General features: G+C 45.6%; 87 protein-coding genes (2 of these 87 running past the window's edge). 45 read left to right on the top strand and 42 right to left on the bottom strand.

Annotated elements, in window-relative coordinates; all coding sequences use genetic code 11:
* The 7 genes from KO531_RS01135 to KO531_RS01105 all read left to right on the top strand — a co-directional run.
* A protein-coding gene (locus tag KO531_RS01135) for a type I polyketide synthase (RefSeq protein ID WP_219250167.1) crosses the window boundary here: on the top strand, nucleotides 1-1,819 show its end. It extends 6,473 nt beyond the left edge of the window; the window shows 1,819 of its 8,292 coding nt (coding positions 6,474-8,292); its start codon lies off the left edge, out of view; the stop codon is at nucleotides 1,817-1,819.
* Nucleotides 1,816-4,083: a PfaB family protein gene (locus tag KO531_RS01130; RefSeq protein WP_219250166.1), complete on the top strand. Its 2,268-nt coding sequence runs from the start codon at nucleotides 1,816-1,818 to the stop codon at nucleotides 4,081-4,083. The genes KO531_RS01135 and KO531_RS01130 overlap by 4 nt, the downstream gene beginning before the upstream one ends.
* The gene (locus tag KO531_RS01125; RefSeq protein WP_219250165.1) at nucleotides 4,080-10,001 is read left to right on the top strand and encodes a beta-ketoacyl synthase N-terminal-like domain-containing protein; all 5,922 of its coding nucleotides are present in this window, start codon (nucleotides 4,080-4,082) and stop codon (nucleotides 9,999-10,001) included. The genes KO531_RS01130 and KO531_RS01125 overlap by 4 nt, the downstream gene beginning before the upstream one ends.
* A gap of 117 nt (nucleotides 10,002-10,118) precedes the next feature.
* Nucleotides 10,119-11,765 (top strand): eicosapentaenoate synthase subunit PfaD, encoded by a 1,647-nt coding sequence (pfaD, locus tag KO531_RS01120; RefSeq protein ID WP_219250262.1) that lies wholly within the window; start codon nucleotides 10,119-10,121, stop codon nucleotides 11,763-11,765.
* Nucleotides 11,766-12,120: 355 nt separating this feature from the next.
* On the top strand, nucleotides 12,121-12,297 hold the full coding sequence (locus KO531_RS01115; protein ID WP_028760636.1) for a DUF1328 family protein: 177 nt from the start codon (nucleotides 12,121-12,123) through the stop codon (nucleotides 12,295-12,297).
* Nucleotides 12,298-12,320: 23 nt separating this feature from the next.
* Nucleotides 12,321-12,515 carry a hypothetical protein gene (locus KO531_RS01110; protein ID WP_028760637.1) on the top strand — a complete coding sequence of 65 codons (195 nt, stop codon included), beginning with the start codon at nucleotides 12,321-12,323 and terminating at the stop codon, nucleotides 12,513-12,515.
* Between the two features lie 144 nt (nucleotides 12,516-12,659).
* Nucleotides 12,660-14,339, top strand: a complete 1,680-nt coding sequence (locus KO531_RS01105) for a diacylglycerol kinase family protein (RefSeq protein ID WP_219250164.1) — start codon at nucleotides 12,660-12,662, stop codon at nucleotides 14,337-14,339.
* A gap of 50 nt (nucleotides 14,340-14,389) precedes the next feature.
* On the opposite strand, the gene KO531_RS01100 is transcribed toward KO531_RS01105, so the two are convergent.
* From KO531_RS01100 to KO531_RS01090, 3 genes are all read right to left on the bottom strand, one after another.
* Nucleotides 14,390-15,148 carry a hypothetical protein gene (locus KO531_RS01100; protein WP_346345237.1) on the bottom strand — a complete coding sequence of 253 codons (759 nt, stop codon included), beginning with the start codon at nucleotides 15,146-15,148 and terminating at the stop codon, nucleotides 14,390-14,392.
* A 128-nt stretch (nucleotides 15,149-15,276) separates the two neighbouring features.
* On the bottom strand, nucleotides 15,277-16,353 hold the full coding sequence (locus KO531_RS01095; protein WP_219250163.1) for an L-dopachrome tautomerase-related protein: 1,077 nt from the start codon (nucleotides 16,351-16,353) through the stop codon (nucleotides 15,277-15,279).
* A gap of 109 nt (nucleotides 16,354-16,462) precedes the next feature.
* Nucleotides 16,463-17,833 carry a sigma-54 dependent transcriptional regulator gene (locus KO531_RS01090; RefSeq protein ID WP_219250162.1) on the bottom strand — a complete coding sequence of 457 codons (1,371 nt, stop codon included), beginning with the start codon at nucleotides 17,831-17,833 and terminating at the stop codon, nucleotides 16,463-16,465.
* A 246-nt stretch (nucleotides 17,834-18,079) separates the two neighbouring features.
* On the opposite strand from KO531_RS01090, the gene KO531_RS01085 reads away from it, so the two are divergent.
* Nucleotides 18,080-18,535: a glutamyl-tRNA reductase gene (locus KO531_RS01085; protein WP_219250161.1), complete on the top strand. Its 456-nt coding sequence runs from the start codon at nucleotides 18,080-18,082 to the stop codon at nucleotides 18,533-18,535.
* Between the two features lie 274 nt (nucleotides 18,536-18,809).
* Nucleotides 18,810-19,364: a BON domain-containing protein gene (locus KO531_RS01080; RefSeq protein ID WP_105249747.1), complete on the top strand. Its 555-nt coding sequence runs from the start codon at nucleotides 18,810-18,812 to the stop codon at nucleotides 19,362-19,364.
* 267 nt (nucleotides 19,365-19,631) lie between these two features.
* On the opposite strand, the gene KO531_RS01075 is transcribed toward KO531_RS01080, so the two are convergent.
* The 3 genes from KO531_RS01075 to KO531_RS01065 form a co-directional block, all read right to left on the bottom strand.
* Nucleotides 19,632-20,036 (bottom strand): DUF3224 domain-containing protein, encoded by a 405-nt coding sequence (locus tag KO531_RS01075; protein ID WP_219250160.1) that lies wholly within the window; start codon nucleotides 20,034-20,036, stop codon nucleotides 19,632-19,634.
* 129 nt (nucleotides 20,037-20,165) lie between these two features.
* Nucleotides 20,166-20,942, bottom strand: a complete 777-nt coding sequence (locus KO531_RS01070; RefSeq protein ID WP_105249748.1) for a hypothetical protein — start codon at nucleotides 20,940-20,942, stop codon at nucleotides 20,166-20,168.
* A gap of 213 nt (nucleotides 20,943-21,155) precedes the next feature.
* A complete protein-coding gene (locus KO531_RS01065) occupies nucleotides 21,156-22,295 on the bottom strand; it encodes a polysaccharide deacetylase family protein (protein WP_219250159.1) in 1,140 nt (379 codons plus the stop codon).
* Between the two features lie 342 nt (nucleotides 22,296-22,637).
* Between KO531_RS01065 and KO531_RS01060 the strand changes: the two genes are divergently transcribed.
* Nucleotides 22,638-25,274, top strand: coding sequence for a TonB-dependent receptor (locus KO531_RS01060; RefSeq protein ID WP_219250158.1), 2,637 nt, complete (start codon nucleotides 22,638-22,640; stop codon nucleotides 25,272-25,274).
* Between the two features lie 66 nt (nucleotides 25,275-25,340).
* The gene (locus KO531_RS01055) at nucleotides 25,341-26,897 is read left to right on the top strand and encodes a tryptophan halogenase family protein (protein WP_219250157.1); all 1,557 of its coding nucleotides are present in this window, start codon (nucleotides 25,341-25,343) and stop codon (nucleotides 26,895-26,897) included.
* 9 nt (nucleotides 26,898-26,906) lie between these two features.
* On the opposite strand, the gene KO531_RS01050 is transcribed toward KO531_RS01055, so the two are convergent.
* Entirely contained in the window at nucleotides 26,907-27,836 is a 930-nt protein-coding gene (locus tag KO531_RS01050; RefSeq protein WP_219250156.1) for an AraC family transcriptional regulator, read from the bottom strand.
* A 505-nt stretch (nucleotides 27,837-28,341) separates the two neighbouring features.
* On the opposite strand from KO531_RS01050, the gene KO531_RS01045 reads away from it, so the two are divergent.
* From KO531_RS01045 to KO531_RS01030, 4 genes are all read left to right on the top strand, one after another.
* Complete coding sequence (locus KO531_RS01045) at nucleotides 28,342-29,634, top strand: MFS transporter (protein ID WP_173245919.1); 1,293 nt, start codon at nucleotides 28,342-28,344, stop codon at nucleotides 29,632-29,634.
* The gene (locus tag KO531_RS01040) at nucleotides 29,631-30,473 is read left to right on the top strand and encodes an ROK family protein (protein WP_173245922.1); all 843 of its coding nucleotides are present in this window, start codon (nucleotides 29,631-29,633) and stop codon (nucleotides 30,471-30,473) included. The genes KO531_RS01045 and KO531_RS01040 overlap by 4 nt, the downstream gene beginning before the upstream one ends.
* On the top strand, nucleotides 30,470-33,211 hold the full coding sequence (locus KO531_RS01035; protein ID WP_219250155.1) for a family 20 glycosylhydrolase: 2,742 nt from the start codon (nucleotides 30,470-30,472) through the stop codon (nucleotides 33,209-33,211). Before KO531_RS01040 ends, KO531_RS01035 begins: the two co-directional genes overlap by 4 nt.
* A gap of 194 nt (nucleotides 33,212-33,405) precedes the next feature.
* Nucleotides 33,406-33,648, top strand: a complete 243-nt coding sequence (locus tag KO531_RS01030; RefSeq protein ID WP_219250154.1) for a hypothetical protein — start codon at nucleotides 33,406-33,408, stop codon at nucleotides 33,646-33,648.
* 130 nt (nucleotides 33,649-33,778) lie between these two features.
* Here the strand turns inward: KO531_RS01030 and KO531_RS01025 are convergent, their stop codons facing one another.
* From KO531_RS01025 to KO531_RS01015, 3 genes are all read right to left on the bottom strand, one after another.
* On the bottom strand, nucleotides 33,779-34,288 hold the full coding sequence (locus KO531_RS01025) for a YgjV family protein (RefSeq protein ID WP_028760654.1): 510 nt from the start codon (nucleotides 34,286-34,288) through the stop codon (nucleotides 33,779-33,781).
* Between the two features lie 139 nt (nucleotides 34,289-34,427).
* On the bottom strand, nucleotides 34,428-35,039 hold the full coding sequence (locus tag KO531_RS01020; protein ID WP_219250153.1) for a Crp/Fnr family transcriptional regulator: 612 nt from the start codon (nucleotides 35,037-35,039) through the stop codon (nucleotides 34,428-34,430).
* A gap of 23 nt (nucleotides 35,040-35,062) precedes the next feature.
* Nucleotides 35,063-35,689 carry a fumarylacetoacetate hydrolase family protein gene (locus KO531_RS01015; RefSeq protein WP_219250152.1) on the bottom strand — a complete coding sequence of 209 codons (627 nt, stop codon included), beginning with the start codon at nucleotides 35,687-35,689 and terminating at the stop codon, nucleotides 35,063-35,065.
* A 207-nt stretch (nucleotides 35,690-35,896) separates the two neighbouring features.
* Here KO531_RS01015 and KO531_RS01010 point away from each other — a divergent pair, with 207 nt between their 5' ends.
* Nucleotides 35,897-37,924, top strand: coding sequence for a methyl-accepting chemotaxis protein (locus tag KO531_RS01010; RefSeq protein ID WP_219250151.1), 2,028 nt, complete (start codon nucleotides 35,897-35,899; stop codon nucleotides 37,922-37,924).
* A 19-nt stretch (nucleotides 37,925-37,943) separates the two neighbouring features.
* On the opposite strand, the gene KO531_RS01005 is transcribed toward KO531_RS01010, so the two are convergent.
* Nucleotides 37,944-38,957: a succinylglutamate desuccinylase/aspartoacylase family protein gene (locus KO531_RS01005; RefSeq protein ID WP_028760658.1), complete on the bottom strand. Its 1,014-nt coding sequence runs from the start codon at nucleotides 38,955-38,957 to the stop codon at nucleotides 37,944-37,946.
* A gap of 125 nt (nucleotides 38,958-39,082) precedes the next feature.
* Complete coding sequence (locus KO531_RS01000) at nucleotides 39,083-39,661, bottom strand: MarR family transcriptional regulator (RefSeq protein WP_212600316.1); 579 nt, start codon at nucleotides 39,659-39,661, stop codon at nucleotides 39,083-39,085.
* 230 nt (nucleotides 39,662-39,891) lie between these two features.
* On the opposite strand from KO531_RS01000, the gene KO531_RS00995 reads away from it, so the two are divergent.
* Nucleotides 39,892-41,097, top strand: coding sequence for an MFS transporter (locus tag KO531_RS00995; protein ID WP_173497080.1), 1,206 nt, complete (start codon nucleotides 39,892-39,894; stop codon nucleotides 41,095-41,097).
* Between the two features lie 98 nt (nucleotides 41,098-41,195).
* Here KO531_RS00995 and KO531_RS00990 read toward each other — a convergent pair whose 3' ends face one another.
* Both KO531_RS00990 and KO531_RS00985 read right to left on the bottom strand, forming a co-directional pair.
* On the bottom strand, nucleotides 41,196-41,759 hold the full coding sequence (locus KO531_RS00990) for an alkylphosphonate utilization protein (RefSeq protein WP_011790067.1): 564 nt from the start codon (nucleotides 41,757-41,759) through the stop codon (nucleotides 41,196-41,198).
* A 134-nt stretch (nucleotides 41,760-41,893) separates the two neighbouring features.
* The gene (locus tag KO531_RS00985; RefSeq protein WP_219250150.1) at nucleotides 41,894-44,113 is read right to left on the bottom strand and encodes a TonB-dependent receptor; all 2,220 of its coding nucleotides are present in this window, start codon (nucleotides 44,111-44,113) and stop codon (nucleotides 41,894-41,896) included.
* Nucleotides 44,114-44,450: 337 nt separating this feature from the next.
* Here KO531_RS00985 and KO531_RS00980 point away from each other — a divergent pair, with 337 nt between their 5' ends.
* A complete protein-coding gene (locus KO531_RS00980; RefSeq protein ID WP_219250149.1) occupies nucleotides 44,451-45,164 on the top strand; it encodes a DUF2461 domain-containing protein in 714 nt (237 codons plus the stop codon).
* A gap of 79 nt (nucleotides 45,165-45,243) precedes the next feature.
* Here KO531_RS00980 and KO531_RS00975 read toward each other — a convergent pair whose 3' ends face one another.
* Nucleotides 45,244-45,840, bottom strand: coding sequence for a TetR/AcrR family transcriptional regulator (locus KO531_RS00975; protein ID WP_219234247.1), 597 nt, complete (start codon nucleotides 45,838-45,840; stop codon nucleotides 45,244-45,246).
* Nucleotides 45,841-46,036: 196 nt separating this feature from the next.
* Between KO531_RS00975 and KO531_RS00970 the strand changes: the two genes are divergently transcribed.
* The 5 genes from KO531_RS00970 to KO531_RS00950 all read left to right on the top strand — a co-directional run bounded on the left by KO531_RS00970 (nucleotide 46,037) and on the right by KO531_RS00950 (nucleotide 52,847).
* Nucleotides 46,037-46,663 carry a glutathione S-transferase gene (locus KO531_RS00970; protein ID WP_219250148.1) on the top strand — a complete coding sequence of 209 codons (627 nt, stop codon included), beginning with the start codon at nucleotides 46,037-46,039 and terminating at the stop codon, nucleotides 46,661-46,663.
* Nucleotides 46,664-46,741: 78 nt separating this feature from the next.
* On the top strand, nucleotides 46,742-47,410 hold the full coding sequence (locus tag KO531_RS00965; RefSeq protein WP_173245951.1) for a glutathione binding-like protein: 669 nt from the start codon (nucleotides 46,742-46,744) through the stop codon (nucleotides 47,408-47,410).
* 235 nt (nucleotides 47,411-47,645) lie between these two features.
* On the top strand, nucleotides 47,646-49,037 hold the full coding sequence (locus KO531_RS00960; protein WP_219250147.1) for an RsmB/NOP family class I SAM-dependent RNA methyltransferase: 1,392 nt from the start codon (nucleotides 47,646-47,648) through the stop codon (nucleotides 49,035-49,037).
* 288 nt (nucleotides 49,038-49,325) lie between these two features.
* Nucleotides 49,326-49,487: a hypothetical protein gene (locus KO531_RS00955; RefSeq protein WP_006080915.1), complete on the top strand. Its 162-nt coding sequence runs from the start codon at nucleotides 49,326-49,328 to the stop codon at nucleotides 49,485-49,487.
* Between the two features lie 237 nt (nucleotides 49,488-49,724).
* Entirely contained in the window at nucleotides 49,725-52,847 is a 3,123-nt protein-coding gene (locus KO531_RS00950) for an NAD(P)-binding protein (RefSeq protein WP_219250146.1), read from the top strand.
* Between the two features lie 42 nt (nucleotides 52,848-52,889).
* Here KO531_RS00950 and KO531_RS22360 read toward each other — a convergent pair whose 3' ends face one another.
* Both KO531_RS22360 and KO531_RS00945 read right to left on the bottom strand, forming a co-directional pair.
* Entirely contained in the window at nucleotides 52,890-53,108 is a 219-nt protein-coding gene (locus tag KO531_RS22360) for a hypothetical protein (RefSeq protein ID WP_251068800.1), read from the bottom strand.
* Between the two features lie 182 nt (nucleotides 53,109-53,290).
* Nucleotides 53,291-54,964 carry a diguanylate cyclase gene (locus KO531_RS00945; protein WP_219250145.1) on the bottom strand — a complete coding sequence of 558 codons (1,674 nt, stop codon included), beginning with the start codon at nucleotides 54,962-54,964 and terminating at the stop codon, nucleotides 53,291-53,293.
* A 245-nt stretch (nucleotides 54,965-55,209) separates the two neighbouring features.
* Here KO531_RS00945 and KO531_RS00940 point away from each other — a divergent pair, with 245 nt between their 5' ends.
* Nucleotides 55,210-56,061, top strand: a complete 852-nt coding sequence (locus tag KO531_RS00940) for a DMT family transporter (RefSeq protein WP_219250144.1) — start codon at nucleotides 55,210-55,212, stop codon at nucleotides 56,059-56,061.
* Nucleotides 56,062-56,123: 62 nt separating this feature from the next.
* Here the strand turns inward: KO531_RS00940 and KO531_RS00935 are convergent, their stop codons facing one another.
* From KO531_RS00935 to KO531_RS00925, 3 genes are all read right to left on the bottom strand, one after another.
* Nucleotides 56,124-56,663, bottom strand: coding sequence for a YfaZ family outer membrane protein (locus tag KO531_RS00935; RefSeq protein ID WP_028760670.1), 540 nt, complete (start codon nucleotides 56,661-56,663; stop codon nucleotides 56,124-56,126).
* Nucleotides 56,664-56,829: 166 nt separating this feature from the next.
* Entirely contained in the window at nucleotides 56,830-57,348 is a 519-nt protein-coding gene (locus KO531_RS00930) for a GNAT family N-acetyltransferase (protein WP_219250143.1), read from the bottom strand.
* Nucleotides 57,349-57,439: 91 nt separating this feature from the next.
* The gene (locus KO531_RS00925) at nucleotides 57,440-58,810 is read right to left on the bottom strand and encodes a magnesium transporter (RefSeq protein ID WP_028760672.1); all 1,371 of its coding nucleotides are present in this window, start codon (nucleotides 58,808-58,810) and stop codon (nucleotides 57,440-57,442) included.
* Nucleotides 58,811-58,961: 151 nt separating this feature from the next.
* On the opposite strand from KO531_RS00925, the gene KO531_RS00920 reads away from it, so the two are divergent.
* The gene (locus KO531_RS00920) at nucleotides 58,962-59,447 is read left to right on the top strand and encodes a glutathione peroxidase (protein ID WP_106651117.1); all 486 of its coding nucleotides are present in this window, start codon (nucleotides 58,962-58,964) and stop codon (nucleotides 59,445-59,447) included.
* A 1,016-nt stretch (nucleotides 59,448-60,463) separates the two neighbouring features.
* Here KO531_RS00920 and KO531_RS00915 read toward each other — a convergent pair.
* The 5 genes from KO531_RS00915 to KO531_RS00895 form a co-directional block, all read right to left on the bottom strand.
* Nucleotides 60,464-62,317: a M1 family metallopeptidase gene (locus KO531_RS00915; protein WP_219250142.1), complete on the bottom strand. Its 1,854-nt coding sequence runs from the start codon at nucleotides 62,315-62,317 to the stop codon at nucleotides 60,464-60,466.
* A 613-nt stretch (nucleotides 62,318-62,930) separates the two neighbouring features.
* Nucleotides 62,931-63,902: a phosphate ABC transporter substrate-binding protein PstS family protein gene (locus tag KO531_RS00910; protein WP_131522972.1), complete on the bottom strand. Its 972-nt coding sequence runs from the start codon at nucleotides 63,900-63,902 to the stop codon at nucleotides 62,931-62,933.
* 495 nt (nucleotides 63,903-64,397) lie between these two features.
* On the bottom strand, nucleotides 64,398-65,696 hold the full coding sequence (gene phoR, locus KO531_RS00905; protein ID WP_219250141.1) for a phosphate regulon sensor histidine kinase PhoR: 1,299 nt from the start codon (nucleotides 65,694-65,696) through the stop codon (nucleotides 64,398-64,400).
* An 80-nt stretch (nucleotides 65,697-65,776) separates the two neighbouring features.
* The gene (gene phoB / locus KO531_RS00900; RefSeq protein WP_006085167.1) at nucleotides 65,777-66,466 is read right to left on the bottom strand and encodes a phosphate regulon transcriptional regulator PhoB; all 690 of its coding nucleotides are present in this window, start codon (nucleotides 66,464-66,466) and stop codon (nucleotides 65,777-65,779) included.
* A 186-nt stretch (nucleotides 66,467-66,652) separates the two neighbouring features.
* On the bottom strand, nucleotides 66,653-67,621 hold the full coding sequence (locus KO531_RS00895; protein ID WP_168823290.1) for a porin: 969 nt from the start codon (nucleotides 67,619-67,621) through the stop codon (nucleotides 66,653-66,655).
* Between the two features lie 291 nt (nucleotides 67,622-67,912).
* Here KO531_RS00895 and rdgC point away from each other — a divergent pair, with 291 nt between their 5' ends.
* Entirely contained in the window at nucleotides 67,913-68,827 is a 915-nt protein-coding gene (gene rdgC, locus KO531_RS00890; RefSeq protein WP_113941038.1) for a recombination-associated protein RdgC, read from the top strand.
* 171 nt (nucleotides 68,828-68,998) lie between these two features.
* Here the strand turns inward: rdgC and KO531_RS00885 are convergent, their stop codons facing one another.
* Nucleotides 68,999-70,810, bottom strand: a complete 1,812-nt coding sequence (locus KO531_RS00885) for a PDZ domain-containing protein (protein ID WP_219250140.1) — start codon at nucleotides 70,808-70,810, stop codon at nucleotides 68,999-69,001.
* 134 nt (nucleotides 70,811-70,944) lie between these two features.
* Between KO531_RS00885 and KO531_RS00880 the strand changes: the two genes are divergently transcribed.
* The 5 genes from KO531_RS00880 (at nucleotide 70,945) to KO531_RS00860 (ending at nucleotide 77,588) form a co-directional block, all read left to right on the top strand.
* The gene (locus tag KO531_RS00880) at nucleotides 70,945-73,107 is read left to right on the top strand and encodes a tetratricopeptide repeat protein (protein ID WP_219250139.1); all 2,163 of its coding nucleotides are present in this window, start codon (nucleotides 70,945-70,947) and stop codon (nucleotides 73,105-73,107) included.
* Between the two features lie 151 nt (nucleotides 73,108-73,258).
* Nucleotides 73,259-74,815 carry a GGDEF domain-containing protein gene (locus KO531_RS00875; protein WP_105249767.1) on the top strand — a complete coding sequence of 519 codons (1,557 nt, stop codon included), beginning with the start codon at nucleotides 73,259-73,261 and terminating at the stop codon, nucleotides 74,813-74,815.
* A gap of 56 nt (nucleotides 74,816-74,871) precedes the next feature.
* Nucleotides 74,872-76,227 (top strand): nucleotide 5'-monophosphate nucleosidase PpnN, encoded by a 1,356-nt coding sequence (gene ppnN / locus KO531_RS00870; RefSeq protein WP_028760679.1) that lies wholly within the window; start codon nucleotides 74,872-74,874, stop codon nucleotides 76,225-76,227.
* Nucleotides 76,228-76,248: 21 nt separating this feature from the next.
* A complete protein-coding gene (xni, locus tag KO531_RS00865; protein WP_219250138.1) occupies nucleotides 76,249-77,055 on the top strand; it encodes a flap endonuclease Xni in 807 nt (268 codons plus the stop codon).
* 110 nt (nucleotides 77,056-77,165) lie between these two features.
* Entirely contained in the window at nucleotides 77,166-77,588 is a 423-nt protein-coding gene (locus tag KO531_RS00860; RefSeq protein WP_219250137.1) for a DUF3192 domain-containing protein, read from the top strand.
* A 99-nt stretch (nucleotides 77,589-77,687) separates the two neighbouring features.
* On the opposite strand, the gene KO531_RS00855 is transcribed toward KO531_RS00860, so the two are convergent.
* Nucleotides 77,688-80,522 carry a prolyl oligopeptidase family serine peptidase gene (locus KO531_RS00855; RefSeq protein WP_219250136.1) on the bottom strand — a complete coding sequence of 945 codons (2,835 nt, stop codon included), beginning with the start codon at nucleotides 80,520-80,522 and terminating at the stop codon, nucleotides 77,688-77,690.
* 254 nt (nucleotides 80,523-80,776) lie between these two features.
* Here KO531_RS00855 and KO531_RS00850 point away from each other — a divergent pair, with 254 nt between their 5' ends.
* Complete coding sequence (locus KO531_RS00850; protein ID WP_113941031.1) at nucleotides 80,777-81,784, top strand: isocitrate dehydrogenase; 1,008 nt, start codon at nucleotides 80,777-80,779, stop codon at nucleotides 81,782-81,784.
* 221 nt (nucleotides 81,785-82,005) lie between these two features.
* On the opposite strand, the gene rlmM is transcribed toward KO531_RS00850, so the two are convergent.
* The 4 genes from rlmM to KO531_RS00830 all read right to left on the bottom strand — a co-directional run bounded on the left by rlmM (nucleotide 82,006) and on the right by KO531_RS00830 (nucleotide 85,247).
* Nucleotides 82,006-83,091, bottom strand: coding sequence for a 23S rRNA (cytidine(2498)-2'-O)-methyltransferase RlmM (rlmM, locus tag KO531_RS00845; protein ID WP_011846285.1), 1,086 nt, complete (start codon nucleotides 83,089-83,091; stop codon nucleotides 82,006-82,008).
* A 168-nt stretch (nucleotides 83,092-83,259) separates the two neighbouring features.
* Nucleotides 83,260-83,652, bottom strand: coding sequence for a DUF423 domain-containing protein (locus KO531_RS00840; protein ID WP_011918954.1), 393 nt, complete (start codon nucleotides 83,650-83,652; stop codon nucleotides 83,260-83,262).
* A 28-nt stretch (nucleotides 83,653-83,680) separates the two neighbouring features.
* Complete coding sequence (locus KO531_RS00835) at nucleotides 83,681-84,355, bottom strand: alpha/beta fold hydrolase (protein WP_219250135.1); 675 nt, start codon at nucleotides 84,353-84,355, stop codon at nucleotides 83,681-83,683.
* Complete coding sequence (locus KO531_RS00830) at nucleotides 84,336-85,247, bottom strand: transcriptional regulator GcvA (protein WP_105249769.1); 912 nt, start codon at nucleotides 85,245-85,247, stop codon at nucleotides 84,336-84,338. The genes KO531_RS00835 and KO531_RS00830 overlap by 20 nt, the downstream gene beginning before the upstream one ends.
* Nucleotides 85,248-85,474: 227 nt before the next feature.
* Between KO531_RS00830 and KO531_RS00825 the strand changes: the two genes are divergently transcribed.
* A complete protein-coding gene (locus KO531_RS00825; protein WP_198572079.1) occupies nucleotides 85,475-85,711 on the top strand; it encodes a hypothetical protein in 237 nt (78 codons plus the stop codon).
* Nucleotides 85,712-85,846: 135 nt separating this feature from the next.
* On the opposite strand, the gene thiI is transcribed toward KO531_RS00825, so the two are convergent.
* The 3 genes from thiI to pomA form a co-directional block, all read right to left on the bottom strand.
* Nucleotides 85,847-87,301: a tRNA uracil 4-sulfurtransferase ThiI gene (gene thiI / locus KO531_RS00820; RefSeq protein ID WP_028760687.1), complete on the bottom strand. Its 1,455-nt coding sequence runs from the start codon at nucleotides 87,299-87,301 to the stop codon at nucleotides 85,847-85,849.
* A 448-nt stretch (nucleotides 87,302-87,749) separates the two neighbouring features.
* The gene (locus KO531_RS00815) at nucleotides 87,750-88,676 is read right to left on the bottom strand and encodes a flagellar motor protein MotB (protein ID WP_113941028.1); all 927 of its coding nucleotides are present in this window, start codon (nucleotides 88,674-88,676) and stop codon (nucleotides 87,750-87,752) included.
* Nucleotides 88,677-88,679: 3 nt separating this feature from the next.
* A complete protein-coding gene (pomA, locus tag KO531_RS00810; RefSeq protein WP_173497062.1) occupies nucleotides 88,680-89,447 on the bottom strand; it encodes a flagellar motor protein PomA in 768 nt (255 codons plus the stop codon).
* A gap of 314 nt (nucleotides 89,448-89,761) precedes the next feature.
* On the opposite strand from pomA, the gene xseB reads away from it, so the two are divergent.
* Genes xseB through dxs form a run of 3 tightly spaced genes read left to right on the top strand, consistent with a single transcriptional unit; the run spans nucleotide 89,762 to nucleotide 92,775 of the window.
* Nucleotides 89,762-90,001, top strand: coding sequence for an exodeoxyribonuclease VII small subunit (gene xseB / locus KO531_RS00805; protein ID WP_219250134.1), 240 nt, complete (start codon nucleotides 89,762-89,764; stop codon nucleotides 89,999-90,001).
* Between the two features lie 2 nt (nucleotides 90,002-90,003).
* Complete coding sequence (gene ispA, locus KO531_RS00800; protein WP_219250133.1) at nucleotides 90,004-90,885, top strand: (2E,6E)-farnesyl diphosphate synthase; 882 nt, start codon at nucleotides 90,004-90,006, stop codon at nucleotides 90,883-90,885.
* 21 nt (nucleotides 90,886-90,906) lie between these two features.
* Entirely contained in the window at nucleotides 90,907-92,775 is a 1,869-nt protein-coding gene (dxs, locus tag KO531_RS00795) for a 1-deoxy-D-xylulose-5-phosphate synthase (protein ID WP_219250132.1), read from the top strand.
* Between the two features lie 126 nt (nucleotides 92,776-92,901).
* On the opposite strand, the gene grpE is transcribed toward dxs, so the two are convergent.
* Nucleotides 92,902-93,522: a nucleotide exchange factor GrpE gene (grpE, locus tag KO531_RS00790; protein WP_028760692.1), complete on the bottom strand. Its 621-nt coding sequence runs from the start codon at nucleotides 93,520-93,522 to the stop codon at nucleotides 92,902-92,904.
* Between the two features lie 100 nt (nucleotides 93,523-93,622).
* On the opposite strand from grpE, the gene nadK reads away from it, so the two are divergent.
* The 7 genes from nadK to KO531_RS00755 all read left to right on the top strand — a co-directional run bounded on the left by nadK (nucleotide 93,623) and on the right by KO531_RS00755 (nucleotide 104,886).
* Nucleotides 93,623-94,501, top strand: a complete 879-nt coding sequence (gene nadK, locus KO531_RS00785) for an NAD(+) kinase (RefSeq protein WP_081729057.1) — start codon at nucleotides 93,623-93,625, stop codon at nucleotides 94,499-94,501.
* Nucleotides 94,502-95,517: 1,016 nt separating this feature from the next.
* Nucleotides 95,518-97,161: an L-lactate permease gene (locus KO531_RS00780; RefSeq protein WP_049821741.1), complete on the top strand. Its 1,644-nt coding sequence runs from the start codon at nucleotides 95,518-95,520 to the stop codon at nucleotides 97,159-97,161.
* A 77-nt stretch (nucleotides 97,162-97,238) separates the two neighbouring features.
* Nucleotides 97,239-100,043 carry an FAD-binding and (Fe-S)-binding domain-containing protein gene (locus KO531_RS00775; protein ID WP_219250131.1) on the top strand — a complete coding sequence of 935 codons (2,805 nt, stop codon included), beginning with the start codon at nucleotides 97,239-97,241 and terminating at the stop codon, nucleotides 100,041-100,043.
* Between the two features lie 311 nt (nucleotides 100,044-100,354).
* Complete coding sequence (locus KO531_RS00770; RefSeq protein ID WP_113941022.1) at nucleotides 100,355-101,098, top strand: (Fe-S)-binding protein; 744 nt, start codon at nucleotides 100,355-100,357, stop codon at nucleotides 101,096-101,098.
* A 10-nt stretch (nucleotides 101,099-101,108) separates the two neighbouring features.
* Nucleotides 101,109-102,503 (top strand): lactate utilization protein B, encoded by a 1,395-nt coding sequence (locus KO531_RS00765; protein ID WP_168823309.1) that lies wholly within the window; start codon nucleotides 101,109-101,111, stop codon nucleotides 102,501-102,503.
* A 1-nt stretch (nucleotide 102,504) separates the two neighbouring features.
* Entirely contained in the window at nucleotides 102,505-103,074 is a 570-nt protein-coding gene (locus KO531_RS00760) for an LUD domain-containing protein (protein WP_028760696.1), read from the top strand.
* Between the two features lie 633 nt (nucleotides 103,075-103,707).
* Nucleotides 103,708-104,886 (top strand): AAA family ATPase, encoded by a 1,179-nt coding sequence (locus KO531_RS00755; RefSeq protein ID WP_219250130.1) that lies wholly within the window; start codon nucleotides 103,708-103,710, stop codon nucleotides 104,884-104,886.
* A gap of 11 nt (nucleotides 104,887-104,897) precedes the next feature.
* Here KO531_RS00755 and KO531_RS00750 read toward each other — a convergent pair whose 3' ends face one another.
* The 4 genes from KO531_RS00750 to KO531_RS00735 all read right to left on the bottom strand — a co-directional run bounded on the left by KO531_RS00750 (nucleotide 104,898) and on the right by KO531_RS00735 (nucleotide 109,205).
* Nucleotides 104,898-105,251, bottom strand: a complete 354-nt coding sequence (locus KO531_RS00750) for a hypothetical protein (protein WP_242068336.1) — start codon at nucleotides 105,249-105,251, stop codon at nucleotides 104,898-104,900.
* 109 nt (nucleotides 105,252-105,360) lie between these two features.
* Nucleotides 105,361-105,828 carry a DUF6386 family protein gene (locus KO531_RS00745; RefSeq protein WP_251068797.1) on the bottom strand — a complete coding sequence of 156 codons (468 nt, stop codon included), beginning with the start codon at nucleotides 105,826-105,828 and terminating at the stop codon, nucleotides 105,361-105,363.
* A 121-nt stretch (nucleotides 105,829-105,949) separates the two neighbouring features.
* Nucleotides 105,950-107,461, bottom strand: a complete 1,512-nt coding sequence (locus tag KO531_RS00740; RefSeq protein WP_113941018.1) for a hypothetical protein — start codon at nucleotides 107,459-107,461, stop codon at nucleotides 105,950-105,952.
* 388 nt (nucleotides 107,462-107,849) lie between these two features.
* Nucleotides 107,850-109,205: an MATE family efflux transporter gene (locus tag KO531_RS00735; RefSeq protein ID WP_028760699.1), complete on the bottom strand. Its 1,356-nt coding sequence runs from the start codon at nucleotides 109,203-109,205 to the stop codon at nucleotides 107,850-107,852.
* Between the two features lie 401 nt (nucleotides 109,206-109,606).
* On the opposite strand from KO531_RS00735, the gene KO531_RS00730 reads away from it, so the two are divergent.
* Complete coding sequence (locus KO531_RS00730; RefSeq protein ID WP_219250128.1) at nucleotides 109,607-111,148, top strand: MFS transporter; 1,542 nt, start codon at nucleotides 109,607-109,609, stop codon at nucleotides 111,146-111,148.
* A 100-nt stretch (nucleotides 111,149-111,248) separates the two neighbouring features.
* On the opposite strand, the gene KO531_RS00725 is transcribed toward KO531_RS00730, so the two are convergent.
* Nucleotides 111,249-111,773, bottom strand: coding sequence for a DUF3087 domain-containing protein (locus KO531_RS00725; RefSeq protein ID WP_219250127.1), 525 nt, complete (start codon nucleotides 111,771-111,773; stop codon nucleotides 111,249-111,251).
* A 388-nt stretch (nucleotides 111,774-112,161) separates the two neighbouring features.
* On the opposite strand from KO531_RS00725, the gene KO531_RS00720 reads away from it, so the two are divergent.
* On the top strand, nucleotides 112,162-112,923 hold the full coding sequence (locus KO531_RS00720; protein WP_212600345.1) for a transporter substrate-binding domain-containing protein: 762 nt from the start codon (nucleotides 112,162-112,164) through the stop codon (nucleotides 112,921-112,923).
* A 79-nt stretch (nucleotides 112,924-113,002) separates the two neighbouring features.
* On the opposite strand, the gene KO531_RS00715 is transcribed toward KO531_RS00720, so the two are convergent.
* Together KO531_RS00715 and KO531_RS00710 are read right to left on the bottom strand one after the other, a co-directional pair.
* Nucleotides 113,003-114,109, bottom strand: a complete 1,107-nt coding sequence (locus tag KO531_RS00715; protein WP_219250126.1) for a GTP-binding protein — start codon at nucleotides 114,107-114,109, stop codon at nucleotides 113,003-113,005.
* 270 nt (nucleotides 114,110-114,379) lie between these two features.
* A protein-coding gene (locus tag KO531_RS00710) for a DEAD/DEAH box helicase (protein WP_131522993.1) crosses the window boundary here: on the bottom strand, nucleotides 114,380-115,343 show its 3' portion. 455 nt of this gene lie beyond the right edge of the window; only the last 964 of its 1,419 coding nucleotides appear in the window; its start codon lies beyond the right edge, outside the window; it ends in the stop codon at nucleotides 114,380-114,382.

Below are 115,343 nucleotides of genomic sequence, written 5' to 3'. Positions count from 1 at the left end.
TAAAAATAACAGTGAACTTAAAGCCGCAGCTATTGCCCACATTCAAAACTTAAATAAACAAGGAATTGGCGAGAAACCCACGCCAAAACAAGTGGATGCCTTAGTATGGCCAGTGCAAAGCAGCCTAGAAATTGCAGCCGCACTAGAAGCCTTTACCGCCGTAGGCGCGAGTGCCGAGTACTTAAGTCTCGATGTAAACAATCCAGATGCGATCGCCAGCACTATAGTGCCTATCACCGAGTTATCACCTATTACTGGCATCATCCATGGTGCGGGCGTACTCGCCGATAAACACATCCAAGACAAGACCTTAGATGAGTTAGCACGGGTGTATGGCACTAAGGTCACAGGCATTAGCAATCTGCTTGCCGCACTGGATTTAGATAAAGTAAAACTGATCGCCCTGTTCTCTTCGGCGGCGGGTTTTTACGGCAATACCGGCCAAAGCGATTACGCTATGTCCAACGACATACTCAACAAAGCCGCACTGCAACTGGCGCAGCAACTGCCAAATGCCAAAGTGATGAGCTTCGATTGGGGCCCGTGGGACGGCGGCATGGTGAATCCTGCGCTGAAAAAGATGTTTATGGATCGCGGTGTTTATGTGATCCCGTTAAAGGCGGGTGCTGAGTTATTTGCGAGCCAATTACTGAGCAACACAGGCGTACAATTGCTGGTCGGTACTGACATGCAAGGCAGCGCACCTCATGACGACACTTCTAATAAATTGCAAGAGACTGAAGGTAGCAATCTAAAAAAGCCTGAAGCGGATCTAACCACTGATGCGTCGGATCCGCATGCTTTGGCATCAACACTTGCTGCAATCGCTTTCACGCGACCGCTAACACTGCAGCGCACACTGGACCCTAAGGCAATGATCTTTATTGAAGATCACTGCATTAACGGTCATCCCGTATTACCGACAGTGTGCGCGATTCAGTGGATGCGTGAAGCCGCCTTTGATGTGCTCAAGCAACCAGTCAAAGTGCAAAGCTACAAGCTGTTGAAGGGCATTATTTTCGACACTGCCGTGTTACAAAATGGAGTGTTAGAAAGTGAAGCGCCAATCACGCTAGAACTTGAACTTGCACCGATTGCGTTAACGGATAACGCCGCGACAAACACTGACGAGCGCTTGAGTGAACAATTCAGTGCCTTAATCAGCTTTGAAGGTCGTCCGCAATATCAGGCCATCCTAGTCGTTGATGATGCTGTTGATGACGCGGCGAGTGATTACTTAGCCACTAACAGCAAAGCAACAGCCTTTGACGCGCAAAGCTTGGCGGGATTGGATGCCATCACAACCGCGAGCAGCCTTTACAGCGACGGCACGCTTTTCCACGGCCCAAGACTGCAAGGTATTGAGTCTGTATTGAAATTTGACGATGCGAGCTTAATCGCCAAGGTGAGCCTACCCCATGTTGCGTTAGCGGACTGCGGGAGTTTTGTGCCCAATCTGGCCCCTAAAGGCTCACAAGCTTTTGCGGAAGATTTGTTGCTACAGGCGATGCTAGTGTGGGCGAAACTCAAATATGGCGCGGCGAGTTTACCATCAAGCATTGGTGAGTTTATTTCCCATGCGCCGTTTGCCTTTGGCGATAAAGGGTATCTAGTGCTCGAAGTAGTAAAACACTCTGGCCGTGCCCTTGAAGCCAATATCACGCTGTATCATCAAGATGGCCGCTTAAGCTGTGAGATGAACAACGCCAAAGTCACCATCAGCAAAAACCTTAACGGTGCATTCTTAGCTAATAAAGTTGCTGCTAATCAAACCGCTGCGAATAAAGCCATTGAAAGCGTGGAGGCAAAAGTCGAGTGAACTTAGCCTCTCCTTTAGCAACGACAAATAGCGCCAAGCCACTGCGTATTGCAGTGTTGCTTGGCGATGCGGTCAACCTTTCCCCTTACTCAGCCCAAGTATTAGGAACGTTTGCAGAACGTGAAAGAGTTCAGATTTGCGCTGCCGATGCCAACCAATCGACAGCTCATGAACCAAAAGTGCATGAACCGTCAGTGTATGAGCCGTCAGTGCATGAGCAAAGGTCGCTCACTGCGTTATTAAGCCAAGCAACAACAGCCATTGAGCAAGGCAAGCTCGTTGAACTTACATTTAATGATGGCAATCAGCCCCAGTCTCTGTACTTGCTCGATGGTTTAACCGCCGCCAAACTGCGCCTCCACGCCCACGCGTTTATTGCTGGTTTTGCCGCTGGTAATGAGACAAGAGGTGATGCTAATGCGGCTGTTGAAAATGCGGCGGCTGTTGCTAATGCTGCATTAGCGGCGGCTGTTGCTAATGCTGCATTAGCGGCGGCAAAGCGCAGCCCAGCACAAACCGTTCAGCATCAGCTCGTCGCCAACACACTCAACGAGGCATTTGTTGCGCTGCGCCAAGGCGTAACCGCCCTCGCTGCGCGAACACAAGCGCCGCTTCATGGCGCAACTGATATTAAAGAGGCAAACGGCACAAATCATCAAGCAGGCTATTGGTTTAGCGACCAACATCAAGCGCGGGTTTTGTGTCTAAATCTTGTAGCAAAAACGTCAAGTAAAACGGATGTGTCTCGAAATCTAAGCCAAAGCCTAGTACTGACCCAAGGCACACAAGTTATCGCACCCAAAGCCCTTGTTGATGAAAACCGGCTGTTTGTGCCGATAAGTGCTGACAATATTGATTCACTCATCGCGCAAGTATTGCAACTAGTTAACACTCTGGAAAATTGCGTAGGCTTTCACGCGGAATATCTCAAACCTTGGTTTGAACGCTATGATGCCAACGCGCCTCTGGCGTTAGTCTTAATGGCGGCATCAATTGATGACCTCAAACTTGAAGCCAAAGCTATGCTTTCGGCGCTTGAAAATGATTCAGTGCGTCATCATGGTCACCCCTTTAAGACACCAGCGGGTAGCTATTTCACCGCTAAGCCGCTAGGGGATGCGGGGCTGACCTTTGTATATCCCGGCGTTGGCACTGTTTACGCCAATATGTTCAATAACTTGCATGAGTATTTCCCCGCGCTGTATCACCAGCTAGAACGTGAAGGCGATTTAAGCGCCATGCTGCAATCATCGCAGATTTATGCCGCAGATGTAAAAACTGCAGCGGGCATGAGCTTAAGCCAGCAAGCGATTAGTGGCGTGGGCGCCAGTTATCTATTCACTAAACTGTTGACCCAAGTCTTTAATATTAAGCCAAAAATGGCGCTCGGTTACTCAATGGGCGAAGCAGCCATGTGGGCCAGCCTAGATGTGTGGCAAACGCCCCATGCTATGATCAACGCCACAGAAAATAGCGATATTTTCAACCATGCCATTTCTGGCGAGCTAACCGCAGTGCGCCGAGCGTGGCAGCTTGCGGATAATGAATCCATAGTGTGGAACAGCTTTGTGGTACGCGCTGATAGCCATGAAATCAAGGCATTATTGCCAGAGTTCCCTCGCGCTTACTTAGCCATCATTCAAGGTGATACCTGCGTTATTGCAGGCTGCGAAACAAGCTGTAAAGCCCTACTTGCCAAGTTAGGCAAACGCGGCATTGCTGCCAATCGCGTCACGGCAATGCATACTGCGCCTGCCATGTTAGTCCACGGGCAAGTACAAGATTTCTATACTCAAGCGCTAAAACCCGAGGCACTGAAACCTGAGGCGCTGAAAGCGGCGGCGCAAGATCTGCCTATTCGCTTTATCAGCGCAGCGCAAACTGCGCCAGTCACCGTTGATAGTCACAGCATTGGCCGCGCGATTGCCGATACCTTTTGTTCGCCACTCGACTTTAGTGCGCTCATTCAAAATGCCACTGAGCAAGGCGCTAGGCTGTTTGTCGAAGTGGGCGCCGATAGGCAAACCAGCACACTCATAGATAAAATCAGCCATGCCCATGCAGGCCAAAGCACGGCGAACGAGGTAACAGCCGCCATTGCTTGCAATGCCAAAGGTGCCGATACGATTACCAGCTTACTCAAGTGTTTAGCTCAGCTAATAAGCCACAGAGTGCCGCTGTCGCTCGCGCCGCTTATTCAGCCATTAAGTGCTAACGCAGCCCCTTTATCATCAGCAGTATCACCAAAAGGAGAACCCCAGTGAGTTCTCAGCATTCCCCTACTATTGATAAAACTAACGTGCCTACCATTGCGTCAAACCGCGCATCAAAAAGCGCATCAAAAATTGCGATTGTCGGCCTTGCGACTCAGTATCCTGACGCCGATAATCCACAAACCTTCTGGCAAAATCTGTTGGATAAAAAAGACTCTCGCACCCAAATCAGTCGCGAAAAGCTCAATGCCAATCCCGCCGATTACCAAGGTGTGCAGGGGCAATCTGACCGTTTTTACTGTGATAAAGGCGGCTACATCCAACACTTTGAGTTTGATGCCAAGGGTTATCAACTGCCTGAGTCCGCCTTTGACGGGTTAGATGAAAGCTTTTTATGGGCACTCGATTGCAGTCGCAAAGCCCTTCAAGACGCAGGGATTGCACCAAGCGATGCCGTACTGGCGCGCACAGGTATTGTAATGGGAACCTTGTCGTTCCCCACGGCCCGCTCCAACGAACTGTTTTTGCCTCTGTATCATCAAACTGTTGAAAAGGCGCTGCAAAACAAACTTAACCAAAGCGCATTTCAGCTGGCTGACTTTGGCAACTCAGTTAACGATCTCAATGCCAATAGCCAAGCCTTAAACATCGCCAATGGCGCCGTTGCTCACACAGCCTCAAAACTGGTCAGCGATGCACTCGGTTTGGGTGGCACTCAGTTGAGTCTGGACGCCGCCTGCGCCAGCTCGGTTTATGCACTCAAACTCGCCTGCGATTACCTAACAACTGGCAAGGCCGATATGATGCTTGCGGGCGCAGTATCGGGCGCCGATCCCTTCTTTATCAACATGGGATTTTCAATTTTCCACGCCTACCCAGATCACGGTATTTCAGCGCCCTTTGATAGCAACAGCAAGGGCTTATTCGCCGGAGAAGGCGCTGGGGTGTTAGTCTTAAAACGCTTAGAAGATGCCGAGCGCGATGGCGATAACATCTATGCCGTCGTTAGCGGCATTGGTTTGTCGAACGACGGTAAAGGCCAGTTTGTATTAAGCCCCAATAGCAAGGGCCAAGTGCAAGCCTTCGAGCGCGCCTATAGTGCAGCAAACACACTGCCTGCTAATATCGAAGTGATTGAATGCCATGCCACGGGCACACCGCTTGGGGATAAAGTCGAACTCGCCTCGATGGAACGCTTTTTTGAGGACAAACTCGCGGGCTCTGCAGTGCCGCTGATCGGCTCGGCAAAATCCAACTTAGGCCATTTACTCACAGCCGCGGGCATGCCGGGGATCATGAAGATGATTTTTGCCATGCGCTCGGGCCGCTTGCCGCCAAGTATTAATTTATCGGCGCCGATATCCTCACCTAAGGGTTTGTTTAGCGGTAAAAATCTACCGACAGAACTGCATGCGTGGCCCGATAAAGCTGGCAATGACCGCCGCCACGCGGGTGTTTCCGTGTTTGGTTTTGGCGGCTGTAACGCGCATTTGTTGCTGGAATCCTATGTACCGGCAAATACCAGTAGCAAACATCAGCAGAGTACAGCCCAAGTAAACTATCAGCATACACCATTAAATATCATTGGCTTAGCATCACACTTCGGGCCTTTATCCTCCATTAATGCACTGGATAACACCATTCATGCTCGACAAGATGCCTTTATCCCGCTGCCCGCTAAACGCTGGAAAGGCTTAGATAAACACCCTGAGATCTTAGCTAACTTTGGCTTGCCTTCTGTACCACAAGGCGCCTATATCGACCAGTTCGATTTTGACTTCCTGCGTTTTAAAGTGCCGCCCAATGAAGACGACCGCCTGATCTCCCAGCAACTGCTGCTGATCAAAGTGGCCGATGAAGCAATCCGCGATGCCAACTTAAAACCCGGCGGCAAGGTGGCCGTATTAGTGGCAATGGAAACCGAACTCGAATTACACCAGTTCCGTGGCCGCGTAAATCTACACACCCAACTGGCAGACAGCCTTAAAAAACAAGGAATAACACTCACACAAGCTGAGTATCTCGCCCTTGAAAAAATCGCAATGGACAGTGTGCTCGATGCCGCCAAACTGAACCAATACACCAGTTTTATTGGCAACATCATGGCGTCACGTATCGCATCCCTTTGGGACTTTAACGGCCCTGCCTTCACCATTTCGGCGGCGGAGCAATCGGTCGCCCGCTGTATCGATGTGGCCGAGAACCTCTTGTCCCAAGAATCCTTGGATGCCGTAGTGATTGCCGCCGTCGATTTAAGTGGCAGCCTTGAGCAAGTGATCCTCAAAAACGCCGTATCGCCAGTGGCATTTAATGCCACTGACACTGGTTGGAAAGTCGGTGAAGGTGCTGGCGCACTGGTGCTAACTGCTGAAAATTCAAATACTAATGTTCTACTTAATGATGCCTATAGCAACAGCTATGGTCATATCAGCGGCCAAGTATTTGGCGCGATTTGTAACAAACAGGGTCACAGTAACACGGCGCGCATTTGCGATGACTTGCTAACCCAAGCCAAGGTGAATAGCAGCCAGATTAGCTTGATTGAAACCAGTATTGCGGTTGAGCAACTTGCCGATTCAGAGCTGGTACTCAATACCCTGTTGCCGAGTGTGAACCAGCGCAGCCAAGCCGCTGATACCCTAGGCCACAACTTTGCCGCCGCAGGAATGGCGAGTATTTTGAGCGCGCTGCTTCAGCTTAAAAATCAGGTGCAGCTTAAAAATCAAGCGCAACTTAACAAGCATTCTTCTCAAGCTCAGCAGAACGCGCTCGTAGCGACGTTTAGCCAAGGTAAATGCTCGCAGTTACTGCTCAGCCAAAGTGCCACGCAAGCGCACAGTTTGCAGCAAAGGCTTGAACAAGACTTAACGCTTTCTGAGCAAAAACACTTAATAAAACAAGTAACGCTCGGTGGCCGCGATATCTATCAGCATATCCTGGATACGCCGCTCGCAGGCCTTGATGCTATACAACAAAAAGCCCAAGCCATGACAGCACTGCCAGCACGCAGCCAGCGCAAGCATTTGGCCCAAATAGCGAGCAAAGACACGAGTCGCTTTGCAACAAGCAGCCCAACCACGGCTCAACAAAAAGAGACATTAAGCAGCATGCCAATGAATGCCCTAAGCACCAATAAAAACGCCGCTCAAGCAGAGCTAAAAGACGCGGCATTTTTAAGAAATCAGCAACTCGCCCGTGAGGCGCATTTAGCCTTTTTGCAAAGTCGCGCTGAAGGACTGAAACTGGCCGATGCCTTGATGAAAGCCCAGCTTGCCAGCGAGTTAGCCGTCAATGGCCAAACTGCACCGGTACAACAGCAAGCCATTGTTCCGGCATCTGCGACAGCGGTTCTTCCACATCCTGTGCTTTATCCCAATCATGCAAAAGTGCCTGAGTACACGCCGCCAACACCGATAAGCAAGCCTTGCATTTGGGATTATGCGGATTTAGTCGAGTACGCCGAAGGTGATATTGCTAAAGTATTTGGCCCAGATTATGCCATTATCGACAGCTATTCGCGCCGTGTACGCCTGCCAACCACAGACTATTTACTGGTATCTCGGGTAACGAAATTAAACGCCCAGATGAACCAATATCAGCCTTGCACTATGACCACAGAATACGATATTCCTGTGGACGCGCCGTATTTGGTCGATGGCCAAATCCCTTGGGCCGTGGCGGTTGAATCGGGTCAATGCGACTTGATGCTGATCAGTTACTTAGGTATCGATTTTGAAAACAAGGGCGAGCGCGTTTATCGCCTGCTCGATTGCACCCTGACCTTCCTTGGCGACTTACCACGAGGTGGCGACACCCTGCGCTACGACATTTCCATCAACAACTTTGCCCGCAATGGCGATACCTTGTTGTTCTTCTTCTCCTACGAATGTTTTGTGGGCGATAAGCTGATCCTGAAAATGGATGGCGGCTGCGCCGGCTTCTTCACCGACAAGGAACTCGCCGACGGCAAAGGCGTTATTCGCACCGAAGCTGAAATCAAAACTCGCGACCTTGCGCTCAATAATCCCAATAAGCCGCGCTTTACTCCGTTGCTTAACTGCGCACAAAACCAATTTGATTACAGTCAAATCCATAAACTGCTCGGCGCCGATATCGGTGGCTGTTTTGGCGGCGCCCATGCGGCGCATCAAGCCCAATATGGGTTGCAGCCCTCTTTATGTTTTGCATCCGAAAAATTCCTGATGATTGAACAGGTCAGCAATCTTGAGGTGCATGGCGGCGCGTGGGGCTTAGGCTCAGTTCAAGGCCATAAGCAGCTCGAAGCTGATCATTGGTATTTCCCGTGTCATTTCAAGGGCGACCAAGTGATGGCGGGATCGTTAATGGCCGAAGGCTGTGGTCAATTACTGCAATTCTTTATGCTGCATATTGGTATGCACCTCGGCGTTAAAGATGGTCGTTTCCAACCGCTAGAAAACGCGTCACAAAAAGTGCGCTGTCGCGGTCAAGTCTTGCCGCAATCTGGCCTGCTCACCTATCGCATGGAAATCACCGAAATAGGTATGAGCCCGCGCCCGTATGCTAAGGCGAATATCGATATTTTGCTCAATGGCAAAGTGGTGGTGGATTTCCAAAACCTTGGGGTGATGATCAAAGAAGAAGCCGAATGCACCCGCTACCTCGCGGATAATGATGCCAACACTGCTAATAAGAATGCGCTGCTTACCTCGACAACACCAGTATCGTTAGCCGCGCCGCTAATGGCGCAGTTGGCTGATTTAACTGCACCAACCAATAAAGGCGTAGTGCCTCTGCAACATGTGCCTGCACCGATTGCGCCAGCGGATTCAAAGTATGCTAACCGCGTGCCCGATACCCTGCCGTTCACGCCGTACCACATGTTCGAATTTGCCACTGGCGACATCGAAAACTGCTTCGGCCCCGATTTCAGCATCTATCGCGGCCTAATTCCACCGCGCACGCCTTGCGGTGATTTGCAGCTCACGACTCGCGTCATTGCGATTGACGGCAAACGCGGCGAACTGAAAAAGCCCTCTTCGTGTATAGCCGAATACGAAGTGCCTGCAAACGCTTGGTATTACGATAAAAACAGCCATCACGCCGTAATGCCCTATTCAGTGCTAATGGAAATATCACTGCAGCCAAACGGCTTTATCTCGGGCTATATGGGCACCACATTGGGCTTCCCCGGCCAAGAGCTGTTCTTCCGTAACTTAGACGGCAACGGTAAGCTGCTGCGCCATGTGGATTTACGTGGCAAAACCATAGTGAACGACTCACGTTTGTTATCGACTGTGATTGCTGGCAGTAACATCATTCAGAATTTTAGTTTTGAATTAAGCTGCGATGGCGAGCCTTTCTATCAAGGTAAAGCGGTATTTGGTTACTTCAAGGGCGATGCGCTGAAAAACCAGTTAGGCATAGACAACGGCAAGATCACTCAGCCTTGGCATGTGCAAAATGGCATAGTAGCCGATAGCCAAATCAATCTGTTAGATAAACAACATCGCAGCTTTAACGCACCAGAAGGTCAGCCGCATTACCGTTTAGCGGGCGGTCAACTTAACTTTATCGACAAGGCTGAAATCGTGAAAGCCGGCGGTAAGGCGGGCCTTGGCTATTTATACGCCGAGCGCACCATTGACCCGAGTGATTGGTTCTTCCAATTCCATTTCCATCAAGATCCTGTGATGCCAGGCTCATTAGGGGTTGAAGCCATTATCGAGCTGATGCAAACCTATGCGATTGACCAAGACCTTGGCGCTGGCTTTAACAATCCTAAATTTGGGCAGATTTTATCGGATATCAAATGGAAGTATCGCGGTCAAATTAACCCATTAAACAAGCAGATGTCACTGGATGTGCACATTACCAGCGTGACAGACGACAATGGTAAACGCATCATTATGGGCGATGCCAACTTGAGTAAAGATGGTCTGCGGATTTATGAAGTTAAAGATATCGCCATCTGTATTGAAGAAGCCTAGCGAGTTTACGCTGTTAGAAAGACGCTAATCTCGAATAACAAATAACGAATAACGAATAGTTGCGCCGCCTTGGCTATCCACATCGCACAGGGCGGCACTGATAACATGAGAACACCTATGACTAGCCATACTCTAGATCAATACAATAGCAATAACGAAAAACTCAGCCCTTGGCCGTGGCAAGTCAACGATGCCGCGCTAAGCTTTGATATCGACTCATTAGGCAAAAAACTCAAAGATTTAAGCCAAGCCTGTTACTTAGTCAATCACAGCGAAAAAGGCTTAGGCATAGCGCAAACGGCCGAAGTAACCACAAGCGACAGCCAAGCGCCTCTTGGCTCACACCCCGTCAGCGCCTTTGCGCCTGCCCTTGGCACCCAAAGTTTAGGCGACAGTAATTTTCGCCGCGTACACGGGGTTAAATACGCTTACTACGCCGGCGCTATGGCCAACGGTATTGCCTCGGAAGAACTGGTTATTGCGCTGGGCCAAGCGGGCATTTTGTGCTCATTTGGCGCGGCGGGGTTAATTCCATCCCGCGTTGAAGCGGCCATTACCCGCATTCAAGCGGCGCTGCCCAATGGCCCCTACGCCTTTAACTTAATTCACAGCCCAAGCGAGCCCGCATTAGAGCGCGGCAGTGTTGAGTTATTCTTAAAACATAAAGTACGCACGGTCGAAGCCTCGGCATTTTTAGGGTTAACGCCGCAAATCATTTATTACCGCGCAGCAGGTTTGAGCCGCGACGAGCATGGCGAAATAGTCATTGGCAACAAAGTCATCGCCAAAATCAGCCGTACCGAAGTCGCGACTAAGTTTATGGAACCGGCGCCTGCCAAAATCCTCCAGCAACTAGTGAGTGACGGTCTTATCAGCCAAGACCAAATGGCGATGGCATTGCTTGTGCCGATGGCGGATGACATCACAGCCGAAGCCGACTCTGGCGGCCATACCGACAATCGTCCGTTAGTCACGCTTTTGCCGACGATTTTGGCGCTCAAAGATGAAATCCAAGCTAAGTATCAATACAAGACACCCATCCGTGTGGGTGCTGGCGGCGGTGTCGGCACTCCCGATGCAGCATTAGCCACCTTCAACATGGGCGCGGCGTTTATTGTCACAGGTTCAATCAACCAAGCTTGCGTCGAAGCGGGCGCGAGTGAACACACCCGTAAGTTGCTCGCCACCACAGAAATGGCCGATGTGACTATGGCGCCTGCCGCCGATATGTTCGAAATGGGCGTGAAATTACAAGTGGTAAAGCGTGGCACTCTGTTCCCGATGCGCGCCAATAAGCTTTATGAAATCTATACTCGTTACGATTCGATTGATGCCATCCCTGTGGACGAGCGTAAAAAACTCGAAGAGCAAGTGTTCCGCTCATCACTCGATGATATTTGGGCGGGCACAGTCGCCCACTTTAACGAGCGCGATCCTAAGCAAATCGAGCGCGCACTGGATAACCCCAAACGTAAGATGGCGCTGATTTTCCGCTGGTATTTGGGTCTGTCTAGCCGCTGGTCAAACACAGGCGAAATCGGCCGCGAAATGGATTACCAAATTTGGGCAGGCCCAGCGCTCGGCGCATTTAATGCGTGGGCCAAAGGCAGTTATTTAGATGACTATAAGGCCCGTAATGCGGTGGATTTAGCCAAACATTTAATGGTGGGCGCGGCGTATCAATCCCGCATTAACCTGCTGTTATCCCAAGGCGCGAGCATTCCGGTTAGCCTGCAACGCTGGAAACCATTAAATCGTTTTTAAACGTATTTAGCTTCTATCATCTTGTATTATAAGATCATAATATCTTCAAGCCGACACAAACTCACAGTGTCGGCTTTTATTTATCTTTACTTATGAACGACATCAGCTCACAGTCTTTGATTCAACGTATTAGGCTGAAACTCTTACCGAAGCTTAGGTAAAAATTGCCTACCCCTCTTTTAATTCACTCACACCATTTTAAATAAAATGATTTAAATTATATTTAAAATCAATTAACTACTTAAAATTTTTAAAGTTGGCACTATGTTCGCAATCTAAAAATAACCATTAGCCGTTACCTTACAAGTGACACAAACGGTCATGCGAAGGATTAATACAAGGGCAGGAGGTTATTATGCTAGGTTGGACATTAGTATTTCTAGTTGTTGCCGTGATTGCCGGGTTGTTAGGATTTGCTGGGATTGCTGGCGCAGCGGCGGGAATAGCGAAAATCATTTTCTTCATATTTATTGTGTTATTAGTGATTTCTCTGCTGATCAATGCCCTTAAGGGTAAATCACCGCGACTATAATTTTTTTAGAAAAGGAGATAGATATGAAACCATTTACCCTGATGACAAGTGCAGCATTCGCATTATTACTCGCCCTAGGTTTAACGGCCTGTAGTGATAACAAAGCCGAAGACGCGGGCGAAAAAATCGATGAAGTAATGACTGATACAGGTAACGCCATCGAAGATGCCTGTGAAGAAGTCAAAGAAGGTGTTAAAGCTAAAGATACTAAGTGCTAAACAAACCTCACTTTAGGGTGGCAATAGACTCGTCTACTGCCACCCTTTTGGTTTAGACTCGCTCATTTCTGCATCTCTCATCTCGACATCTATCCATTCAAGTGCAACGATTTTAACCAAGAACAATGGCATTGGAGGACTTGCATGCTAACGAAGATCCACATCAAATATTTGTACACTGCAGGTGCAGTATTGTTAGCCTATTTTGCAGTAACAGACACTTCTCCCCTGCTCACTTTCATTTGTGCATGGACAAGTCTGTCACTGTTTTTAGTCGGCTCAGCCTATTGGTTTAATCGCGCCAGTATTTTTAGAAAACGCCAAGATGGCACTATTCCTTGGTATATTCGCTGGGGTTTTATCCCTTTTTTATTGGGTTGCCGACTCTATAACCATTGGGCGAGAAAATGTGATTCAGTGCCATCGATGCAGAGGATAGATGAACATCTGTATCTCGGTTGTCGACTCTTTCCTGCGGATCTGGAAAAGATTAAAGCCAATAAGATCACTGCCATTCTGGATGTCACCGCTGAGTTTGATGGCTTAGATTGGTCACAGTTTGAAGATCATATTGAGTATTTAAATATTCCCATCTTAGATCATAGTGTGCCGACCAGTGCCCAACTCAATCAAGCCGTTAACTGGCTGCACCGCCAAGTGCGCGCCAATAAAAAGGTACTCATCCACTGTGCTATGGGTCGTGGCCGCTCAGTGCTGGTACTCGCCGCTTATTTGGTTTGTAAAGATAAACAACAGCACTTCGTAGAAGTACTGCAACAGATAAAGCAAGTTCGCAAAACCGCAGGCTTAAACAAATGGCAATTACGCGCGCTTGATCGCATGCTCAGTCAAGGGAAAATTAACATCCACAAAGTAGCATGGATTATCGCCAACCCAGTCTCTGGCGGCGGAAAATGGCAAGAATACAGCGAACAAATCCAAGATGAACTCAAAGCCTATTTTGACCTGACGTTAACTCTCACAACAGCAGACGAAACCGCAAATATCTTCGCCGAGCAAGCCCGTAATGCAGGTGCTGATATCATTATCGCCTGCGGTGGCGATGGTACTGTGACTGAGGTGGCCTCTCAAATCGTCGATACGGATATCGTCTTAGGCATCATTCCTCTTGGCACAACTAATGCCCTCAGTCATGCCCTCTTTGGTTTAGGCAGTAAGCTTATTCCTATCTCTCAGGCGCTGGATAATATTATTCAAGGGCATTGCCAAGCCATTGATACCGCGCGTTGTAATGAGGAGTTAGTGTTGTTGCTTGTAGGCATAGGGTTTGAGCAACAAATGATTGAATCCGCTAATCGTGAGCGTAAAAATGCTCTCGGCCAGTTTGCCTACCTCGATGGCTTATGGCGCGCAGTGAATGCCGATATCACTTTAACCATCCAACTCAGCTTAGATGATGCAAAACCCACAACATTAACGACCAATAGCCTAATCGTTGCCAATGCAGCACCGTTTACCAGCGTGTTGGCACAGGGCGATGGCGAGCCAAACATGACCGACGGTTTACTCGACATTACTTGGTTGGATGCTGGCGATGAACCCAAAGAGCAGTTGCTTAGCCTCGCTGAATTAGCGATTGCAGGATGGGTGAAAGAAGGTAATAAAAATGTGCGAGATCAACAAGCGAGTGCAAGTAAAGTCCATCATGCCCATGCTAAAAAGGTCACTATCAGCAGCCAGCCTAAGTGTAAATATGTGATTGATGGTGAAGTATTTAAGCCTGCGGATCTCACTATTGAAGTCCAGCCAGCATCTCTTAAAGTGTTTGTTCCTTATCAGGAAACCACTGAGCAAGATGAGTGATCGTTGTGGAGGACATCCAGCCTAACTTTTTAGACTGGATGACTGAGCATTTATAGAACGAACAAAAAATATAAAATATTCAACAAAATAAATATAACCAGCAGAACCAGTACCCGCATGAAATTAAATTCACTACCTTTGGGAAGTGATTTTTGAGTGGTGTTACTAAAATCCTGAAATTTACAATCTATCGCCTGCGCGCATTGCTGTAGAACTTGTTGTAATTCCTTTCTATCAGTACTGTCACCTAATATCAATTGAGCACCGTTGGGCTGGTACAATTCTAAATAAGCCAGATAATGTTGGACAGTATCTTCCGCTTGGCGATTGCGGCTGATCTGATGCCAGCGAGTGATTTGCAGCTGATAAAGTTGCACTGCTTTGATGTCCGAAAAGGCATAGGAACGCCACCGCCACAATCCCATATACCTCCCATTGAATAAACCTTTACCGAGCCACAATTGCTGTTGCTCAGCATCTAACCAACACTGTTGCTGAACAAACGCAGTCGGTAACACGGGTAACAATAGAAACAATGTTACCCAGCCGAGAACGAGCTGTAGTATCGGATCGGATTGTAAATAGGTTGCTCTGGCGCAGAGTAAACCAAGCAGTAATAACCCAGCAGCAAACAGCCATAATAGAGGTCGGTACTGAGTACTCAGAGTTTGAATATAAAATGCATTTTTAGAAGGTTGATTGAATTTCACTGAACTTGTTCCTTGTTCCTTGTTCCTTGTTCCAAAAATTATCTCACCATTCAATATTGACCTGTCCCAGTAACAATAAGAGGCATTGATAGTTTGCACAATCAACACCTAACTCATTTCTAGACGCTTTCGAGTTAAACCAAAGACTCACATCAACGTAAATAAACAGTTGCGATATAACTCATACTGCAAATATAAGCTGCAACTTTGCAGTTGCAGCTAAGGTGTTATTGACCCGCAGCAGTATCCTCACCGGTCCAGAGTCGCATGATACGATAAGGCGGTTTGGCTGTTTCGGCTTTTCCATTAAAGGCTTTTGCTTTATGCAATTGGTTCACTGAAATATATAACCAGCCTGTTTCACCAAATTGCACACTATCAGGAAAATCCAGTAGTGGAGAACTGACCGCTGTTGTTAGTGTGCCTTTGTTATCTAGCATGGAAATGGCATTGTGGTTCAAATTGGTAAAGTAATGATTACCTTGTTTGGACGTTGCTGCGCCATCTGATACAGGCTTGGCTCCGACTAATTTTACCGTGGCGATAATTTTATCATTATTGCCTGTTTGTAAAGCCGCAGTCGATAACTGATACCAGTGAGAGCCATTCATTGCACCATAATAGAGTGTACTTCCGTCGGCAGATAAACTGATTGGATTGACCGCTACACTGGCGACTTTGCCATTAAACAATGTTGTTTTGTTATCTATGTTCATTACTGCATCCGTTTCGGCCTGCAGCGAGCTATGACCTGAAAAACGTATTGTATGACCATCGTCGATACGCACCGCTAAGAGGCCAGGGTTGGCGATATCAGCTAAATAAATCCAGCCTTTTTGAGAGTCGACAACCAAATCCTGCATAAAGCTGCCTTTAGGCGCGAGAGCTTGTGGTAGGACGATTTGTTTATATAGACTGCCGTCCTTAATGTTGAATCCCCAAATCCTTGTTTGGCCTAATTCTAACCCCATATCTGCGGTCCAGAGGTGTCCAGCCTTGTCCTGAGCAATACCTAATAAGGTATCAAATTGAGCAGTATTGGCTGTCGATGTTTTTTGCAAATCCATTGAAGGCCAAGCTTTATAAGCGTTGGTCTCACGATTAACTTCAATCAATTGCAAACCTGATGGTGTATCAAATGGATGTACTGTGGCAAAAATCCGACCTTGTGCAGTGACGCTGACATTGCCAGGTCGTATTGGCAATTCAGCGACTGTTTCAAGACTTCCTACTGCTGGGGTGGCGTTTACAAAACTACTGGCTGTCAAAGAAAGCCATAATGCTGTTGTTAATAAGTGTTTCATATTCTATCTCCGCTTTTTCTGTTTAAGGGCTGTAGAATAGGAGTTATTATTTACAAAAAAAAGAGTATAAAACTTAGCTCTGTTTCAATATTAATTTGATAATTAATGTTTATTCAGCAGTCGTTTCACCGGTCTCGACTTGCTGCTCGTACTTGCTGAGCTTGTTGTAGAGGGTTTTAACGCTGATCCCCAGTTGTTCGGCGGTATCCGTTTTATTACCTTGAGTGGTTTCTAGTGCTTGATAAATAGCGATTCTCTCTAAATCATCTAAGCGCATGCCTTGGGGGATAACAACTTGTTCACCACCACATAAACCCACTTCATTCGTCTGAGGTAGCTGTAAATGGCTGGGTAAAATATCCTGATCGGCCAGAATATAGGCTCGCTCAATTGCATGTTTTAATTCGCGCACATTACCAGACCAAGGGTACTTAGCAATCATCTGAATACAGTCTTCAGCTAAGCTCTTATTCTGCTTTTCGGCCACGTTACGATAGGCAAGAAAATGCTGCGCAAGCCCAATAATATCCTCGCCACGTTCCCGTAAGGGCGGAACGCGAATGGGAAACTGAGCCAAACGAAAGTACAAATCTTCTCGAAATAACCCAGCCTCTATCGCCACTATGGGATCACGGTTAGTCGCTGCCACAATACGTACGTTTGCACGTTGCACTTTGTCGCCACCCACAGGACGATACTCGCTATTTTCCAACACTCTGAGTAACTTCACTTGATGATCAATCGGCATTTCGGTGACTTCATCGAGAAACAAGGTCCCGCCTTCAGCCTGTTCAAATACGCCTTTGTGATCCCGATTCGCCCCCGTAAATGCGCCTTTGACATGACCAAACAGCTCACTGTCGACCAATTCTGGGCTTAATGCACCACAGTTAATCGCAATAAAAGGCTCGTTCACCCTAGGGCTGGCAAGATGTATGGTATTAGCAACCAGTTCTTTCCCGACCCCACTTTCCCCAATAATCAGCACATTACTGCCTGTCGCAGAAACGCGACGAATTGTGCGATATAGCTTGTGCATAGGAGCTGATGAACCAACAAGCAAACCGTATTGGTCTAGCTCGCTAGCAAAAGGATGCAGTCGATTAGGCGATGATGCTAAATACTGTGCAAAATCAGCAAAAATTTCGCTGATTAGCGGCATATCGTAAGGTTTGCGAAAGTGGTAACCAGCAAAATGAGACATTAACTGATCAAGATTGGGGTTTGGCTGACCGTCGGAGAGAAAAATAAACTCAATATTTGACATGGCCGCATTATCCAGCAGCACAAGGTAATCTTCACGACTAAGACTGGATAACTCAATAATGGCAACATCGACGTGATTTGCCCCTAGCTGCTCTATCCAAGGTAAGTCATCGACACTGCGTAGCTTATTAAAGTCAGCAGCGCCAGCAAGTTCGATGATTGCTTGCTCGGCGCTAACATCCTGCAAGTGATAAAAAAGTGTCAGTCGAGCCATGCGTATCTACTCCCTGTATGAAAAACTACTGTATGTCAGCCATGAAATTTTAACAACAGCAACGGTAATAGTTGCCGATGTTCTAAGATGATATCTCGATGAACGGAGAATATCAGTCTAAAAATCAGCCTGTTAAAATATCATTAAAAACGAGAACAGAATATGCATGGTAGCTGAACGAAACAAAATCAGTTTACCCAAGCAGTTAAACAATCTATGTCGAACACTGGCATTAGGAGGCCCATAATGAAGTCTAATGTTGTGCAACATCAGACTGATATCCGCGCCGATATCATGTTGATCGATGAAATCATCAAGCTGAATCAAGAAGGACTCACATTTTACAACCAAGCGAGGAGGTATGTCGAAGACTATAATCTTAAACGTGTTTTTTCCGCCAAAGCTAACATCCACCAACGAATGTTAACTCGGTTTGAACAGCTGAGACGTTTGGCTGACGAGCCAATTAATGGCCTAAGTCACACCGTGCACGTCACTTATGCTCAAGCAACAGAATTGCTGCAACAGTGCCAAATTTCGCAGGCTATGACCGCCCTTGTCGACATAGAGCAGCAAGTGCTAATCCAAATAAAACAAGCAGTAAGGCAAGCGCATCAGCCACAACTTGCAAACCAACTTGCAGAGGGTGCCGCTTGGCTGCAAATGAGTTACGACGGTACGGGATCGCTCAATCACCATTAATTCTCTGTCGCTAAGTGAGCCATATTTAACCGACTCCCCCACTTTTACTACAGACATAATACCGCACTGATGAGTGCGGTTTTTTATGCTCGAATGATGGCTCAGCATGCCAGAAAAAATTACATTTTGTCGGTAAAAAAGACCGACCAAAAGGAAAGTGCTAAGGTATAAAAACGCCAGATAAAACAATTAAAACATTAAAAATCATTACCTTAAAAACATTGGCACGATTGGCGCATTATCTAGCTTCGAGAAAACAACGGAGGATATGATTATGAAAACTACAACAGCATCAGTACTAGTGGCTTTACTTGTCGGTTCAATCAGTTTAAATGTGGCTGCCGCCCAAGATTGGAAAGGCGGAACCAAGGATGCGTGGATCGATGGTAAAGCAGAAACCACTTTACTGCTCAACACGAATCTCAATTCCTTCGACATCATTACAGATGTCAAAGATGGTAAAGTGACGTTAACAGGTAAAGTGGAAAGCAGTGTGGATAAAGCCCTCGCCACAGAGCTCATCAAGAGTTTAGATGGGGTGAAAGATGTCGATAACCAACTCACTGTGATGAATGAAAAAGAAGGCACCAGTGAAGTTGTTGCCACCTTAACTGACTCTAAAGTTGCCACAGTCATCAAAACGCGTTTACTGTTTTCAACTGACGTATCCGGCACCCAAATTAATGTGGATGTTGCCAATGGCATAGTCACATTGAAAGGTGAAGTTGCCAGCGATGCCGAACGTCAACTAGCACTGAAAATTGCCGAAAATACCGACGATGTGAAAAAGGTCGTTGATAAAATTAAAGTGGTTAAAAAAGTGTCTTAACTCTCGCGACAACGGCATTTTTTAAATTAAACGTATTTTAAGTAACAGCACACAGATCTAGACTCAAGGTTCGATAGTGCTTTATGAAAAAAGAATCAAAAAAACCAGCCTCAGCTGGTTTTTTTATGTCCATTTTCAGACTCAATCGAAAAGACTTACTCGCTTAAATTAAGAAGGGTGAATTCAGATGACTCGAATGATCATAAAGGAGAAGAGTTACAGAACACTGAGCTAAAACGCAGGCGTTACTCAAGCTTCAAAGCCAAACTAAGCTTCAAAGCCAAACTGGAATGCATAAAAATGTTGGCCATTCTCAATATTGATGGTCATAGTGCCAGTTAACCCCTGCAACTCCCCCGCCCCAGAATGGGGTACCACTTCTAAGATCAGACGATTTTGTCCATCGGTCATAATGCCAAAATGTTGTAATACAAAACTGCCCTGCTTACCGCACAAGTTACCAACCACTTGTTCAATGGCCACATAGCCAGCCGAGCCCTTGACTGACGTCATAGCACTGAGCATTTCCCCTTTGCTGCGCCCCTCAAGCTCACCATAAAAGGTTTTATCTAAGCCCATACGTCCTAACGTCACACCACCAATACCAGTAGCATAGGGGCTATCAGGAGTGAGCTTAACATCAAATTTCCCAGTGATTTTGCTAACTGGCATGACACTCTCCTTGTCGAAATCTTATGCTGACCTATTACCTGCTAACGCTTGCTATTGAAGCAAACATCACCCACAGACCGAAAAACAACTTAGCATAAGCCTGCGTAGATCCATAATGGCATTTACACGCTACTTATGTATGCTGGTCTCACTCACTACCATCTCTATGGTTTTGACTATTTCAGGGCTTTCAGACATAGGTTGGTCAGACGCTCTATCGCGATAAGTCACAGCAATTTTGAATGGGGCTTCAAAAGGATAAACAGGTTCAATACTATCCACTTCGATTCGATCGCCAAGCATGACACTGCCTAAGTGTTTCAAGCTATTGTGTTTAAAATCCAGATTAAACAATCCAAGATACCAAAATACGCCTGAACCTTGAGTCGTCACAATAAAGGGCGCCACAAAGGGCATAGTTTGCATTTTAGGATCATCTTGAATCGGTGCGTCACTTTGGGTGTCCGGCTCTAGAGCGGGATCGAAATTTAACGGTGTAATGCGCAAGTAATCGAGTAATGCTCGACCTTTTACCTCACCATCTTGGTAGTCGCCCATAGCAAACTCTGTTTGCTTGATCTTAATAAAATGTGTCAGTGCAACGGACTTGCCGCCCTCAGGCAGCGTTATTTCAACAGGATTGGCGGTATTTAAGCTAAAGAGTTTGAGCATCACTTCCGATGCATTCGCCACAGGCTTTACCTCAAAAGGTGTCACAGTTTCGATCTCATTCGCCTGAGCCTGAGTTTTTTCATGCGCCATGGCTTCATCGTATTGCATCACCTGTCCATCTTCCATCACCATATAAATATCATCATTGGTCATGTTGAAACGGTAAATACCCGCAGCAAGTAAGGCTAATACCACTAAGGTTGCCGCTATGGTTAATTTTACAAACGTACTCATCTTCTCTCCCCAATCGCGCTCGTTATGCGCTACTTTTCTAACACCGATAAACTTCAAATCAATGTCGGAGCAGTATTACAGATACTGAGTTAAAGCGAAGTGGGTAAAGTGTAAAAAATGCCGCTATTTTGAATTTTGTCAGGCTAAGTTCAGCAACATGCCTTTTACTCGACCAATATGATGGGCCGAGTAAATACTCAGCCCAATACATCACTACTTTTCGTTTTTCCACAAGGCTGGGGTTTGGCTTGGTTGCCAATTGCTTTGGGAGAAATGCGCTTGCACTAAAGAATAGATTTTATCTTGATAGGACACAAACTCAGGTAGTTGATAATTATGCTGATCCTGCCAAGCAGGGGCATAGTTATCTAGCGTATCAAAACGATATCCTTGACGTTGAGCTTCTTCAACAAAACGCTTAATTTTAGGCAAGTTGATGGTTGCACCTTGTCCGCGGTGAGCATTCTCAAACAAGAAGTCGTGGGTCAAGATAACCACTTTCCCGTTATGTAAACCATCACTACAATCTAAGTTCTGCGTACGACTGTTAAGCGGATTCATCGTCGTTCCAGCGCAGGTGTTGATCACTTGATTGACTTTTGCCACCAGCTCAACCCCATCAGCCATGGATTCAGCAGGAAAGGCAACCCCCCAATCCTCTGGTCCCCAGTCTAGATCCCAGCCAAATATTTTATAGTCACTCTCGGCGAGCATGTTTTGAATTTGCACCGCAACTTGCGAACTGTTGGTCGAGGTTTCTGCAGTACAAGCAAAAGCAGGATCCCAAGGCGGCACAGTATCGGATGTCGCACACAAGCCGTCGCCTTTGAGTTTACTGGTCACTCGCCAACCATTGGTGTAAGGCAAACGTGCCAACTTAGTCATCTTGTTATTGGGATAACTGGCGGCATTAGGAATAAGTTCAACCACTTTGGCGGTGTTCGTTACGAAATAGATGAAATCAGTGGCCGCATCTTGATAGGATTTTACAGGCCAGAGTCCAACTTGATTACAATATGCCGCCCCAGATTGCACGCCATCAGTGCAGTTATGCAGCATATGATCGTAACTGTGGTTTGCCAGAATATGACCATCATCTAGCAAACGTTGTAGGGCGACAGCCGCTAATGCCTCGTTTTCATCTCCTTCGCCATACATATGAAACGCATTAATAAAGAACGTCGCCTTAATATTGGCATCCTTTAACGCATCTAATAGCCCTAAGGTCGCGTCAATTGGACCATCATCAAAGGTAAGGTAAATGGTTTTATCGCTGGCGTGAGCGGCACTTAAGCCAGTACTCAAGCTCGCAACACAAAGCCCAACTGCAACGGCTATCGATTTCAGTTTCATGATTTCATCCTATAAATAATGTTTAAAGATGAATAAGTTAGTTCTCTTTACACACTGGTTAATTCATAACCTGTAGACAGCGAGTTCACTCATCCGTTTAGCTTATCTATAGTGAGTAATCCCGCCGGCATTAGTTATACCATCCTAGCAACAAGCCATACTTTTCTACGCTAAGTCGATAAATCCTGCCTTTGCACCCAGTTAACCATCCCCTTACCCAAGGTTTCAAAGACAATAGAAAAATACCAATCCTAGTGTGAAAAGTACCGCATCAACAATTCGATAACAGGTAAGTTAACTGGAGAAAAAAACAACACAAAAGCACTACAGGGATGCAATAACATGTCAGAAGGTCAACTATTTAAGAGCTCTTTGCTCGCATTATGTATCGCTAACGCCTTGTTCGGGATGAGCTCAACCGCAATCGCGGCGGAGCAACAAGAGGCAACCGCAGAAAATATTGAGGTGATCCAAGTACGCGGCATACGTCGCTCGATTGAAGCTTCTATGAATACCAAACGCTTCGCCGACTCCACGGTCGATGCCATCACCTCGGAAGATATCGGTAAGTTTCCCGATAAAAACATTGGTGATGCGCTGCAGCGCATTTCTGGGGTAACGGTCGATAGGCAATACGGTGAAGTGAGTGGGGTCACCATTCGTGGTACAGCGCCAGAACAGAGTCGTATTCTATTGAACGGTCAAACCGTTGCGAGCACCTCTTGGTATGATCTTGGTCCTGCCACTCGTACCTTCAACATGGAATTATTGTCAGCCGAGCAAGTCAGTGCGGTTGAAGTCCACAAAACGCCAACCGCTAGCCTTGAAGAAGGTGCGCTGGGCGGCACTGTCGATCTCAAAACCCGTAAGCCCTTAGATCTCGATGCTCACACTTATCAAGTGGCGGGTGAGTTGAGCCAAAGCAGCCTGTACGATGAAACAGATCCGAGTGGATCTTTCGTCGGAAGCTGGAAAAATGATGATGAAAAATTTGGTATTTTAGGCGCTTACTCAGTAGAAAAACTCACCAGTGGTCGGCATGTATTAGAATCGCTCAGCGGTTACTATGAGTACTTTTCCGCTGATCCTGCACAAAACCAAGAATCAACTGTAGGAGCGTGGGGGATTGGCTCACAAGCATTTAGGGCCGAGCGTGAACGGACCAGTGCCCAAGTCACACTGCAATTTGCACCGACTGAAAAAACAGAGTTCACCTTAGATTACTTTAATTTTGAACTCGATATCCCCCACGTAAACCATAACTTCTTAACCGTTGGCGCCCGCGGTTCGGGCTCCACCAACGTAGTAAATAACGCCCAAGGCGGCACGGCATCGACAACGATTCTGCCAGCGTATGCGTCGATTATTTATAACCCTGTGGTACGCCACGCGGTTAATATGAAGTCTGACGTACTCAACTTAACCGGAAAATACGTCGGGGACAGTTTCACCCTTAGCGGCGTCATTGGCCAATCGACCTCAGATGGCGGCACCCAAGGCGGTTCATCTTCTTGGTGGATCCCTGCGACGGACCAAGGCGGCAAAATTGGCGATCCCGCCTTCCCTAATGGTCAAGGCAGTGTCGATGGTGGCTTTAGTTACGATGCCACAGGTCCCTATCAAGTGGTGCTCACGAGCCTAGATGCCAACGATGCTAGCCAGTTCAAGCATGCGCAGGAAGCCAACTACGAAACCACAGTGCAAGATCATAAAGTCACCTACGCACAGTCTGACTTCGAATATCAACTCGATCATGATTTTATTAATAAAATTGCGGTCGGGATTAAGTACAATACCAGTGATTTCGAGCGTAATGCCTTCAACCGTAACCCCGCAGAAATCCTAGGTTTCGTGCCCAATGGCAACCTAGCCAACTGGAGCGATGGCGTACTGTCTGGCCTGCATTCCCAGAGTGGCGGCAATGTACTCGACTCCTATGCCAAGTTAGATGAAGACAAATGGTGGGCGTTTATAAGCGAGAAATACGCCAATGGCGAGTTAGTGGAAGTCGCCGATCTCGGTAACACCTTCTCTGTCGAAGAGGATATGTTGGCCCTGTACGCCCAAGCGGATTTTAGCGGCGAATTCTACCGTGGCAACTTTGGTTTGCGTTACGTTAACACTGACCAAACCTCAACTGGTTTTGCCGATGGCAAGCCCTACAATGAATCCGTTAATTACGATAATTGGTTACCGAGTATCAACGTCGCCTTCGATCTGCAAGAAGATTTAATCCTACGTGCCTCGGCCTCTTCCGTGATGGCGCGTAACAACTACAGCGATCTTAAACCCGGTTTAGCCATAGCTAAAAACTTTGGTACTGCGACCGGCGGTAATCCAAATTTAAAACCCTATAAGGCAAACCAAGCCGATCTTGGCATCGAATGGTACTTCACTGAATCTTCTATGCTGTCAGCAGCCTTATTCTACAAAGATATTGATAACGTAGTGTTTGTCACTGAGTCGACTCAATACATTGAAGGTTGCGGCGCGTCAGAATCCGAGTGGGATAAATGCCGTGTCACAGCCCCAGCCAACGGCGGTAGCGGCTCAGTGACTGGGCTTGAAATCCAGCTACAACATAACTTTGAAAGCGGTTTTGGCTTCTTAACCAACTACACCTATGTTGACAGTAAGAGCACTCGCCCCGATGGCACTGAACAAATGATTGAAGGCGTATCTGAAAACTCCTTCAACGGTTCACTCTTCTACGAAGATGATCTGTTCAGCGCCCGTATCGCCTATAACTGGCGTTCAGAATACTTAGGCGTGGGTAACATTCAAAACGTGTTAAACGACAGCTATCAACAAGTGGATGCCTCGATTATTTGGCATGCAATGGAGAACTTAGATATCTCACTCGAAGGGGTTAACTTAACCAATGAAGTGGTGCAATCCTATGATGTTAAATACGGATTAACCCAAAACACCATCGAATTTGGTTCACGCTATTTCGTCGGTGCTAGCTACAAATTTTAAACTTGAGTCACACCATAGCCGACCTTAGGGTCGGCTTTTTGCGTTGATAATGCAGAGGTATAAACCATGAAAGTGAAGCAAGCCATCAGAAAAATCATTATCTTAGGTGGCGGCACCGCAGGTTGGATGGCAGCGGCTGCCCTAGCGAATAACCCCGTATTTGCCGCCATTGAGCTCTGTTTAGTGGAATCGGACAACATAGGCACCATAGGCGTTGGTGAAGGTTCAACGCCACACTTGAAACGCTTTATGGACAACTTAGGCATTAGCGAAAAAGATTGGATGGAACAATGCCACGCCAGCTATAAAACTGGCATCGATTTCATCAACTGGAATGGGGACGGGCAGCAATACTTCCACCCTTTCTATTTTCAAATGGATGTAAAACCCGCTGAAGTTTTCTTTATCAACGCCAATGCGAGGCGCCGAGGGCATGGCAGTGCCGTTAGACCCGACGCGTTCTTCTCCAGCGGCGTACTGGCCAAACATAATCTCAGCCCAAGGCCGAATAAAGCGTTGCCCTACGCTAACGAATACGGCTATCACTTCGATGCCACTGAACTTGCCAACTACTTAAAAGAATACGCTTGCCAACGCGGCGTAAAACACCTCATCGGCGATGTCATTGAAGTTTCAACATCCCAAAACCAACATATAGACACCTTAATGCTGGCGAATGGCGAACGACTTAACGCCGACTTTTTTATCGATGCCAGCGGCTTTAGCGCTAAGTTAATTCATAAAACCCTAGGCGTACCCTTTCAATCCTTCGCCAATGAACTGCTCAACGACAGCGCCGTCACTGTTCCCGTTCCCGTTCCTGCATTAATAGACTCCACTCAAACACAGCAAAACCATGATCTACAAAACCATGCATTGCAAACCCAAGCACAGCAAGCCAAGTACCATACCCGCGCAACGGCGCTCAGTGCGGGCTGGCTATGGCAAATCCCCCTCACCCACAGGCTTGGCAATGGCTATGTTTATAGCAGTCGCCACCTCAGTGCCAATGCCGCGGCCAAGGAATTGTTGCACAGTGTTAATCTGCCTGAATCAACCCAAGTACGGTTTCTCAAAATGCGGGTCGGTGTCAGTGACAAGGCTTGGCACAACAATGTGCTGGCGATAGGACTTGCGCAAAGTTTTATCGAACCGCTCGAAGCCACGTCGATCATGATGACCCAATTCACCCTTGAAAAATTTATGTCGTTATTCGAGCGCTATCAATTGAATAAGCAGGCAGAGACCTTAAGTCGACAAACACTCAATCAGGCGGTCATGCAGTTAGTGCTCGGCATAAAGGATTATATTCAGGCCCATTATGTCACCAGCCAGCGCAGCGAACCCTATTGGTTGGCGGCGAGAAAAGTCACCATTTCCCAAAGGCTGACGCGACTATTGCAAGCTTGGTATCAAGGGGAAGACTTTGATTTACTGCTTTACCAATACGATCAGCAACTCGCCTACTTTCGCCCTTCTTGGTATGCGCTGTTAGCGGGAATGGATTACCGCGACCCAAAACTGAAGCGCCCATTTGAGCCGATTTCAGCGGAGATCACGGCGCAAGCGATACGCTACAGCCAAACCTTAGTGGAGCAGTATTTTCAACCTAAGCATCCGTGATAAGAATGGTTAAATTGCCCTTTGTTTACTGCTAAAGCACTGACGAAAACGACTCGGCGTGACACCTTTAAATTGAATAAAACGCCGATTAAAATTGGATAAGTTGTTGAAACCACACTGATCGCTGATGGTTGATATCGGACTTTGATTTGACAGCAGTAACTTGCACGCCTTAGCTATCCTGAGTTGATTGATAAACTCAGTTAAGGTTTTCTCGGTGCGTTTTTTAAAGAAGCGATGGAAGTGATTGGTGCTCATATGCGCCAACTTTGCCAAATCCTGTGCCGACAAGGCCTGAGTGTAATTGTCATAGATATGCTCAATCACTTTATCGAGCTTTTTCACGGTAAAGTCGAGTTTACTACCGTGGGTAAACAAGGTGCTCGACAAGAGTTCTTGCTGACTATCCTGTTGTAATAATGCTAATAATTCCAATAACAAAATATAGCGTCTAAAAGGATTGGCCGTCTCCATCGCGATAAACACACTATGGGCCTTACGCGCCGTTTCCTCACTAAACAACACACCTCGTTTGGCATGGGTCAAAAGTGAATGCAAAGACGCTAACTCACGTTGCTCATTCACAATTTGGTGTAGCCAGACCGCTGGAATTTGTGCCACATAAACAACTTCCTGCACTCTCGCATTCGAAGTGTCGTCTTTTAGCGCGTTGCCATTTGATATCTCGTCAGTTGAAACACCAAGGTTAACCTCGGATTGCCAGCCGTGGGGCATATCTGGGCCTATGATCACTAAATCATAATCGCCATAACGGGCAATATGGTCGCCCACATAACGCATACCATAACTGTTGAGGGTTAAGCAGATTTCGTACTCGGGGTGATAATGCCAATTGAGATCCATGTGGTCCCATTCATAACGAAAGTAACGCCAAGAGCTATTTTCATCGGGGATCACTTTTTCACACAGAGGTTTCATCCATTAAACTCCAGTTGCTCATTCCTTTACCTTAGCTTCAATCAGCTCTTATAGTTCAACGCCATTCACTCAAGCTAGCCGTTATGCAAACCTGTTAAATTATTCAATTACTTAGACCTTATTTTTAATGCCAGCCTTGACCTATCAGCGCGGCGAAATAGCTGTGCCTTCGCGCACTATTGTCTATAGCAAGTCAGCCTTGCAGTGATACTAAAATCCGCCACTCCAATACTATTCTATCCAATGTTAATTAAAGGTAACTATTTTACAAGTAAATAGGTTATCAGCAGAGGCTAAAACATGGTTTTCTCTATGCTCATCCGCAGCAACTATCTGCTGCCCACTATCTACAGCAAGTATTTACAGCACCTGATGTAAATCAGCCCAATCAGCGCAAACACGATTTGACTATGTGAGAAAAGTATCGACAGAGGCACCATTCGTATCACCACCAAGGCGAGCGTCAAGCCACAATGAATTTCACTTAATTCAATTGGCTAAGCACATGAAACACAAACTCATCATTCTGTTTGTTCTCTGCACTTTCTTTGTGATTTCTTTGATGACCAACAGCATGGGGCCGATTTTCCCTGCGTTAATTGACAGTTATGCTATCGGCCTGACGTTGGCGGGGTTATTTCCCTTTGCGTTTTTTATCGCCTACGGCGTGACATCGATTCCTGCGGGGATTTTGGTGGACAAGTACGGTGAAAAGCGGGTGATCATCTTAGCCTTTAGCCTGGCGTTTATCGGCGCCGTGACTTTTGTGTGTCTGCCCACCTTTAGCATCGCCATGTTTAGCCTGTTTTGTATTGGCACTGGCATGAGTTTATTGCAGGTAGCAGTGAATCCCTTATTGCGACAAGCTGCGGGGCCTGAGCATTTTGCCTTTTTCTCCGTACTGGCCCAACTTGCCTTTGGCGGCGCCGCGACCTTAGCGCCGCTGGTGTATCAGCATTTTGTCGCCTTAGATCAAGCCAGTGTTGCATCAGCCAACTATGTGCAACAGCTATTGCCCGAGAACATGAGTTGGCTCGCTATGTATTGGTTATTCGCCGTGGTCGCGCTCGCCATGGTGCTCTTTGCCAGCCTAGTGAAGATGCCCAAAGTGAATAAACTGGCAGATGAGTCGGCAGGTGCCCTCGAGACCCATTTACGCCTTTTCAAAGATAAAACCGTTTTGAAATTCTTCTTCGCTATCGCCGCCTACGTTGCGCTTGAGCAAGGGCTTGCTAACAGTATCTCAGTCTTTTTGCTGCAATATCATGGTCTTGATACCTTAAGTGTCGGCGCCAATGTGGTTAGCGATTTTTGGTTTTACATGACGCTCGGCTGCCTACTCGGTTTGCTACTACTTAAACTTATCGACAGTCAGATCTTGCTGCTCAGTTTTTCCCTTAGTTCACTGGTTTGTTTTCTGGTGGCGATTTGGGGACCGAGCCAACTAACATTAATTTGTTTCCCATTGGTTGGCTTTTTCATTTCTATCATGTGGTCGGTGATCTTCTCGCTGGCGCTTAATTCGCGCACTCAAGATCATGGATCATTCGCCGGCATTCTCTGTACCGGCATTATCGGCGGCGCGTTTATCTCGCCGATCATTGGTGTTATCAGTGAGCTGTCCGGCGAATTACGGCTCGGGATGTTAGTGCTGTTAATTCCTATGGCATACATAGGCTATGTCGCCCTAACGGCTCGTCCCTTAATTAAAAACACCACATTATTTTCAACAAAAGCGGCCTCAAAGAATGACGAGCCGATGGCAACAAACAACACGAGAGGCAACAAGCTATTATGAGCGTCCTATGTTTAGATCTTGGGGGAACTAAACTGATGTTGGCACAGGTGGAAGGTAAAACCTTACTCGACACTTGGCGGTATCCTGTTCCCGCCGATGGCAATTTCGAACAGTTATTCGATTTCCTCGTGACCTGTATCCACAGCCACCTCACGCCTGAAACCAATGGAGTTTCCATCGGGGTGCCCGGTATGGTGGATATGCACAGCGGCACTTTACTCGAAGTGCTCAACATCCCAGCACTAACGGCAACGCGGTTAGCCCAGCAACTGCAAAATACCTTTGAAATGGATGTTGTTGTGAATAATGACGCTAACCTCTTTGCCCTCGGCGAAGCTGTACTCAATCACAATCAAGACATGCTCGGGATTACCTTAGGCACTGGCGTAGGCGCTGGGGTGATTTTTAATGGTCAGTTGTATTCGGGTAAACATTGCGCCGCAGGTGAAATAGGTAGTTTGAGTTATCGTGATGGCATTATTGAGCACTACTGCTCGGGGCAATACTTCACCACTCATCATCACATGAGTGGCGAGCATTTGTACCAAAAAGCCTGTGAAGGTGACAGCCAAGCGCTACAAGCCTTCGCCCATTTTGGCGAACACTTGGCGCACATGATCGCCCAAACCTTACTGGTATACGATCCCAAAGATATCATCCTTGGCGGCTCAGTCAGCCAAAGCTTTCCCTTTTTTATTGAAGCGCTTAAACAGAAATTGCAAAGCTTAGTCTATGGCCCGCAACTGACAGACTTGACGATTTCAGCCAGCCAACATCACAATGCAGCCCTCATAGGTGCCGCGCAGTGGTTTTTACAACAAAAGGACTCAGCTAAGTGAAAGGACAAATAACACAGAAAGGGATAATAAAGTGGCAGAGGATTAAGACGGCCTTAGTCAGCGGCATGATGGCAGTGCTTCCCGTGGCGTCGGTGCTTTCAATACTTGCGATGCCATCAGTACAGGCCGCCAATGCTGTGCAGGAGGCAAATCATGTCGCGCTGAATCAATTGGCCGATAAGCTCCAATTAAATTATCAGCTAACCGCTAGTTATCTTGAAACCTGTCCCGCTAAAGAAGCCCAATGCTATCGCTCTGCCATTGAGCTGACCTTGCCCACTCAGCTATCGAACGACAAGTTATCCAGCGAAGAGTTAAATCACGGCGACTGGCAAATTTATTTCAGCCAATTATCGCCCGTTTATTTCGTCGATGCGGGTGACTTTAGCATTGAGCATATCAATGGCGATTTACATAAAATCACTCCTAAAGCCAGCTTTAAGGGATTCGTCGCCAATCAAGTTTATCGTATTGAGTTTTATAGCAAAGGCAGCCAAATCACCCGTTCCGAGTTTATGCCAAACTTCTTTGTCGCTATGGGCGATAAGGCGCAGGTCATAAAGAGCACTCAAACAAGGCGCGATCCAGAAACGGGTTTAGCTGAGCAAGACTACCTCGCGCCTTTTAATGCCGAGAAACAATTCTTACTGGCAAAAAACGATGCAACCCCCTTTGCCGATGGCCAGTATTTAGCAGAGCAATATCAAGCCTTCGCCGCAGACAAAGCACCTGACATTAGCGGCAAACTCATCCCCACGCCACTTCATAGCCAAAGCCTAAACTCAGCGCCTTTATCCCTTGCTAAAGGTTATCGACTCACGGCTGCCACTGTCGATTTTAAGGGACGGCAGGCGGCATTTGATTACCTCGATTCTTTAGGCTTTTCGGCCAAGGACAAAGGCACGGCGCTATTATTGCAACTCGATACTCAAGCTCCTAAAGTCGCCAGCACTGGAGCCCATGATAGTGAAATTAAAAGCAGCGAAGCCTATCGGTTAACCATAACAGCTGAGCAAATAAGTATTCGAGCGGGCAGTGAAGCAGGACTCTTCTATGGCCTACAAAGCCTAGCTGGGCTGATCAGTTTAAGTGACGATCAACTCGTCGCCATCGAGATCCAAGACCAACCTCGCTACGCCTTTCGCGGCCTGCATATCGATTTAGCTCGTAACTTTCACTCGCTCGATTTTATTAAACGCATTATCCCACAGCTCGCCGCCTATAAAATCAATAAGCTGCACTTGCACTTAGCCGACGATGAAGGCTGGCGTTTAGCCATCCCCGGCTTACCTGAACTGACCGATGTGGGTGCAAAACGCTGTTTCGATTTAACCGAGCAAACCTGTTTATTGCCACAACTGGGCAGTGGCATAGCGGACGTTAACCCCGTCGATGGCTACTTAACCGTGGCGCAATACCAAGAAATATTACAACTGGCTGATGCTCACCATATCGAAGTGATCCCTTCACTGGACATGCCGGGGCATTCACGCGCCGCAATAAAATCCATGGAGGCGCGTTATCACCATTACCTCGCCAAGGGAGACAAAGCTAAGGCGGAGGAGTTTTTACTGACTGAATTTACAGATAAAACCCAATATTCGTCGATTCAGTATTACCACGACAACACACTCAATGTGTGTCTGCCGAGCACCTATCACTTTATCGATACTGTGATTGATGAAGTTAAAAAGATGCACCAAGCCGTAGGCATTCCTTTAGTGCATTACCACATAGGCGCCGATGAAACCGCGGGCGCTTGGGTAGAATCCCCCGCGTGTATCGCGATGAAGCAACAAAAAGCCGATGAGTTAGCCGGACTGCATTCGCTCAATGGTTACTTTATCGAGCGAGTTGCGAACATGTTGGCAGAGAAAGGAATTATTGCCGCTGGTTGGAATGATGGCATGGGTGAAGTGCGCCCCGAAAACATGCCCGCCCAAGTGCAATCTAACGCTTGGTCGCAGATTTCAAACAACGGCCATCAAATCGCCCATAAGCAAGCAAATCTTGGATGGAAGGTCGTTATCTCAACGCCAGAAGTCACCTATTTCGATTTCCCCTACGCTAGCCATCCAGATGAGCGCGGCAATCATTGGGCCTCGAGGGCAATAGACAGTTTTAAGGTGTTTAGCTTTATGCCCGATAATCTGCCCGCACATGCCGAGCGCTGGCACAATAGCTTAAATCAGCCATTTGTGTCGGACGATAGCCGCAGCCAGCTCAAACCGGGACACAGGTTTTACGGCTTGCAGGGACATCTTTGGAGCGAAATGGTGCAATCGGACGAGCAAGCAGAATACATGTTATTCCCGCGCATGGTCGCCCTCGCCGAACGGGCATGGCATAAGGCACCATGGGAATTGGCCTATGATTATCAAGGTAAAATCTATAGCCAGCAAACTCAACATTTTGCCCGCCAACTCAATGGCCAAGCCGAGCAAGTGCTCAAACAGGATTGGCAAATTTTCGCCGCGGTTTATGCCAATAAGGTACAACCTAAGTTAGCTAAAGCGGGAATTTTCTATCGCATATCACCGCCTGGGATACGTGTTGAACATCAGCAGTTAGTGCTCAATAGCTTATATCCCAATGCCGAGCTGGAATACCAACTCGACTCAGGACCTTGGCTAAGTTACCGCCAAGCTTTCAAGCTTAATGATGTCAAACACATCCGCGCCAGAGTCAAAGATGGCGCGCGTTACTCTCGCCCATCGACTTGGCAAAACACCCTCTAGTCGTTTCTCGCATAATGTCGGCCATCGTATGTGATGGTCGATACGTTAATTGACTATTAATACCACTGGTCGATGGGTTAGGCACAAGCTTACATTGAGGCTTTTCAATAACCGCGCAACTCAGGCTATAATCTCGCTATTCGCGATGACACTCTCGTGATAACACTTTATCAAGCCTAAGGATCTGCCAACCGATGACAACTGCTTCTACTAGCCCCTTTGCCGTGTTAAATCAAACCACAGCGACCTCGTTCAATGAGCAGAAAAATCTGATTAAACGGGTATTTAAAGGTAAGCCAGTGCAATGTCCTAGCTGTAAACAGACACTTAAAGTGATATTGCCAGAGCAGGCAAAAGCAGAACTAGCGGCAGGGATCTACTGTGCTAAAGGCTGCACAGATATCGAACTCGATATGGAAGCCGTCGCGGGACTCTAATCATTCCAGAGCCAACCCACACTGGCATTAGCTTCACATCGGCGGCCAAGCGACGATTACAACAGTCCCCTGTGATTAGCCGTTATAAAATAAATATCTCTCTAATTATCAATGAGATTATTTAAACTGATCACGGCAGTTGCTTAAGCTGCCCACGAAAATAGTGTCGATAATAGCCCACCAAATTACTGCCAATAAAGAGTACCTCCATTAACACTGCCACAGGCGATCCCACTAAGGCATTGTGAACGAGCCAAAAACTGGTTCCGACTATCATAAGCAGTCTGAGATCTTTATCCCTTTGACAGAATGCGGCGCGGGTTTGAAACAAGGTGCCTATACAACTGATCACAGTCGTTACCCCATTAAAGGTCACAATGCTCATCACAAGTGCAGCAATAGAGAAACACCATAGGGCTACTTTTGAGGTGGTAAAAATACTGGTCAGATAACGCACTGTGGCTATGCCCATTAAGCCTGCGGCAGTCCATTGCTCCAGCAAACAAAAATGAATTGAAATCAAGATGCCAGACACAAAAAGACAAGCGACTATCCGCTCCCGCGCCTTAAATTGAAACGAAATCAGATCGAAGATAATTGCTATCGCCACCAAAATTTGAGACAAAGTAAACGCAGTCAACTTATTAAGCTCCTTCGCTTTAAGTAATAATGCGCACTCTGATTGAAAGCCTTACAGACTTGAGAGCGCAACTTAAGGCGCAGCATCATGGGAATCGCGCTTTAGCGCATTAACTTAAGTTAACTGGGAGCAAAAACCGTTAAAGAGAGTCTTGAAGTCGTCTACGCATACGCGACAAACTGATTGCCGTAATGCCAATATAATTAGCTAGCTGACCTTGGCTTAACCGCTCAAGCCAAAGTGGTGAATGTTCGCGTAAATACAGATAACGTTGCTCAGGTGTGTGCAGCAGTAAAAAGGCTTCCTTTTGTTCTTTATACAATAATTGCTGTTTAAGTAACCCAAGTTGCACTGACTGCAGCGAAGTATCATCCAACACAGATAACGGCATTTGGATAAGTTTACAGGCGCTTAAGGCCTCTAATTGGTAACGAGCGGGAATTTGCTTAAGCCAACTGACATACAAAAAACACAGTTCACCCTCGAAATAAAACTCCTTACAGCGCTCTATGCCCTCCTGAGTATAATGGCAAGCGCGCACGATACCATCCACAACAAAATATGCCTGTGACTGCTCATCTCCTTGGCCAAGAAGCACCTCTCCCGCCGGCACGTTCAACGCTTTAAACTGTGGTAAGTAACGTTCAACAGCAGCTTGACTCGCCCCTAACGCAATCAAATATTGTTGCAGTGGCTGGCAAGTTGGCACCTGCAATACAGCAGTCTTTTTTACGTCATCAGGTTCAATCATGCGAGCAACTCAGCGATTTATCACTAAACACTTAACCACTGCCATTCGAGTAAGGGTTCAGCACTCGCTTGCAAGCCACGGCTCAGCGTGACGTTAAATACACTTTTAGCGGGAATGCTTCCCACGCCCTTGGGCGTGCCTGTCATTACAATATCGCCCTCATCGAGACTGATAAATGCCTGTAGCTCGGACAATATGGTCAGAGGTTTGTAAATCATTAAATCGATATGTCCCTCTTGAACCAAGTTATCGTTGATACTCAAGGTGAAATGCAGCTGTGCCTCTGCATCCTCAATCGCCACAAACGGACTGAATAACGCAGCACCATCGAAGGCTTTTGCTCGCTCCCAAGGTAATCCCTTAGCTTTTAACTTAGTTTGCAAATCACGTTTTGTGAGATCTAAACCGACGGCGACGCTACTAAAACGGCCATTTTGAAACATAAAACACAGCTCGGTTTCATAATGCAAGGTTTCCCCTTGATGCTCAGAATGAAGCACAGTCGAAATAGCCGAATTGGGCTTTAAAAATACCACCATATCCTCGGGAATTTCGTTACCTAATTCATGGATATGCTCAACATAGTTACGCCCAATGCAGAGAATTTTTGTCGGTACGATAAGGTTTTCACCTAACACGACTGATTTCATCTTTAATCCTTTTCAAGATAGGGTTGAAATAATTTTAAATAATAAAACCAACTAGTTAACCTAAATTAGATCTAAACGTTCAATTGAACTAATCACTGTACTTATGACGAACTCTGCTACACTTAAATCAATATTTCAACGAAAACAGCGATCTAACCATTAATAAACCCATTTTACAGGGACAGTCATAGAAGAGGTTTTCGCACTATGTTAACGCTTACCATAAAACAAAAAATCATCTTTAGTTTTAGTGCAATTGGCGCGCTGCTCATCGCTGGTAGTAGCTTTTTCTACTATTCACTCTCCCAAGTACAAACCGCCTATCAAAATATTGAAACCTTAGCCGTACCCGTGCAAAAGCAGAGTAATAGCTTACAACTAGTGCTATTAAAAATGTCACGCCTTGCCACCTTGGCGCATAGTCAGCAAGACACTGCCGCCTTAACCAAAAGTCAGCAAGCATTTACCGCGCTGCAGAAGAAATATCAAAGTATCGAAAATGAGTTAATTGAGCGAGTTGCAGATCAACCTAAGATGCAAACATCCCTAAACGAAGCGCAGGCAAGATATCAAGCCTATTTGCAGCAAAGCCAAGCCATGTTTAGCGCTAAACTCGCCAATGAACAAGCAAAACGGCAGTACCTGCAACTCTTTGAGCGCTTTAACCATGCCAAGACCAACGCCAGTAATGCGATGATTGATCTCGAAACTCTTTCCATCCCCGATAATCCGACTTTACTCGAAGAAATTGTCGGCACAGGTACTCGCATTGACGACATGCTCTATACACTAGCCAACACTATGGGGGAACTGATCCACACTCAAAGTTTGGATGTTATTCAATCGCACCAACAGGATGTCGGTATTTTACTGGGAAATCTCACCACTAACTTTACCTTTTTAAAACAACAAACTGATGGGCTTGATACCTTAGGATTACTGCAAATATTCGAGCAAGAATATGCGATTATCAATACTTTACTCGCAGCGCCTGCCGAACTTTATAAAGTGCAGGAAGCCGTAGTTGAGGCACAACGACAAGCAGAGCAACATTACCTCGATGCCGATAAAGAGTTTAATGCGAATAATCTCGCCTTAGATAAGTTAATCAACTTAGCCGACCGCCGATTTACCAGCCTGCAAACCATCGCCAGTAATGATATTCAACAGGGTCAAACCTTAGCGATTGTACTAGCACTGGTATTTATCATCATGGTGAGCTTTATCTCTTTCTTCACCTCCAAGGCCATGCTCAATCCCTTGGCCTTAGTGAACGGCGCACTCGCCAGTATCGCCCGAGGGGATTTATCTAAACGCATTCATAAACGCCATAATGATGAATTTGGTACCCTAATCGATAACATGAATACCTTGAGTGACGATCTTGCCAAGCTGTTAACCAATATCAGCCAAAATGCCCATTCATTGGACAGCTCTGCCACCCAAACCAATGAGCAAGGCCAGCGCATCGCCAATGCCGCAACGGCGCAAATCAGTCGAGTCGATGAAACGAAAGCCTTAGCAGAACAGATGTTTACTAGCTCAAATCTAGTGACAGAACAGGCCAGTGAGTCGGCGAGACAAATCAGTCAAGCCTCGAAATACGGTAATCAAGTGAAGCAAATTGCCGATGATAATCGCAATAAAATTGCCGAACTGAGCGCCCGTTTAAGTAGCTCAGTTGAAGTCATGTCTCGCTTGAGCATTCAAAGCGATAATATTGGCAGCATTTTAACCACCATTAGCAGCATTGCCGAACAAACCAATTTGCTGGCACTGAACGCCGCCATTGAAGCCGCCAGAGCGGGGGAACATGGTCGTGGTTTTGCTGTCGTGGCCGATGAAGTGCGATCACTTGCCTCACGCACCCAAGCCGCCACCGCCGAAATTCAAACCATGATCACGGCCCTGCAAAAAGAAACGTCCACGGCAGCCGATGCAATTACTACGGGGCAAAATCAAGCAAATGAGTGTGTCGGACAAAGCCAAACCCTGCAGGATGCTATCGCTCACATAGAAAGCACCTTACATACCCTCAATAAAATGAGTCTAGAGATCACCCACGCCGCCCACGAGCAGTTAAATTACAGCCAGCGGATTGAGTCGAGCATGAGTGAAGCGGCACAATCTGCAGACCAAAATGCCAATGAAGCCATGGACATGGCCAAACGCAGTAACGAAGTCACTCTGCTTGCCCATTCACTCACCAGCTCAGTAGAGCGGTTTAAACTATAGAGGTGATGGGACCTAGAATCTAGGCATATTCCATCAGGAATTCATCGAGTTGTTCGTTGGCAATTTCAATCTCGTCACCTTCGAACTGGGCGATATGAAACATACCCTCACCTTCGTTAGTCACAGGGATATTACTTATTCCTATGATAATACCGTCGGTTGGCGCGCGAATGGCCACACTGTCACCGCCGTGGGGGCTGACGATATGGGCAATGATATAACCCTTAGTCACCCGCTGGCCAAGTTTAAGCTTCATATTCACTAAACCATCGGATTCACTGCGAACCCAATAACTGCGAATAGCACTGACACTCGCGCCTTTGTTACTCACTCGCCCTTTAAGCATATCTAAACTGCGCATCACATTGAGCACACCTTTGAGGCCAGATTTTATCGACAACTCGCTAAAACGTAACGCCTCTCCAGCCTCATATAAAATGCAAGGAATGCCCTGTTGATTAGCATAACCTCGCATAGAAACACTGCGCGCTTTAGAATGCATAATAAGCGGCGCACCAAAGGCATTCGCCATGGCGAGCATAGTCTCATCATTAGTATCACAGCGAATTTGCGGCAAATTATCCCTATGGACGGCCCCAGTATGTAAATCAATCACATGGGTTGCATGAACTAATAACTGAGTGGCAAACAGATTAGCTAAACGGCTTGCGAGCGCCCCTTTGCTAGAACCAGGAAAGCAACGATTTAAATCACGACGATCGGGTAAATAACGGGATTGCTGAATAAAACCAAACACATTCACTATTGGCACCACAATTAACGTGCCCGTCAGATTCTTGGGATTCACTCTGGCTAATAAACGCCGACAAATTTCGATACCATTGAGTTCATCCCCATGAATGGCGGCACAAACCAGTAAAGTCGGGCCAGGTTTGGCTCCGTGAAACACTTCCACATGAATATCGAGTTGCGTATCGGTATACAACTTAGCGGCAGGCAGCTTGATCCCTAATTGCGTCCCAGCTGTGACTCGTTTTCCCGCTAATTCAAATGCTTCACGTCTTTTTACCATGGCAACTCCCTTGTTCTATCAAATGTTATCCCGCGCGGTTGGCTCATGTTTACCGCATTTTTGCCAAAATGATCCGCTATTGCATATCAGCCTACTTTAAAGACAAAAGTGGGATTTTAAACGAATTATTGCGGCTCAAATTGGTTCAGCCAAGATTTTAAAATCTGCAGTAATACAGGCCTATCTTCAACGCTCACGCCCGCGAACAACGCACTTTGACATTGAATATGCTGCGGTAATGCCTTATCAATGAGCGCCTTACCCTCAGCAGTTAACGAAACATGGACGGCGCGGCGATCTTCCTTACTGTGCTCCCGCTCAATCAGCCCCTTATTTTCGAGTCTGTCTAAACGACTGGTCATAGCGCCAGAACTTAGCATCATGCTCTGATAAAGTTGCGAAGGCGAGAGTGTGAACGGCTCTCCCGAGCGCCTTAACGTCGCGAGCACATCGAACTCCCCCTGACCTAAGCCAAATTCGGCGTGGCATTGCAGCAGTACCACTTCGATATATTTCGTTAAACGAGCGATTCGCCCGAGCACAGCCATAGGGATCAAATCCTCAGTCACCCCTTGCTGTTGCCACTGTTCAACAATTCTATCGAGGCCATCTTCTTTAGTATTCGAAGCCGCTTTCTTTTTATCCGTAGAACTCGCGTTAGTATCCGCAGGACTGGCATTAGTTAGCGTCATTTTAGCTGTCATAGGTTTATCTCAACATAAAGATTCTTTACATCACTCTTTACATCTTAGTCATTTTCTCGCAGAATTAAAATATCTTTATATCAAGATACATCTGAAAGAGATTCTTTTTGAATTGTAGTGATGTGGTTTCAACCTACTGTTGTTGAAAGGAAATCATCATGAGTATGCTAAATGCTGCTACAAATCACTTTTTCAGCAAATCAAACTCAGCTTATTTTTGGAGACAATCCATGCGATCCCCCCAGACAGAGAAAGCGAATTTATTGCTGCTCGGACTCGCGTTCATCCTTATTGGTCTAAATCTACGGCCCATTCTCGCCTCCGTTGGGCCTTTACTACCCAGCATACAAAAGGATATCAGCTTAAGTTTTACCTTAGCATCTATGCTGACATTGCTGCCCGTGCTCGCCATGGGACTGGGTTGTTTTGCAGGCTTTAGTATCGCCAAACGCTTAGGATTCAATACCGTAATGACAGGATCATTGCTACTGCTGATCGCCGCTACTGCAATGCGCTTCTGGGCGATAGATGCCAATTGGCTTATCTGCTCGGCATTACTGGCAGGGGTCGCAATCGCCCTCATTCAAACCATAATGCCCGCCATGATTAAGCTTAATTTCGGTGAACGGGTGCCCTTAATGATGGGGCTTTACGTCACCGCCATTATGGGTGGCGCGGCATTAGCGGCGAGTAGCGCACCTTTTATCGGGATGAACTTAGGTTGGCGCGCGGGTCTAGGTCATTGGACTTGGCTAGGCATATTCGCACTCGTGCTGTGGCTCCTGATTAAACATAAAGCCGCATTACCGAGCCAAGCAAAAGAGCAAGCTTTGCAACTTAACTTTTGGCGTTTTCGTCGCAGTTGGCTATTGGCGATATTTTTTGCATTAGGCACAAGTTGTTATGTCTGCGTACTTGCATGGTTAGCCCCCTACGCGGTCGAGCTAGGTTATAGCCAAACTCAATCGGGATTAGTGTTAGGTTTCTTAACCAGCATGGAAGTGATCGCGGGCTTAGTGTTTCCTTGGCTTGCCAGCAAGTCGACGGACAGACGCGCCATCATAGCCCTACTCTGCTTGCTACAACTCATTGGCTTTATGGGACTGGCACTCGCCCCTCAAGTATCGCTATTTTTATGGGCGGGACTTGCAGGATTAGGTATTGGCGGGATTTTTCCACTCGGGCTGATTGTCACTATGGATCATCAACAGAATCCCATGTTAGCAGGTAAATTAACCGCCTTCGTGCAGGGTGTGGGATATACCATAGCGGCTATCTCGCCTTGGATTGCCGGATTAATTCGCGATAATTTCAACAGCTTTAACAGTGCTTGGTTATTACTCGGTGGCTTAAGTGTGATCGCGTGGATATTATCTTGGCAATTTAATCCGCAGGGCTATGCACGCCAATATCAAATCACCCGCTGTGTATCTTAACTACCTAACTCAACATAAAAAAACCGCCATGTCGGCTAACGATCATGGCGGTTTTTATTGTGTTGAGCTAAATAAATCGCGCTCACACTAAGCGAAACTTAAGACTTTTTAACGAAGCACGTCAGAATCACAATACGAGTACCGTTAACGCGGCCTTCGATATGCTCTGGGTTGTTGGTCAAAGCAATGTTACGCACAGCTGTGCCACGCTTAGCCACAAAGCTAGTGCCTTTCACGTTTAAGTCTTTGATGATGACCACAGTATCGCCAGCATTGAGCACTGCACCATTACTGTCTAACGTTGGCGTAGCATCGTCACCTGCTGCGGCAACTTCGGCATCACCCCACGCTTTTAAATCGTCTTCAAGATAAAGCATATCCAGCAAATCTTGCGCCCAGCTTTCGCCATTTAAGCGCTTAAGCATACGATATGACATCACTTGAACTGCCGGTACAGGACTCCACATGCTGTCATTCAGACAACGCCAGTGGTTCATGTCCATGGTATCCGGTGCCGCAATTTGGCCACTGCAGGTTTCACAAATCATGATCTCATTGTCACGGCCATCGGAGGCTGGCAGATCATAAATAGAGAGTTCAAGCTCGCTGCCACACAGTTCACACTTGCCGCCACAGCGACTTAGCAATTCATTTTCAGTCATTTTTCTGTTCTATATGCCTAGTAAAACGCGGATTATGCCATAAACTGGCATTTTTCGGCAGGGGGCTTAAGCAATATAACCCTATTTTTTATGAGCTATATATGTCTAGTCCACACAGCCTTGGTGATTAGTCTTTAAAATTCATAGGCTAAACTCAAACGAACATCACGCCCTGCGGCGGGTATCCCATCGGAGAGAAACGGCACCACTTGCAGATCCGTAAGATTTTTTACCATCAAACGCACACTTAATCCCTTTAAGATGGCTTGAGGTTCATAGACGAGATACACATTCTGTAGGAAATAATTCTCGCTTGGAGACTCGGCATTAAAGATATCACCGTGGGGAACATTGGTTTGCGCATCATACCAAGCGCCCTGCCAAGCGATAGAAATGTCATCTGTGATATACATGCCTAAACGCAGACGAATATCGAGCGGGGCTATGTTAGCTAAATATTCATCGTCATCTTGGCTATCTCTGAGTGACCCATTGTGCTGTCCTTGCAGCCATGAAACCGCAAGATCACTGAACACATCTTGATAGCGATATTGGGCTTCAAAATCGGCGCCGTAAATATGGTAACCATCAAGATTTGTGTAACCACTTTGAATTAGCTGGGTTTTATCAGACTTAGCTCCGCGGCGCTGGGCAATATCATCGCGGCCTAGGTTGGCAAACAGAGTAAGCTGCGTCGTCAGCGCATCATCGTTGGCAAGCAGATGCTGGTGCTGCGTCATTAGGCCTAATTTGAAGGCATGTAAGCGTTCGACATCAATATCGCGACTCGTGCCGGTAATGCTGGCTTTAGCGTATTGCACGGCATAAATCTCATCCACCACAGGGGCTTGCAAGCTATAAGCGTAATCAAAGTTTAACCGAGCGTGATTTGTCAGTTGATAATCTATGCCTAATCTTGGTGAGAACCCCGAATGATGGGTTGAGCTATAATCATGGCCCGCAGCAATATCATTGTAATCTGGTGCAATATTTGGTCGACCTATGCTGTAGATAAAGTCATATCGCAGCGAGGGAGTCACAGTTAAGTCATTAGTAAGATGAATTGCATCGCGAATATAGGCAGCATAGGTATCTTGACGGCCTTCAGGTTGGTAGTAAGGTGTGTACCAGCCAAAGTTTTTCTCGGGATTTGTTTCATAACTTTTGTTAAACACGAGCGAAGTGCGGTCGAGACTACGGTACTGTAATCCTGTGGTGATCTCGTGATCGCCAATCAAGCTCAAATTGTTAATATCAATGTAGTCACGTTTATAGTCTAGCCAAGATTCGTGACCAAAGTTGCCTACGGAAACCGTCATTTTCTCCCACGCGATATCGGGTCTTACCCAGTGGCGTGCATTCGCCGAATGGGAAATCACCACTTGGGTATCGATCAGTGGATTACTCGGCGAATAGCGATAATTTGCCGACCAAGTGTTGTCTTCATAGGTGTTGTAGGCAGTTGTGGCATACAGCGCCTGCTCGTAGGAACCGTACTTTTTGATGTTGTAGTCCGAAATTGCAGGCATAGGGCCACGGCGGTTAGCCCAAGGTTTGCGGCCCTCATCAAGATAATGGGTCACGCTCAAGGCTAATTGGTGATCGCCCTGTGCGTAATCCATCTTACCTAGGTAGTTATTTTGCTCATAACCTGAATATTCAAACTCTTCACCATTGGCTAAAGTGACATCCCCCGCATCGCGACGCGTAAGATGCAGCAAGCCAGATAGATGTGAATTCACGCGGCCATAAACTGTCCCCGTATAACCCATAGCGTCATTATTGCTGGCGTAGCTGGTTTTGACTCGCGCGCCAAGGGATTGATCATATTTAAGAAAATCATCAGCCGATTTAGTGACCACATACATGGCACCACCAAAACCGCCATTGCCCGAGCGCACGTCATGGGCGCCTTTGATCACTTCCACTCGTTTGATGAGGTCAGGATCGAGGAAAAATGATCCGTAGCGATACTGCTCAAATCCCACCGGAGCATTATCCACATAAACGTTAAAATCTTCAGTCTCGCCAAAGCCCCAAATATTAATCCGCTCACCGCCGCTGCGGGTACCGCCATCGATATGCGCCCCCGCCATATCATCGATCACTTCGGCGAAAGTTGTCGCCTGCATCTCCTCGATTTGTTCCATGGAAATAATCGCTTCACCGGGTTTAGCGACTGTGATGGCCCTGCGATATTGCTGCCCATGAACCTGCAGGATCTCAATCGGCTCAACCTTAGGCTCGCCCAATACCTCAGCGGCGTACAACGGCATTGAGGGCAATATACATAATCCCATAAGCGACAGATTTCTATTCGCTTTCCACTTATCACACTTAGGCAGGCAACCCATTCAACGTAATCCTATTAACAAACCAATCTAAAAATAGGGCGGCATTATAGGCACTAACGAACAAGATAAGAATAGTTCTCACTTAGCTTTACGTGTAAATAACCGACTTATTGAAAACAAGGTAGAAGCGGCACAATGCAAAAAATTTAAGTGAAGATCTTGCCGAAGGATGGCAGTATTGGCACCCTATTTGGCAGTCTTAACTATCGTGTTTTAACTATCGTGAGTAAGAACGAGCGGGCGATACGGGAGGATATGTCAGCAACTCACCTTGCTCCTCAATCGACATTAATACTGCTTGTGCTCGGTTTATCTGCATTAATAAGGTTCCCTGATAATGGCCACTCTAACAACTAAAATCCCCATCGCGACTGGTGTAACGTTCAGCGCTGCGAGCCTGCAATTTTTAAATCAACTGGCACAAAACAACTCCCGCGACTGGTTTAAAGCCCATCAGGCGGAATACGAAGAAACAGTGCGAACGCCTGCACTGCAGTTTATCGAGCAAATGCAGCCCAGTATCCTCGCCCTCTCGCCTAGGCTCACTGTCGTACCAAAAAAAGTCGGCGGCAGCTTGATGCGTCCCCAGCGAGACAGCCGTTTTAGCAAAGATAAAACGCCCTATAAAACCAATGTCGGCATTCAATTTCGGCATTTTCAAGGTAAAGACGTACATGCCCCGGGACTGTATCTACATATTGCCGAAGATGGCTGTTTTATTGCCGCAGGGATTTGGCACCCAGAATCGAAAGCCTTAAATGCCATTCGCACTTGTATCGATGAGAATCCCAACGGCTATAAAAAGGCGCTACAAACCTTACAAAGTCATGGATTTAATATGGATGGCGATAGCTTAACTCGACCACCAAAGGGATTTGATAAAAACCACCCTATGCTGATAGAGCTAAAACGAAAAGATTTTATCGCAGTTAAAAATATCGCCTTTGAGGAACTCTGCCGCCCAGATGCTGCCAGTTTTTGTGCCGAGCAATTTGCACACTGTACTCAACTGATGGCCTATCTGTGTTTTGCGCTGGACTTGGACTTTTAGAAATAGACTTTTAAAAAATAGATTTCTAAAAACATGGCCTAGGCAAAAACCTAGGCCAATCAAACTATGTCATTTGCAGTTATGCCGTCTGATTAGCACTCAAACTACGTAAATAGTCTTGCAATACAACAAACGCATTGTCTAACAACTCATATTCGCCCGCCTTGCCTAACACTCTAATCCCTTGTAATTGAAGCACTAAAAAAGCAGCAACTTGATGTGGTTGCACATGGGCTAATAGCTCTCCACGCGCTTGGCAAACTTGTAACACTTGGGTGAATGAGGTCTGTAATCGACAAAATAATCGCTGACATTCCTGCAGCACACTTTCATCGTTAAGGCTCTTTTCGAGCACGGCATTTTGCATAAAACAGCCGTACTTTTGCTCCCGCTGCAAAGCAACAAAGCGCGCTAAATAAGCTTCTATTTCAGCCAAGCCCGCTTTTTCATGCAGCAAAGTATCTGAAGCGCCAAAAGAGTAATGATCAAGGTAAAAACGGAGGCACTCGCGGTAAAGATTCTGCTTGTCGCCGAAACTGTTATAGAGACTAAATCGATTAATGCCTAAATGGCCGACGAGATCGGAAATCGAGGTTTCGGCAAAGCCCTTTTGCCAAAAAAGCTCCATCGCCAATATGAGTTTTTCTTGCCGATCAAAATTACAACTCCGTGCCATAGCCTGCGACCTAATCTCTTGAATACGCGTTCACGATCAGCTTCACCATTCCTCTTTACTACAGAAAGTTGAGGGGTAAATCATTCTTGACTGTTCGTTTAGATATAGCGTAAATTCTAACCTAACCGAACGTTCAGAAAAAGCCTTATGTGCCCGAATCGAGCATAAAGCACTGATAAAAACTACAGGACTTTAGATGAAACTCTACGAATTAGCTCCGACTCCCAGCGCACGCCGCGTCAGTATTTTTCTTGCGGAAAAAGGCATAGAAGTACCAAGAGTGAACGTCGATATCCGTGGAAGGGAAAATTTAAGCGCCGAGTTTAAAGCCAAAAGTGTAAATGGCCGCATTCCACTGCTCGAACTCGATGATGGCAGCTACCTGTGTGAATCCGTTGCCATTTGCCGCTATTTAGAAGAAATCCACCCAAGTGTTCACTCGCTGTTTGGCAATACTCCACTTGAGCGCGCTAAAGTAGAAATGTGGCAACGTATCATAGAGTTACAAGGATTAATGGTTGGGTTTCAAGCCTTTCGTAATTTAAGCGGTGTCTATAAAGACAGGGAAAATTGTGTCGAGTCTTGGGGCGCAGAATCACGCCAAAGGGTCATTGACTTCCTACCAAGCTTAGACCAACAATTGAGCAAGTCAGCCTTTGTGGCAGGCGATGCATTCAGTATTGCCGATATTTCGGCTTACGTTTTTATCAGTTTTATTAAAAATTTAGACATCGAGGTGACTGATAACTTGCCGCATCTCAAGGCTTGGTTCAACACTATGGCGCAGCGTCCTGCCATAGTATCGTTAACCCCTAAAAAATAGCGGCGCTAATGCCTGATGATGAATATTCATGGGCACTAAAGTGAGTAGCTATAAGCGTTATAACCTTAAGGAATCATCATGATAGATTTATACACAGCCGCGACCCCTAACGGTTTTAAAATTTCCATCGCACTGGAAGAAATGGGACTTGAATATCGCGTCCATAAATTAGATTTCAGCACCAGTGAGCAAAAACAGCCCGAGTTTATTGCCATCAATCCCAATGGTCGCATTCCCGCCATTATCGACCGCGATAACGAGGATTTTGTGGTATTCGAATCAGGTGCGATTCTGCTGTATCTCGCCGAAAAAACAGGTAAATTCCTGCCAGCCGATCCTAAAAAGCGCTCACAGGTAATCCAATGGTTAATGTTCCAAATGAGCGGCGTCGGCCCCATGATGGGACAAGCCAACGTATTCTTTAGGTACTTCCCTGAAAAAATCCCTGCAGCAATAGAACGTTATCAAAAAGAAGGTCGACGTTTATTCGAGGTTATGAATACTCAACTAGCTACAAATCAATACCTTGCTGGTGACGAATACACGATTGCCGACATCGCAACTTGGCCTTGGGTGCGGATCCACGAGTGGAGCGGCATCAATATGGAAGGTCTGACACATTTGCAACGTTGGTTAGATGAATTAGCACTCAGACCCGCGTGCCAAAAAGGCATAGTCACGCCACCACCGGTGGAAATGAGTGATGAAGAACGGGCTAAGCAAATCCAAAAGATGGTGACGAAATAATCACCTTCCAAGCGGTAATTGAGCGATAGCCTGCAAATAACCCTTTGGTACTGAATGCACTATGAGTCTCAGTGACCCAACCACAAAAAGCCCTGCAAGTTGATACTACTTTGGGGCTTTTTTTCTGCCTGTTATCGGGCAAAACTGCTACACTCTGCGCCACTTATTTTTCCCCTCTGTTCGCTACACCTCTTACATAAGGCGCAGTCACAGAAGCATGATCTAGGCTAAATTTATGGGTAATCCAAGCAGCTTCTCTTCCGGTAAAGCATCCAACTCAAACACATCGTCAGCGTTAGATGCAGAGGCGAGCACTCCAGCGCAAAAACGTGCACTCAGTTACGCCAGTACAATTAAGCAATTATTCGATGAAATTCAAAGCAGTAAAATGCCCGCCGACCGTATTCTGGCCAACTACTTTAGAGAACATAAAAAACACGGCTCGAAGGATCGTAAAGTCATCCGTGAATCTTTGTTTAGTCTATTTCGCTGGTGGGGTTGGTTTCAGCGATTAGGCGATCAACAAGAATCAGCGACTTATTTTGCCAGCCTAAGTGCCAGTGCGTTATTGGAAGCCCATGCTTGGCAAGATATCGCCACTGCTTGGCATGAGTTATCGCAGTCGCCTATCGATTATCAACAGGCTCAAGCACTTGCCGTTGACAGTCTCGACGACAAACTCACGCTAATGCAGCATTTATTTCCCGCGGCTAAGCTTAAATCACAGGATTTATTACCCGACTGGTTCTGGCAAGTGTGCCCTGTTGATGCTGCTCAGCAAACGCAATTAATTGCAGCTATGTCCAGTCGCCCGCCGATTTGGGGACGCGCGCAAGGGATCACGAGCCAAGATGCGGCGACGCACCTGCAAGCGATAGGTATCGATGCTAGTTATGGTCATTACTTTAACGATGCCATTAACCTTGGCAGCAAGAGTATGAATCTTAATGAAATAGCCCTGTATAAAGACGGTAATATTGAGATCCAAGATTTGGCTTCACAGGTCATAGGGCAAATTTGCGCGCCAGAACCCGATGACCATTGGTGGGATACCTGCAGTGGTGCTGGCGGAAAAACCCTGCAGCTGCGGTCTTTGATGTTGGCCAAGGCTGCTGATAATAAAACACCCTCTACGGGCAGCATTATATCGTCGGATATTCGCTCCAATGCCCTAGAAGAACTGACTAAACGTGCCCAAAGAGCCCACTTTAACGGCATTAGCGTGGCCCGGTGGAAGAGCGATGCTCTGCCGGTATCTGCGGATCATTTCGACGGTGTGTTAGTCGATGCCCCGTGCAGTTGCACTGGCACTTGGCGACGTAACCCCGATATGCGTTGGTTGGATGGTATTGAAGCCGTCACCGATAAAGCCACGTTACAGCTCGATATTTTAAGCCGTAGTAGCCGTGCAGTTAAAGCGGGCGGCATCCTCGTTTACGCCACATGTTCCTTGTCGCCGCTCGAGAACCAAGACGTGGTGACAGCGTTTTTACAGCAACATCCAGAGTTCACGCTCACGCCAATACGCCATCCTTTTACGGGTGAACAAACAGAAATGTTGACCGTATGGCCCTTTGAAGCGAATAGTGATGGTATGTTTGTCGCGCGTATGCTGCGCGTCAAGTAACACTAACTCATTATTTTGTATCAAAACTTGGCGCCTTTCATTCTGGGCGCCAGTTTCAATCATATAATATAATTTCCGATGATAATTACACTTATCCTTTAATTATCATAATGATAATCCACATATTCCCCATTGAAATCTCAGATACGGCCATTTCAGTGGCAAGATATAGCCTTTGGACAAAACTTTTCACCATCAGTGATGAAATATTTCGCTTTAGCTTCATCTCTCCTTTGGGTAAAAAGATCGGGTGCTGCGAATGGCACAGGTATTTTTGGAATTTTGACCATGTCACACTCCTATGAATTTGACGACGATGATGCGCCATGGGGCGATAACGTCAAAGGTAAGCAAAAGAATAAACGCGTGAAACAGCGCCGCAGAGATACTAAGCGACGTTACTCGGACGATAATACAGAGGTGGATTTCTACCAAAATAAATCGAAGTAACTAAATCTAAGTACCCTTGCTCTCACGGGTTTGTTTTACAAATTCGTTCTGTGCTAAACCTGCCAAATCTGAGCAAGTTGGATAATATCCAACTTGCTACTCAACCCCCTTATCCCCTCTCAAATACTTAATCACTCCAGTGTAAAATCAATGGGCTTAATTGCTTATTTGCCCTATGCTTTTTGGGCTATAACTCCCAAATCATTGGACTTACACTGAAATTTAAGGATGAACGCCATGGAAAAACAGCGCCCCGACTTTATTTATCCCCAAGGCAGTATGTTGATGCACTCGCCCTTAGTGCTAAATAAAGCCGATATGTACGGTTTTTTTCTTAAGGGGAAACAGGAAAATCTGCAACGCTCTATCGATAAAACCTTAAATCAAGTTGCCGGCAGCGCAATGTATTTTAAAGTGCTGTCTCCCTACGTACTGACAACCTTCACTCAAATTGAAAAAGCCTATTCCGCTTATCCAGAGGACAGAGCTAAGGGCTGGATCCAAGAAACGGACATCATCACTTGGGTCATGGTCGGGCGCCAAGATAGCAGCGACAGTAAACAAATCAGCCAAGTGTATTTTCAGCCACTACACATTTGGGTGAACGATGCCATGGCCTTAATTAATGGCAGAGAACTCTTTGGTTATCCTAAGTATTTATGTGAATACACTATGCCAGCGGTTGGCGAGCCTCTGACGCGATTATCCCTTGAGACCAAAAGTTTTTTACATTTCTCACCCGAAACCGAACTTGCCCTGCATCCATTAATTGAAGTGAATTGCGATGCCAAACCCGAGGCACAGCTTTCACCCCTTGAAGCGATAGCTCAAACTTGGCAACTCTTTAAAGAACAAACCGATTTTATTCCAGAACTTGACCAGCTTGGCGAAGAACAGCTATTTCATCTGTTATTTAAACCCGCTATCGATCAAGTATTTCTAAAACAGTTCCCCGACTCGTCAGGGCAAAAAGCCATTTATCAAGCCATCGTTGCCGCGCCAGCCCAAGTGAATAAAGTGCACAGTGTTGCCCTGCTAAAAAATGATTTTGTCGCGACCATTTTTGATAATGCCAGCTTCCCGTTAAAAGATACGCTCGGGGTCGAGATTGGTGAGCAGCACGTTTTACTCCCTTACCATGTGAACTTCGATTTTGAAGTGCCGCCCGGCGAGGTATTAGTCGATAACTCCGAAATCAAAAAACAGAAAATAGCCATTCTCGGTGGCGGTGTCGCGGCAATGACAGCAGCCTGTTATCTAACCGATAAACCCGGCTGGCAGAATCAATATGAGATTGATGTCTATCAACTCGGCTGGCGTATCGGTGGTAAAGGGGCTAGTGGCCGCAATGCCGCTATGGGACAACGCATTGAAGAACATGGTTTACACATCTGGTTTGGTTTCTATCAAAACGCGTTTGCCCTAATGCGTAAAGCGTATGAGGAATTGGATAGGCCAGCAAACGCGCCGCTTGCGACTTTTTTTGATGCCTTTAAACCCCATAACTTCATCGTCTTACAGGAAGAAGTTGATGGCCGTTCTGTGAGTTGGCCAATCACTTTCCCAATGCTACCAGGCATCCCAGGTGATGGCACCGAAACCCTCACCTTCTGGAAAGTCGTTAAAGTCGCCTTTGCGTGGATCAAAGAATGGCTCAAAGACATGGATGACCTGCTCGATGCAGATGAAAATGCCATGGGAACACCTAAAAACTGGCTCGATAGCAGCTGGTTTGAACGCTTAAAAGATAAGTTAGAGGATTCGGTCGAAGATGCCAAAGAATCACTCGACGCGCTCGGTGATAAGCTTGAATGCCATTTTAATCAAATGATTGGCCGCGAGTGCGATGAGCATGTACACAGTGAAAGTGACGATGGTTTTGTAGAATCAGCTGTCGATGCCCTGCATCAAAGACTCGTGAAACGTTTTAGCGGACATTTAGATAATAATGACGAACTGCGCCACTTATATATAGCCGCCGATCTGGGCCTCACGATCCTCAAGGGCATGTTTGCCGACGATGTATTTGAAAAAGGCTTTGATGCCATCAATGGCTATGATTATCGCGAATGGTTAACCAAACACGGTGCAAGCCTTAAGTACACTGTCGACAGTGCGCCAGTGCGTGGTTTTTACGACTTAGTGTTTGCCTATGAGAAAGGGAACTTCGACAAACCCAATGTCGAAGCGGGCACAATTATCCGCGCTATGCTGCGTATTGCCCTGTGCTATCAAGGTGGCGTGATGTGGAAAATGCAGGCGGGAATGGGTGATGTTGTGTTTACACCTTTTTACGAAGTGCTCAAACGCCGCGGAGTCAATTTCCACTACTTCAATCGAGTTGATAATCTCGAATGCCGTAATCAAAGTATTCAAGCGATTGAGATCACTGAGCAAGTAGCTCTGGCGCCGACTGTCACAAACTATGATCCTTTGGTCGATGTTAAAGGTCTCGCTTGCTGGCCAAGTACGCCCAATTATGAGCAACTTGAGCCTGAACAAGCGGCACTGCTTAAAGCCCATAATATCAATCTTGAACACTTCTGGAGCGATTGGGACAGCGTGTATGAAACTCACTTTGGCAAAGCCCTGCCGAAAAAGCGTTTAGTCAAAGGCGTAGATTTCGACAAAGTGATCTTCGGTCTATCCATAGGTTCTGTGCCCCATGTGGCGAGTGAAGTCATGGCACAAAGCCCAGCCCTCAAGCTTTGCGTTGATAAGGTGCAAACTGTCGCCACTCAAGCCTATCAACTGTGGATGAACCAAGATCTGAATGGGATAGGCTGGCCTAATTACTCTGAAGATGGAGAGGAACCCGTATTATCGGGCTTCACCGAACCCTTCGATACTTGGGCATCGATGAACCAACTACTAGACAAAGAAGATTGGCGCGGCTTAGAACCTAAAAATGCCAGTTACTTTTGCTCGGCATTGCCTGTCGAGGCCTATCCACCAAGCTCGGATGTAGATTTCCAACAACGGAAAACCTTAGAAGCAAAAGCGGGTGCTATCCATCAACTCAATACCGAAATCCATAAACTTTGGCAAAATGTCGGTGATAGCTTCCCTTGGGAATGGTTACACGATGAACAAGACCGTCAAGGTGTTGCCCGCTTCGATAGCCAATATTGGCGCGCAAATGTAGACCCATCCGAGCGTTATGTCTTATCGGTAAAAGACAGCTCGCAGTATCGCATCACGACAGATGGCACAGGGATAGATAACCTGTATATAACGGGCGATTGGATAAAGACAGGCCTTAATGCGGGCTGCGTCGAAGCGGCGACGATGGCAGGAATGCACACTTCAAAAGCGATATCGGGTCATCCTGCGGTGATTAAGGGCGAAAAAGACTTCTAAGCTCGTCCTTAAATCTAGCTAAGTCGCAAACTTGGACACTGCTCAGTCCAAGCAAGATGAAGCTAATAAATCTAAGATAAAAACATAAACGGCGCAGATAAATTCTGCGCCGTTTATGTTTTCTAATGTTCTAATAATACCAATCGTATTAAATATCTGTTCATTCAGCGGGAGTTCAACGCGCTTTAGACAAGGCGAAGGCTTGAAGGCATAGTGGTGCTCTGTCGAAAGCCTTAAACGCAGTATAAAGGGCGTTGCCATGTAGTAAACATCAGCCGCCCTTCGGGAGCCACACAGGCATCCCACTCCCGTGTTGCATTGACTTAAAAGGGAATAACCATTTCTGCGTCAATGCGCCTTGGATTGAAATACCTGTGAGGCTCTGAACTGATTAGCTATTTAATGTGATTGGTATAAAACGATTATTTTAAATTTTTCAATAACTAGCTTAAATGTAGCCTCACATCGACACCGCGAGTATCTGCATACTCTTGACGACGCTTATCCATACGCGATTGATATAAGTGAGTGTCAGCGGAACGCAACCACTCATGGGGATCTGCGACCTCAGTGTTTAACGACATCCCAAAACTACACTGGCAATCTTTAAAACCATGGCTTGCTAATTCTTCACCTAAGCCACTCAAAGCACTCTGTAATAACTGGATACCAGCAGAAGGCGTCACAATCACAAACTCGTCACCACTAATACGATAAACCTTCATGTGCGCTAAGTCTGTTGCTTGCAATAACTGCACTATCAACAGCAATAATCTATCGCCTTCTTGATGGCCGAGTGTTTCATTGACACTTTTCAGACTATCGATATTCAATAGTGCTAACGCCATCGGTTGCACGACTTTATCGGCAAATCCTAATTGTGAGTTCATATATTCGTCAAAGGCATAACGATTACCGACTCGCGTTAATCCATCTAAACGAGCCTTTTCCCATGCAATCGCTAACTCTTCAATATGCGCCTTACGTTCCTCAGCAAGTAATTTCAGCTTATTCGCTAACGCTAAGGACAGTAATAACGCATCAGCCGTACCGCCCATCAGAGTCGCAAGCTCTGCATGTTCAATGAAATCAGGAGTGAGCCCCATATTTCCGGGTAAAATAATCACCGCAGGCAACAGCAAGCAGGTAAAAGCAAGAATAAAATAACGTGCAGGAGCAAAGCCTTTCATCAAGCACACATTACCGCAGGTAATTGCTAAAGCAATCCATAGCATGATCAGTACAGAGGCAATAATTGCCGTATAGGACAACAGCAAAATACTGGTCGGCAGAGCCACAATACAGGCAAACATTAAATACTGACTAAGACGCCACAGCCGCGGTGAGTAACTAGGCAACTGCAGGAAGTGCTTGTAAAACATGATATTAAAAATGGGCAAACTGATGAAAAACAGATGATGCAACTCAAGGTAATGGAAATTAAATAAGTGTGCGGGCAAATGGAAAGTCAGTGCCCAGCCACCAAAATAAGCAAATACGTAAAGGCCATAGTAGAGAAAGGCTTTATCAAGAATAGAGATATAAATCAAAATATTATATAAAGCGATAAACAATAATCCGCCTAAACACAGCAGCACTGCCATTGCGAGACGGTCAGACATCAACTGATGATCCGCCACACTTTGCAATGCTATCTCAGGGGGAGAGGAGTAATAACGGCTGCTCAGCTTCACAACCAGCCAATAATCCGTGCCCATATTCAAGGTGACCTTACGGCCATAATCGAATAAAAACTGGTATGGAGCACTGTAGCCACTGTGGGCATGTTGTACGCTGCCGTCACTGCCGAGTATCCAATAATCTACGGATTCAATAATCGAATTACTTGCATCCACTACCCAGTTTGATTGACGTTGATTGACCATCACAGGTGTAATCATCCAATAATCGCCACCGGTTAAGCTGACCGAACTAGCTTCGTCGAGTTGTCCCATCCAATGAGGCACGGTTTCAAACCGCTCAGGAGGCTGTTGATCCGCTTTAGCATGGAACAAATACGGGGAGTCCAACGCAATTTCAGCGCTTAATACAGAGGGACTTAATGTCCACAAGAAAAGTAAAAAACACCCAAATAGAGTTTTTTTAAGTTTGTTCATCGGCTTATTTAGTTAAAGGGCCATAGATCATTTTTACAGCTATGAAGAAAATGCTAATGCTGTCAATCTTAGTCGATAGTTGGATTTGTAGGTTAACTTTATGGCTACATTTAGTTTTTTACAATCAGTTAAGCTAAATTAGTCGGATATACCATGCCTTATGATGCTATTTTAGTCTCAAAGTCCAAACTGCGGCATGAAATTCAAGATACACCTTAATACTGACTTATTTTTGCTGGGATCCTATGCAGCCTCTATTGATGATTTTAGCCGCACAACTACTGATTGCCAGCGGTAACGTATTGGTTAAGTTGCTTGAAACCAATGTGCCTGTTTTTCAACTGGTGCTCTACAGGCAATTATTTGCCACTCTGCTTGTACTGCCTTTTGTGTGGCACTTACAGGGTAATCTTAAACTCAGTCCTTTTTACAAAGTGCATATCGCCCGCGCGCTATTGATTGGACTGGGCAACGCCATTTTTATGCTTGCTATTCTGCATCTTCCGCTCGCAACAGTAACAGCAGTGATTTATACCTCACCCTTGTTACTGCTAGTACTATCGGCCATTTTTTTAAATGAACGTATTGGTTATCGACGCACGGTCGCTGGTCTTATCGGCTTTAGCGGCATTTTGCTTATCAGCCAACCAACAGAATTTAACCTGTATATAGGTTTAGCCTTTTTCGGTGCCATGACATCAGCATTGAATAGTTTGATTTTAAAGGCCTATTCGACCCATGAACATCCTTTTTCCATGCTCTTTTGGTCTAATGCCTTTGCGATGATATTTCTGATACCTGCGACCTTGTACGAAGGCGCCGAATTTAGTTTACCAGTGGCGCAAGTGGGGCTGACTTTGGGACTATTTTACATTGCCATGACCTATCTCATCATCCATGCCTATCGACGTGCCGATGCGAGCCAAATGGCACCAGTAGAATATACAGGATTGATTTTTGCAGCCTTGTTAGGCTGGTGGATACTCGATGAAGAACTCAGCCTAGTGATTTTAATCGGGATTGGATTGGTCATTTTCTCATCCATATTACCAAGCTACAGTGAGCTAAAGGCGAAATGGAAAAGCCGGCGAAGTTAACCTCGCCGGCTCTTTAATTCGACATCTCGATCGCAATACAGCTAAATCAATATGCCTTGTGCTTAGAAACGGAATTTACCGCCAATATACACACCATCTTCGAAAGTAAAATTGCGGGCATCATCGTATTCGAAGGCAATCTTGCGGTAACCAACATAAAGTGCCATGTTTGGCGTTATACGGTATTGCACTTTTGAGTCTAGTTCATAATGACCATCAACATTGCCAAATGACAATACAGACGGTGCATAGTAAGCCGCGGCGTGCAGTGAAATATTGGGTCCCATTGATAGTGCATAACGACCACCAACAGAAACGGCACTGCCATTGGGTGAATAGTCAGACCAAAGCTGGCTTAACTGAGCACCGACCTCAAAGTGATGCACACCCGCATCATGGGTCATATGCATTGCACCTTGAGCGATATGGCCGCCTTCATCCGCATAGATATAACCCAAAACCGCGTTAGTATCTTTGTTCAATTGCAGTTCTAACTCAGTTGAAACCACATCGTTGTTCAACCCAAGATTAAATTCTGACGCATTCACTTGCAGCGCTGCTGCACTCAATAATAAGACACTTGCTACTCTGAACTTAGCCATAAAAAAACACCTCAATAATGACTGTGGGTAATAGCCGCGGATCATACCGAATAAATAAAGAAAATCAGCCTATTTGCGTATAAAGAGGGATTATTTGCGAGGAATATACAAATGTAAAACAAGATGAAAACACATTAAGATCTAAGTATTTTCACTTACAACACAATTAGAACGCTGGAGTACGATCGCCAACTAAAGACTGCATTATCGCTTCAGCATCGACATTAACGCTTAAAGCTAAGTAATACCAACCCACAGTATTTCCCGTGCCACGGATACTCAAATAATTACGCCAAAACTGAAAACCTGCCTTCAATAAATTAGCTTGACTCGACGTGTTCTCGGCGCGAATAGTCGCATACAAAATCGACATTCCTAGGGCCTTTGCCACCTCAATCCGTTTATGAGTTAACCCTTGTGCTATGCCTTGACGTCGATAATGGGGCGACACCACCAGATAACCCAGTTCACCGACAGTGCCTTTATCGACAGTGCCTTTACCAGCTTTTATCGCGGCGCAACCGACTATCTCACCCTCGATAGTTTTCGCTAAGATCACCGCACGGGAATGGAAAAAGACCTGATGATCCAACGGATGAGCATTATCATCACGCCCATCAATTAATTGTGCCGCCAGCGCTAATTCTTCCGGCTTTTTACCTATAACAAACTGAATGTTATTCATATCCAGATTAAACCGTTAATGTTCCCAACATACGGTGAATGCACACCAAATTGCCGTGCATTCATCTTCCAAACTCACCCAAGAACCCACGCTACAGATATAACAACGTCGCCATACCTAAGAAAGTAAAGAAACCCACCACATCGGTCACTGTCGTTAAGATCACTGAACCCGATAACGCCGCATCTTGATTAAACTTCTGCAACACCATAGGCACTATCACCCCAGCAATAGCGGCAACGGCCATATTAATCAATATCGCACAGCCAATCACTATACCTATCGTCGCTTCACCGAACCACCAGCCAGAGACTAAACCTATCACTATCGCCCACAAAAATCCGTTAACTATGCCAATGCCGAGTTCGTTTTTCATTAGCGAAAACAAGTTACCCGCCGAAATCTGTCCCATGGCCATACCGCGGATCATTAGCGTTAGAGATTGGCTCCCCGCGATACCGCCCATAGAAGCGACAATCGGCATCAACACAGCTAATGCAACCACTTGCGATAGGACATTTTCAAATAAACCAATAGTCGCTGAGGCAAGGAAAGCCGTCAGTAAATTGATCCCAAGCCATACAGCACGGCGCTGAGCACCTTTCATAATCGGGGCGAACAAGTCGTCGGATTCATCCATACCCGCTGTTGCCATCAACTGCGCCTCATAATGCTCACGCACTAATGCCGTTGCGGTTCGTAGCGTCACGCGGCCGATTAACTCTCCGGACTCATCAATCACAGGCAATTCAATTTCGCGGCTGTGCTCTATCGCTTCGGCCGCTTCTAAAAGACTCGTATCGGCGGATAACGCACGGCAGTCCTCAGACAAAAGTGAAATCAATAATTCATCGGGATTATGTTTAAAAATATCATAACGACGAACAGTACCTTGATACTTATCCAGATCATCAACGATAAACAAATTGTCGTTACAATCGAGCTCTATACGGCGAAAGAAGCGCTGCGCTTGAGCAACTGTCGCCTTATCACTGAGCACCAACATTTGATGATCGGTATAACGGCCGATTTCATTCTCAGAATATTGATCATAAAGTTCGAATCGTTGTCGCTGACGCTCCCCCATCTGAGCCAAGGCACGATCGGTAAAACTTTCAGGAAGATAATCACTCCACTCAATTAAATCTTCAGGGCTTAATTGCGCAAATAACAGATCCACTTCATTATCAGGCATCCGCTTCAGGATCCCCATGCGAGGATCGGCACGCATCAGGCTCAGCACAGTCACTCTGTCAGCAAATTCAACTTGCTGCCAACGCTCATAACGCTCATCCAAGGGCAAGGACTCAAGCGCTAAGGCTATGGTTCCAGGTTCTGAGTCATTCAGAATTTCACTAAACACTTCAGCCTGTTCTTCGCCTTCAACTTCAGTGAGTTGTTGAACTACTTGCCCCACATCCGCTTGCATGTTTGTTTCGTATTCTGCGTCATTTTCTATCACACAGATGCCCTTTTCTTTAGCCACAAAATTGCTGTAACTATATTGATAATTAAGTAAATTAGCAAACCCACAAAATAAATTGCGCGCAATTATATTGCTGAAAATTATTTTAAGGTTTATGCTGTTTGGCTAAGATCCTACGGAGGTGAACATGACTACGAATATATACAGCCAATCAGCAACAGACATTCAAGGCAACGCGGTAAGCTTAGAGCAGTATCGGGGCAAAGTACTCTTAATCGTCAACACCGCCAGTGAATGTGGATTTACACCGCAATACAAAGGATTAGAAGCGCTATATCAAAAATACAAAGATCAAGGATTAGTGATTTTAGGCTTTCCTTGCAATCAATTTGGCGCCCAAGAAAAAGCCGATGAACAAGGCATTCAAGCCTTTTGTGAATTGAATTTTGGCGTGACGTTTCCGCTATTTTCTAAAATAGAAGTGAATGGCGAACATACGCATCCACTTTATCAATACCTTAAGAAAGCCGCTCCCGGCGTATTAGGCACTCAAGGTATTAAATGGAATTTCACTAAATTTTTAGTTAATCGCCAAGGCGAAGCAATCGAAAGATTTGCATCAACGACCAAACCCGAAGCATTAGAAAGTAAAATTGCTGCTTTGCTAAAATAATTTAATCACTATCTATTTGAAATCTTGCAATTTATAAAAATTTAGATTTATTTTAATTTTTTATGGAACTTTAACCGTACAAGGCCCCTCAAATGTATTGAACAGTGAATGTCTTTTTCATGTTCATCATCTCCCTGGGGCTTCTAGCGCAGTCCCCTTGACCTAGGAATAGGTCATTAGGCAACCATTAGGTTGCCTTTTTTTATCCCTTTATTTTATATGTAATATAAATGTAACAACTAAGTGTGGGCACTCAATATCTCTCAAAAACTTTTTTTGTCTTTTTTCTGATATCGGTGAACTTAATTAAAAATGGCGACTCTGAGTATAGGTAAGGATTAACGGATAAGATTAAATGCACCTTGAGAATGAAATATGTGAAGTCGCAGTTTCATGCACTCAAATGACACAGTTTCTGTTTTATCGCATTGAGTCGAATTGGTTGGTCGTTCATCATCATCTCCCTTTTGGGACGCAATAGAAAACACGCTAGCGCACTGAATTCTATTTGTATCCCGCACTGATTTCCTTGTGGCAACCTTAGGTTGCCATTTTTTTTACTCAAATTTCAACAAGCGCTAACGCTAGCTTATAGATTAATAAACTGACACGCGTTTAATTTTTTATCCCCATGATTTTAATGTAGAAAAAATGTAACACTTAAGTGTGAGTACTCAGTATTCCCCAGAAAAATGTCCCATAAAATCTTTTTTAAACTTTTTGGGATTTTTTTCTGATATCAGTGAACTTAATTAAAAATGGTGACTCTGAGTATAGGTAAGGATTAACAGATAAGATTAAATGCACCTTGAGAATGAAATATGTGAAGTCGCAGTTTCATACCCTCAAATGACACAGTTTCTGTTTTATCGCATTGAGTCGAATTGGTTGGTCGTTCATCATCATCTCCCTTTTGGGACACAATAGAAAACACGCTAGCGCATTGAATTCTATTTGTATCCCACACTGATTTCTTTGTGGCAACCAATAGGTTGCCATTTTTTTTACCTAAATTTCTATAAGCTGAGTGATTTGTCCAATTGAACTTGAATCGAAGGATGATAGCCTGCACGAGCCTTTGTATAGATGTCTTTTAATTCAGAGTGATATCCCGCAATTTGTAACTCAGCATAGAGTGGCCGCACAAATTTACCGCGTCCAATACGCACTAAATAGGCACTTAATGCCGGCAACACAGGATCATAATGATTACGAATCGCGACTCGAAACCAATCACAGGCAATTTCTGCATTAGTCGATTGGGTTAATTGGAAGGTTTCATCCAGATCCATCAATTGAACTTGACTAACGACTTCAGGTAATTGGGTCAGAAAATATTGCCAATGGTGCACTCGCCAATCTTTAACGCTTAATCGGCCCGCTGCCGTTCCCTGTAGAAAACACGCCAGCGCATCATCGACTTTATCTAAACTCATGGATGTTGGTCCGCAATAGCCCTCAGGTAAGCCTTCACCATAAATCCACGTTAATAGTTCAGCTTCAGTGATTTTATCTGCGTGTAATTGCAGTAAAGTTTGTTTTGCGTACTCGACAAACACTTCGGTGGTAATGGCTTTAAACGCAAAATGATTCACATAAGTGAGTAAAAATTTATCAAACTCTACTCGCCCTAGCCTGCGCTCTAAATCATGGACAAACATCGAAGCCTTATCATAAGTAAATCGATTAAAAGCAAGATTAGGATCGTCCTGCTGCACATTAGCGGGTAAAGTTTGCTTACCCGTAGGCAAAGACGCTATTTCTTCTTTTAAGCGACCAAACTCTATTACCCATTCTAATTCTGCCTGTTCTTTGCCGTAGACAGCCTCGACAATACGGTTAGTAAAATAGGTCGTGAAACCTTCGTTTAACCAGAGATCACGCCAAGTCGCATTACTGACCAAATTGCCTGTCCAAGAATGCGCTAACTCATGGGCAACGGTTGACACTAAGCTTTTATCACCAGCAATGAGTGTGGGCGTTAAAAAGGCTAAACGCGGATTTTCCATTCCACCGAACGGGAAACTCGGCGGCAAGATAATCATGTCATAGCGGCCCCATACGTAAGGACCTAACAATGACTCGGCAACGTCGAGCATGTGTTCAGTATCTTCAAACTCTTTTGCGGCGGCCACTAACATGCTCGGCTCGGTATACACGCCGCATCTTGGACCTATCGCTTGAAAGACAATATCACCCACAGCCAACGCCATTAAATGGGTCGGAATAGGCTGTTCCATCTCAAAGTGAAACACACCATTAAGTGGCGTATCGGGATGATTCATCGCGCTCATAACGGCGCGCATGCCTTTGGGCACTTGCACCTTAGCATCAAAAGTGATCCGCGCCTTAGGCGTATCTTGTAATGGGATCCAACTGCGGGCATTGATCGGTTGCGATTGACTAAAGAGGTAAGGTAACTGTTTACCCGCGGTTTGCTCAGGCGCTAGCCACTGTAATCCTTGGGCGGACGGCGAGGTTTGATAGTGAATACAAACCTGCTTACAAAGAGATTCTGGTAAAGTGATACACAATTTTTGCCCGAGTATGGGGTCAGCTTCATTAAGCACAAAATCGAGCGGTTCTTCATCCATTTCTGTTAATACATTCACCCCCTCTGTAGCATTAAAACAAGTCACAGCGAGTATGGTTAGATCTCGACTATCAAGCCAAAGCTCTGTTACATCACACTCAAGAAAATCCAAGGACAGCGTCGCTTTAGCGAAAAGACGCTGCGCGTCAAAATCCACCATGACATCCAAAGAGACATGGGTCACTTGCACTTGTTCGGTATTCGCAAAAGAATGGTAATCTCGGGTTAAATCCCAAGGGGCTACATCAGCTAATGTACTCTTAGTTGGTTGCAACACTGTCGCCTCGATATTCAAGTTTTGAGCGGTATGTTCTAAATAGTGGGTTATGAGTTACCTTGCTGTGGTGACGGGCTTGATAACTTATCACTAATCATTGGGAGGTATTATCGACTGCAAATTTACTCAGAGGCAAATCGTAACTGAGCTCTAGAGCTCCTTAGGAACAAGTTTTTTGTAACAGTTCATCTTTGGGTGTAGGTACCGAGTTTGCAATAAGCTATCTCTAGCTTGCTGGATTTATCGGTAGTCACAGTAGAAGCAGCTAAAATTGAGACGTGCAAACTTGGCAAAAATCGAGTCTGCCTCTTTTTATAAAAACAAAATACAAAATTATTTAAAATATTTCGCACTTTCCCTGAACTAATTTGATGATGCTGAGTCAGATATTATGAACCGAATCTTTGTAATGAGTTTCTTCGTTCATCATCATTCTCCTTTAGATGGTTTCTAGCGCGACCGTCCCAAGATTCCGAATTGGAATTTACAGCAACCTACTTAGGTTGCTTTTTTTATGTCTTTAATTTGATCTAAACCTGACATCATTACACATTTAAAACCACAAAAACAAAAAGGACCTCCTGAGAGGTCCTTGATTAACAAGCCGTTTGGCTTACAAGCGAATACCTACTTGCTCTAAATCTTTAGCAACTACGCTATTAGGCACAGGTACATAACCGTCTTTTTCTACCACTTGCTGACCTTGCTTAGACAACACATAACGCAGGAATTCTTTTTCCATTGGTGCTAAGTCTTTGTTTGGTTGCTTGTTCACGTAAACGTATAAGTAACGTGATAGTGGGTAAGTACCATTAGCCGCGTTTTCAGCTGTAGCTTCGATAAACTCATTGCCTTTCTTAGCGATGGCAACAGCTTTAACACCTGCAGTTTTGTAACCGATACCTGAGTAGCCAATCGCATTCAGAGATTGAGAAACAGATTGCACAACAGAAGCTGAACCAGGTTGCTCGTTTACGTTAGCTTTAAAGTCACCTTTACAAAGCGCGTGCTCTTTAAAGTAACCGTAAGTGCCCGATACTGAGTTGCGACCGTAAAGTTGAACGTCTTTGGCAGACCAGTTACCGTCTAAGCCTAAATCGCCCCAACGTTGGATGTCACTGCTACCGCATTTGTGAGTAGAAGAAAAAATACCATCAACTTGCTCAACGTTTAAGCCTTTGATTGGGTTATCTTTGTGTACGAATACGGCTAAAGCATCGATAGCTACACGAATCGCAGTTGGCTTATAACCAAAATGCTTTTCGAATGCTTCAACTTCATTAGGCTTCATCTTACGGCTCATAGGACCGAACTGTGAAGTGCCTTCAGTCAACGCTGGTGGCGCAGTAGAAGAACCCGCCGCTTGGATCTGAATGTTGACGTTAGGGTACATTTGTTTAAATTCTTCTGCCCAAAGTGTCATCATGTTGGCTAAGGTATCTGACCCTACAGATGATAAGTTGCCAGATACACCGCTCGCTTTTTCATAAGTAGGCAGAGATGGATCAATCGATGCCATCGCAGTGGCAGAGAATACACCAGCGGCTGTTAGAGTAATCGCGCCGACAAGCTTTTTCAGTTTCATTATGTGCTCCAGTAGTAAGCTAACTAATTTGTAACTTAAGTTTCTTCAGACGCAGCCAGTATCAATCGCTACAATGACAATTCTATGTCCGTGATATGACACTTAAATGACAATCCACTATTTATCGCTTTTTTCTGTCATTAATACCAATCACATTAAATATCTAATCAGTTCAGAGCCTCACAGGCATTTCAATCCAAGGCGCATTGACGCAGAAATGGTCATTCATGCAACACCGGAGTGGGATGCCTGTGTGGCTCCCGAAGGGCGGGTGATGTTAACGGCATGGCAACGCGCTTTATACTGCGTTAAAGGCTTTCGACAGAGCACCACTATGCCTTCAAGCCTTCGCCTTGTCTAAAGCGCGTTGAATCCCCGCAGAATGAACAGATATTTAATACTATTGGTATAATAAAGACTCAATAAACCTAGAAACAAAAACAGGCCCTAATGGCCTGTTTTTATTATTTATTGTAAATATTTCACTCACACATACTATTTCTTACGTTCGATAAGATGCAAAGGGATAATAAAGCTAAAAGTACTGCCTTTACCGACTTCACTGCTGATTTTAAGCTTACTGTGATGGTGGTTAAGCGCATGTTTTACTATCGCTAAACCTAAACCACTACCACCAGTTTGCCTTGAGCGCGCACTGTCTACCCGATAAAAGCGTTCCGTTAATCGACCAATATGCTGAGCCGCAATACCTTCACCCGTATCCGTTACGCTAAAGATGGCCCCCGTAGCCACACTGCACCACTGCACTGTAATTTTCCCGCCAGGTTCTGTGTAACGAATCGCATTAGAAATCAAGTTAGAACAGGCACTTCTCAGCTGCAATTCATTGCCATGAGAATCAAGTCCAGGCTCACAATAGAAACTCAACTCATACTTATCTTGTGCCAGCGCTTTAGCTTCCTCCTTGAGCACCTCCATCAACTGCGTCATATTCACAGTGTTTTCGAGGTTAATATCCGCCGCATCTTCAATTCGCGATAACATCAATAGCTGTTCGACCATAGATTGCATTCGTCGTGTCTGCTGCTGCATCAATGCTAACGGCTTGACGTTCATCGAATCAGGCTCAGCCATGCTTTGCATCATTTCGAGGTAACCCTGTAGCACAGTGAGCGGCGTTTTTAATTCATGCGACACATTCGCGACAAACTCTTTTCGCATTCCCTCAAGCTGACGTATACGAGTGATATCCCGCGCAATTAACAGTAGCTGCCTGTCACCGTAAGCCATGATACGGATTTCAAGCAAACGCCTATCCGATACCGGCGAAGGTAACTCCAGCGGCTCTTTGTATTGTGCGGATTTAATGTAAGCAGAAAAATCAGGATGACGGATTAAATTATCGATTCGTTGACCATTATCCTGTGGCCACACAAAACCGAGAATGAGTTGCGCTAACTTGTTGCACCATAAAATATTATGTTCTGAATCAAGCACGACAGCGGCATCGGGTAACGCCTCTGCACCTTGACGAAATCGTGCCAGCAGTGCGGCCAGTTGACCGACACGTCGACGATTCTTCCCTTGAAGGCGATAAATACCGTTAAATACACCTTCCCAGCTCCCACTGCCCTGCGGCGGCGTGAGTTTCCTATCCCGCCATAACCAAAAGTTAAGCCGTGATAATTGTCGGTAATGCCAGCAAACTAACCCTAGCGTGCCGATAAAAAGTATCCAGAGAAATTTCCCTACCAATAAACCTATTAGCGCGCAAAGCAGTAGATATAAACCTAAGCGCGTAAACAACCGATACCCTGAATAAGAGTCAGACATAAATAAACCCAAACATCAGGCTAAATAAGAGGAGCACAAGATAGCGTAAAAGCTAACTTGTGCCTAACAGTTATTCAGCACTAAATGCGTGTAGAGAAACGATAACCAGCGCCACGAACCGTTTGGATCAAGCGGTCATGACCAGACTCTTCAACGGCTTTACGAAGGCGTCTGATATGCACGTCAACGGTTCTGTCTTCAACATACACATTGGTGCCCCACACATTATCGAGCAGCTGTTCACGGCTGTAAACACGCTCAGGATGGGTCATGAAAAAGTGTAATAAACGAAATTCGGTTGGGCCCATATCTAATACAGTTTCACCCACACTCACCCTGTGACTCACAGGATCGAGCATTAAGCCCTGTACATCAATGGTTTCTTCTAAACGAGTCGGTGCACTGCGACGCAATACGGCTTTAATACGTGCGACCAGCTCTTTAGGGGAAAAAGGTTTAGTGATGTAATCATCGGCGCCAACTTCGAGGCCTTTGACTTTATCTTCCTCTTCACCGCGGGCGGTTAACATAATGATCGGAATTTGGCGCGTAAACTCATCTTGCTTTAAGCGTTTCGCCAATTGAATACCACTTCCGCCAGGAAACATCCAATCCAATAAAATCAGATCGGGGTAAGGCTCCTTTAGCAGCGCAATGGCCGAATCAAAATCTTCCGCCGCAGAGGTGGTAAACCCATGCTGTTCCATTACAAAAGTCAGCATCTCGCGGATGGCCAACTCGTCTTCTACTATCAATATCCTTGCAGTCATAAGTGATTTTCTGTCAGTGAATGTCAACACGGCTATTATTAGTCATTTTTATTACAGATTTATGAATAAGCACGCCGCTTGAACCATATAGTAGTAATATTTGTCATAATAAGTTTATATAACTGTTTGTTTATAGCAATAAAAAAGGAGGCTATATGCCTCCTTAATTGAGTTTTAATGCTGGATTTAGAATTTGTGTTCTAAGCCAACACCAATGTATTTGTCATCATCTGTAGACGCTTCTAACGAACGGTTCGTGTAGAAAGCGAATAGTTTAGTTGGCTTACCTAAGCTGTAGTCTGCACCTACCGACCATGAATCACCAAGTTCTTCCATATCTTGGAACTGAGCTTTTAAAGTAACAGCATCGATATCATAGGCAGCGCTTAATAGATAGCCGTTAGCACTTTCTGCAGTGACTTCAACTGGCATCGACGTTGCAGAATCAAATTTATAGGTTTGCTCTTGTTGCTGGTACATACCACCCAGTTTAATACCGGCTAACTTAGCTTGTAAGCTGGCACGAACAATCTCATATCCAGACACATCTGAGTCATAGGCAAGAGATGCATAAACTGGCGTTTTCTTCAGTTTCGCATCACCATACATGGCCGCTAAGCTAAAACCATCTTGAGCAAATTGACCTTTTACATCATTTCCTTCGGCAACATAGGTAACACCGAATACAAAATCACCAAAGGAAGGCGTAAGGTAAGTCGCCGTTTGAGCAGCGCGAACTTCACCCTTGAACAGCTTACCTAAGTCACCTGAAAGGTCGTTAAACTGATCAACATCACCTTGAGAAATTTTCAACAAGGTATCATTACGACCCACAGAGAACGAACCAAATGCGCCTTTCAAACCAACAAATTGGTTACGTGCAGTAAAGTTATCGCTTGATGCTGCACCTGTATCAACTTGATATTCCACTGTGTAGAAAGCTTCCAGCGAGCTAGACAGCGCAAAATCACCCTTCACACCAAAACGAGAAGCATTACTTTGAATAGTTGTTGTAGCATCACCTTTCTCATCATTTGATTGAGCAGTGACATTCAACTTACCATAAACAGTCAGTGGCTCAGCGGCATTAGCTGAAGCCAGAGTTGCAGAAGCTAGCGCAGAAGCAAGTAGAGTTTTACAAAAAACGTTCATCATTTAATCCTTTCGACGTTATGTTCGTCTTGGTTATTGGTTTGGAACGACCGAAAGTTTGCAATGAATGTGTTTCAATTTTATTTCAATTGTGACCATTAACGTTGGCGTGCAAAAAAGCTGACGCGAAGCTAGGCATAAAACCCAGTAAAAATGCAGGCTGCAGCTAAGCTAATTATTATGTTACAGTTTAATGAATTCTGATCTTCAGTTAAAAATCCGCTATTGAACACAGGTTTACCCCGTCCAAACTATGCCGTAAACTGCCACTTTAATTTTCAATGGGCGCCTCTTATGTGGTTTAAAAATCTTACTCTTTATCGTTTCAATAAACCTTTTGCCGTCGAAACCGAAGCACTAGAAACTGCATTGGCCGATTTCACTTTCTCCCCCTGCTCAAGCCAAGATGTCAGTAAATTTGGTTTCTCAAATGCGTTAGGCAAAAAAGGCAGTTCTTTGGTCCATAGCGCTGACAATCGCCATCTGATCTGCGTGACTAAAGAAGAGAAAATTCTGCCAGGCCAAGTCATCAAAGAAGCCTTAGAAGAAAAAGTGGCTCTCATTGAAGATGAAGAAAATCGTAAACTGGCGAAAAAAGAAAAAGATGCGCTAAAAGATGAAATCATCACTAGCCTACTCCCACGCGCTTTTTCGCGCCGAAGCCAAACCCACGCCTTGATTTTGCCTGAACTAGAAATGATCCTCGTTGATAGTTCAAGTGCCACTAAGGCCGAAGAATTATTAGCGTTATTACGTAAAGCTCTCGGCAGTTTACCTGTGATCCCACTGAGCTTTAAAGCGCCAGTCGAATCCAATTTAACTGAATGGTTAAAACTTGGCAGCGCGCCATTACCCTTTGAAATGCAAGACGAAGCCGAGCTCAAATCTGAAGCTGATGAAGGCGGAATTGTGCGCTTTAAACAGCAGGATTTGAAAGAAGACGAAGTGTTAGCTCACTTAGCAACAGGTAAGCAAGTACACAAGTTAGCGCTGCATTTCGGCCAATCGATTGCACTATTATTGCAATCAGATGCCAGCGTGAAACGCCTTAAATTCTCTGAAGAATTTAGAGCAGGGAACGATGAAGTCGGCACTGACGATCCTATGGCCCGTTTAGATGCAGACTTTGCCCTAATGGGCAGCGAGTTAGTCGCCTTGATGCATGCACTCGTGGCCGCCCTTGGTGGACTCGAAGACGCACAAGTTTAAGCAGAAATCGTTAAGCAGACGAGATCTGCAATTCGCTTGTTAGACTGAGCCGTACAAGATAAGAAAAGGCGCCCCCATCAAAATAATGGTTGCGCCTTTTTTATGACGATTTTACTTTAGGTGGCTTTAAGACAAAGGCATTTAGATGCTAAATATGAAGCCCTAACCACATTAAGCTTTAGTCGCTAACTCGCCTTTATTGTCAAACGGCCAATCAATGCCTAACCAAGTCTTGAAGAAAGCTTTTTGCTGTTTAGTCGCTTTTGCATCCCCCTTGAGCACTAGCTTACCGCTTTGTTGCTCGCCAAGGGTGAGCTGTACTTGCTTGATTTTATCGTTGCTAAATAATGTCACCTCTACACTATCGCCAACCTTAAAGTCTTTGATGCGCTTATAGAAACCCGCAGCAGTCACCTTGAGACCATTAATCGCTAATACTTCATCCCCCGCAACTATGCCCGCTTGCCAAGCAGGACCATTACGCAACACTTGGTCTAACACTAAAGAGCCATGGGTACTGCTCAAGGTCATTCCCGCAAATGCCTCAGCTTTTGAATCTTTACCATAGGACAGATTTAACCCTGCCTGTGATAATAATTCGGGGAAATCTAAACTCATGGGACTATTCACATTGGCTTGCCACCAAGGTGCATAATCTTTGCCGGATAAGTCTTTAAGAATATACTGAACATCACTAACACCATAGCCTTTTGGTACGCGATGTTCTTGATATAAACGACGGTGCACATCGCGATATGAATACTTAAGTTCGGAGTCTTGCAGTAATGAAAAATCTAAGGCTAAAGAGGTTAAGTAACCCTCTGAGTAAATATTTACACTGTGGTTAATAGCATAATCGCCACCGATACTGCTCCACTCCCCTGCACTCGCCTCTGCCACAGATTGAGTTTCACGACCAGGATTGAGTTGGTTTTTCTCGACGCGCTTGGCTAAATCTTCGAGGAACTCTTTAACTGTTATGACTCCAGCCCGCAACAGCAACTGATCTTGAAAATAACTGGTAGAACCTTCAGCCATCCACAGTAATTCCGTCATATTTTCATGTTGATAATCATAGGGAACTAATCCCTCGGGGCGATAAGCCTTCACGTTCCAGGTATGGATAAACTCATGGGATGCCGTGCTAATAAAGCGCAGGTAGTCCTTGCGTTCACGGAAACTAAAGCGCGGCAGCTGAATGACAGTAGAATTTAAATGTTCTGTCGCGCCACTGGCACCACTCGTTGCATGCACCATATAAACGTAACGATCAAAAGGATAATCATCCCAAATCACCTTAGCTTGACCGCTTAAGGCTTTAAGATCTTTTACTATTTTATCCGTGTCATAGTTACCTTCCCCCCAAAACACCAATTCATAGTTTTTACCATTAGCACTAAATTGTTTATGGGTACTCACACCAGTTTCAATCGGGGAGTCGATCAACACATCATAATTAGGGGCAATAAAGGAATGAGCGGCCTTACCCGATGACATCCCAGAGTAACTTTGCCAATTTTTAGGTACTTTTAATTCTACGGATATTGGTTCAGAGCGAAATTGCGGACTGTACATGAACACACCGCTAGCATCTAAATAGGCATGGCTCGCGTCAATATGGCGCACCCTTTGGCCTAATTCATTAGCATACAATTGATAACTGACGGTAACACGGGTTGGCTGCGTGAGCGCCACTTGCCATTCACCGCTCGCGGTGCGCTTCCATTGCAGTTCATGACCTTGACTATCTTTAGCACTAAATAAGCGCACACCATCGGCCAAAGGCAGTACTTGATATTTGCCCGTCCGCCACACAGGGAGATTCACCGTAAAATCGTTCGTCTTCACTTCAGGAAAAGTGACACTCACTTGGGCAATATGGTGTTCGGGTTTAATAAGGTCGATTTGGTATTTCACATCGGCCAATACTTGACCCGAAAATAATGCGCTTAATATCAAGATTGATAGTCTGTTGGGTTTCACTCTTGCTTCCTTCTGTTATTATGCTTCTTATGATTTTTCCAAGTATAACAAGTCGATGTAGCATCCTCATTAGGCGCTAACAAAAGCTAACAAAATAAGTTCCTTGACTAAAGGAATGAGGAATCACAGTTCAAATGCAAAAACTCACGGTTATTTTATTTACTTTGTTGCTGTCACTGCCTTTTACAGTCCAAAGCCGAGATCTCGAAGCGGATGAGGTTGAGTTAAGAGAATCACCGCAGCAAATGTATGATGCGCTCAACAAAACGATTTCCTTTCCCCTCGCATTTCAAAACCGTGACCAATTTGAGCGCGCAGCCCAAGAACAAGGCTACAATCCACTCGAATTTGAACAGATTTTGTATTTACTGGCCCGCCTCAATATGGAGCCGAACGTTAAAACCAAGGTCGATTTTCAAAACGCAAAAAGCTTGATTGAACTCCTATCGACTGCGGCGCAATCGCCCTATGAACTTGCCATGGTCGCCATGTTAAATGGCCGTTACCTTGGCCGTACGGAACAGAAATATCAAGAAGCGATTGGTCTTTATAACGAAGCGCTCACCCGCATCAACGACAGCTATGACATCGAAGCATTGATTCTTAAACACAATATTCATGAACATCTAGGTGGCTTACATTTATTGATCCGCCAGGAAGTGCCTGCACTGATGCACTTCCACACATACCGCGACATTGCCTATAAACTCAGAAACGATTACTTAATCGCGGCGGCTGAAGCGAGGCTTGGCTTTTATTACAATTTTAATCAGCAGCTTACAAAATCACTACAGCATTATAGTGAAGCGATTCGGATCTCCAATCGTTCTAATTACCCTTCAATGAAAACCAATCTGCAATTGCAACTTTCTAAGGTATACCGTGACTTAAAGCAGTGGGATGAAGCGCTTAAAAACGCTCATGAAGCCGCGGCTGGCTTTAAAAAGATGGGCAATGACACTTATCTTTCAAGTTGTATGACAGTGATCGCTATGGTCTATGGCGAACAAGGGGATTGGCATAAAGCGATTGATTACTACCTAAATGCCCAGCAATTAGATGCAAAACGCGGTAACTACATCGCACAGGGGCTTAATTTCCATAATTTAGGACAAGCCTACTCAAATATTAAAGACAATGTTAACGCCCTAAAATATTTACTGATGGCCAATCAAATATTCAAAGAAAAACAAAGCCATCACTATCAAGTTTATAACGAACTCTTAATTGGTGAAATCGCCCAAACCAACCAAGATTGGCCGCTGATGATGGCCCATGCCGATATCGCATTAGCACTCGCGGTCGATTTAAAACTGGTCGATGAACAAAAATCCGCACTCACCCTTATCGCCTCGGCGGCGCAAAAATTAGGTGAATTATCAAAAACCATCGATGCCCAAGCCCGTATCATTGAGCTAGGTAAAAAGCCAGCTGAGACAGATAAAGACTCCCCAGTGTCGGCCTCTGCCCTTGCAGAGCAACAACTTAAACTTGAGCTCAACATGCTACAGGGAAAACTCGTGGAGACAGTGAAAGAAAGCAACAACACTCACACGCTACTGCTCATTTGCAGCCTTATTGCCGGACTCTTGCTGCTCGTGATTATTTTCATGCTACAAAATCGTCGCAAAATAACAGCTAAAAACGCGGCATTAACTCAATTAACGCTACAGGAACCCTTCACTCACAATTTAGGATATGCCGCATTATTAGCACATTTAAGCCATAATCAAAGTCAGGAATCCACAACGGCACTCGCGATTATCGCCTTCCCCACCCAACTTACGGCGGATCTGGACTATGGCCAATATTTTAGTGATGCAGTAACAGCGCAAATTGCCAATCATCTAACGGATGCACTCGCAGCATCTGTTTATGTGGTACGCCAAGGGGTATTTGCGGTTCGTTTCACGCAACCTATTGAGCCGACACAAATACTCAGCCAAGTACGCCTGAAACTCGATCAACAGCAAATCACACATCATTTCCGTCTTGGCTTTGCGCATTTGCCACTTTTAGCGAAATCAGAAATTAAAATGGCCGCGAAATTAAAATTTGAAACAGTGCAGATGGCGCTTGCCTGTGCCCGTAGTTTAGGTGGTAATAACGACTATTATGTCGCTCTCAGAGCCCTCGACTTTGTTCCTTTGAGCTTATTTGCAAACCCGTTATTTTTGCACCTTGAAAAAGGCATTGAGCGTGGATTAATCAGATTAGAGACCAACGGCAATAAAGAGGATATTCGCTGGCCTTGCTGGGAAAATAACCAAGATAGGCAATTACTGGAAAATATTTGATCAATATCGGTAATTAATCACAGAGTCACTGGTAAATCGCATTTGCACTCTACGCCCAGTGTTATAACATTAGTATCATATGAGTTAACAGCTAATCTGGACATAGGATGGTCATGTTTTTTAGCCTTGCAGAGTTAGGACAATACTCAGGATGAAGGATTCAAGCGCTACAGTTTCACAACTTGCCTTGCTGCAACAGAAACTCCATTCGGCCAAACTTGCCCTTGATGAAGTTAATGAAGATAGAAATGCAAAGTTACAGACATTACTCCAATTTATTGGTCACTTAAGCCTCGCCTGTAAAGGGCAAAATCTTGAGCTGGATAATAAACTCGCCAAACTTCGCCATAACTTAAATACGTTTGAGCGAGTCGATGAGGCATTGCCAGAATTAGTTGATGTCGAGCGCCTGCTAAAAGGCCAATATCACCATGTGATGGTACAACTCGAAGAGAGTCGTACTGGTTTGTCACAGGTGATCCGTCAGATCCAACGCGTTAACTCTGCACCTGAAAAGCTCAAAAAAGAAGTCAATTACTTCAAGCAAGATCTGGCTAAACCTTTTCATACTGTGTGGGAATATATACCTAAAGTTAAGCAAATCATTGGCTTCTACGAAACCATATTACAGCTACAATTTAGCGAATCTGAAAAACTTGATGTCTTACCAAAGCACAGGCAACTAGCCCATGAGCTGGCGCAGATGATTTCGGAAATCGAGTTCCGTAAAGATCAACGTGACCAAGTATTAGTGATCAAAGAAGTACTCTCTTCTGAGATTGAAGTTGATAGCTTGCTCGAAGCCTACCAAACCATTTTAGCATTATTGCTTGATAACATCGCCCGCGAGAAATCGGCATCCCAAGAGTTTTTGTTTGCACTCAATGATGCCTTAGCCGCGGTGCGTGAAGTGGTGAGCGAATCTTACAATCACAATCAACGTAGCTTCCAATTAAAAACCCAGCTGAATCGTGAGATTAACACCCGCGTCGATAACGCAGGTGAAATCATTATCGATGTGGAAGACGTCGTTGACCTTAAAGCTCAACTAACAGAGCAACTTAACTCTATCCGCTCGGCATTAGCCCGTAAAGAAGCCCTAGAGCAAAGAGAGCAAGCTCTGCTGCGCAAGTCGATGGAGACAATGCGCAAAGAGCTTAATGAGTTAAGTAGTGAGGCTAACACCTACAAAGAGCGTTTGTTTGAACAACAAAAACTCAACTTACTCGACAGCTTAACTCAATTGCCTAACCGTGCTGCATTAGAAGAGCGCATGGAGCTAGAATACCGTAACTATCAACGGCATAAGTCCCCGTTGTGGGTTGCCGTTGCCGATATCGATCACTTCAAAACCATCAACGACAGTTTTGGCCACAGCACAGGTGATAAAACCTTGCAAGTTATAGCAATGGCATTGAAAAACTCCCTGCGAGATACAGAATTTGTAGCCCGCTATGGCGGCGAAGAATTTGTACTGCTATTACCTGATGTGGCCCCTGCTGATATCGCTCAACTTTTAAACAGAGTGCGCGAGAAAGTAAAAAATATTCCATTTAAATTTAAAAATCAGAGAATTACAGTTACAGTATCTATAGGGGCTGCGCAAGTTATGGGAAGTGAACTCATACATGAGACCTTTGAACGCGCCGATGCAGCACTCTACAAAGCGAAACACGAAAGCAGAGACAGGGTTGTGATTGACGTATAATTAAGCCCCACTATACGCCTCCTCTAATCACTCCTGTCATGACGAAGGAGTGGTAAATGATAGTAAAAGTCAGCCCAAAAGGCAGCATGGATCAGCTTTCGCAACTTGAAGTTGATCGACTCAAAAATAGTGCCAAAAGTGCCCTATACCAACTGTACCGCAACTGCTCCTTAGCAGTGCTTGCCGCGGGTTTAAAAACCGACAACTCTAAAGCCCTATTCGAGCAATACCATGATTTCGACATCAACGTTTTACAACGGGAGCGTGGGGTAAAATTAGAACTGATCAATCCCCCCGAACAAGCCTTTGTCGATGGTCAAATTATCACGGGAATTCAAGAGCATCTGTTCTCAGTCTTACGCGATATCCTTTATATCAGTGATAGATATGACTCACTAAAACACATTAATCTGACCAATGCCCACCATATCACCAATGTGGTGTTTGATATTCTGCGTAATGCGCGGGCGATAGCACCGATGAAAGACCCTAATGTGGTCGTCTGTTGGGGCGGACACAGTATTAATGCCATCGAATACCAGTACACACGTGAGGTAGGTTATCAACTTGGCCTGAGGGAATTAGATATTTGTACTGGCTGTGGTCCTGGCGCGATGGAAGGTCCGATGAAAGGTGCGGCGATAGGTCATGCCAAACAACGGATTAAAAATGCACGATATATTGGTTTAACTGAACCAAGTATTATTGCCGCCGAGCCACCGAATCAAATTGTCAATGAACTGGTGATCTTACCCGATATTGAAAAGCGCCTCGAAGCTTTCGTGCGCTTAGGCCATGGTATTATTATCTTCCCTGGCGGTGCTGGCACAGCTGAAGAATTGCTATATATATTGGGTATTTTACTTAACGAAGAAAACCAACAAACGCCTTTCCCGCTGATACTCACAGGCCCAACGGAGAGCGCAGATTACTTCATTAAGATTGATGAGTTTATTGCCTCAACCTTAGGACCCGAAGCTCAGAAAAAGTACCAAATTATCATAGATAATCCCACTGAAGTGGCACGCATCATGAAGCAAGGAATGGAGCAAGTAAAAGCCTATCGCCGCTCAACAGGTGATGCTTACCAATATCAGTGGGCACTGAAGATAGAGTCTGAGTTTCAGTTACCTTTTATCCCAAGCCACGAAGTGATGGCAAACTTAGATCTACACTTCCAAACCAACAAAGCCGAATTAGCCGCCAACCTGCGTAAAGCGTTTTCGGGTATAGTGGCGGGTAACGTCAAGTCGGAAACAATCAAGCACATAGAGCGTGATGGACCCTTCCAATTAAAAGGCGATCCCAAGCTCATGGATATGATGGATAAACTCTTGAGTGCATTTGTACAACAACAAAGAATGAAGCTTCCAGGAAGCGCCTATATTCCTTGCTATCAAATAGTGAAATAGAGAGCGAAGCAACAACACCCCATGAACAAGTTTTTAATCATCGATGGTCTCAACTTGGTTCGCCGCATCTATGCGGCGATCCCCGATGAATCCGATATGCAAAGCCTCACAGAGCGCGTCAGTTTGGCGTGTACTAAACTGCTGCGGGTGCATCGCCCTACCCATGTGGCTATCGTGTGGGACGGTGATGAAATCTCATGGCGTAAACAGCTTTACCCCGATTACAAAAAAGGCCGTAAACCTATGCCAGAGCCGCTGGCAAAAGGCCTTGCTGCGCTGCAAGATCACTTAACCATGATGAACATTGGCTCTATTTATGCGGCGGCTGAAGCCGATGATGTGATTGCCACTCTAGCGATAAAAACCGCCAAAGCGCAGGGTGAAGCCATTATAGTGTCCACCGACAAAGGTTTTAGTCAGCTCAATCATCGCCAAATCAGCCAGTGGGATCACTTTAATCAGCAGTACTTAGATATCGCTGCATTGGAACAAAAACTCGGTGTCGAACGCAGTCAATTTCTCGACTTGATGGCATTAGCTGGCGATAGCGGTAATAAAATTCCTGGTATTGCGGGCATAGGCCCTAAGTCGGCTGCCGAATTATTGAAAACCTTTAGAAGCTTACCAACCTTGTTTTCATCGCTATCTAACTTAGGCGCTAAACAAGCCAAAAAACTTGCCGAAGGTAAGGAGATGGCAAGACTCAGCTATAAGCTCGCGCAGTTACAAACAGACCTGCCACTCAATATTAATTTAAAAGATTTTCGCGTGATGAACTCCTTGCCTGATAATAACTGCCGGCCTGAAAACCCAATCAATCCAGCCTAAACATCTGTTAATATAAAGTTGCAATTAACGCATTTACCTTAGAACAACAAAAGCGTATTTTATGGACGTAATAACGTGACTCATTTAATGAGGTAAAGGAATAACTGTAAATGAAATCAAAAGTTTCGGTAATCATCGGTAGCATTTTCGCCGCCTACGTCGCCTTTGTCGCTGTGGTGGTACTCGTTTATGAACCTACGCCAGATGACATGAGTTGGGAGGACAGACAATCCTATAACAGCCAAAAAATGAACGAGTTAGCGCTAGGGCAAAATATCGTTTCAGTAAAACAGTTACTAGGTAAAGCTGACTTTTCAGAGGCCAAAGCCGTAAAAGAAACCAAGCTACAGGTGCTCTTTTATCGCACTCACCATGAAAAATCAGACGGTGTAACCACGAAAGAGGAATGTACCCCACTTATTTTTGAAAATGATCAATTGATTGCTTGGGGCCAAGATACCTATAAGCAATATCTCAATGCAGATACTGACACAGCCCTCAGCTCTGCCCAAGAGACATTAACCAGTAAATAAATACGACTGACAGTTAAATAAAAACGCCACCGAATCGGTGGCGTTTTTATTTTGACAATCAACGAATTGACTCAGTTGTAAAACAACTAAACCAATTGCCTATTCATCATCGGCCTTATACTCGACATAGGCTTCACCTTTGCTGAGCCATTCTGGCGCGGGTTTTCCCTTCAGATAATGGTCGAAATATTGCATCATGCGAATGCTGTAATCGAGCTTGTTCGGGTACTTTTTCAAGTGATGCGGCTCATCCTCGTATTGTAAGAACACCACCTCTTTACCCGCACGGCGCATGGCTAAGTACATTTCAACACCTTGTTCCCAAGGCACTGCATCGTCCTTATCACCAAACATGATCATCAAAGGCGTTTGAATACGGTCAGCATAAAATACTGGCGAATTTTCAATATACTTTTGCGGCGCGGCAAACAAACTTGCGCCAATACGACTCTGTCCGGTTTCATATTGGAACTGACGCGCAATACCTGTGCCGTGGCGAATACCGCTATAGGCACTGGTCATGTTCGATACTGGAGCACCTGCAACCGCCGCCTTAAACATCTTAGTTTGAGTAATGGCAAACGCCGTTTGATAGCCACTCCAAGAATGACCTTGCAAACCAATAGCATCGGGATCGGCAATGCCTATCTCAATCAGCTTTTGCACGCCAGACATGAGCGCTTGTACTGAGCTCGCCCCTGGGTAACCAATTTCAAAGCGAATGTCCGGTAGGAACACCGCATAGCCATTATTGATGTACCAAGCAAAGTTAGGTCTGTGGTTAATGTTCATCTGCGGGAAGGCATGCAGTCTATCCGTCATAAAGCGATAGTAATAAACCAGTACAGGATAGCGCTTACCCGCTTGATAATTCGTCGGCTTGATCAGCACGCCATCTAACGGTTTACCATCGCCATTTGTCCAGTGAACTAACTCGGATTGGCTCCAGTTAAAGGCTTGACGCTGCTTATCTAAATCGGTTTGCTTAACTGCATTTTGCGGTGCGCTATAGTTAGCCGTATACAAGTCAGGGAATAAGTCAAAACGTTCCTTAGAAAACACGATAGTATCGCCGTCTTTACTGCGTCCCAATACTGTCAGCTTATACTCACCTTGCATCAACGTCTTCACGCCTGCTTCGCCCAAGGTGGCTTGATAAAAACCATCGGCCTTGGTTTTATCACTATAACCGTGGAGTAACACAGTGGCGTTATAGGCAAGCTCTGCCGGCTCATCGGGATTATCGACTAAGCCCTCAAGGCGATATTGAATTTTCTGGGTACGCCCTTTACCTGCGGTTAAGGCAAAACCCGCCTTAGATTCGGTATTAAACTGCCAAACATCGTATTTGTCGTAAACCAAGAAACCCGCATCATTTTTAAGCCAAGGACCAAAACCATATCCTGGAGCACTGGATGGATAATCGTGGTCTTCATCGGCAAAACTGACCTTTAGGGATTTTGTGAGATTAGTGCGACGGTCCTGTGCAATATCATAGAGATACACATTACCTTGCTGATAATAAGCCACATACTTGCCATTTCCCGACAGCGTAGGCTCGGCATCACTCGGCTGTTGTGTCAAAAATGGCACTTTACTGCCAGTATTAATATCGACCAGATAATAATCTTGGTAGAACCCTGCCCAAGTTGCCATCTTGCGATAGGGCAAATCAGAACTGGCCAACATAAAACGTTTATGTTGTGAAATCGTCACATCTGGAACAGTTTTATCGCCAAGCTGCACCACTTTATTCGAACCTACATGCAATACCGCAGGGTAAGTGCGTTTTTGCTCATCCTCATATTGCTTGATTTCATTAGGCTTAATACGAGGATCATCCCCATGCCACACCTTAAGCCCACGCTGTCCGGTGACAATATTTGTATCGAACAGGTCTTTTTCTTCGGTGATCTTCTGCAAACTGAGCTGCTGACTCACCTCAGGTACGCGGCCAAAGAACAGCCGTTCGCTATCCAATGAGAAGCTTAAGCTAGTGTAGCGATTCAGTTTCCACTCGGGTGATTCAGGGGGGTTACTGATTTTGCCCGACTGCAAATCGACCAGCGATAACTGATAGCTGCGACCATAAGGTAACTCGCTGTCTTTGCCCTGCGTAAATGCAAGCCAACGACCATTTTTAGCCAGCGCTAACGCACCAATCTGTTGGCTAGGCGAATCAAAGGCAACGGTTTTTTTGTGAGTGTTTAAATCGACTAACTGCAATTGATGTTGCTTATTGGTGATATCGTTCACTGCCAGCGCGAGTCTACGGCTTGCCTTATCAAAAACATAGCCAGTAACCTGCTCGACATCAATTCGCTTTGTTTGGTCTTCTAAACTGAGCAACGTAAAACGTCGACCTTGGTCAAACTTATCGACCTTTGGCTTATCAATATTCGCAGGGCTTTGTGTGCCTGCTTCAGCGAGTTTTTCGGTAGTTTTAGACCCAGCATCTTTTTTGGACTCTTCATCAGCCTCAAACCCAATCGCCAGATGCCTACCGTCATCACTGAACACAAATTCCTTCACGCGCTCAAAGCGAGTTTGCGTGCCAGTTTGAGTATCGAGCAACACCATGTCGGACTTGAGTTTTTTCTTCGCCTTGGCATCACTCGTTTCACGCGTGAGCAAACTCGGTTTAACCACCACAGCTACATAACGACCATCGTGGTTCATCAAGGGATCTGACGCCCCCGCGATTTGATAGCTTTGCTGCGACAGGACATTTTTCACAATGACGTGACTATCCCCGCGATCGGGCGCAGACTCGACCGCGATGACTTGCCCCTTGTCTGCAATAACCGGCTTTTCAAGGGATTCAAAATGCATAATGTCTGTTAGGGTGAGCGGTTTAGTGCTGGTTTCAGCCTGCACTGCTGGCAATATTCCAAGGGATAACAAAACCAGAGATGTGATAGGGATTAACTTCAATGTCTTCCTCTTTTATATATTTGTTAGACTAAAGTAGACTTTTTTAACCATTGGCTCTCCATCATGGTGAGAACCCAGTATTTTTACAAGTTATACCACATAAAAAATCGTGATATTGCTCACTATTTCCTGTGAAGTTTGACCAAAGATGGTTAAAATAATAGGCAGAAAAAATACCAAATTCATAGTCCTGCTATCCAGTTAGCACTGGGGCAGACAATTGCAGTAACGACGAACCGTGGAAGGACTTCTCCATGTCAAAAAGAACGATAACCGTAATTCCAGGTGATGGAATTGGCCCAAGTATTATTGATTCAGCCTTAAAAATTCTTGATAAAGCGGGCTGTGATTTTGAATATGAATTTGCCGATGCCGGCCTGACTGCACTTGAAAAGCAAGGCGAGTTACTGCCAGCACGCACTTTAGAACTCATTGAAAAAAACCGTATCACGCTGAAAGGGCCGCTGACGACTCCCGTTGGTGAAGGCTTTACTTCTATAAACGTAACCTTGCGTAAAAAATTCGGTCTGTATGCTAACGTACGCCCAGTACTGTCTTTCAAAGGTACCCAAGCCCGTTACGAAAATATCGATATCATCACAGTACGTGAAAACACCGAAGGCATGTATTCTGGCCATGGTCAAAAAGTGTCTGAAGATGGTTTAACAGCCGAAGCAACCAGTATCGTCACTCGCCAAGGTGCCGAGCAAATCGCCACTTTCGCCTACGAACTAGCTCGCAAAGAAAACCGTAAGAAAGTCACTATTGTACACAAAGCCAACATCATGAAGTCAACGTCAGGCCTGTTCCTGAAAGTGGCCCGTGAAGTGAGCCTACGTTACCCAGACATCAAGACAGAAGAAATGATCGTCGATGCAACGTGCATGAAGTTAGTGATGAACCCAGAAAACTTCGATGTGATCGTAACGACTAACCTGTTCGGTGACATTTTATCGGATCTGTGTGCCGGTTTAGTGGGTGGTTTAGGTATGGCTCCAGGTGCAAACATTGGCCGTGATGCAGCGATTTTCGAAGCCGTTCACGGTAGTGCACCTGATATCGCTGGCAAAAACCTCGCAAACCCAACCTCAGTGATTTTAGCGTCTATCCAAATGCTGGAATACTTAGGTATGGCTGACAAAGCTGAGCAAATCCGTAAAGCGGTATCTGCAGTCATTGAAGAAGGCGACCGTACGACTCGCGATTTAGGCGGCACTCACGGCACGACTGACTTCACGCAAGCTGTGCTTGAGCGTCTGTGATCTCAATGCTAAGCGCGTTTAAGACGAGTCTATAAACGCGCTTGTTCAAGCAAAAGCTTAAAAGAAGCAAGCGCTTGAAACTCAAATGAATAAACACGAAAAAGCCCCAAAGTTTCCTTTGGGGCTTTTTGTTATCTAGCTTTTAAACCTGCGTGGCTTTAAACCCGCGTGACTATTACCATTCTAACGACAACAAGATCACCGCAGGGTTAGCACTGGAATTAATTCCACGCGGTATTAGGACGTAGCCATAAATGCACAGTCACTTCATCACGGTCGTGATAAAGATGCTTACACTGTACTTTAAAATCGGTCACACCATTCTCTTTAAGAATCGTCTGCATGGTCTCAAGGATAGCAGTCACTTCTTTATAGCGGCTCTTCATCGGTAATTTAAGGTTAAAAATCGCTTCCTTAAACCAACCGTTAATCGCCCAAGCTTCAATCAGTTCGGCAACACGCGCAGGTTTCTCAACCATGTCGCACACCAGCCAATAGATATTTTTACGTTGCGGTTCGAAACGGAAACCGTCTTCACGGTAATGTTTCACTTGGCCCGTTTCCATCAGTTTTTCATCCATAGGGCCATTATCAACTGCCGACACAAACATGCCGCGACGCACCAGTTGATAAGTCCAGCCACCTGGGCAAGCGCCCAAATCCACTGAGTTCATGCCACTGCGAATACGCTCTTCTTGCTCTTCCTTAGGCACGAATTGGCCAAAGGCTTCGTCGAGTTTCAGACTAGAGCGACTCGGTGCATCCGCCGCCATTTTAAGGCGTGGAATGCCCATAAAATGTGGCGAACTGTTATTGCTATAGGAATAACCCACATAGGCGCGGCCGGGTCCAATAAAACACACGTGGATAATCGGACGTTTGGGATTTTCCTGCGCGAGCAAACTGCCCGATTTTTTCAAATGCTGGCGTAAAGGCACTGTGAACTTACGGCAAAAAGCCGAGAGCTCTTTCGCTTCGTTAGTGTCAGGTGTTTCAACCCGCACTTCACCCGCTTTGCTGACGTCACTGAGCGCCGCAACGATTGGGCTTATTCTGTCATTTTCAGGCAAGTCAACTAACAAGTCGCTAGCAGCAAACATCTGGCGGGCGAAAATGAGCGAATCTAAAGGTAATTGTTTGACTAACGTATCAGCAGCGTCGTCTTCAAAACATTGGTATACAACATAAGCGTCGTTATTGTTGGCCTTAACAAAGCCACCCACATTGAGCTCACCGGCTCGCTGTTGGATTTCTGCAGCGCATTCTTTTTCAAAGCCTGCGCGGCAAAATAAAAATAGGTTTTTCATGGGGATCCCTGAGAAATCCAAGCCAAAGCATTGGCTGACTATCGATTTGGGTGCCAGTATACCAATTTCAATCCACAAATGCCCTATTTGCCTACTTGCGTTGCGATTAGAGAAATAAAAAAGGCTTAGGTGCGCCCTAAGCCTGTTAACTCACATAATCATCAGCGATTAAGACTCATGACCGTCGATAACTTTGTGACGCCATACAGCGGCGGCAAATAATAACCACCCCAATAAGAAACAACCACCACCCATAGGCGTAATAGGACCCAACCACTTAGTCCCAAACAAGGCGAGTCCATATAGTGAGCCCGAAAATAGTACTATGCCTGCGACAAAGAGATATGCCGACCAGTCCAGTAAACGCGAGGTTAACCATTGGCCCGAGAAGGCAACCATGATGAGGGCAAAGGTATGGTAGAAATGATATTGCACACCTAAGTTAAAGACTTCAATTAAGTTTGGTGGCGCGACCGCTTTTAAACCATGGGCACCAAAAGCCCCTAAGGCGACGGCTAAGAATCCGCTCACGGCGGCGAGTAACAATAAACCTTTACGCATTTAACGCTCCTGCTGGAATGGGATTAACTCATTCAACATTTATTCGCTCAACATCAAGCTCACGAATAAAATCACTTGATAAATCAATAGCACGTGCAAGGTTAGCGGCTTCACTGGTGCCTGACGACTTTCTTGGGACAAAACTATGATCGCCGTCGGTTATCCAAGCCAATCCTATCTCAGCTTTCAAGGGCCAGCTTGGGATCTGCGCTTTGCCACCAAACTTATCCCGCTCACCCTGTACGACTAATACTGGGACTTGGCATTCATTCAAAGGTTCCAATCTAGGCTCGCCGCCTTTGAGTGGCACAAAAGGATAACCTAAACAAATCACCCTATCGATGCGCGCCGCTAATGCAGGATCGCAGGCTAATAGGGCCGCCATACGACCGCCCATGGATTTCCCCATTAACACCACACGTTTAACTTGTGGTTGTGAGTGGGCGATATCGAGCATCTGTGTAAAACACGCGAGCAATTTAGGCGCGCGGTCCGGTGGACGCCGTTTGCCATCGACTGCATTCGCCTGCATATAAGGAAAATTAAAGCGCATCACTCGGAAGCCCTGAGCAACTAATCCCGCCGACATGGCCTGCATAAAATCAGAATCCATGTTAGCACCTGCACCGTGGGCCAATAAAATCAAAGTACTCGCAGTCTCCCCTTCTAATACATAACTCGGCTTATCCAGGCAACAACTCACTGCGAGACTCCTCGGCAAACATGTCTAACATCCATTCACGAAACGCCACCACTTTACCTAGCTCAGCATGGTTTTGCTGGCAAACTAAGTAGTAAGCATCTTTACTGACCAAGACTTCTTGGAATGGGCACACAAGTCGCCCAGCCTTGATATCGGGGCGTGCCAGCACGCTGTAACCCAGAGCAACCCCTTGACCGTGGGCCGCCGCCTGCAATACCAAAGACGAATGACTGAAAATAGGTCCTTGATTCACATTAATATCGGTAATGCCACATTGCCTAAACCACGCCTGCCAATCGTGACGATTCATATCATGTAATAACGTGTGATACTTTAAATCGCTCGGTTTTGAGAGTGGTTTAGGACCATTGAGCAACATGGGCGAACACACGGGAATAAGCACTTCGTTTCTGAGCTTATCTGCACGTAGCCCAGGCCAATTACCTAAGCCATAATAAATAGCCACATCCACATCATCGGTTAATGAACTCGCTTCGGTATCAACGGCCTTAATTCGCACATCGATATCGGGATTTTTCTCACTGAATTTAGCCAAACGTGGCACTAGCCATTGAATCGCAAAACTGGGTGACATACTGACCGTCAGCGAACCAATCGCACTGCGGGCGAGTAATCTGTCGGTAGCATCGGCAAGCTGAATAAAGATATCTTTGATGTCGAGAAAATAGCTTTGCCCTTCTTCGGTTAATAGCAAAGAACGGTTCTTTCGACGAAATAATTTTAATCCGAGGAAATCTTCTAATGCCTTTATTTGATGGCTCACCGCGGCCTGTGTAACAAACAATTCTTCCGCTGCCCGCGTAAAGCTCAAATGCCGCGCGGCTGCCTCAAAAGCTTTAACCGCATTAAGCGGTGGTAATCGTCTCGACATAGTGATCTCAGTCTCGTTTTTTAATTAGTTTTTCTAATCCGTATTGTTACATTTAATCGTTTGTAAAGGCCAGCGTTTTTGGTTAAATTTTGCGCCAATGAAACAGCTTATCAACGAAACACCAATAGCGATGAAACATCCATAGCTATGAAATACCTAAGTTAGACAATCTCAAAGTTGATGATGGGAATGTCTGACAGCGTTAATTTGTCAGCCCGGAGGCGACTATGTTCAATTTAAAATCGGCGTTTGCGTTAATATTAGTCTCAGCACTCAGCTTTAATGCCAGTGCAAATGTACTCGTTGACGAAATCGTCATCGACACAAGCGACTTGCAAGCCAATATCACTGCAGATTTAACCGCTGCAATGAATAAAATGCACCAAGAAGTGCTACAAGAAGCCACTCTGTTGATTGCCACAGATGATGTCACATCTCATCAGCAGGTCGTTAAAGCCGAATAACCTAAACGACACTGAAATTCAGGTCACGCTCAGTAAGAGCAAAGAAAAAGCCGCATTAATATGCGGCTTTTTTGTACTTGAATAACAAATCAATCCCACTGACGATATACGGCAATGGGCAAGTTTTCGCCCGACTTATGGGCGATACACTTTCACGTTCGTGTAGCCTTGCTCGATTAAATACAATGCCTGCAATTTACTCATCACCCCACGCTCACAATAGAGCAAATAAGTCTTTTGCTTATCGAGATCGGCAAACTGAGTCGCTAACTTGAAGAATGGGATACGTTTAATCTCAATACCTTCAATTTGCAGCGGTTTGCTTTCCTCTTCTTCAGGGGCACGAATATCAATGACCACTTGGTTAGTATCGATACTGGCAACCGTTTCAGTCTCAGTAATCCGAGTATCCATTTGTTCTGCGATCTCCCTGATATCGATAGTGACAGATTGGGCGATGATCTGATCAATCAAATCCTCAGAGAACTTTTTCTCTTCCGCTTCAACCTTAGCTAATACTGCTTTTACCGTTGGCTTTTGCGAAATTACGCCGCAATATTCAGGCATTGATTTAGCAAAATCTTCGGTGCCGATTTTACGGCTCTCGTTGATAATGTCTTGCTTATCCATGGCGATTAAGGGACGTAGAATCAATAACTCAGTACAACGGTCGATGACGTTTAAGTTGGTCAGGGTCTGGCTAGACACTTGGCCTAAACTTTCACCGGTAACTAAGGCTTGAATGCCCATACGCTCGGCTATACGCGCCGCGGTACGCATCATCATGCGTTTCAATACAACGCCCATTTGACCGTTATCGATACGCTCTAAAATCTCAGCAACAACAGGCTCAAAAGGCACGGAGATAAACTTCACTTTATGGGATTCACCGTAGGTTTTCCACAAATGGTAAGCTACTTGTTTAACACCAATTTCGTGCTGTGCGCCGCCCAAATTGAAGAAGCAGTAGTGGGTACGAGCGCCTTTTTTGATAAATTGATAGCTAGAGACGCCAGAGTCAAAACCACCCGAAATCAAGGACAATACATCTTCCTGTGTTGCCATCGGAAAACCGCCTAGACCTTCAATACGCTTAGTCACCATATAAAGGTTATCGCGCTCAATCTCTAAATTAACGGTAATGTCTGGATTCTTTAAACGCACGCCCAGCGCATCAGTAAACTGGTTTAAGCCACCACCGACATAACGCTCAACTTCAATAGAATTAAAATCATGATCGCCAGTACGCTTTACTCGCACGCAGAAGGTTTTACCCGCGAGCTGGTCACGGTAAACAGGCAAGACTTGCTGATAAATATCATCAACAGATTCAAAGCTGTACTCATCCACTTGCACTACGTGTGCAATGCCAGGAATACACGCCAGACGCTCACCGAAAGCTTGGGCCAATTCAGGCTTATCCTTTGGTACCATCACCATAATGCGGTCCCATTGACGCTGCACTTTTGCATCTTCGTCAACTTTTTTAAGCACATTACGGATGTTAGTTTCGAGCATTTTGGTGAAGCGCATGCGTACAGGCTTGCTCTTCATCATGATTTCTGGATACAGCTTTACAATAAACTTCATGGGATTTCCGCGGGCAATTTTAAAACAGCAAATTGGTTAAAAGAATAATCGGGGGATTATATACCCAAGCAACCTAAAAAGGCGAGTTTCAGCGCACATAGCCAACAGCCACACAGGCCACATTTGTGGCGTATTCATTGCGTATTAATGACTAAATCACGGCAGCTAATTAGGCTGAAATAATGTCACTAAAGCCTACTCGAGTGGTTTGAAGTGCCCTGCTTAAAATAAGTGATTTGAGATGAATCATTAACAATAAGTCGTTGAGGGATAGTTAAGGAAACTTAGGGATTACACACTCAATGTGATTAACGTAAAGCCCAAATGGATTTAAATCAACCACAGAAATTTGATGCATAACACGTTAACTAAAAAGGGAAAAGTCCACATTAGCTCGATAAAAAAGCCGCAAGATTATTGCGGCTTTAGATTGGGAGTATCTAAACACTTAAGGCGAATTACCGATCTGAATTTCTTCAGACTCCTTCGCTTTACCTTGCTCAATAGCAATTTCAACCCTGCGGTTACGGGCACGATTTTCCGGAGAATCGTTAGGCACAATCGGATTGTTAGACGCCATACCAACCACTTTCATTCGATTAGAATCAAAGCCGCTGACCTGTACTAACTCATGGGCCACTGCTACGGCACGTTTGCTGGATAAATCCCAATTAGAACTATAGAGCTCATCGCTTATTTGCATATCATCCGTGTAACCTGACACTGTGATGACACCTGGCACATCTTTTAACAATTCGCCGACTGAGCGCACCACAGGTTTAAATCGAGGCTGTAGGAAACCTGAGCCAGAAGCAAATGACCCCTTCTCACGTATACGAATAATAATCTGCTGACCTAATGACTCAATTTCAATCGCTCCATCGGTGATCTCTTTATTGAGCTCCTGCGCCATCTTCTTCACTTGCTGATTGATCTTTTCTTGCGCCGCTGCCGCTTCCGCTTTAACCGCATCGGCAACTTCTTGCGCCGTAGCACTCGCTTCGCCACCCCGCTGAGAACCATTTTGCTGCTGCACGCCGCCCGCACTATCGTCTTCACCCGCTTGGAAATCCAATACAGGTTCAGTCATTTCATTCGTTTGCTGGTTAATGATTTCAATCGGAGTCGGATCGGGGCGACCGGGTCTAAATTCTAAGGCAATGACAGAAGTCCCTTTCGGGATATCTTTAACTTCCACCTTATTTTGCACACCAAAGGCATACTTCATTGAGCCCGCGATCTGCTTAAACTTCATCACGTCCATTTCAGAAAATGACAATAACAATACGAAGAAACACATCAACAGCGACATCAAGTCAGCAAATGTTGCCAACCAGAGCGGTGCTCCGGGCGGTGGACAATTGCACTTAGCCATGGGCTACTCTCCGTCCGTTGTATCGATTTTACGATTTTTTTCAGCGAGATAATTTTTCAAAAAGCCTTCAATCACCCGCGGGTTTTGTCCGTCTTGAATCGCCAATACCGCATCCATAATAAGGTTACGATTGAGCATTTCCTCCCCCATCCTAAGCGTTAGCTTATCCGCGATAGGAAGACAAACCATGTTAGCAACCATAGCGCCGTATAATGTGGTTAACAACGCAACCGCCATCGAAGGACCAATAGATTTAGGATCCGCCATATTTGATAACATGGCCACGAGACCAACGAGTGTACCTATCATCCCCATCGCTGGCCCAACATCGCCAAAGGCTCTAAATATGCCAATCCCCGTACGATGACGTTCTTCCGTTAGAGCGATGTCCTTCTCTAGAGCTGCACGCACTACTTCACCATCATGACCATCGACTAACATATCGACAGCCTTTTGCATAAAAGTATTGCTAATTTGCGCTTCTTCTAATGCCAAAAACCCCCCTTTACGGGCAGCATCCGCCATAGTCACTGACTGTTCAATCAAGTCTTCTGGTTTATCAATCTTAAATACAAAAGCTTTCAAAGCAATTTTAACGGCGCTTAAAAACTGTTTAAGAGTGAACTTCATCATTACCACGAAGAAGGACCCACCGAACACAATCAGGATCGAGGGCACATCAACGAAAATCATCAAGCCGCCACTGGTCACCATAGCGCCGAGAATAAAACCAAAGGCTCCCACAATTCCGATTATTGTTGCTAAATCCACAACGGCTCCTCAATTTTCGTAATAAACGACATAATACTTACTCTGGGTAAGCAAGAACACTCAGTTATTCTACCGAATAAGATAATCCCACCGACACACATACGAGCCTTGTTTATCCAGTTAAAAATTACCATACAAATGATGATACTATTGTCAGTTATCGGACACACACTAAGCAAGTTTAGCGACAATTTATATTTTCTGGAAAAATTTCAGTAACAAAGCGTGCTATTGAGCAAATATCTTTAGTCTGAATTTGACCCTTACGCCGCCCTGATATACCTTGTGTCCGCTAAATCAAAGGAAACCTGAACGTGGCGAAGAAACCCGAAAATCTTAGTTTTGAAGAATCCCTTGGCGAACTTGAACGCATCGTTGCCGATCTAGAACAAGGCGATATCTCCCTCGATGACGCGTTAAAACAATTTGAGCGTGGCATCAATCTCGTTCGAAATAGCCAAGCAAAACTCGAACAAGCCCAACAAAAAGTGGCCATTTTACTGAAACAAGATGAAAATGCGCCCCTATCCCCCTATGCCATTGAGGGCGAATAAGCGTGTTAGTCAGTACCATTCAAGAATATCAACAACGAGTTGATAATCAATTAAAACAGCGTTTTAGTACGCTTGAAGATACAGCTCCCCAATTAAAAGCCGCTATGACTTACGGTGCCTTATTGGGAGGGAAGCGCATTCGACCGTTCCTCGTATACAGTGTAGGACGCATGTTTGGGGTCGAACTCGAAAAGTTAGATGCTTGCGCCGCAGCCATTGAATGTATCCATGCTTATTCATTAATCCACGACGATTTACCCGCCATGGACGATGACGAGCTCCGCCGTGGCCAGCCGACCGTACATATTGCCTTTGATGAAGCGACGGCCATTTTAGCGGGGGATGCTCTGCAAACCTTAGCCTTTGAAATTGTCACCGAAGCCGTACCAGGGATCAGCAGCGAACAACATATTGCTATGGTAAGAGTATTAGCCAAAGCCTCAGGTTATCGTGGTATGTGTGGAGGCCAAGCGATAGACTTAGCCTCGACCGATAAACATATTGATCTTAACGCGTTAACTCAGCTACATAATATGAAAACCGGCGCCCTTATCAGCTGCGCCGTTGAGTTAGCTTTGATCGCCGCAAACGCGCCAAAAGATCAGTATGCTGCTATGATGGATTTTGCTCGTGCGGTCGGACTCGCCTTCCAAGTACAAGACGATATCCTTGACATCGTAGCCACCACCGAAGAGCTAGGTAAACCGCAAGGCTCTGATACTGAATCGAATAAGAGTACGTTTCCACAACTACTTGGACTACAAGGTGCACAAGACACCGCCAAACAACTGATCCAAGAGGCACTATCAGCGCTGGCTAAATTGCCATACAATAGCCAGTTAATTGCAGACTTCGCCCGCTATATCATTGAGCGAAGAATATAATAAGAGTCGAAGTATCTCGCTATGAGTTTGGACATTTCTCAGTTTCCCGTGTTGGCGCAGGCCAACACCCCCAATGAGCTCCGCCAGCTTCCTCAGGCACTTTTACCACAAGTAGCCGATGAACTGCGCGAGTTCCTTCTTAAGTCTGTTGGCATGTCCAGCGGACATTTTGCCTCTGGGCTCGGCACAGTAGAACTCACTGTGGCACTGCACTATGTCTACAATACCCCCTTTGATCGACTGATCTGGGACGTAGGCCATCAAGCCTACCCCCATAAAATTCTCACAGGTCGACGTGACAAGATGCACACCATTCGGCAAAAAGATGGCTTACATCCTTTCCCATGGCGTGAAGAAAGTGAATACGACACTTTCAGCGTTGGCCATTCTGGCACGTCGATTAGCGCCGCGCTGGCGATGGCGATAGCTGCAGAAAAAGAACAAGCAGGTCGTAAAGTTGTAGCTGTGATCGGCGATGGCGCTATGACCGGCGGCATGGTGTTTGAAGCCATGAACCACGCGGGCGACTTGCACAATGACATGCTCGTGGTACTGAACGACAACGAAATGTCGATTTCAGAAAATGTCGGCGCCCTCAACAATCATTTAGCACAACTGATGTCAGGCCGTTTCTACACCACACTGCGCGAAGGCGGTAAAAAAGTGTTGAAAGGTATGCCAGTCATCAAAGAAATGGCCAAACGCACTGAGGAACACCTCAAAGGTATGGTCGTTCCTGGCACTCTATTTGAAGAGTTAGGTTTCAACTACATAGGTCCTATCGATGGCCACGATGTAGACGCTCTGGTCGAGACCATGCGCAATATGCGTAATCTGAAAGGTCCACAGGTGCTACACATCATGACCAAAAAAGGTCGTGGTTATGAACCTGCTGAAAAAGATCCTATCGGTTGGCATGCTGTGCCTAAGTTTGACCCATCGCTATTTAAAAAACCGGCCACCAAACCCGGTTTACCGACCTTTTCTCAAGTCTTCGGTAAATGGTTGTGCGACATTGCCGAACAAGATGAGAAAGTGTTAGCGATTACTCCTGCGATGCGTGAGGGTTCTGGCATGGTGGAGTTTTCCCAGCGCTTCCCGAAACAATATTTCGATGCAGCGATTGCCGAGCAGCATGCCGTCACCTTAGCGGCGGGTTTTGCCTGCGAAGGTTTCAAGCCTGTAGTCGCGATTTACTCGACTTTCCTGCAACGCGCCTATGATCAGCTTATTCACGATGTCGCACTACAACAATTGCCCGTGTTATTTGCCATTGACCGTGGCGGTATCGTCGGTGCAGATGGTCCAACCCACCAAGGTGCATTCGATTTAAGTTTTATGCGTTGTATCCCTAATATGGTGATCATGGCGCCGTCCGATGAAAACGAATGTCGTCAAATGCTCTACACTGGCTATTGCTATGATGCGGGCCCAAGTGCGGTGCGTTACCCAAGAGGTAGTGCCACGGGAGCGATGCAAGTCGAGTCCATGACTGCGTTGCCAATTGGTAAAGGTGTCATTAAGCGCATCGGTAAGCGTATTGCCATACTTAACTTTGGTACCTTGCTCGCATCGGCATTAACCGCTGCCGAAAGCTTAGATGCGACGGTTGTCGATATGCGCTTTGTGAAACCACTTGATGTTGATCTGATAAAAGAAATGGCACTAACCCATGAAGTGTTAGTCACTGTGGAGGAAAATGCCATTATAGGCGGTGCGGGTGCAGGTGTTCTTGAACAGCTTCAAAAGCTAAAAATGCCTAAAGCCGTACTCCAAATAGGTTTGCCAGACGAGTTCATTAAACATGGCTCGCCAGAAGAAGTCATCCACGACTTGCAACTGGATGCCGAAGGCATACTGGCGCAAATCAATGCTTATCTAGTGCAATAGGCTGAACTTGCTTATCTCGTTAAGACGCTAAATCTTATCAATAAAAAATTCCGCCCATAAAAAAGGACTGCAATTGCAGTCCTTTTTTGTTGCTGTCTGTTATAACAGCGGCTGATCCAATAAAGCTTAAGCTTCGATATCTATCGTTGCGCTTTCTTGGTTAGGGCCACCCTGTGACACCATCACCATAGCAGGGCGCAGCAAGCGACTGTTCAGCTCATAACCCTTTTGCATCACCAACATCACAGTGTTCGCAGGGAACTCGGCGCTTGGCTGCATGCCAATCGCTTGATGTTGGTCAGGGTTAAATGACTGACCTTGTGGATCAATTTGCTTAACACCAAATTTAGCCACCGCAGTGAGTAAGCTTTTTTGAGTTAACTCAACACCTTGATAAATCGCTTTCGTCGCTTCATCTTCTGGGTTTGTACCCATTAGCGCGCGCTCCATGTTATCAAGCACAGGCAAAAGCTCATTGGCGAACTTTTCCAAGGCAAACTTGTTCGCCTTTTCCACATCCATTGCGGCACGACGACGAATGTTATCGACCTCGGCTGCGGCGCGGATGACTGAATCCTTCTGCTCTTCAACTTTCGCCAAAGCTTCAGCGAGTAACTGTTCCAGCTCTTCAATACGGAAATTGGCCTGGGTAAGCTCATCGATCAGACTTGCTTCTGCGGTAGATACTTCAGACTCTACACCCTCTTGGATCAGATCCTGTTCTGCTTTAATCGATTCGTTGCTCATTTTCACTCCAGCTAAAAATGCTTTGTTTCTGAAATACTCTGGGCATATTATGGGGATCAATTTTGACGTTTCAAGGCCTAAGGCCAGATCTAGCATAAATATGACCACAAAGTTTCATACTATCGGCCTTATCGGCAAACCTCACCACCAAGGGACCAACCAAACCTTAAAGCGTCTGCATTATTGGCTGACAATGCAGGGCTTTGAAGTCTTAGTGGAAGAGCGTGTTGCTACCGAATTAGGACCCAATATCATAGCGGTCGATTTACTAGAAATTGGCGCGCGTTGCGACTTAGCCATAGTCGTCGGTGGTGACGGTAACATGCTCGGCGCGGCAAGGGTATTAGCCCGCTTCGATTTAGGCGTGATTGGGGTTAACCGCGGCAATTTAGGCTTTTTAACCGATCTGCCGCCCGATGCCTTCGAAGAGGCGCTCGCCAAGGTACTCGATGGAGAGTTCGATACCGAGCATAGATTCTTACTCGAAGCCGAAGTCTATCGCCACGGTATGCTCAAGGCGAGCAACACCGCCGTCAACGAAGCCGTACTCCATCCGGGTAAAATTGCCCACATGATTGAGTTTGAGGTCTATATTGACGATCAGTTCATGTACAGCCAACGTGCCGACGGCATGATAGTGTCAACGCCTACCGGTTCAACGGCCTACGCCCTCTCCGCTGGCGGCGCTATTCTGACGCCTAATTTACAGGCCCTAATCTTAGTACCTATGTTCCCGCACACTCTGTCGTGTCGCCCGATTGTTGTCGATGCGTGCAGCACCATAAAAATGGTTGTGTCACCTGAAAATGGCGAAAACCTCGAAGTCAGCTGTGATGGCCACGTGCATTTAGCCGTGTTACCCGGCGATGAAATCATAGTGCGCCGCAGCTCTGAACGTTTACGGCTTATTCATCCTAAAGGACACAACTATTTCCACGTGCTGCGGACCAAATTAGGCTGGGGCAGCAAGTTGTTTTAAGTCTGTATCTTTGGGCTAAATCACCAACAAAAGAGACATATCACGTCTCTTTTTTATTTTGTAAATTTAACCTAAAAGGTTGCCATTAAAGCCTTATCTTTTCCCCTGCACAGTCTTTGGTGAACTTTTTAGCACCTCTCACAAACGGCTGATATTCGCATTAATGACGTTTAAGCATTAATGACACTAACCAGTTTGATAAAAGTTCAAACAGTATTTTTTAGTTTTGTTACTTAAAATTTCTGCTTCAATTTCACCCTATTCTCTCAATTTCCCCTCTTAACCCATTAGAAGTGGTCACTATTTATTTCAACTTTTCTGTTGTTCTCTCAATATACTTGAATATTTTGGCTGGCTGTTCGCTCAAATAAACTGAAATTAAATTAAACAATGGTTATAAAATTTCATATTAAAGTAAAATTCATTAAGTGATATCCATCACAATAAAATCCCACCATTTTAAAAGGTGCTCTAGATCACTATAAAAAAACATTCCAAAATGGACATATTAGGCAAACATTACAATAGCTTGATGAAAATAGAAGTAAATGAGGTAATCCAGCCACAACAATCTATGCGACCTTAATCACACCTTAAAAATGACTGAAAAAACCAATAACAGACTATTAATGAAATAAATGGATCAGTTAATTGCAATAATGACGATGAATATGAGTGATAGCTCTACTTTTAATAACCAGAAAAACAACAAATTTAATTTAATATAACCAAAGTAGATATACACCCAACAGTCTAAGTGATCATTGTCACATATAAGAAAATCCCCCGAGAGAAGCACCCCGCAGCACTGTAAATTAGCATTTCATATAACAGCCAAGATGATCTAGATCATATTAGTCAAGCTCACAATAGCGTCTAGTACACAACACAGAATGTCGAGACCGTAAGTACTTGCAGTATTAACTGCTGATTTATTGGTCTGGGAAGTCGACATGAAGGCAGATGAAAAATCCTAATATCAATAATAAGACAGACCACTTTATGAAGAGGCAAGCATGACAATACTTCAACTCCTCGCTAGCTTGACGCCAGTGCTCAGTGTAATGCTATTTCTAGTGTTACTCAGAATGCCTGCATCTAAGGCTATGCCTATCTCCATGATAATCACAGCGCTCGCCGCCGTGTTTATTTGGCAAATGGATACCACATTACTGGCGGCATCGGTCCTCGAAGGACTGCTCTCAGCCATCACACCATTAACCATCATTTTTGGCGCCGTATTCCTACTCAATACCCTGAAATACTCAGGTGCCATGGACACTATCCGTGCAGGGTTTACTAACATCAGTGCCGATGCCCGTGTACAAGTCATTATCATCTGTTGGTTATTCGGTGCCTTTATTGAAGGTAGTGCTGGTTTTGGTACTCCCGCAGCCATTGGCGCACCACTACTGGTATTGCTTGGTGTACCACCCGTTGCCGCAGCTGTCGTGGCTTTGATTGCTGACTCGGCCTGTGTATCCTTCGGTGCGATTGGTCTACCCGTACTTTTTGGGATGGAACAGGGTCTGATCCAAGGTGGCGTGAGCATGGCGGCGGAGCAATTTGCTGCCCATGGGGGTAACTATGCTGGTTATGCTCGATATATCGTCATGCATATGATCACTATCGACTTAATCACAGGTTCATTAATTCCTCTCGTAATGGTGACCATGCTAACTGGATTCTTTGGTCGCAATAAATCCTTTAAGGAAGGCTTAGCAATTTGGAAATTTGCGATTTTCTCAGGTCTTGCCTTTACCGTCCCCGCATGGATCATCAACTACCTTGCAGGCCCAGAATTCCCTTCGGTTATCGGTTCATTGATCGGTATGGCCTTAGTGATCCCGGTTGCGCGTAAAGGCTACTTACTGCCTAAAACACCATGGAATGATTTCGCAGAGAATGACAGTCAAGAAAGCGGAAAAGTCGAAACAACGGCTAAGTTTTCCCAAATTGCCGCTTGGACACCTTACATCATCATGGCTGCGCTTTTGGTACTGTCGCGTACAGTGGCACCGTTAAAAGCATGGTTATCAAGCTTTAACATCAGCTGGACAGGCCTAATGGGCACTGAGCTTAAAGCCAGCTTCGCAACCTTATATGCACCAGGTGCCTTCTTTGTTGCCGTGTGTATTCTAGGTTTCTTCCTGTTCAAAATGAAAAGCCCTGCGATTCAGCAAACGGTCGGTGTTTCATGTAAGTCCATGTTGCCAACAATTATTTCATTAGGCGCATCAGTGCCTATGGTAAAAATCTTCTTAAACTCAGGCGCGAATGGTGCAGGTCTTGCCTCAATGCCTGTCGCTTTAGCGGATATGTTGGCAGGTTCCATGGGCGCAGTGTGGGCTTGGATGGCGCCTATCGTGGGGATTTTTGGTGCCTTCTTATCCGGTTCAGCCACCTTCTCAAACATGATGTTCTCCAGCCTACAATACAGCGTTGCCGACAATATTGGCATGAACCACACACTGGTATTGGCACTACAAGGTATCGGTGCAAACGCCGGTAACATGATGTGCGTAATGAACGTGGTTGCCGCTGCAACGGTAGTGGGTATGGCAGGTAGAGAATCAGAAATTATCCGTAAAACAATGCCTGTTGCCATTGGTTATGCCTTACTGGCGGGCACAATAGCTACCCTGTGGGGTGGATTCTAAGCCGTTTTATTTTATTGAATGCCCGAAGTCACTCCCAGTGACTTCGGCTTTAATCTATTAATAAAGAGAGTGATGCTATGTCGATTAACTATAAACTGGTCATCGATGATCTAAGAACGCAATTAGGTGATCATCCCGTGACGGATGATCCCGTTCGCCGTTTTGCCTGGTCCACCGATGCAAGCTACTTCAGGATAGTCCCAGAAGTGGTTGTCCATGCAGAAACCCTAGAACAGGTAAAGCTCACATTAGCCGTTGCCCGTAAGCATGATGCACCCGTCACGTTTAGGGCCGCTGGAACCAGTTTATCTGGCCAAGCTATCGGTGAAGGTATTTTGTTGATCCTTGGCCATGATGGTTTTAGAAAGATTGAAGTCAGTAGCGATGCCAAACAGATCACCTTAGGTGCTGCTGTCATTGGTTCCGACGCTAACGCCGTACTCGCGCCGCTTAACCGCAAAATTGGTCCCGATCCCGCCACCATAGGCTCCGCCAAAATTGGTGGTATTGTGGCAAACAATGCTTCGGGAATGTGCTGTGGTACTGCGCAAAACAGTTACCAAACTATCGCTTCCGCGAAACTTCTTTTTGCAGATGGTACTGAACTCGATACAGGCTGTGAAAAATCAAAAGCTGCCTTTGTTAAATCCCATGGAAAAATACTGGATGCGCTGACAGAACTGTCGCACATGACTCGCCATAACACAGTGTTAGCGGACAGAATTCGTAAAAAGTATTCCATTAAAAATACCACCGGCTACGGCATCAATTCGTTACTCGATTTTACCGACCCATTTGACATCATCAACCACTTAATGGTGGGGATGGAAGGCACCTTAGCCTTTATTAATGAAGTCACTTATCACACAGTGAATGAAGCTAAATTTAAAGCCTCAGCTATGGCCGTATTCCATAATATGGAAGATGCCGCACGAGCCATACCACTGATAAACGGGGAAAGCGTTTCTGCTGCTGAACTCCTTGATTGGCCATCAATCAAAGCAGTAACGGGCAAGCCTGGCATGCCAGATTGGTTATCAGAATTACCGGCCCTATCCGCTATTCTACTGATAGAATCCCGTGCTGATGACGACAAAACCTTAGAAAATTATACTCAAGATGTCACCGCGAAACTCGCCGGCTTTGACTTTATCCGCCCAATGGAATTTAGTACTAATCCAGCGGTTTATGACAAATACTGGGCAATGCGCAAAGGCTTGTTCCCGATTGTAGGTGGTGAGCGTCCAAAGGGAACCTCAGTTATCATCGAAGACGTGGCCTTTGAACTAGAGCACCTTGCTGCTGCGGCGCACGATATCACTGAGCTTTTCCATAAACATGGTTACCCTGAAGGCTGTATTTATGGCCATGCTCTTGCGGGGAACTTCCACTTTATTATCACCCCCACCTTCTCGACTCAAGCTGATATCGATCGTTTCCATGCCTTTATGGATGATATTGCCGACATGGTGATTAACAAGTACGACGGTTCAATGAAAGCCGAGCATGGTACTGGCCGTGCTGTCGCGCCGTTCGTCGAAAAAGAATGGGGACAAGATGCTTACACTTTGATGAAGAGCATCAAACAAGTATTTGATCCACAGGGTATTCTAAACCCAGGCGTTATTCTTAACGACGATAGCAATGTCCACGTTAAAAACATCAAGCCCTGCCCTGTGGTCGATGATTTTGTTGATAAATGTATCGAATGTGGTTTCTGTGAAAAAACCTGCCCAACATCGGCACTCAACTTCTCACCTCGTCAACGTATTGCGACTCTGCGTGAAATCGAACGTTTAGAACAATCCGGTGATAAAGCCGCCGCAGCAGAAATGCGCGCCGCCGCTAAATACGATGTAGTTGATACCTGTGCCGCCTGCCAGCTTTGTACTATTGCTTGCCCAGTGGATAACAGCATGGGCCAACTGGTGCGTAAACTGCGCACGCCGTACATCAGCACTACTGAACAAAAAGTCTTAGATTTCCAAGCCAAACACTTTGGCGCAGTTAACCAGGTTATCAGTTCAGGTTTTGACATGCTTGGCGTGATCCACAAGATCACTGGCGACAACATTACCAGTGCCCTAATGAAAACCGGCCGTTTGATTTCAAAAGAAGTGCCTTATTGGAACCCAGATTTCCCGAAAGGCGGCAAATTGCCAAAACCATCCCCCGCTAAAGTTGGCCAAGAAACAGTGATTTACTTCCCAGCCTGTGGCGGCAGAACCTTTGGTCCGACGCCAAAAGATCCCGATAACCGCACTTTGCCAGAGGTGGTTGTCACGCTGCTGGAACGTGCTGGCTATAACGTCATCACGCCAGAAAAAACCCGCGATTTATGTTGCGGCCAGATGTGGGAATCTAAGGGCGACTTTAAAAACGCCGATGCCAAACGCCAAGAACTTATCGATGCCGTGAGCAAGATGACTAATGGTGGCAAGCTGCCAGTGATCGTCGATGCCTTGTCTTGCACCTACCGCACTTTGTCAGGTAATCCAAAAGTACAAATTATCGACTTAGTTGAGTTTATGCACGACAAGCTACTGACTAAGCTCAACATCAGCAAAAAAGTCAATGTGGCACTGCACTTAGGTTGTAGCGCACGCAAGATGAAACTTGAACCTAAGATGCAAGCAATCGCTGATGCCTGCTCTGCGCAAGTGTTAAAACCTGCGGGAATTGACTGCTGCGGTTACGCGGGTGAAAAAGGCTTGTATAAGCCTGAAATCAACGCCAGCGCACTGCGTAATATCAAAAAGCTCATTCCTGTCGAGATTAAGGAAGGCTATTACGCCAACCGTATGTGCGAGGTCGGTTTGACCCAACACAGCGGCATTTCCTACCGCCACTTAGCTTATCTGCTCGAAGAGTGCAGCCGCTAATCTGGTATGACAGTAGTAAACAACGGGGCTATTTTTAGCCCCGTTTGTTTATATAAGCGAACTATTCTCATTTATTTGTCATTAAGTATTTTTTGAGAATTTCAAACCTGAATAAATACATTTTAAAATCAATGTAATCATCAAGTTAAAATATTCTCATTTTTGAAAAAATCTACAAGCTCATTTACTAAATTAGGGCTACTTATTCCGCTAAGATAGGCCTATATTTGATCAACTACCTTAGCATTTGTGTGGACTTTGGGGTCGCACAGCAAGGCAATGTCGTTCACTAACAAGAAAGAGAAAACACAATGAAAATCGCCCTTTTCATCCCGTGTCTAGTCAATCAAATGATGCCAGAGGTCGCGATCGCCACCTTGGAATTATTAGAGAAACTCGGGCACCAAGTGATTCTACCCGCGGGTCAAACATGCTGTGGCCAGCCGATGACAAACTCGGGTTGCTTCGATGCAGCGCGCAGCACCACCCTTAAATTGCTCAACGCCTTTAAGGGAGTGGAATGCGACGCTATTGTTTGCCCTGCCGCCTCTTGCTTAGTGGCCGCCAAAGAAAACTTCCACGAGTTTGATAGCAGCCCAGAAGCACAAGCTGTGATCAACAAACTCTATGAACTGACTGAGTTTTTACACGATATCGCGCCGATCCCCGCCTTTACCAAGCCCTTCGCGCACAAAATTAGCCTGCAACTGAGTTGCCATGGCATTCGCATGTTAAGCCTTGCCACCCCAAGTGAGCAAATGGGACCAAGATTCAACAAAGTCGAAGCTGTATTGGCCAATATTGCAGGCATAGACATAGTGTATCCAGACCGCCGTGACGAATGCTGCGGCTTTGGTGGCACCTTCGCCGTCGATGAAGGCGCAGTGTCGGCTAAGATGGGGAAAGACAAGGCCCAAGCCCACGCTGCAACGGGTGCTGAATATGTGGTGGGTTTTGATCCCTCATGCCTGTTGCACCTCGATGGCATGATCCGCAGACAGCAATTGCCGATTGAAATTCGCCACATAGCGCAAGTGCTAAACGCCGCGCTCTAGGAGACTCACCATGGCTTACAATCATAATCACGGAGCTAATGGCTCCCAAGTCCATGCCCATAAAGCCGATATTTTTTGCCGCGACGAAACCCGTGTCGACTGGCATTCAAAAGCACTATGGATGCTCAGAGAAAAACGCGACCGCGCCGCGGGTAGCATCCCAGAATGGGAACAACTGCGCCAGCTTGGCTCAGAAATTAAGCTCCACACGCTAACCCATCTTGCTCAATATCTTGAAACCTTTGAACAAAACTGTATCGCCAACGGCATACAAGTCCATTGGGCGAAAGATGGCGCAGAGCACAATCGTATCGTGCATGACATTTTATCCCGCCATAAAGTCAAAAAGTTGGTGAAGTCTAAGTCTATGCTGACCGAGGAATGTCACCTCAATCCGTACTTAGAACAACGTGGCATTGAAGTCATAGACACCGACTTAGGTGAGCGGATTATTCAGCTCGCCAAAATGCCACCATCACACATAGTCGTGCCTGCTATCCATATGAAAAAGGAAGAAGTCGGCGAACTCTTCCATGAAAAACTCGGCACTAAAGCGGGGGGGTCCGATCCCTTGTATTTAACCCGCGCCGCCCGTGCCCACCTGCGTGAACAGTTCCTTAGCGCCGATGCCGCGATGACAGGCGTGAACATGGCGATTGCCGATAAAGGCGCCGTGGTGGTCTGCACGAACGAAGGCAACGCCGACATGGGTGCTAACCTGCCTAAGTTACAGTTGCATTCAATGGGGATCGATAAAGTGGTGCCCGATATCGATAGCGCAGCCGTTTTACTGCGAACACTGGCACGCAACGCCACGGGCCAACCTGTCACGACTTATAGCGCCTTTTACCGTGGCCCACAGCCCGAAGGTGAGATGCACATTATTATCGTCGACAATGGCCGCACTGAGATGCTCAAGGATAAAATCCTCGCAGAATCATTGAAGTGTATTCGTTGTGGTGGTTGCCTCAATACCTGTCCTGTGTATCGTCGCTCCGGCGGTTATAGCTACAACTACACTATCCCTGGCCCAATTGGTATCGCAGTGGGCGCTAAGATTGATGACACTAACTCGATTGCCTGGGCCTGTACCTTGTGTGGCAGCTGTACCTATATCTGCCCGACTAAAGTGCCGCTCGATAAGATTATTTTCCACCACAGACGCCTTAAGGCTGAAGCCGGAAAACTCCCCTATGGCAAAAACAGTTACATGCCATTAGTGGGTAAATTTATGGCAAGCGAAACCATGCTTAACTGCTCTATGAGTGTGGCGAGAACTGCGCTGCGCATTCTACCGGGTAGTCTGTTAAAACCCTTTAGCGGTGCATGGGGTAAATACCGTGAACTGCCCGTTGCCCCGAACTCCAGCTTCGAAGCTTGGTTTAAGAAACACAGGAGCCTATAAGATGTCTAGTAAACTTGAAATTCTCAATGCGCTCAAACTGTCGGCCTTAACAAATCATCCTATGCCAAGCATAGATGTGACGCCAAGAGTCGAAAATCTCGTCGGCCAGTTCGAGACCAACCTCAATACTGTCGCGGGTACGCTGCATAAAGAAGGTGGCATCAAAGCCCTGCAAGCCAAAGTCGATGAACTTATCGCCCAAGGGTTACAGGTTATCTCCCTTGTCGAGGGGGTCACGGCAAACCGTGAAATGCCACCCACAGCCCACGAGCTCAAAAACATAGATTATGCAGTGATCCCAGGTGACATTGGCGTTGCCGAAAACGGTGCCATTTGGGTTAACAATAAGAATCTAGGCCACAGAGTGACACCTTTTATCTGTGAAAACCTGATCTTAGCCCTGCCAACGAATAAGATTGTGCCGACCCTACATCAGGCAGCTAAAGAAATCACGTTAGCCTCAGGTGAGTTCGGGGTGTTTATCGCTGGTCCATCAAAAACCGCCGATATCGAACAAGCCCTCGTCGTCGGCGCCCACGGCGCCTGCAGCTTGAACGTGTATTTGCTCTAATGCCTCGAGATTTAATGTAACCAAGAAAATTCAAAGGTTATGGAATAATCGAAACACAAAAGCCGCCTTCATTAGCGGCTTTCTTATTGAGACTTCGCTGAATAATATTTGATTTGTAGGCTGATAAACCACTAACACAGCTTACCAATTAACGTTTATTGACTAACAGTTTACAGGCTTGCCATGGCATTTACTCGCCGACTCTGTGAATAGAAACCTAGGGTTTTAAGCTTATGAACGAGAGCCATGGTCGTTCTCATGCATCCCTGCATTGCACGACATTCAGGCGTCCTGCCTATCAGATGGCGAACTGGCAGTTAAACACGGATGTTGTTCAAGTCAATCCGTGGATGCAGGGCCGCTCCATCCTGCTCTTTGATGAACGGCGCCATCTCTGATATTTATCTGTGTACGTTAGTGACGTTTAAATATAAACCCAACATTAAGATATTGATTTAAAATGTGATATTACTACATTCTAAGGCAATCGTTAGTGATAAGCAGGGGATCTTTATCAAGTCGCTTTAACCACGTGCGATAGCGCACATACTGAGGATACCTTGGTAGTATCCTCGACTCGGTTGATAGTATTCTCGACTATGTCCATGAGGCATTTATAGTAAAGGTGAGTAAATGAACGAGGTATTACTACAAATAAAGGCGCTCACCAATGGTGATCCTTTGTTGACGGCTGTCATTGTTGGAGTATTAACATTTACGTTAATTGGACTCGTAGGCTACATGCTAAAAGATGTCCCCGCAAAGCTGTTAAGTTGGCTCAGTAGTCTGCTGTTTGTGCGGCTCACTATAGACGATAGCCATCAGGCGCGCACAGAGGTATTCAATAAACTGTCCTTTTTGATCAGTAATACTACCATTCCGTTTTTTTCACGCTCTATCTCTGAGGCTGTGTACTATGACTATAGTGTGAGTTACGACGGGCGTGTCAGTGTTAAGTCTATCGGCTACGGTATGCACCTGTTTAAATACGGTGGTTGTTTCATGTTGGCTACCCGCTCTAAGGTCGATAGTACGATGGCATACGATACTATTACTGTAAGTGCACCATGGTGGGCAAAAGATAAACTATATCGTTTTTTAGAAGATACTCGTGGAGACATCTCTACAGAGCCAAAAGTGAATATTTTCGAAGAAACCGAATGGTGTCGCTATGGCACATTGAAATCATCGGGTTTTAGTGAATTAGTGCTAGATGAAGGGTTTAAGCAGAAGTTGATGGGAGAAGTTGATAACTTCGCAAGTAGGGGGAAATCGGTTGTAAGTAAGCTAACCATACTTTTACACGGAAAAACGGGTACTGGTAAGACGGGTATAGCGAGAGCCTTAGCTGTTGAGTATCATCGCGATCTATACATATTGAATCTATCGACTGTAAATGATGCCACTATTCATAAGGCTATTAGAAAGGTACCGCCCGGAGCTATGTTGTTAATAGAGGACTGTGACTGTGTAAAGGCTACGGTATCACGTACTGCTGAAAGTAATGCAGATAACCCACCACTCACTTTAGGTGGCGTTCTAAACGCGTTAGACGGAATCATTCCTCTTGATGACTGCCTTGTAATAATGACCACAAATCATCCTGATAATCTTGACCCAGCGTTGATACGTAAAGGTCGTGTAGATGTCAGTATTGAAGTACCACTTATCAGTGCAAAACAAGTTAATGAAGACTACTTTGAGCGTTTTGGCGCAGTTCTTAATAGAACTGAGCCATTGTTAGGTTGTGAAGTCTATGAACTCCATCGCAGAGCGAACTTAAGATATGGAGTGTGTTGTAAGCCAGTGTAGATGCTCTGGATTCAACAAACCATGAGGTCATGATAGCCATGAATAACAATAAACTGATCGTCTTCAATTAGTGGTAACTGGCCGAGTTGCTGTAATCTGATTTTTAATTCAGCAAGCAGAAATACATTGTCATCCGCCAAACCGGCGGGAAAAACGGTTTTCGCAATTCTAATCGCGTTAATGGATTTATAGCGAATACACCTTTGCACAAAAAGACAATCAGTAGCCATGATCTCGGATAACACTTGATTTGAGGCTTCATAATCGAGAGGAAAGTCCTCTTCACCGACCAACTGTAGTTGCAAATACACAGGACGAGAAGCTAACAGCGTCATACATTCGCGCCATTTAGTATTATTCATCATAGAACTCATAATGTTAAATTGCTTTTTTACCCCTGATGATTAACAAGTTACCTTTGGTGTTTAACAGCCCGTATAGGGATTAAAAATGGTAGCGAATAAAGTAAGCCGCTTAAAGTAATGGGCTAGACGTAAACTCGTTTAGTACATCTTCTGAGGTTGACTCATATTCAACCACCAGTTTATGGGGTGTAAGCCGATACACCCTCACCTCAATATTCCCTCGCACAGCATAAATTAAAGCGCCGCCATAGGTTGTTTCAGGCCCAAGATCTCCTGCTGGAACTTGCTCGGCGGCGCCAATATACAGGCACCCTGACAATATTGTTAAGTTTGCAGAGAGATAATTCGAATTGAGCCCAGCCTCACCTAGCTTACGGAAAATTTCAACCTCATAATAGCCATCGGCGCCAAGTCCTACGAATAGCACATGACCTTGATTGATTTCCAAAATTTCGTCACTCGGCACAGACCACCAATCAGCCGTATCTTCACAGCGATGAGTTAATGCCGCGGGATCAAATATCGCCATTGTGGCGGTATCTGTGTCAAACCGAGTTGTTGTATAGGGTTTACTCATCATCCTTGCCCACTAACAGAAATGATTCTGACTACCTGTTTTATCCTTGATAACTCCAAACCTAAAATAGAAAAATCGCCATAATTTTAGGCCGTTACTACCACTTACTTACAACAATCCTTTACATAAAGGCTTTAGTGAACGCTTCCTTCGACTGGCGAATATAGTTACGGGCGCTTTTGGCGTGCTGCTCCCACACGGCACGGTCGCTAGGATCGGTAAAGGGGTTTTGCTCAGCGGCAATTGAGCGCTCAAATTTGTCGTAGAAGGTCAGCATGGCCGAAGTGATCTGATTAAAACGTTCCTTGAACTCTTGAAATTCATCAATCTTCTCAGTGGTTTTAATCATGTACTGCACTAACTCTGCATTGCTGTTCGAAGCCAATAGCGCCTCAGCTTTAGCACTGATATTGGCACTCGCCTCGGCAATCACCAGCGCGCGTGCCTGCTCGTCTTTACTCATCACTCGGCTGTAATTTTCAGGTGTGCGGGCAATACTGGCATGCTGTAAGTAACTGCGCAGATGCTTATCGAGATCCTTACGGAAATTATCTAAGTTCTTCTGCATACTGACTAAATCATTGTCGAGTGCAGTGACTTGTTGCAGTTCTTTTTCGATTTCAGACATAAACCGTTCGGCCTGCTGATAAATTTTCAGGCCATTTTCTTCAGCAAACTTTTTATCACTACGGCTTAAGTCACTGTTGTCATAATTAGAGCGATCAAAAGTCGCCGCTAAGAATGACTTAAAGGGTTCGGCAAAGGCGGAATACGCACCGGCACTGACCACGTTTAAGGTGGCAGTAGCTAAGTCACCAAAGGGTTTCACCATAGAGCCTAAACGCGCCTGTTGGAGAGGCGATGCCACACGTTTAGCGTCAGTTAAAACCGACCTAAAGGTGTTATATCCCATAGGGTTAGACATTTTATTGCGCTCAGACGTCGCCAACACAAAGGTGATACTTGAATAAATAGCATTCGAGTACTCGAGGTATTGTCTTTGGCTCTCGAGCTGGGCGGCATAATTTTTACCTAAAGTACGAAATGACTCAGACTGCACTTCGTAATTCTTGTCAGCTTTCAGCTTATCTAAAATCCCGCCGATAATTTTCTGCTCATTTTTTTGCAGGGCCATATCAAGGCGAATTTTACCTAAGCTCAAATCGTCCAAACTGATAGGGCCATTAATAGCCTCAATATCAAGACGGATATATTGGCGACTCGGATCATCAATAGACACTCGGTGTGCTAAATATTCGTTAGCCCCAGGGGTGATATCGATTAAAGCAACATGCTGCCACTGGGCATCGAGCTTTAATACCGGAGAGGTCAATACATTGATTCGATATTGGGTTTGAGTATTCTGGGTTTTGACCCAAAACTCTAATAGACCCGCTTCAGAAATAGGATACTTACTGACGATACTGCTATTGCCTTCGACGCAAAGCAGCGCACTTTCACCTGTGTGAGGTTCAGCGCCTTCAAATTGACAACCCATGATCCACGACCAAGGTTGAGATAAACGATTGCCTTCGAAGTCGCTGGCAAACACTAACTCATTCTCTTTGGCACTGGCATTAACTGTCGTTAACACGCCAAGCAACAGCATAGAAATGACTGCAGTGGTGCGCATAAGGGCCTCATAAAACATAAATTACTAAAATCAACGAGCGAGTCATTCGGCTCAATACCCAGTCATATCAACAATCAATCGACCCAAAAGCCTAAGCGAACTCAGTCTGTTAATTGAGGGCTATAGCCTCGGCTCAACAGCACACTTGGATAAGTCATTTTTGATTGCAGATTAAACCAGCGAAATGTACCAGAGGCCATCATCCCACGCTAGCCCTAAGTCATGTTTAACGACGAAAGATATGCAGGCAATTACAATCGGGGCCATTAATCGCCCCAATTGTAAAATTTACGTAAAACTAAACACTTATGCCACAGCTACAGGTTACTTGCCTCGCCCCTTGTCTTGTCAATATATCAGGCGAAACCAATACAACCCAAAGCAAGGATTAATGCAGACGTGCCTCGACTCGCTTCATGGCGTAAAACATCCATATCGTCAAGATAGTGCTACAGGTCGCGAGCGACACCCACACACCAATCACGCCGAACGCCCATGCAAAGCAGTAGATGATCGCAGCGATAAGAATAAGCTTAGCGCCCGTCAGCATAGAAGCTTGTTTCGAACAGTTAATCGCTTGGAAGAAACTCGCACCAACTAAGATTAAGCCTTCCATAGGCAAGCCCCAAAAATACCAGCGCATACCTTCAATCGCCACTGGTGTTAAATTCGGATTATCACCGGCAAACAAATACACTAACCATTCAGGGCGAGAATAAATCAGCGCTAAACCTAAGGCTGCGGTAAGTAACGTCATACCAAAGGCAATATTGCGCGCTTGTTTAACCCTGTCAAAGCGCCCTGCTCCTGCGTTAAAGCTATAAATGGGTTGAGTTCCAAGCGCAATGCCCTCAAAAATCAGATAGAAAAATGCTTCTGTGTAACTCACCACACCATAGGCGGCCACATGTAATGGACCGCCAACCCACAAAAAAGCCGTATTATGCAGGGTTAACACTATCGACAAATACAGATTCATCAAAAAGCTGGGGAAACCAACGCGGGCTATATTAAGGCAATTATCGAGCTTGAGCTTCATCTGCTCAAAAGTGATTTTAAGCTGAGTGCGCGGACTGAAAAAATGCTGTAAACACAAAAGCCCCGTTACCGCCTGCGACAACATAGTCGCAATCGCTGCACCTGCTAAACCAAAGGGGAAAACCACAATAAACAGCCAGTCTAAGAAAGTGTTTAATACACCACCCAAAATCAGCACCCAAGTCACCATGGATGGCCTGCCATCATTACGCAGCAGTGTGGTGAAGGTCATTGAAATTATGGGGAAATGACACAGTGCAAAATACCAGAATAAGTATTCGTTAGCATTTTCGAGCATCTCCCCTTGCGCCCCAAGGGCAACCAAAATATCTCGCGAGAATATCCCACCAACAAGGGCAAAAAAGCATCCCGTTAATAAACATAACGTAAAGGCATTACCCAGTAGTTTACGGGCCTTGACTACATTACCTTGGCCAAGATTGATTGACACTAATGCCGCGCTACCCATACCTATCATGGCGCCAATAGCGTATAAAATCGCGCCTACAGGGTAAGCTAGCATCATCCCCGCCAGCCCTGTTTCACCTAAATAGTGGCCAACAAAGATGCCATCAATTGTCACATATACGCCCGTGACCAACATAGAGGCTATGGTGGGTATGGTATAGCGCCAAAAAAGCTTCGCAATCGGCTCCTCGAGCAAGCTCATATCCGCAGGAGCATGATTAGATGTTGTTGCTGTCATTAGCGTTTCTCACAAAAAGGGGGGGCTAGAGTCGTATCTATCTAGAAAAATGATCGGGTGAACAAAAATGCGACAATGGATTGTACCTAAAAATAGCGAGAACTCAAAGCATGTTCATTGTGAATAATTAACAATAAAGATTAATCATCACAATGACTTAAGAAGAAACAGTCCAATTTCAGCCAAATGACAAACTCAGTACAGTTCAATAACAGATGTGGGTTAATTCATCATTTTCTGCTACTTTTTTGGTGTTTAAGGCCGAATTAGGTAAAGTATCCGTTCAAGCAAGCCCATTAACGTATTTAAGCAAGATGAAATCATTAACTTTATAAATTTAAGCTTTTGATAATTAATGGGTTAAACAGAAATAAATTCAATAACAATAATAAGGGAAGGACATGAGTCAGAATAGTCCAAATGCAGGCAACGATCTGCGAGAAGTCAAACAGCTCGGCATGTGGGCCTCCATTACTAGCTTAGGTTATGTGTTTTGGTTAGTTGGTGGTATGGAGTTAGTCGAGCGTATCGCCTACTACGGTGTTAAAGCCAGTGCTGGACTGTACGCTAAAGCGCCAGAGTCTGCGGGCGGCCTTGGGATCAGCCTGAGTGACTACGGCATTATTATTTCCCTCTGGGCGATCATGCAAACCTTTGTGCCCGTGTTCACCGGTGGCATGTCTGACCGAGTGGGCTACAAAGAAACCATCTTCGGCTCCACCATCATTAAAATCTTTGGCTATCTCGTCATGGCATTCTTCCCCAGCTTTTGGGGCTTCCTTGTCGGTGCATTACTCCTTGCCATAGGCACAGGGATATTTAAACCGGGCATTCAAGGCACCTTAGTGCTGTCCACTAATCGCAACAACACTTCAATGGCTTGGGGCATTTTTTACCAAGTTGTAAACATTGGCGGTTTCCTAGGGCCTTTAGTTGCTGTGCATATGCGCCAATTGTCGTGGGACAATGTATTTTTCGCCTGCGCCGCGATTATCTCACTCAACTTCTTATTCTTACTCACCTATACCGAGCCAGGTAAAGCCGAGCGACTGGAACGCAATAAGCAAATAAAATCGGGTGAAGTCGAACAAGAATCCCTGTGGCGTGATGCTTGGCGCGAGTTGAAAAAGCCGATTGTAATCTACTATATGCTCGTTTTTTCAGGATTTTGGTTCTTGTTCAATGCCTTATTCGATGTGCTGCCTATCCATATTTCCGAATGGGTCGATACCAGCGTAATCGTCACCACCCTCTTTGGCAGCGAAGGCACCAGTAACGGTATTCTGCAATTTTGGCTTGGCCTCAATAACGAAGGCACTAAGGTGATGCCCGAAGGCATGTTAAACCTCAATGCGGGCCTGATTATGACCTGCTGTTTTATCGTCGCGGCGCTGACGGCTAAATACCGTATTACTACCGCTATGTTTATTGGTTGTTTGCTGAGTATTTTAGCTTTTGTGTTTATCGGTGCTTTCCATGCGGCATGGTTTATCGTATTCGCGATTGCCATGTTCTCCATTGGCGAAATGATGATTAGCCCGAAGAAAAACGAGTTTATGGGTAATATTGCTCCCGAAGGCAAAAAAGCCATGTACTTGGGATTTGTGATGTTGCCCCAAGGGATCGGCTGGGGATTAGAAGGCTACTTTGGCCCTAAACTCTACGAGATTTATGCATCAAAAGAATTGTTTTCGCGGGATTTATTGCTAGAGCGCGGCATGAACAGCACTGAGATCAGCGCCATTCCCCAAGGTGAAGCCTTTACTACTTTGGTGAGTTACACAGGTGAAAACGCACACGATCTCACCCAATTGCTGTACCACAGCCATAACATTGGCATGGCGTGGTACATCATAGCCGCCATAGGGACTATCTCAGCGGTAGGGATTTACATCTATGGTAAGTGGTTACTCACACTACAAAGAGCCCAGCAAGCCGCCTAAGTGAAACTCGCTGACCTCATTCTGGGCAAGGACGACAAAGACAAGATAAGGGCTAGATGATGGCAAGGTGAGGAGCGATCCTCATCTTGCCTCGTCAGTATCAGAAAGATCTTGTTAGCAACTCAGGCGTAAATTGTTCGGGCGACAGCAATAGGCCTAAGCTCTCGATTTGTGCATTCAAACGATTGAGATCTTGAGTCAGCGCCGGCAAGGTCAGCGTATTGTCATCGAGCTCATACACTTGCCTTAAACTAGTGTAATAAAACAGCAATATAATCAAAGCATTCACATCATTTTGCGCCGCAGCGGCTTTAATCTTTATCAACTTGCGATAGATACGATTATGGAGTTGCTTTAATTGCCACACATAATAAATTTCGCTGAAGAAGGATTTATCCTTCAAGTTGTAAATCACTGCGCTACACAGACCCAGACTGAAAATCACGCCTAAGAGATTCAAATGGAAATTACCTGTAGGCTCACCTGGCACAGGCGTCGCCCCAAACAGCGCAATGAGTCCAGTACCAAAAATCAGCGATAACACGACTAAGCTAACAACTAGAATCACAATGAATAAATTCATATTTTTACGATACAAGGTTTTATCTATTTCCTGCAGCTTCATAACATCCCGCTCAAATAAACCGCCCAGCATTGGCGTATAAATCAATCAATCAATGGCAGAGCATACCGCAATCCCCTTTATTCGGCCTTAACTGATTTAAACGCATAACGAAAATACATTTCTCCCCCTTATCCGCGAGCGATACAAACTGAAACCTTTAAGCGTAACTAAGCAGGCTGAGGGATAGGATGATGTATCGATTGAAGATCAACGGCTTAATGCCCTTACGATTAATCTTCCATTTATTTCAAAACATTAAAATGTTAACGTGCAATCAAATCTGAGTAAAATTTGCTAACCTTAACCCTAGTGAATTGCATAACGATATCGCCGCTTTTACGAGAGACAGTGTTCTAACCTCCCGCATTCAAACCACACAAGGAATACCATGATACTCAGCAAAGGCTTTGCACAGGTCGTCCTTTTGGCGCTCAGCAGCCTTTGCTTGACTGCACAGGCCAAAGACCTGCTCGCAGTGGGTTCGAGTTTCAGCCAAATTTTTGAACTACAAGCCAATGGCGAATATACAGGCTTAGGTGTCGATATTTTGAATCGCTTCGCCCAGCAGCAAAGTGTGAACATTCACTATCAAATTACCCCATGGCGCCGCGCTATCTCTATGGTTGAACGTGGCCAAGCGGATATTCTTATTGGTCCCTACGATACCCCAGAGCGTAATACCAACTTGGTTTTTGCGGCGAAGGCATTTTACCGCGATGATATGGTGTTTTATGCTCGGGCAGACAATGAAATAGTGTGGAATGGCGACTATGCCAGTATTAAAACGCAACGGATTGGAAAAATGCAGGGCTGGAGTTATGGCACACGGTTTACTGAACAAACTAAATCATTAAATATCAATGAATTTGTCGATATTAAAAGTGGCATAGAACGGCTTTCGCGGGGTGATTTAGATTTACTCGCCACCAATAGTCGCAATACCAATGCAGTGCTCGCCCAAATCAAAATCCCTAAAGCAATTACGCCAATCATGCCGATAATCGATGTCCGAGACGGCTTTATGGCTTTTCCGAAACAAGCTAAATTTGATCCGCTAAGAACTCGTTTTGACAGCTTCTTCGAGGAGATGATCCAAAATGGCACACTCACGACACTCGGCCAAAAATACCGCGTAACCTTGCCTTACTGAGCCGGCCTTACTATTCCCACCAAATCTGCCCCCTCTTACCTATGCTCACACCTGTAATAAAGAGTGATGGGGAACTCTGTTAGCTAAGACAAGCAATCAACTGCAGCTCAATCTCGTTCCAATTGACGTCGTCCATGGTAATCATTTCTAGTCTGGAATCTAAGGTGTCATCGAGTTCAACTACAGTAAACTCATGGTCAATCCAGTTAAATCCTGCAATTCCATCAGTAGTGATCATCACGGCCTTTAATCTAAGCAACACTTGCCCAACGTTGGATGACTGAGCTTGCCGCTGAATAAAATCCATTAATTTATCAAAATCAAATTCTTGACTCGGTTCAAACACCCAGCCGCAGCTAAAACAACCTTCACCTTGATTCTGCTTTCGCACTATACCGCGATCATCAAAATCAAGTGCGGCTTCGATTGCACCTTCGGCAAAGAGGCTCAACTCACTCAAGCGAGAACCACCAGCACGAAACAAGCTTGGGGCCGTCGTCGGTAGGCTGCCCAGCTTTAGGCCCGCGCTAGCATGCCCATTTATATTGAGTGACACGCGCCTTGGTTGGTTAAGATAGTCCAGCAAAGCGCTAGGTAAAGGCTGTTGATTAGAGTGGCTCACTACAGGAATATCAGTACGTTCAATATGGCTTAAATAAGTCTGCAATTCATAGAGTAACTTAGTATTTTCAGCATCATACAAGTCAGACTTAGTTGCGATGATCACATCGGCCACTTGCAACTGTTGAATAAAATTTGCATGTTCGCGATAGCGAGGATCGTGGATCTTACGCGCGTCGACCAAACATAGGGTGCTACGCAGTGAAATCACATTCTGATAATGGGGCGCACTCAGTACTTTAATGATTTCATTAGGATGCCCAAGCCCAGTCGGTTCAATCAATAAGCGGTCAGGTTTCGCTTTCGCAATCAACTGATTGATGGCCACTTGTGTCGGTACGCCCGCGGCGCAGCACATACAGCCACCCGCAACCTCACGAATTTGTATGCCGTTATCGGAGGAGTTCAGTAACCCCGCATCAATGCCGACCTCACCAAATTCATTGACCAGTACTGCCCAAATTTCATCCGCGGGTTTAGTCGCCAGCAATTGCTTAATCAGAGAGGTTTTACCTACACCTAAAAAACCTGTAATGATATTGGTGGGAATCGCTTTGATAATCATAAGGAAACTCGCTCGAATAGAAAGCTTGGCGCTCGAGTGTAGAAGTATTGGCTTTGAAGCTCAACAAAAAGCGCATCGGTGAGGATGCGCTTTTAGAATAGCGACAGGCTATGTAGCAAAATATGCAACTGACTATTCAACAGTCAAATCAACAAACTAGGCAACCGTTAGACGGCTAAACTAATAGGCACTTTGCACTTATTAGCCTTGATTGTTGGGCTTAGCTTATTTTGACTTAACTTATTTTGACTTAGCCTATTTTGACTTAGCCTATTTTGACTTATTGGTGCGAGAGCCAAAACCTGACTTATTGCTCACCAAATTCGACTTAGGTTTAGTTGCATTAAACGGCTTACCTGAGCCAGAAGCTGGCTTAGCACGGCTAGAGGATTTATCGGCACTGGTTTTGCTATCCTGCGCTTTACCTTTCGCGTACTTACCCTGACGAGACTGGCCAATAGTACGATCCTGCGGCGCCTTATGGCTCCACTTTCCAATCGGCTTAATCGGTGCTGCGGGCGCATCACGGTAACGGGCAGGCAAAGGCGTGCCTTCTTCATAACCCGGTTGTACCGACACGGGCAGTTTCTGCTCAATCAAGGCTTCAATTTCAGCGAGCATTTCATCGTCAGAAGGTGAAACGAACGAAATCGCGCGGCCGGTTAATCCAGCTCGGCCAGTACGACCAATACGATGGATATAGTCTTCGGCGAGGAAAGGTAATTCAAGGTTGATCACCATAGGCAAGGCATGAATGTCTAAACCACGAGCGGCCACATCGGTCGCCACCAGCACCCGCAATTTACCAGCTTTAAACTCTTCCAACACCCGATTACGGGCGCCTTGTGTTTTATCGCCGTGGAATACACCAGCGGCTATGCCATCCAGCTTTAATTCTTGTAATAAATGCTCGGCGCTTTCTTTCGTGCTGGCAAACACCAGCACTTGGCGCCAATTGTTGCGGCCAACCAATTCAGACAACAGCTCGGCTTTGCGACGTTTATCAACGCGATAGACTTCCTGCACAACTGTGGATGCGGTAGTCGTGTCAGCAACATTGACCCACTGAGGTTCATTCAGCATTTTCTCGGCGAGTTGTTTGACTGCATCGCTATATGTGGCTGAAAACAACATGGTTTGATGCTGCGGCGCAATTAAGCGTTTCACTTTTTCAATGTCGCGCACAAAACCCATGTCTAACATACGGTCGGCTTCGTCGATCACTAATGTGGTA

This window comes from Shewanella sp. NKUCC06_TVS (genome assembly GCF_019345515.1).
GTDB lineage: Bacteria > Pseudomonadota > Gammaproteobacteria > Enterobacterales > Shewanellaceae > Shewanella > Shewanella oncorhynchi.
Note: the sequence above shows the minus strand (reverse complement) of the source record. Positions and strands in the feature narration are given on the sequence as shown.

Bases quoted from the DNA above. Each gene is read 5' to 3' on its own strand.
- pfaD (WP_219250262.1), top strand. From the start codon at position 10,119: ATGACTAGCCATACTCTAGATCAATACAATAGCAATAACGAAAAACTC.
- KO531_RS01115 (WP_028760636.1), top strand. From the start codon at position 12,121: ATGCTAGGTTGGACATTAGTATTTCTAGTTGTTGCCGTGATTGCCGGG.
- KO531_RS01110 (WP_028760637.1), top strand. From the start codon at position 12,321: ATGAAACCATTTACCCTGATGACAAGTGCAGCATTCGCATTATTACTC.
- KO531_RS01105 (WP_219250164.1), top strand. From the start codon at position 12,660: ATGCTAACGAAGATCCACATCAAATATTTGTACACTGCAGGTGCAGTA.
- KO531_RS01095 (WP_219250163.1), bottom strand. From the start codon at position 16,353: ATGAAACACTTATTAACAACAGCATTATGGCTTTCTTTGACAGCCAGT.
- KO531_RS01090 (WP_219250162.1), bottom strand. From the start codon at position 17,833: ATGGCTCGACTGACACTTTTTTATCACTTGCAGGATGTTAGCGCCGAG.
- KO531_RS01085 (WP_219250161.1), top strand. From the start codon at position 18,080: ATGAAGTCTAATGTTGTGCAACATCAGACTGATATCCGCGCCGATATC.
- KO531_RS01080 (WP_105249747.1), top strand. From the start codon at position 18,810: ATGAAAACTACAACAGCATCAGTACTAGTGGCTTTACTTGTCGGTTCA.
- KO531_RS01075 (WP_219250160.1), bottom strand. From the start codon at position 20,036: ATGCCAGTTAGCAAAATCACTGGGAAATTTGATGTTAAGCTCACTCCT.
- KO531_RS01070 (WP_105249748.1), bottom strand. From the start codon at position 20,942: ATGAGTACGTTTGTAAAATTAACCATAGCGGCAACCTTAGTGGTATTA.
- KO531_RS01065 (WP_219250159.1), bottom strand. From the start codon at position 22,295: ATGAAACTGAAATCGATAGCCGTTGCAGTTGGGCTTTGTGTTGCGAGC.
- KO531_RS01060 (WP_219250158.1), top strand. From the start codon at position 22,638: ATGTCAGAAGGTCAACTATTTAAGAGCTCTTTGCTCGCATTATGTATC.
- KO531_RS01055 (WP_219250157.1), top strand. From the start codon at position 25,341: ATGAAAGTGAAGCAAGCCATCAGAAAAATCATTATCTTAGGTGGCGGC.
- KO531_RS01050 (WP_219250156.1), bottom strand. From the start codon at position 27,836: ATGAAACCTCTGTGTGAAAAAGTGATCCCCGATGAAAATAGCTCTTGG.
- KO531_RS01045 (WP_173245919.1), top strand. From the start codon at position 28,342: ATGAAACACAAACTCATCATTCTGTTTGTTCTCTGCACTTTCTTTGTG.
- KO531_RS01040 (WP_173245922.1), top strand. From the start codon at position 29,631: ATGAGCGTCCTATGTTTAGATCTTGGGGGAACTAAACTGATGTTGGCA.
- KO531_RS01030 (WP_219250154.1), top strand. From the start codon at position 33,406: ATGACAACTGCTTCTACTAGCCCCTTTGCCGTGTTAAATCAAACCACA.
- KO531_RS01020 (WP_219250153.1), bottom strand. From the start codon at position 35,039: ATGATTGAACCTGATGACGTAAAAAAGACTGCTGTATTGCAGGTGCCA.
- KO531_RS01015 (WP_219250152.1), bottom strand. From the start codon at position 35,689: ATGAAATCAGTCGTGTTAGGTGAAAACCTTATCGTACCGACAAAAATT.
- KO531_RS01010 (WP_219250151.1), top strand. From the start codon at position 35,897: ATGTTAACGCTTACCATAAAACAAAAAATCATCTTTAGTTTTAGTGCA.
- KO531_RS01005 (WP_028760658.1), bottom strand. From the start codon at position 38,957: ATGGTAAAAAGACGTGAAGCATTTGAATTAGCGGGAAAACGAGTCACA.
- KO531_RS01000 (WP_212600316.1), bottom strand. From the start codon at position 39,661: ATGACAGCTAAAATGACGCTAACTAATGCCAGTCCTGCGGATACTAAC.
- KO531_RS00995 (WP_173497080.1), top strand. From the start codon at position 39,892: ATGCGATCCCCCCAGACAGAGAAAGCGAATTTATTGCTGCTCGGACTC.
- KO531_RS00990 (WP_011790067.1), bottom strand. From the start codon at position 41,759: ATGACTGAAAATGAATTGCTAAGTCGCTGTGGCGGCAAGTGTGAACTG.
- KO531_RS00985 (WP_219250150.1), bottom strand. From the start codon at position 44,113: ATGGGTTGCCTGCCTAAGTGTGATAAGTGGAAAGCGAATAGAAATCTG.
- KO531_RS00980 (WP_219250149.1), top strand. From the start codon at position 44,451: ATGGCCACTCTAACAACTAAAATCCCCATCGCGACTGGTGTAACGTTC.
- KO531_RS00975 (WP_219234247.1), bottom strand. From the start codon at position 45,840: ATGGCACGGAGTTGTAATTTTGATCGGCAAGAAAAACTCATATTGGCG.
- KO531_RS00970 (WP_219250148.1), top strand. From the start codon at position 46,037: ATGAAACTCTACGAATTAGCTCCGACTCCCAGCGCACGCCGCGTCAGT.
- KO531_RS00965 (WP_173245951.1), top strand. From the start codon at position 46,742: ATGATAGATTTATACACAGCCGCGACCCCTAACGGTTTTAAAATTTCC.
- KO531_RS00960 (WP_219250147.1), top strand. From the start codon at position 47,646: ATGGGTAATCCAAGCAGCTTCTCTTCCGGTAAAGCATCCAACTCAAAC.
- KO531_RS00955 (WP_006080915.1), top strand. From the start codon at position 49,326: ATGTCACACTCCTATGAATTTGACGACGATGATGCGCCATGGGGCGAT.
- KO531_RS00950 (WP_219250146.1), top strand. From the start codon at position 49,725: ATGGAAAAACAGCGCCCCGACTTTATTTATCCCCAAGGCAGTATGTTG.
- KO531_RS22360 (WP_251068800.1), bottom strand. From the start codon at position 53,108: ATGGCAACGCCCTTTATACTGCGTTTAAGGCTTTCGACAGAGCACCAC.
- KO531_RS00945 (WP_219250145.1), bottom strand. From the start codon at position 54,964: ATGAACAAACTTAAAAAAACTCTATTTGGGTGTTTTTTACTTTTCTTG.
- KO531_RS00940 (WP_219250144.1), top strand. From the start codon at position 55,210: ATGCAGCCTCTATTGATGATTTTAGCCGCACAACTACTGATTGCCAGC.
- KO531_RS00935 (WP_028760670.1), bottom strand. From the start codon at position 56,663: ATGGCTAAGTTCAGAGTAGCAAGTGTCTTATTATTGAGTGCAGCAGCG.
- KO531_RS00930 (WP_219250143.1), bottom strand. From the start codon at position 57,348: ATGAATAACATTCAGTTTGTTATAGGTAAAAAGCCGGAAGAATTAGCG.
- KO531_RS00920 (WP_106651117.1), top strand. From the start codon at position 58,962: ATGACTACGAATATATACAGCCAATCAGCAACAGACATTCAAGGCAAC.
- KO531_RS00910 (WP_131522972.1), bottom strand. From the start codon at position 63,902: ATGAAACTGAAAAAGCTTGTCGGCGCGATTACTCTAACAGCCGCTGGT.
- phoR (WP_219250141.1), bottom strand. From the start codon at position 65,696: ATGTCTGACTCTTATTCAGGGTATCGGTTGTTTACGCGCTTAGGTTTA.
- phoB (WP_006085167.1), bottom strand. From the start codon at position 66,466: ATGACTGCAAGGATATTGATAGTAGAAGACGAGTTGGCCATCCGCGAG.
- KO531_RS00895 (WP_168823290.1), bottom strand. From the start codon at position 67,621: ATGATGAACGTTTTTTGTAAAACTCTACTTGCTTCTGCGCTAGCTTCT.
- rdgC (WP_113941038.1), top strand. From the start codon at position 67,913: ATGTGGTTTAAAAATCTTACTCTTTATCGTTTCAATAAACCTTTTGCC.
- KO531_RS00880 (WP_219250139.1), top strand. From the start codon at position 70,945: ATGCAAAAACTCACGGTTATTTTATTTACTTTGTTGCTGTCACTGCCT.
- KO531_RS00875 (WP_105249767.1), top strand. From the start codon at position 73,259: ATGAAGGATTCAAGCGCTACAGTTTCACAACTTGCCTTGCTGCAACAG.
- ppnN (WP_028760679.1), top strand. From the start codon at position 74,872: ATGATAGTAAAAGTCAGCCCAAAAGGCAGCATGGATCAGCTTTCGCAA.
- xni (WP_219250138.1), top strand. From the start codon at position 76,249: ATGAACAAGTTTTTAATCATCGATGGTCTCAACTTGGTTCGCCGCATC.
- KO531_RS00860 (WP_219250137.1), top strand. From the start codon at position 77,166: ATGAAATCAAAAGTTTCGGTAATCATCGGTAGCATTTTCGCCGCCTAC.
- KO531_RS00850 (WP_113941031.1), top strand. From the start codon at position 80,777: ATGTCAAAAAGAACGATAACCGTAATTCCAGGTGATGGAATTGGCCCA.
- rlmM (WP_011846285.1), bottom strand. From the start codon at position 83,091: ATGAAAAACCTATTTTTATTTTGCCGCGCAGGCTTTGAAAAAGAATGC.
- KO531_RS00840 (WP_011918954.1), bottom strand. From the start codon at position 83,652: ATGCGTAAAGGTTTATTGTTACTCGCCGCCGTGAGCGGATTCTTAGCC.
- KO531_RS00830 (WP_105249769.1), bottom strand. From the start codon at position 85,247: ATGTCGAGACGATTACCACCGCTTAATGCGGTTAAAGCTTTTGAGGCA.
- KO531_RS00825 (WP_198572079.1), top strand. From the start codon at position 85,475: ATGTTCAATTTAAAATCGGCGTTTGCGTTAATATTAGTCTCAGCACTC.
- thiI (WP_028760687.1), bottom strand. From the start codon at position 87,301: ATGAAGTTTATTGTAAAGCTGTATCCAGAAATCATGATGAAGAGCAAG.
- KO531_RS00815 (WP_113941028.1), bottom strand. From the start codon at position 88,676: ATGGCTAAGTGCAATTGTCCACCGCCCGGAGCACCGCTCTGGTTGGCA.
- dxs (WP_219250132.1), top strand. From the start codon at position 90,907: ATGAGTTTGGACATTTCTCAGTTTCCCGTGTTGGCGCAGGCCAACACC.
- grpE (WP_028760692.1), bottom strand. From the start codon at position 93,522: ATGAGCAACGAATCGATTAAAGCAGAACAGGATCTGATCCAAGAGGGT.
- nadK (WP_081729057.1), top strand. From the start codon at position 93,623: ATGACCACAAAGTTTCATACTATCGGCCTTATCGGCAAACCTCACCAC.
- KO531_RS00780 (WP_049821741.1), top strand. From the start codon at position 95,518: ATGACAATACTTCAACTCCTCGCTAGCTTGACGCCAGTGCTCAGTGTA.
- KO531_RS00775 (WP_219250131.1), top strand. From the start codon at position 97,239: ATGTCGATTAACTATAAACTGGTCATCGATGATCTAAGAACGCAATTA.
- KO531_RS00770 (WP_113941022.1), top strand. From the start codon at position 100,355: ATGAAAATCGCCCTTTTCATCCCGTGTCTAGTCAATCAAATGATGCCA.
- KO531_RS00765 (WP_168823309.1), top strand. From the start codon at position 101,109: ATGGCTTACAATCATAATCACGGAGCTAATGGCTCCCAAGTCCATGCC.
- KO531_RS00760 (WP_028760696.1), top strand. From the start codon at position 102,505: ATGTCTAGTAAACTTGAAATTCTCAATGCGCTCAAACTGTCGGCCTTA.
- KO531_RS00755 (WP_219250130.1), top strand. From the start codon at position 103,708: ATGAACGAGGTATTACTACAAATAAAGGCGCTCACCAATGGTGATCCT.
- KO531_RS00750 (WP_242068336.1), bottom strand. From the start codon at position 105,251: ATGATGAATAATACTAAATGGCGCGAATGTATGACGCTGTTAGCTTCT.
- KO531_RS00745 (WP_251068797.1), bottom strand. From the start codon at position 105,828: ATGAGTAAACCCTATACAACAACTCGGTTTGACACAGATACCGCCACA.
- KO531_RS00740 (WP_113941018.1), bottom strand. From the start codon at position 107,461: ATGCGCACCACTGCAGTCATTTCTATGCTGTTGCTTGGCGTGTTAACG.
- KO531_RS00735 (WP_028760699.1), bottom strand. From the start codon at position 109,205: ATGACAGCAACAACATCTAATCATGCTCCTGCGGATATGAGCTTGCTC.
- KO531_RS00730 (WP_219250128.1), top strand. From the start codon at position 109,607: ATGAGTCAGAATAGTCCAAATGCAGGCAACGATCTGCGAGAAGTCAAA.
- KO531_RS00725 (WP_219250127.1), bottom strand. From the start codon at position 111,773: ATGAAGCTGCAGGAAATAGATAAAACCTTGTATCGTAAAAATATGAAT.
- KO531_RS00720 (WP_212600345.1), top strand. From the start codon at position 112,162: ATGATACTCAGCAAAGGCTTTGCACAGGTCGTCCTTTTGGCGCTCAGC.
- KO531_RS00715 (WP_219250126.1), bottom strand. From the start codon at position 114,109: ATGATTATCAAAGCGATTCCCACCAATATCATTACAGGTTTTTTAGGT.